At 63.3% G+C, this 96,161-nt stretch carries 91 protein-coding genes and 1 riboswitch; of the genes, 45 read left to right on the forward strand and 46 right to left on the reverse strand.

The genetic code is table 11. From position 1 onward, the window contains the following. Positions 1-115: 115 nt before the first annotated feature. The 3 genes from ACIQH5_RS18825 to ACIQH5_RS18835 all read right to left on the reverse strand — a co-directional run bounded on the left by ACIQH5_RS18825 (position 116) and on the right by ACIQH5_RS18835 (position 2,074). A complete protein-coding gene (locus ACIQH5_RS18825) occupies positions 116-886 on the reverse strand; it encodes a VOC family protein (RefSeq protein WP_400406375.1) in 771 nt (256 codons plus the stop codon). After that, on the reverse strand, positions 883-1,665 hold the full coding sequence (locus ACIQH5_RS18830) for a VOC family protein (protein ID WP_400406378.1): 783 nt from the start codon (positions 1,663-1,665) through the stop codon (positions 883-885). The genes ACIQH5_RS18825 and ACIQH5_RS18830 overlap by 4 nt, the downstream gene beginning before the upstream one ends. Positions 1,666-1,849: 184 nt before the next feature. Next, positions 1,850-2,074 carry a DUF3073 domain-containing protein gene (locus ACIQH5_RS18835; RefSeq protein ID WP_011776148.1) on the reverse strand — a complete coding sequence of 75 codons (225 nt, stop codon included), beginning with the start codon at positions 2,072-2,074 and terminating at the stop codon, positions 1,850-1,852. A 591-nt stretch (positions 2,075-2,665) separates the two neighbouring features. Here ACIQH5_RS18835 and ACIQH5_RS18840 point away from each other — a divergent pair. Beyond that, a complete protein-coding gene (locus ACIQH5_RS18840) occupies positions 2,666-3,223 on the forward strand; it encodes a septum formation family protein (RefSeq protein WP_400406381.1) in 558 nt (185 codons plus the stop codon). Between the two features lie 9 nt (positions 3,224-3,232). Here ACIQH5_RS18840 and clpB read toward each other — a convergent pair whose 3' ends face one another. Further along, a complete protein-coding gene (gene clpB / locus ACIQH5_RS18845; protein ID WP_400406384.1) occupies positions 3,233-5,890 on the reverse strand; it encodes an ATP-dependent chaperone ClpB in 2,658 nt (885 codons plus the stop codon). Between the two features lie 151 nt (positions 5,891-6,041). On the opposite strand from clpB, the gene ACIQH5_RS18850 reads away from it, so the two are divergent. Then, positions 6,042-6,659, forward strand: coding sequence for an MSMEG_1061 family FMN-dependent PPOX-type flavoprotein (locus ACIQH5_RS18850; RefSeq protein ID WP_400406387.1), 618 nt, complete (start codon positions 6,042-6,044; stop codon positions 6,657-6,659). A 15-nt stretch (positions 6,660-6,674) separates the two neighbouring features. Here the strand turns inward: ACIQH5_RS18850 and ACIQH5_RS18855 are convergent, their stop codons facing one another. Genes ACIQH5_RS18855 through ACIQH5_RS18870 form a run of 4 tightly spaced genes read right to left on the reverse strand, consistent with a single transcriptional unit; the run spans position 6,675 to position 9,778 of the window. Beyond that, the gene (locus ACIQH5_RS18855) at positions 6,675-7,742 is read right to left on the reverse strand and encodes a sulfate/molybdate ABC transporter ATP-binding protein (protein ID WP_400406389.1); all 1,068 of its coding nucleotides are present in this window, start codon (positions 7,740-7,742) and stop codon (positions 6,675-6,677) included. Next, the gene (locus ACIQH5_RS18860) at positions 7,739-8,557 is read right to left on the reverse strand and encodes an ABC transporter permease (RefSeq protein WP_400406392.1); all 819 of its coding nucleotides are present in this window, start codon (positions 8,555-8,557) and stop codon (positions 7,739-7,741) included. Before ACIQH5_RS18860 ends, ACIQH5_RS18855 begins: the two co-directional genes overlap by 4 nt. Positions 8,558-8,564: 7 nt before the next feature. Then, the gene (modA, locus tag ACIQH5_RS18865; RefSeq protein WP_400406394.1) at positions 8,565-9,371 is read right to left on the reverse strand and encodes a molybdate ABC transporter substrate-binding protein; all 807 of its coding nucleotides are present in this window, start codon (positions 9,369-9,371) and stop codon (positions 8,565-8,567) included. Then, positions 9,368-9,778, reverse strand: coding sequence for a molybdopterin-binding protein (locus ACIQH5_RS18870; protein ID WP_400406396.1), 411 nt, complete (start codon positions 9,776-9,778; stop codon positions 9,368-9,370). Before ACIQH5_RS18870 ends, modA begins: the two co-directional genes overlap by 4 nt. A gap of 271 nt (positions 9,779-10,049) precedes the next feature. Between ACIQH5_RS18870 and ACIQH5_RS18875 the strand changes: the two genes are divergently transcribed. The 3 genes from ACIQH5_RS18875 to ACIQH5_RS18885 all read left to right on the forward strand — a co-directional run bounded on the left by ACIQH5_RS18875 (position 10,050) and on the right by ACIQH5_RS18885 (position 13,144). Continuing rightward, complete coding sequence (locus ACIQH5_RS18875) at positions 10,050-11,384, forward strand: FAD-binding oxidoreductase (protein WP_400406398.1); 1,335 nt, start codon at positions 10,050-10,052, stop codon at positions 11,382-11,384. Positions 11,385-11,513: 129 nt separating this feature from the next. Then, positions 11,514-12,383 (forward strand): DUF4031 domain-containing protein, encoded by an 870-nt coding sequence (locus ACIQH5_RS18880; protein ID WP_400406400.1) that lies wholly within the window; start codon positions 11,514-11,516, stop codon positions 12,381-12,383. Then, a complete protein-coding gene (locus ACIQH5_RS18885; RefSeq protein WP_400406402.1) occupies positions 12,380-13,144 on the forward strand; it encodes a 2-phosphosulfolactate phosphatase in 765 nt (254 codons plus the stop codon). The genes ACIQH5_RS18880 and ACIQH5_RS18885 overlap by 4 nt, the downstream gene beginning before the upstream one ends. A gap of 4 nt (positions 13,145-13,148) precedes the next feature. On the opposite strand, the gene ACIQH5_RS18890 is transcribed toward ACIQH5_RS18885, so the two are convergent. After that, a complete protein-coding gene (locus ACIQH5_RS18890; protein ID WP_400406405.1) occupies positions 13,149-13,655 on the reverse strand; it encodes a hypothetical protein in 507 nt (168 codons plus the stop codon). A 58-nt stretch (positions 13,656-13,713) separates the two neighbouring features. Between ACIQH5_RS18890 and ACIQH5_RS18895 the strand changes: the two genes are divergently transcribed. After that, positions 13,714-15,375: an exo-alpha-sialidase gene (locus tag ACIQH5_RS18895; protein ID WP_400406407.1), complete on the forward strand. Its 1,662-nt coding sequence runs from the start codon at positions 13,714-13,716 to the stop codon at positions 15,373-15,375. Positions 15,376-15,387: 12 nt separating this feature from the next. Here ACIQH5_RS18895 and ACIQH5_RS18900 read toward each other — a convergent pair whose 3' ends face one another. The 3 genes from ACIQH5_RS18900 to ACIQH5_RS18910 all read right to left on the reverse strand — a co-directional run bounded on the left by ACIQH5_RS18900 (position 15,388) and on the right by ACIQH5_RS18910 (position 17,055). Beyond that, positions 15,388-15,789 (reverse strand): YccF domain-containing protein, encoded by a 402-nt coding sequence (locus tag ACIQH5_RS18900; protein ID WP_062068115.1) that lies wholly within the window; start codon positions 15,787-15,789, stop codon positions 15,388-15,390. A 107-nt stretch (positions 15,790-15,896) separates the two neighbouring features. After that, positions 15,897-16,349 carry an SRPBCC domain-containing protein gene (locus ACIQH5_RS18905; RefSeq protein ID WP_353916470.1) on the reverse strand — a complete coding sequence of 151 codons (453 nt, stop codon included), beginning with the start codon at positions 16,347-16,349 and terminating at the stop codon, positions 15,897-15,899. Positions 16,350-16,458: 109 nt separating this feature from the next. After that, entirely contained in the window at positions 16,459-17,055 is a 597-nt protein-coding gene (locus tag ACIQH5_RS18910; protein WP_400406564.1) for a phosphoribosylanthranilate isomerase, read from the reverse strand. 97 nt (positions 17,056-17,152) lie between these two features. Here ACIQH5_RS18910 and ACIQH5_RS18915 point away from each other — a divergent pair, with 97 nt between their 5' ends. From ACIQH5_RS18915 to ACIQH5_RS18935, 5 genes are all read left to right on the forward strand, one after another. Continuing rightward, positions 17,153-17,818 carry a HutD family protein gene (locus ACIQH5_RS18915; protein WP_400406410.1) on the forward strand — a complete coding sequence of 222 codons (666 nt, stop codon included), beginning with the start codon at positions 17,153-17,155 and terminating at the stop codon, positions 17,816-17,818. A gap of 57 nt (positions 17,819-17,875) precedes the next feature. Beyond that, a riboswitch (guanidine-III (ykkC-III) riboswitch) is annotated at positions 17,876-17,941 on the forward strand. Positions 17,942-17,951: 10 nt separating this feature from the next. Then, on the forward strand, positions 17,952-18,266 hold the full coding sequence (locus ACIQH5_RS18920) for a multidrug efflux SMR transporter (protein WP_024818198.1): 315 nt from the start codon (positions 17,952-17,954) through the stop codon (positions 18,264-18,266). A gap of 2 nt (positions 18,267-18,268) precedes the next feature. After that, positions 18,269-18,652 carry a multidrug efflux SMR transporter gene (locus ACIQH5_RS18925; protein WP_062068135.1) on the forward strand — a complete coding sequence of 128 codons (384 nt, stop codon included), beginning with the start codon at positions 18,269-18,271 and terminating at the stop codon, positions 18,650-18,652. Positions 18,653-18,968: 316 nt separating this feature from the next. After that, complete coding sequence (locus ACIQH5_RS18930) at positions 18,969-19,973, forward strand: aldo/keto reductase (protein ID WP_400406413.1); 1,005 nt, start codon at positions 18,969-18,971, stop codon at positions 19,971-19,973. A 4-nt stretch (positions 19,974-19,977) separates the two neighbouring features. Next, positions 19,978-20,628 (forward strand): MBL fold metallo-hydrolase, encoded by a 651-nt coding sequence (locus ACIQH5_RS18935; RefSeq protein WP_400406415.1) that lies wholly within the window; start codon positions 19,978-19,980, stop codon positions 20,626-20,628. Between the two features lie 68 nt (positions 20,629-20,696). Here the strand turns inward: ACIQH5_RS18935 and ACIQH5_RS18940 are convergent, their stop codons facing one another. Beyond that, the gene (locus ACIQH5_RS18940) at positions 20,697-22,418 is read right to left on the reverse strand and encodes a DEAD/DEAH box helicase (RefSeq protein WP_223940989.1); all 1,722 of its coding nucleotides are present in this window, start codon (positions 22,416-22,418) and stop codon (positions 20,697-20,699) included. Positions 22,419-22,771: 353 nt separating this feature from the next. Next, positions 22,772-24,178: an MFS transporter gene (locus ACIQH5_RS18945; RefSeq protein ID WP_400406417.1), complete on the reverse strand. Its 1,407-nt coding sequence runs from the start codon at positions 24,176-24,178 to the stop codon at positions 22,772-22,774. On the opposite strand from ACIQH5_RS18945, the gene soxR reads away from it, so the two are divergent. Further along, positions 24,177-24,701 carry a redox-sensitive transcriptional activator SoxR gene (soxR, locus tag ACIQH5_RS18950; RefSeq protein WP_400406419.1) on the forward strand — a complete coding sequence of 175 codons (525 nt, stop codon included), beginning with the start codon at positions 24,177-24,179 and terminating at the stop codon, positions 24,699-24,701. The genes ACIQH5_RS18945 and soxR overlap by 2 nt on opposite strands. 45 nt (positions 24,702-24,746) lie before the next feature. After that, on the forward strand, positions 24,747-25,460 hold the full coding sequence (locus ACIQH5_RS18955) for an SAM-dependent methyltransferase (RefSeq protein WP_400406421.1): 714 nt from the start codon (positions 24,747-24,749) through the stop codon (positions 25,458-25,460). Here ACIQH5_RS18955 and ACIQH5_RS18960 read toward each other — a convergent pair. Then, complete coding sequence (locus ACIQH5_RS18960) at positions 25,457-26,494, reverse strand: Lrp/AsnC family transcriptional regulator (protein ID WP_400406424.1); 1,038 nt, start codon at positions 26,492-26,494, stop codon at positions 25,457-25,459. The genes ACIQH5_RS18955 and ACIQH5_RS18960 overlap by 4 nt on opposite strands. A 139-nt stretch (positions 26,495-26,633) precedes the next feature. On the opposite strand from ACIQH5_RS18960, the gene ACIQH5_RS18965 reads away from it, so the two are divergent. Together ACIQH5_RS18965 and ACIQH5_RS18970 are read left to right on the forward strand one after the other, a co-directional pair. Beyond that, a complete protein-coding gene (locus tag ACIQH5_RS18965) occupies positions 26,634-27,851 on the forward strand; it encodes a M20 family metallopeptidase (RefSeq protein ID WP_400406427.1) in 1,218 nt (405 codons plus the stop codon). Between the two features lie 38 nt (positions 27,852-27,889). After that, positions 27,890-29,182 carry an MFS transporter gene (locus ACIQH5_RS18970; RefSeq protein WP_400406430.1) on the forward strand — a complete coding sequence of 431 codons (1,293 nt, stop codon included), beginning with the start codon at positions 27,890-27,892 and terminating at the stop codon, positions 29,180-29,182. Between the two features lie 74 nt (positions 29,183-29,256). On the opposite strand, the gene ACIQH5_RS18975 is transcribed toward ACIQH5_RS18970, so the two are convergent. The 4 genes from ACIQH5_RS18975 to ACIQH5_RS18990 all read right to left on the reverse strand — a co-directional run bounded on the left by ACIQH5_RS18975 (position 29,257) and on the right by ACIQH5_RS18990 (position 32,779). After that, positions 29,257-30,534 (reverse strand): CynX/NimT family MFS transporter, encoded by a 1,278-nt coding sequence (locus tag ACIQH5_RS18975; RefSeq protein ID WP_400406433.1) that lies wholly within the window; start codon positions 30,532-30,534, stop codon positions 29,257-29,259. A 70-nt stretch (positions 30,535-30,604) separates the two neighbouring features. Next, positions 30,605-31,165 carry a pyridoxamine 5'-phosphate oxidase family protein gene (locus ACIQH5_RS18980; protein ID WP_400406436.1) on the reverse strand — a complete coding sequence of 187 codons (561 nt, stop codon included), beginning with the start codon at positions 31,163-31,165 and terminating at the stop codon, positions 30,605-30,607. Then, a complete protein-coding gene (locus ACIQH5_RS18985) occupies positions 31,162-31,401 on the reverse strand; it encodes a DUF1272 domain-containing protein (protein ID WP_400406438.1) in 240 nt (79 codons plus the stop codon). The genes ACIQH5_RS18980 and ACIQH5_RS18985 overlap by 4 nt, the downstream gene beginning before the upstream one ends. A gap of 79 nt (positions 31,402-31,480) precedes the next feature. Beyond that, positions 31,481-32,779, reverse strand: coding sequence for an FG-GAP-like repeat-containing protein (locus ACIQH5_RS18990; RefSeq protein WP_400406441.1), 1,299 nt, complete (start codon positions 32,777-32,779; stop codon positions 31,481-31,483). An 80-nt stretch (positions 32,780-32,859) separates the two neighbouring features. On the opposite strand from ACIQH5_RS18990, the gene trmB reads away from it, so the two are divergent. From trmB to ACIQH5_RS19005, 3 genes are read left to right on the forward strand one after another with little or no spacing between them, the layout of a single operon-like run. Then, positions 32,860-33,765, forward strand: coding sequence for a tRNA (guanosine(46)-N7)-methyltransferase TrmB (trmB, locus tag ACIQH5_RS18995; RefSeq protein ID WP_400406444.1), 906 nt, complete (start codon positions 32,860-32,862; stop codon positions 33,763-33,765). 21 nt (positions 33,766-33,786) lie between these two features. Beyond that, a complete protein-coding gene (locus ACIQH5_RS19000; RefSeq protein WP_400406447.1) occupies positions 33,787-34,179 on the forward strand; it encodes a hypothetical protein in 393 nt (130 codons plus the stop codon). Next, a complete protein-coding gene (locus ACIQH5_RS19005) occupies positions 34,180-34,689 on the forward strand; it encodes a type II toxin-antitoxin system RatA family toxin (RefSeq protein WP_400406450.1) in 510 nt (169 codons plus the stop codon). Between the two features lie 5 nt (positions 34,690-34,694). Here the strand turns inward: ACIQH5_RS19005 and ACIQH5_RS19010 are convergent, their stop codons facing one another. Both ACIQH5_RS19010 and ACIQH5_RS19015 read right to left on the reverse strand, forming a co-directional pair. Next, positions 34,695-35,369 carry an anti-sigma factor family protein gene (locus ACIQH5_RS19010; protein ID WP_400406453.1) on the reverse strand — a complete coding sequence of 225 codons (675 nt, stop codon included), beginning with the start codon at positions 35,367-35,369 and terminating at the stop codon, positions 34,695-34,697. Beyond that, positions 35,366-35,863 (reverse strand): sigma-70 family RNA polymerase sigma factor, encoded by a 498-nt coding sequence (locus ACIQH5_RS19015; protein ID WP_400406456.1) that lies wholly within the window; start codon positions 35,861-35,863, stop codon positions 35,366-35,368. The genes ACIQH5_RS19010 and ACIQH5_RS19015 overlap by 4 nt, the downstream gene beginning before the upstream one ends. 144 nt (positions 35,864-36,007) lie before the next feature. On the opposite strand from ACIQH5_RS19015, the gene ACIQH5_RS19020 reads away from it, so the two are divergent. Beyond that, a complete protein-coding gene (locus tag ACIQH5_RS19020) occupies positions 36,008-36,526 on the forward strand; it encodes a hypothetical protein (protein ID WP_400406459.1) in 519 nt (172 codons plus the stop codon). A 98-nt stretch (positions 36,527-36,624) separates the two neighbouring features. Here ACIQH5_RS19020 and ACIQH5_RS19025 read toward each other — a convergent pair whose 3' ends face one another. Beyond that, a complete protein-coding gene (locus ACIQH5_RS19025) occupies positions 36,625-37,572 on the reverse strand; it encodes a hypothetical protein (RefSeq protein WP_400406462.1) in 948 nt (315 codons plus the stop codon). Positions 37,573-37,781: 209 nt separating this feature from the next. On the opposite strand from ACIQH5_RS19025, the gene ACIQH5_RS19030 reads away from it, so the two are divergent. Next, the gene (locus ACIQH5_RS19030) at positions 37,782-37,985 is read left to right on the forward strand and encodes a hypothetical protein (RefSeq protein ID WP_400406465.1); all 204 of its coding nucleotides are present in this window, start codon (positions 37,782-37,784) and stop codon (positions 37,983-37,985) included. An 88-nt stretch (positions 37,986-38,073) separates the two neighbouring features. Here ACIQH5_RS19030 and ACIQH5_RS19035 read toward each other — a convergent pair whose 3' ends face one another. The 4 genes from ACIQH5_RS19035 to ACIQH5_RS19050 form a co-directional block, all read right to left on the reverse strand. Further along, the gene (locus ACIQH5_RS19035) at positions 38,074-39,051 is read right to left on the reverse strand and encodes an ATP-binding cassette domain-containing protein (protein ID WP_400406468.1); all 978 of its coding nucleotides are present in this window, start codon (positions 39,049-39,051) and stop codon (positions 38,074-38,076) included. A 1-nt stretch (position 39,052) separates the two neighbouring features. Further along, entirely contained in the window at positions 39,053-39,907 is an 855-nt protein-coding gene (locus tag ACIQH5_RS19040; RefSeq protein WP_400406472.1) for an ABC transporter permease, read from the reverse strand. Further along, on the reverse strand, positions 39,900-40,694 hold the full coding sequence (locus ACIQH5_RS19045; protein ID WP_400406475.1) for an ABC transporter permease: 795 nt from the start codon (positions 40,692-40,694) through the stop codon (positions 39,900-39,902). The genes ACIQH5_RS19040 and ACIQH5_RS19045 overlap by 8 nt, the downstream gene beginning before the upstream one ends. Positions 40,695-40,799: 105 nt before the next feature. Next, positions 40,800-41,648 (reverse strand): hypothetical protein, encoded by an 849-nt coding sequence (locus ACIQH5_RS19050; RefSeq protein ID WP_141280696.1) that lies wholly within the window; start codon positions 41,646-41,648, stop codon positions 40,800-40,802. Positions 41,649-41,813: 165 nt separating this feature from the next. Here ACIQH5_RS19050 and ACIQH5_RS19055 point away from each other — a divergent pair, with 165 nt between their 5' ends. Together ACIQH5_RS19055 and ACIQH5_RS19060 are read left to right on the forward strand one after the other, a co-directional pair. After that, a complete protein-coding gene (locus ACIQH5_RS19055; protein ID WP_400406476.1) occupies positions 41,814-45,269 on the forward strand; it encodes an SNF2-related protein in 3,456 nt (1,151 codons plus the stop codon). 268 nt (positions 45,270-45,537) lie between these two features. After that, complete coding sequence (locus ACIQH5_RS19060; protein ID WP_400406479.1) at positions 45,538-47,508, forward strand: FG-GAP-like repeat-containing protein; 1,971 nt, start codon at positions 45,538-45,540, stop codon at positions 47,506-47,508. A 224-nt stretch (positions 47,509-47,732) separates the two neighbouring features. Here ACIQH5_RS19060 and ACIQH5_RS19065 read toward each other — a convergent pair whose 3' ends face one another. Genes ACIQH5_RS19065 through ACIQH5_RS19075 form a run of 3 tightly spaced genes read right to left on the reverse strand, consistent with a single transcriptional unit; the run spans position 47,733 to position 50,089 of the window. Then, positions 47,733-48,212: a hypothetical protein gene (locus ACIQH5_RS19065; protein ID WP_400406481.1), complete on the reverse strand. Its 480-nt coding sequence runs from the start codon at positions 48,210-48,212 to the stop codon at positions 47,733-47,735. Positions 48,213-48,254: 42 nt separating this feature from the next. Continuing rightward, the gene (locus tag ACIQH5_RS19070) at positions 48,255-49,430 is read right to left on the reverse strand and encodes an MFS transporter (protein WP_400406483.1); all 1,176 of its coding nucleotides are present in this window, start codon (positions 49,428-49,430) and stop codon (positions 48,255-48,257) included. Then, positions 49,427-50,089 (reverse strand): GntR family transcriptional regulator, encoded by a 663-nt coding sequence (locus tag ACIQH5_RS19075; RefSeq protein ID WP_400406485.1) that lies wholly within the window; start codon positions 50,087-50,089, stop codon positions 49,427-49,429. The genes ACIQH5_RS19070 and ACIQH5_RS19075 overlap by 4 nt, the downstream gene beginning before the upstream one ends. A gap of 217 nt (positions 50,090-50,306) precedes the next feature. On the opposite strand from ACIQH5_RS19075, the gene ACIQH5_RS19080 reads away from it, so the two are divergent. After that, positions 50,307-53,825 carry a discoidin domain-containing protein gene (locus tag ACIQH5_RS19080; RefSeq protein WP_400406487.1) on the forward strand — a complete coding sequence of 1,173 codons (3,519 nt, stop codon included), beginning with the start codon at positions 50,307-50,309 and terminating at the stop codon, positions 53,823-53,825. A gap of 190 nt (positions 53,826-54,015) precedes the next feature. On the opposite strand, the gene ACIQH5_RS19085 is transcribed toward ACIQH5_RS19080, so the two are convergent. From ACIQH5_RS19085 to ACIQH5_RS19100, 4 genes are all read right to left on the reverse strand, one after another. Then, entirely contained in the window at positions 54,016-54,816 is an 801-nt protein-coding gene (locus ACIQH5_RS19085) for a GNAT family N-acetyltransferase (protein ID WP_400406490.1), read from the reverse strand. Positions 54,817-54,899: 83 nt separating this feature from the next. After that, a complete protein-coding gene (locus ACIQH5_RS19090) occupies positions 54,900-56,795 on the reverse strand; it encodes a DUF2264 domain-containing protein (RefSeq protein WP_400406493.1) in 1,896 nt (631 codons plus the stop codon). Further along, positions 56,795-57,943 carry a LacI family DNA-binding transcriptional regulator gene (locus ACIQH5_RS19095; RefSeq protein ID WP_141280677.1) on the reverse strand — a complete coding sequence of 383 codons (1,149 nt, stop codon included), beginning with the start codon at positions 57,941-57,943 and terminating at the stop codon, positions 56,795-56,797. Before ACIQH5_RS19095 ends, ACIQH5_RS19090 begins: the two co-directional genes overlap by 1 nt. Next, positions 57,936-59,924, reverse strand: a complete 1,989-nt coding sequence (locus ACIQH5_RS19100) for a heparinase (RefSeq protein WP_400406497.1) — start codon at positions 59,922-59,924, stop codon at positions 57,936-57,938. Before ACIQH5_RS19100 ends, ACIQH5_RS19095 begins: the two co-directional genes overlap by 8 nt. Before the next feature lie 163 nt (positions 59,925-60,087). Between ACIQH5_RS19100 and ACIQH5_RS19105 the strand changes: the two genes are divergently transcribed. The 6 genes from ACIQH5_RS19105 (at position 60,088) to ACIQH5_RS19130 (ending at position 66,914) form a co-directional block, all read left to right on the forward strand. Beyond that, positions 60,088-61,101: a hydroxyacid dehydrogenase gene (locus ACIQH5_RS19105; RefSeq protein WP_400406499.1), complete on the forward strand. Its 1,014-nt coding sequence runs from the start codon at positions 60,088-60,090 to the stop codon at positions 61,099-61,101. A 65-nt stretch (positions 61,102-61,166) separates the two neighbouring features. After that, positions 61,167-62,447, forward strand: coding sequence for an ABC transporter substrate-binding protein (locus tag ACIQH5_RS19110; RefSeq protein ID WP_400406501.1), 1,281 nt, complete (start codon positions 61,167-61,169; stop codon positions 62,445-62,447). 123 nt (positions 62,448-62,570) lie between these two features. Beyond that, on the forward strand, positions 62,571-63,497 hold the full coding sequence (locus ACIQH5_RS19115; RefSeq protein WP_024818234.1) for a carbohydrate ABC transporter permease: 927 nt from the start codon (positions 62,571-62,573) through the stop codon (positions 63,495-63,497). Further along, positions 63,497-64,438: a carbohydrate ABC transporter permease gene (locus tag ACIQH5_RS19120; RefSeq protein WP_400406504.1), complete on the forward strand. Its 942-nt coding sequence runs from the start codon at positions 63,497-63,499 to the stop codon at positions 64,436-64,438. Before ACIQH5_RS19115 ends, ACIQH5_RS19120 begins: the two co-directional genes overlap by 1 nt. Positions 64,439-64,443: 5 nt before the next feature. Then, complete coding sequence (locus tag ACIQH5_RS19125; RefSeq protein WP_400406506.1) at positions 64,444-65,142, forward strand: DUF624 domain-containing protein; 699 nt, start codon at positions 64,444-64,446, stop codon at positions 65,140-65,142. Positions 65,143-65,159: 17 nt separating this feature from the next. Further along, positions 65,160-66,914: a beta-galactosidase family protein gene (locus ACIQH5_RS19130; protein ID WP_400406508.1), complete on the forward strand. Its 1,755-nt coding sequence runs from the start codon at positions 65,160-65,162 to the stop codon at positions 66,912-66,914. 215 nt (positions 66,915-67,129) lie between these two features. Here the strand turns inward: ACIQH5_RS19130 and ACIQH5_RS19135 are convergent, their stop codons facing one another. From ACIQH5_RS19135 to ACIQH5_RS19145, 3 genes are all read right to left on the reverse strand, one after another. Then, the gene (locus ACIQH5_RS19135) at positions 67,130-67,471 is read right to left on the reverse strand and encodes a hypothetical protein (RefSeq protein ID WP_400406510.1); all 342 of its coding nucleotides are present in this window, start codon (positions 67,469-67,471) and stop codon (positions 67,130-67,132) included. A 203-nt stretch (positions 67,472-67,674) separates the two neighbouring features. After that, complete coding sequence (locus ACIQH5_RS19140) at positions 67,675-69,393, reverse strand: amidase (RefSeq protein WP_400406512.1); 1,719 nt, start codon at positions 69,391-69,393, stop codon at positions 67,675-67,677. Beyond that, on the reverse strand, positions 69,393-70,451 hold the full coding sequence (locus ACIQH5_RS19145) for an agmatine/peptidylarginine deiminase (RefSeq protein WP_400406514.1): 1,059 nt from the start codon (positions 70,449-70,451) through the stop codon (positions 69,393-69,395). The genes ACIQH5_RS19140 and ACIQH5_RS19145 overlap by 1 nt, the downstream gene beginning before the upstream one ends. 82 nt (positions 70,452-70,533) lie before the next feature. Here ACIQH5_RS19145 and ACIQH5_RS19150 point away from each other — a divergent pair, with 82 nt between their 5' ends. From ACIQH5_RS19150 to ACIQH5_RS19160, 3 genes are all read left to right on the forward strand, one after another. Then, on the forward strand, positions 70,534-71,169 hold the full coding sequence (locus ACIQH5_RS19150; RefSeq protein ID WP_400406516.1) for a TetR/AcrR family transcriptional regulator: 636 nt from the start codon (positions 70,534-70,536) through the stop codon (positions 71,167-71,169). Between the two features lie 85 nt (positions 71,170-71,254). Then, a complete protein-coding gene (locus ACIQH5_RS19155) occupies positions 71,255-71,905 on the forward strand; it encodes a hypothetical protein (RefSeq protein WP_400406518.1) in 651 nt (216 codons plus the stop codon). A 197-nt stretch (positions 71,906-72,102) separates the two neighbouring features. Next, entirely contained in the window at positions 72,103-72,525 is a 423-nt protein-coding gene (locus tag ACIQH5_RS19160; protein ID WP_400406520.1) for a hypothetical protein, read from the forward strand. Positions 72,526-72,600: 75 nt separating this feature from the next. Here the strand turns inward: ACIQH5_RS19160 and ACIQH5_RS19165 are convergent, their stop codons facing one another. Then, a complete protein-coding gene (locus ACIQH5_RS19165; protein WP_400406522.1) occupies positions 72,601-73,359 on the reverse strand; it encodes a carboxymuconolactone decarboxylase family protein in 759 nt (252 codons plus the stop codon). A gap of 301 nt (positions 73,360-73,660) precedes the next feature. On the opposite strand from ACIQH5_RS19165, the gene ACIQH5_RS19170 reads away from it, so the two are divergent. Further along, positions 73,661-74,062, forward strand: a complete 402-nt coding sequence (locus ACIQH5_RS19170) for a hypothetical protein (protein WP_400406524.1) — start codon at positions 73,661-73,663, stop codon at positions 74,060-74,062. A gap of 6 nt (positions 74,063-74,068) precedes the next feature. On the opposite strand, the gene ACIQH5_RS19175 is transcribed toward ACIQH5_RS19170, so the two are convergent. The 4 genes from ACIQH5_RS19175 to dnaK form a co-directional block, all read right to left on the reverse strand. After that, complete coding sequence (locus ACIQH5_RS19175; RefSeq protein ID WP_024818246.1) at positions 74,069-74,491, reverse strand: heat shock protein transcriptional repressor HspR; 423 nt, start codon at positions 74,489-74,491, stop codon at positions 74,069-74,071. A 10-nt stretch (positions 74,492-74,501) separates the two neighbouring features. After that, positions 74,502-75,485 carry a DnaJ C-terminal domain-containing protein gene (locus ACIQH5_RS19180; RefSeq protein WP_400406526.1) on the reverse strand — a complete coding sequence of 328 codons (984 nt, stop codon included), beginning with the start codon at positions 75,483-75,485 and terminating at the stop codon, positions 74,502-74,504. A gap of 151 nt (positions 75,486-75,636) precedes the next feature. Then, entirely contained in the window at positions 75,637-76,317 is a 681-nt protein-coding gene (locus tag ACIQH5_RS19185; RefSeq protein ID WP_400406528.1) for a nucleotide exchange factor GrpE, read from the reverse strand. Positions 76,318-76,319: 2 nt separating this feature from the next. Beyond that, positions 76,320-78,185, reverse strand: a complete 1,866-nt coding sequence (gene dnaK, locus ACIQH5_RS19190; RefSeq protein WP_400406530.1) for a molecular chaperone DnaK — start codon at positions 78,183-78,185, stop codon at positions 76,320-76,322. Positions 78,186-78,438: 253 nt separating this feature from the next. Between dnaK and ACIQH5_RS19195 the strand changes: the two genes are divergently transcribed. Beyond that, positions 78,439-78,996 carry a hypothetical protein gene (locus ACIQH5_RS19195; protein WP_400406532.1) on the forward strand — a complete coding sequence of 186 codons (558 nt, stop codon included), beginning with the start codon at positions 78,439-78,441 and terminating at the stop codon, positions 78,994-78,996. On the opposite strand, the gene ACIQH5_RS19200 is transcribed toward ACIQH5_RS19195, so the two are convergent. The 3 genes from ACIQH5_RS19200 to ACIQH5_RS19210 are packed head-to-tail and all read right to left on the reverse strand — an operon-like array spanning position 78,971 to position 81,403. Beyond that, on the reverse strand, positions 78,971-79,858 hold the full coding sequence (locus tag ACIQH5_RS19200; protein WP_400406534.1) for a DUF817 domain-containing protein: 888 nt from the start codon (positions 79,856-79,858) through the stop codon (positions 78,971-78,973). The two genes, ACIQH5_RS19195 and ACIQH5_RS19200, sit on opposite strands and share 26 nt — an antisense overlap. Beyond that, the gene (locus tag ACIQH5_RS19205) at positions 79,851-80,642 is read right to left on the reverse strand and encodes an oxygenase MpaB family protein (RefSeq protein ID WP_400406536.1); all 792 of its coding nucleotides are present in this window, start codon (positions 80,640-80,642) and stop codon (positions 79,851-79,853) included. Before ACIQH5_RS19205 ends, ACIQH5_RS19200 begins: the two co-directional genes overlap by 8 nt. A 17-nt stretch (positions 80,643-80,659) precedes the next feature. Continuing rightward, the gene (locus ACIQH5_RS19210) at positions 80,660-81,403 is read right to left on the reverse strand and encodes a TetR/AcrR family transcriptional regulator (RefSeq protein WP_400406538.1); all 744 of its coding nucleotides are present in this window, start codon (positions 81,401-81,403) and stop codon (positions 80,660-80,662) included. A 144-nt stretch (positions 81,404-81,547) separates the two neighbouring features. Here ACIQH5_RS19210 and ACIQH5_RS19215 point away from each other — a divergent pair, with 144 nt between their 5' ends. Next, a complete protein-coding gene (locus ACIQH5_RS19215) occupies positions 81,548-82,486 on the forward strand; it encodes an NAD-dependent epimerase/dehydratase family protein (RefSeq protein ID WP_400406540.1) in 939 nt (312 codons plus the stop codon). Here ACIQH5_RS19215 and ACIQH5_RS19220 read toward each other — a convergent pair. Further along, a complete protein-coding gene (locus tag ACIQH5_RS19220; RefSeq protein ID WP_400406542.1) occupies positions 82,483-83,334 on the reverse strand; it encodes a phytanoyl-CoA dioxygenase family protein in 852 nt (283 codons plus the stop codon). The genes ACIQH5_RS19215 and ACIQH5_RS19220 overlap by 4 nt on opposite strands. A 144-nt stretch (positions 83,335-83,478) precedes the next feature. Here ACIQH5_RS19220 and ACIQH5_RS19225 point away from each other — a divergent pair, with 144 nt between their 5' ends. Further along, positions 83,479-84,345 carry an AraC family transcriptional regulator gene (locus ACIQH5_RS19225; RefSeq protein WP_400406544.1) on the forward strand — a complete coding sequence of 289 codons (867 nt, stop codon included), beginning with the start codon at positions 83,479-83,481 and terminating at the stop codon, positions 84,343-84,345. Positions 84,346-84,482: 137 nt separating this feature from the next. Further along, positions 84,483-86,498, forward strand: a complete 2,016-nt coding sequence (locus ACIQH5_RS19230; RefSeq protein ID WP_400406546.1) for a hypothetical protein — start codon at positions 84,483-84,485, stop codon at positions 86,496-86,498. Positions 86,499-86,551: 53 nt separating this feature from the next. Here ACIQH5_RS19230 and ACIQH5_RS19235 read toward each other — a convergent pair whose 3' ends face one another. Further along, positions 86,552-87,688, reverse strand: a complete 1,137-nt coding sequence (locus ACIQH5_RS19235; protein WP_400406548.1) for an ROK family protein — start codon at positions 87,686-87,688, stop codon at positions 86,552-86,554. 134 nt (positions 87,689-87,822) lie between these two features. On the opposite strand from ACIQH5_RS19235, the gene ACIQH5_RS19240 reads away from it, so the two are divergent. Genes ACIQH5_RS19240 through ACIQH5_RS19275 form a run of 8 tightly spaced genes read left to right on the forward strand, consistent with a single transcriptional unit; the run spans position 87,823 to position 96,025 of the window. Then, positions 87,823-88,869: a hydroxyacid dehydrogenase gene (locus tag ACIQH5_RS19240; RefSeq protein ID WP_400406550.1), complete on the forward strand. Its 1,047-nt coding sequence runs from the start codon at positions 87,823-87,825 to the stop codon at positions 88,867-88,869. Positions 88,870-88,871: 2 nt separating this feature from the next. After that, the gene (locus tag ACIQH5_RS19245) at positions 88,872-90,218 is read left to right on the forward strand and encodes a sulfatase (RefSeq protein ID WP_400406552.1); all 1,347 of its coding nucleotides are present in this window, start codon (positions 88,872-88,874) and stop codon (positions 90,216-90,218) included. Between the two features lie 20 nt (positions 90,219-90,238). Beyond that, entirely contained in the window at positions 90,239-91,510 is a 1,272-nt protein-coding gene (locus ACIQH5_RS19250; RefSeq protein ID WP_400406554.1) for an extracellular solute-binding protein, read from the forward strand. A 29-nt stretch (positions 91,511-91,539) separates the two neighbouring features. Then, on the forward strand, positions 91,540-92,496 hold the full coding sequence (locus ACIQH5_RS19255) for a carbohydrate ABC transporter permease (protein ID WP_400406556.1): 957 nt from the start codon (positions 91,540-91,542) through the stop codon (positions 92,494-92,496). Continuing rightward, the gene (locus ACIQH5_RS19260) at positions 92,493-93,392 is read left to right on the forward strand and encodes a carbohydrate ABC transporter permease (RefSeq protein WP_256212747.1); all 900 of its coding nucleotides are present in this window, start codon (positions 92,493-92,495) and stop codon (positions 93,390-93,392) included. Before ACIQH5_RS19255 ends, ACIQH5_RS19260 begins: the two co-directional genes overlap by 4 nt. Continuing rightward, a complete protein-coding gene (locus ACIQH5_RS19265) occupies positions 93,389-94,315 on the forward strand; it encodes a Gfo/Idh/MocA family protein (RefSeq protein WP_400406558.1) in 927 nt (308 codons plus the stop codon). Before ACIQH5_RS19260 ends, ACIQH5_RS19265 begins: the two co-directional genes overlap by 4 nt. 26 nt (positions 94,316-94,341) lie before the next feature. Next, positions 94,342-95,133 (forward strand): glucosamine-6-phosphate deaminase, encoded by a 792-nt coding sequence (locus ACIQH5_RS19270; RefSeq protein ID WP_400406560.1) that lies wholly within the window; start codon positions 94,342-94,344, stop codon positions 95,131-95,133. Between the two features lie 43 nt (positions 95,134-95,176). Then, a complete protein-coding gene (locus ACIQH5_RS19275; protein WP_400406562.1) occupies positions 95,177-96,025 on the forward strand; it encodes a lysostaphin resistance A-like protein in 849 nt (282 codons plus the stop codon). Positions 96,026-96,161 lie beyond the last annotated feature (136 nt).

Genomic DNA, 96,161 nt, shown 5'->3' on the forward strand with positions numbered 1-96,161 from the left:
CCAAACGATTCGTGAACTTCACCATGGCAATCGACACCCTTCAATATTCAGGTGTTGCGATCACCGCATGATTCAGCGCGCTCAGAACGACCTGATCTGCTACTTAGTTGGGTTCCTAGACCTGGATCAGGCTCAAGACCCCGCCCTGCGGATCCTGGATGGTAGCGAGGGAGCCCGTTTCGGGTTTGTCCTCCGGTTCCACCAGAAGCTCTCCTCCCGCGGCAACTGCTGCTTCCACGGCTTTGCGCAGATCCGCCACGCCGAAGTAAATCTGCCAGCCAGCGTCATCGCCCTCGTCGGCCGGAACAACGCCAGCCACCTCGTCACCGTTGACCATCAGCGTGCTGTAGCTGCCGCCGTCGTCCTGGGGATATTCGGTGACCTCATGCCTGAAAAGCTGCTGGAAAAACGCGACGGCGGCCTGCGGCTCAGGCGTCAACAGTTCGGTCCACGCCAAGGCTCCGTGCTCGTTGAATAAATGACTGCCCGTGTGAGTTCCGGCTTGCCAGATGCCGGTGGTTCCGCCGCCCGGAGGTTCAATGAACGCCAGCACGCCCGTGTCCGCAACGGCCTCTGGGCCGAACTGGAGCTTCCCGCCCGCATGGACCGCGTCCTCGGCAATTTCTTCAGTGTCAGTGGCCGATAGGTAGATGTTCCACTGGCCGTGTGTTCCCGCGGCCTCCTGCTGGGGATTCTGCGGGGCAATGACGGCCACCAGCTGATCCCTGACGAACGCCTGCGCATAGCTGCGGCCGTCCGGGGTGGGCAGGTCCTTGAAGGTCCACCCGAAAACCTCGCCATAGAAGGTTTTTGCCGCGGCGACGTCCCTCGTCTGAAGGTCGGCCCAGCACGGCTCACCACTGGCGTAGTGCTTGCGGGCCGTCATGCTGCCAGTCCTGTCATGATGCTGAAGGCCGCGCCCGCCGGGTCCATCAGGACTGCCATTCTTCCCACTCCCGGCACGTCGAACGCGGGGGCGATCACATGGCTCCCCAACTCAACGGCCTGCTCAACCGTGGCGTCAATATCCACCACGTTGAAGTACGTCATCCAGAACGGCGACAACCCCTCAATGGGCAACGTGAGCGCCCCTGCAACGCGTCTCCCATCCACTAGCAGGCTCGTGTACTCCTGCAGCTCACCGGCCGGCTCGGTTTCGCTGCTGCACCCGGTCACGGCTTCATAGAACGCTACGGCTTTGGGGACGTCATTTGTCTGCAGTTCATTCCAAATCATGGTTCCCGGCTCGTTCACCAGGCCAGAACCGGGATGTTTGCCGGCTTCCCAGAAACCGATTTGAGCGCCGGTGGGGTCTGTGGCGAAGAACATACGTCCACTGCCGTTAGGAACTGAGTCGGGCGGGAAGAGAAGGGTCCCACCCGCAGCCTCAACCCGACGTGCGGCTTCGTCGGCAGAGTCCACCGCAATGTAGTTGGCCCAGTAGGAGGGCATTCCTTCGGGGGCATCAGGCTGTTGCTGCATCATGCCGGCCACGTAGCGGCCGTGGAGTTTGGCCATGTAATAGGTCATGCCATTTCCGGCGGCCATGGCGTCCAGCTCCCATCCGAAGAGGTCGCTGTAAAACTTCTTGGAAACATCAATGTCGGTGGAGGACAGGTCCACCCAACACGGTGTTCCCTGCTGATAACTCTGGACCTCCGGCATGGATTACCCTTTCGATGCGCTCGAACTCCAGCCTACGCACAAAAGGACCCCCAGGGTACGCCAATGAACGGCGTGGCCTGAGGGCCCTTTTCAAAAGAAATACGGCATTCGAAAATGCGCGATGACCGTAATGTACGACGGCGGTCCGCAACTCAGTGCCGAAGGCACCTGTTGGTTGCGACAGCTATCCGATCCGGCGGGTGTCAACCTCGTCGTCGTCATCTTCCGCGTACTTATCCTCGTAGGCCGAATAGTCCGGCTCCGGGGGATCGTCGGGGAAGTGGCTCTTTACACGACTGGACGGACCCGTGAGCTCCCGCTCAAGTGCCGAATAGTCAGTGTTCGGGGAGTAGTACTTAATGTCCCGAGCCTGCTTGGTAGCTTTTGCCTTTTGACGGCCGCGCCCCATGGCGTGACCCCCTTTTGTACTTGGACCGGAGGTGGTCACCTTGGCTATCGGTGAGGCCCCGGAATGTTTGGTCAATTTGTCGTATGTCTAGATTACATGCTTTCGGGGGTGCCTGCGCGCCACCTCAGCGCCGCGTCCGGGCCGACGACAGCCGAAACCACGCCGTTGCACCTCCAAGAGACGCGAAAATTGGGTAGAGTCTGCCTCAATGCGGCTCCACAGCAGGAAGGCACACCCCGGAATATGAGCCAGGACAATACTTCACCCCGCGATGGTTCACCACGCGATAAAGGCGAGGATGGAGAACCTTCCGCGCCCCAAACTCCGCCACCACCGGGTCAACAACCACCGGCAGCTCCTTGGACGCCGCCATCAGGCCTGCAGCCGGATCCCGCCCCCGAGCTCGACCCTGACTTTGTGCCCAACCCGGCTGAACAGCCCGACCCCGCCTTGCCTCCCAAGGATGCGGAGTCAAGTGACACAGCCCATGCACCCATATACGCAGGAACGCAACCATATGCGGGGCAGCAGCCCTACGCGGGACAGCAACCTTATGTAGGCCAACAACCGTACGTAGGCCAGCAGCCGTATGTGGGCCAGGAGTGGCCTCAGCGTCCGACTGAGCAGCCCGAACCTCACGGGGATCCCGTCAAGCGGCAGCGGTGGGTCATCGGCGGAATCGTCGTTGGCGTGCTGGTGCTTATTGGTGTTGTCATTTGGGTCCTGCTCAGCCTGCTGGGAACGCGTCCCGAAGCTGCGGTATCTTCGCCCAGTGCAGTTCCCTCGGCCGGACCGCTCCCCCGCGACGCAGAGGCCAAGGACTTCCAGGTGGGCGACTGCTTTGAAAGCTTTGACGCAAACTCCTCAAAAGCCAGAGCCGTAGCCTGCGATACCGAACATTCGGCCCAACTGGGCGCCGTTTTCAGCTACGCGGCTGATGAGTCCTTCCCCGGAACCAACGCGCTGAGGGATAAAGGGCGCGAGGTTTGCAAGGACGTGAAGCTCAACGAGGCGGCGGACAACTACATACTGCTCCAGCAGAACGTTTACCCGAGCACCACTAGTTGGGACCGGGGCGACCGCCGCGTTGATTGCTTCATCGTGGTGGATTCAGGCAACACCATCACGGAGGATCTCCTCAGGAAGTAGCCTAAAACACTACTTCCTGCGAACCGTGAGGCCCGTCCCTGCGGGGGCGCCGCCGTCGGGACCCGTCAGCGCTTCGAAGCCCTCAACGGTGAGTTCGTCCAGGTCAGCGGCGGTGTCCACCAGCACGGTGTCGCCGTCGCTGATTTCGCCTGCAAGAATCTCCTTGGCGAGGCGGTCTCCGATTTCCCGCTGAACCAGCCTGCGCAGTGGCCGTGCACCGTAGGCGGGGTCAAAGCCGGACATGGCCAGCCACGCACGTGCGCCATCGGAGACTTCCAGGCTCAGGCGGCGTTCACGGAGCCGGTTGCCCAACTCGGCCACATGCAGCTCAACAATCCGGGCCAGTTCCTCCACGGACAGCGGATCAAACAGCACGATCTCGTCCAGGCGGTTCAGGAACTCCGGCTTGAAGGATGCCTGGACCACAGCCATGACAGCTTCACGTTTCGCCTTGGCATCCATGGTCGGGTCCACCAGGAACTGGCTGCCGGAGTTGGACGTCAGCACCAGGATGGTGTTGCGGAAGTCCACGGTGCGGCCTTGGCCGTCGGTGAGGCGTCCGTCGTCGAGGACCTGCAGGAGGATGTCGAAAACTTCCGGGTGGGCCTTTTCCACCTCGTCCAGCAGCACTACGGAGTACGGCCTGCGGCGGACAGCCTCGGTCAGCTGGCCACCTTCCTCGTAGCCGACATATCCCGGAGGGGCACCCACCAGGCGCGCCACCGAGTGCTTTTCGCTGTACTCGGACATGTCGATCCGGATCATGGCGCGTTCGTCGTCAAAGAGGAAGTCCGCGAGTGCCTTGGCCAGCTCGGTCTTACCTACGCCAGTGGGCCCAAGGAACAGGAAGGAACCTGTAGGACGGTTGGGGTCGCTGATGCCGGCACGGGCACGGCGCACGGCGTCGGACACAGCTTGGACGGCTTTGGTCTGTCCGATGAGTCGCTTGCCGAGTTCCTCTTCCATGTGCAGCAGTTTCTGCGACTCACCTTGGAGCATGCGACCGGCCGGGATCCCCGTCCACGCCGAAATGACTTCAGCGATGTCGTCCGCAGTCACGTCCTCGGCAACCATCAGTTCAGGTTTTGAATCGCTCCGGGCCGACTCCTCCTCAGCAGCGGCGCTCAGCTCCCGTTCGAGGGCAGGCAGCTCTCCGTAAAGGATCCGCGACGCCGATTCGAGGTCGCCTTCGCGCTGGGCCTTATCCGCGACGGAACGCAGTTCGTCGATCTTCGCTTTGAGATCACCAACCCGGTTGAGCCCGGCCTTCTCGGCTTCCCATCGCGCATTCAAAGCACCCAGTTCTTCGTTCTTATCGGCTTTGTCCGCACGCAGCGCTGCCAACCGTTCCACCGAGGCAGGATCGGTCTCACCCTGGAGGGCCAGTTCTTCCATTGTCAGACGGTCCACGGCACGGCGAAGCTGGTCGATCTCCTCCGGTGCGGAATCGATCTCCATGCGAAGCCTGGACGCGGCCTCATCAACGAGGTCGATTGCCTTGTCCGGAAGCTGCCTGCCAGAGATGTACCGGTTGGACAGCGTTGCGGCTGCCACCAACGCTGAGTCGGCAATAGCCACCTTGTGGTGCGCCTCGTAGCGCTCCTTCAAACCACGAAGAATGCCGATGGTGTCCTCAACGCTGGGCTCGCCAACGTAGACCTGCTGGAAGCGGCGCTCCAGGGCAGGGTCCTTCTCGATGTTCTCGCGGTACTCATCCAAAGTGGTGGCACCAATCAGGCGCAGCTCGCCGCGGGCCAGCATGGGCTTGAGCATGTTTCCGGCATCCATGGCGCTTTCACCCGTGGCACCGGCACCCACTACCGTGTGGATTTCGTCAATGAACGTGACAATCTGCCCGTTGGAATTCTTGATTTCCTCCAGCACAGCCTTCAGGCGTTCCTCGAACTCTCCGCGGTACTTGGCCCCAGCCACCATGGAAGCGAGGTCCAGGGCGATCAGCGTTTTGCCGCGCAGGCTCTCCGGAACGTCGCCGGCCACCATGCGCTGGGCGAGGCCTTCGACGACTGCAGTCTTGCCAACGCCGGGCTCGCCGATCAACACGGGGTTGTTCTTGGTGCGGCGGCTCAGGACCTGGACGACGCGTCGAATTTCGCTGTCGCGCCCGATGACGGGATCCAGTTTGCCGGAACGGGCCACGGCCGTGAGGTCCGTACCGAACTTCTCCAAGGCCTGGAAGGTGTTCTCCGGATCCGGCGAGTTGACGTTCCTGTCGCCCCGGACACCCGGCAGGGCGGCGAGCAGCGCCTCATGGGAGGCACCGGCGTCGCGCATTAACTTTCCGACGGCGTCGCTTCCGGCTGAGAGGCCCAGCAGCAGGTGCTCGGTGGAGACGAAGGAGTCGCCAAGTTTGTCGGCCTCGTTCTGGGCGGCCTGGATGGCTTGCATGGACTGGCGGGACAGCTGTGCTTGCTGGACCGAGCTTCCTGAGGATGACGGCAGGGCCTTGATGGCCGAGCTGGCCTGCACGCTCACCGCATCCGGATCAGCGCCGGTAGCACGCAGCAGGGCAACAGCAACGCCCTCCCGCTGGTCCATCAGGGCCTTCAACAGGTGCGCTGGCTCGAGCTGCGGGTTACCGGCAGTGGAGGCGTTCATGGCGGCCGCAGAAAGGGCCTCCTGGCTTTTGGTGGTGAATTTGACGTCCAAAGAGTGCTCCCTTTCTGGAGTGATGCCTAGTGATTACAAAGTTGAGTCTACTACGCTCAACTTTGCATTTGGGTCCATTGGGTTCAATGTTTGCCCACGGCGAAACCAGAGTCCAGAGCCCGCCGAAATCAGGGGAAAGTAGGCTGGGTCAATGGAGACCATTTCAACCGCAGAAGAACTCGAAGAACTCATCGGATTGCCCCTCGACCGCACCAGGAAGAAAGTGCGTACATCCCTGAGTGATTTCGACACGCAATGGCTCGCTGCCAGCCCCTTCTGCGTCATCTCGACAACCGATGCACAGGGCCGCGTGGACGCCTCGCCCAAGGGAGATCCTGCCGGATTTATCCAGGTCCTTGACCGCCACACCATCGCCATCCCGGAACGCCCAGGCAACAAACTGGTGTTCGGCTTCCACAACATCCTGGAAAACCCGAACGTCGGCATCCTGTCTGTTGTCCCGGGCCGCACCGACACCTTGCGGATCAACGGGAGGGCGCAAATCGTCCGGGACGCCGACTTCTTTGACCTCATGGTGGTCAAGGGACACAGGCCGCGCGCCGCCGTCGTGGTTTCTGTGGAGGAAGTGTTCACGCACTGCGGCAAAGCGTTCATGCGGAGCGGGCTGTGGCAGCCCGAAACCTGGGACACTGACGGTCTGCCGAGCATCGCGGCCCTCGCAAAGACTTACACCCAGCCCGAGACGCCACTGGAAGAGCTCGAGACCTATTACGGGCCGTCGTACGCAGAACAGATGTACCGGGACTAACACCGCTCCTCAACCTCAGGCCGGGTAAACAGACACCAGCGCGGATTTGACCACGAACCGCACCTGCATGCCCGGAACCAGCCCCAGATCGGCGGATGCAGCGGGGGTGATGTCCGCGGACAAGGCTTGGGCCGAGTCTCCCGCGCGGACGCGGATCTGATCCCCGTACGGTTCCAAGTCCGTGATGGTCACGGGAAACGAATTGCGGGGGCTTCCGTGGACGTCACCCAGGAAAACGGAAACGCTCGACGGCGGGAACGCTGCCACGCCTGCCTGGCCAGGCGAAGGTGACCAGCCGGAATCGTGCTGACCGGCGAAAACCCGGCCATCCGGCGTCGTTATTCCGTCCCCGGTGATGGTGCCGGTGACAAGGTTCAGCCCAGCGAGGCCGGCAGCGAAGTGGCTTCTGGGCCGCTCGAGGACATCCCGGGTTGGGCCTTCTTCCACAATGCGGCCCTTCTCCACCACCATCACACGATCGGCGAGCATGTAGGCGTCCAGGACGTCGTGCGTGACGATGATGGCTTTGCGGCCTTCGAGGACCCGCTTGAGCACACGTCGGAGCAAGGGCGCTGCGTGGATGTCCAGAGCGGCCATGGGTTCATCGAGCAGGAGGAGCTCGGGCTCAGCTGCCAAAGCGCGTGCCACGGCAACTCGTTGAGCCTGCCCGCCGGACAGCTGAGACGGCTTCCGATCCGCCAAGGACAGGGCATCAACTTCGGCAAGCCAGTGCCGTGCCGTTTCCCGCGCCGCAGCCTTGGATGCACCCGCACTCCGTGGCCCGAATGCCACGTTATCCACGGCATTCAGATGCGGAAACAAGAGCGCTTCCTGGGCCAGAAGCGCAGTCCCCCGGAGGTGAGGCGGGCTCCAAAAGTTGGTGCCGCCGTCGAGCGTGAACAGCTCTTTGTCGCCGATTCGCGCCGAGCCGGAATCCGGCCGCAACAGTCCTGAGATCACCCCCAGCAGAGTGGATTTGCCAGCACCGTTGGGACCGAGGATGGCCACGGTTTCGCCATCTTTGAGGCTGAGGGACATCTCGAAATTTCTGGCGCTAAGGCTGGCTTGCAGCTCAAAAGTCATGGCCGCACCTCCACAGGACTGCTGCTTCGTCGGCGCCCGTAGCTGAGCCCCACTACCGCAACGGCTACCGCCACGAGCACCAAGGAAAGCGCGACGGCGGCATCAGCGTCGGTCTCGCGCTGCAAGTAGATTTCCAGCGGCAGGGTGCGGGTAATGCCCTCCAAACTGCCGGCAAAGGTCAAGGTAGCGCCGAACTCGCCCAAGCTGCGCGCGAAGGACAACACTGCTCCGGACGCAAGCCCGGGCAAAACCACCGGCAGCGTCACCCGACGAAGAACGGTGGTGGGCCGAGCGCCCAAGGTAGCCGCGACAGCCTCGTACTTACTTCCCGCCGAACGGAGCGCGCCTTCCAGGCTGACCACCAGGAACGGCAAAGCGACGAACGTTTGAGCCAATACAACTGCGGTAGTGGAGAACGCGATCTGGATACCGGCCAGCTCCAAGGACTTGCCGAGAAGGCCCTGCCGCCCGAACGTGTACAGCAGCGCAATGCCCCCTACCACCGGCGGCAGCACCAGCGGCAACAGCACGAAAGCCCTCAGTAATCGCTGTCCCGGAAACTCACCACGCGCCAGGACCAACGCCAGGGGAACACCCAGCACTATGCAGAGCACTGTGCTGGCTGCGGAGGTCCTCAAACTCAGACCCAGCGCGGCCACGGAGGAATCCGAAGTGATGAGCGGAATGAACTGCGGCCAGTTGACCTTGGCCACCATCGCCACCAGTGGAAGGACCACCAAGAGCCCACCCACGGCCGCCACGGCATAGACCCATCGAGGGATGCCGTGGTAGCCGGACGCGCTTTGTCTGTTCATGGACTTCCTACGGTGCGCCAAATCCGGCGTCGCTGAGGACCTTCTTGCCTGCTTCACTGGTAACACTCTCAATGAACGCGGCAGCAAGTTCCTTGTTCTTGCTGGAGCTTACCGTGGCGATCGGGTAGGTGTTGACGGCCTTTTCCGATTCCGGGAACGCTATGCCCTTGACCTTGTCGCCGGCCCCCTTCACGTCCGTGACGTACACCAGGCCGGCGTCAGCCTCGCCCGAGGTGACCTTGCCCAGGACATCGGTGACTGACGATTCTTCACTGACAGGGTTCAACGTGATGCCGCTGGCCTTCTCCACCGTGTCCGTTGCCGCGCCGCAGGGAACCTGGCTGGCGCACGTCACCACTTTGACGCCTGGCTTGGCCAGATCAGCCAAGGACGAGATCGACGCCGGGTTGCTGGGTGGGACAGCGATCTCCAGGACGTTCCTGGCAATGTTCGTTGCGGTACCGTCCAGCAGCTTGGCATCGGCGAGCTTTGTCATGTTCTTGGTGTCCGCCGAAGCGAAAACATCGGCGGGGGCGCCTTGGCTGATCTGCGTCACCAGGTCCGAGGAACCGGCGAAGCTCAGTGTCACCTTGGTTCCGGGGTTCTTCGCCTCGAAATCCTTGGCCAGCTGCGTGAACGTGGCTTTGAGGGAGGCGGCGGCGAAGACAGTCACTGTTCCGCTCAAGGGGGACGTGCTGCTGTCGCCCGACGGCGTTGCGGCCGGTGCCGAGGCGCCGCAGGCCGCGAGGGCACTGGTCAATCCCACCGCGACCGCCACGGCCAGGAAGCTCTTCTTCAGCTGGAGGGTCCTCATATGATGCTCTTTCCCTGGGGTGTTTCGATGATGACGGTGGTGGCCTTCACTACGGCGGTGGCAACCGAGCCCAGTTCCAGCCCGAGCTCCCGGACAGCTTCGCTGCTCATCAGCGAGACCACCCGGAACGGGCCGCACTGCAGCTCCACCTGGGCCATGACCTTGTCCGCGGTGATTCCAGTGACCAGGCCCACGAAGCGGTTGCGTGCTGAGCTTCCCGCCCGGGAGGGATCATCCGGAAGGTGGGACTGATCGCGGGCCAGCGTGGCGAGTTCCAACCCGTCCACTGCGAGGCGCCCGGCTGAATCCTTAAGGGCCGTCAGCGTCCCATTCTCCGTCCAGCGCCTCACGGTGTCGTCGCTGACACCGAGGAAACGGGCGGCTTCGGAAATTCGTATGTGCGGCATGAATGCATCATAGTTCCGTATTTGCGGATCAATGTTCTCAAATAGTCCGCAAACGAAATATGACTTTGTGGGCGGGGTGCCTGCGTCCGCACCCTTTACCGCCGTCTGCGCCCCTTTGGCGTTCCCATCGCACCCGGTCCCGCACGACGCACCCGTAACCTCTGGTGCGCCTGGCGGAAAGTGGTGCGCCGCCGTCGTCGTCCTCTAGCCGCCGGGAAGCCGCAGCCGTACCCTGTTCTAGGGGAGAGTTTCATATTCGAAGGAACGTCCCATGGAATGGATTCGTCCGGACAACCCGGACTATGACGAAGCCCGAAAACTCTTCAATGCGATGATCGACCGCAGGCCGGCCGTCATCGCCAAGTGCTCCGATCCCGGCGAGGTAGCCGAGGCGTTGAGCTACGCGCACAACCACAATCTGGACGTTGCAGTGCGATCTGGCGGGCACTCGGTGGCCGGCATGTCCACCAACGACGACGGCCTGGTAGTCGACGTCCGGCCCATGAAGTCCATCAGCGTGGACCCTGAGGCGAAAACCGCCACGGCGGGCGCCGGACTCACATGGGGCGAATTCGATCGCGCAACCCAGCAACATGGGCTGGCTGTCACAGGCGGTCGCGCGTCCACCACGGGAGTTTCGGGCTTCACTCTGGGTGGCGGCTCTGGATGGCTGGAGCGATCGTACGGATTCGCGTGCGACAACCTGCTCTCGGTAGACCTCGTTACCGCCTCCGGCGATCGCGTGACCGCCAGCCGGGACGAGAATCCGGAGCTGTTCTGGGCCCTCCACGGAGGCGGTGGAAACTTTGGCGTGGCGACGTCCTTGACGTTCCAACTCCACCACCTCGGACCTTCGGTGGTGGCCGGCCTCATGCTCTTCCCCGGGGACGACGCACCGGATCTGTCGCGCGCCTACCGGCAGATCGCTCTGGAAGCGCCCGACGCCGTCGGAACCGCATTGGTGTATCTCACCGCCCCGCCGGAAGAGTTCGTCCCCGAAGAGATGGTGGGCAAGCTCGCTGTCGGGATGGCATACATCTACGCGGGCGATGTTGAGGCCGGCGAGGAGCATGCCAAGCCCTTCAAGGACCTCGGCCCCTCGGTGGACCTGGTTTCACCCATGGGATACGCGGACTTCCAATGCATGATCGATGACCCTCCGGACCTCTACAACTACTGGAGCGCTGACTACCACAACGAACTGTCCGATGCTGCCCTGGACCTCCTGGTGGACTCGGCACAGCGCCTCCCCGGCCCACACTCGCAGCAGCTGGTGGCTCGTTGGGGCGGAGCTGTAGGCGGTCCCGCTGCGGCGAACACCCCGTTGCAGCACCGCGGAGCCTCGTGGGTCAGCCACCCGTTCGGCCTGTCCGAGACCCGTGAGGGCGGGCAGGAAGCCAAGGCTTGGGTCAAGCAGTTTCGGCAAGACATCGCCCCTCACACCACGGGCGGCGTGTGGTTGAACTTCATCGGTGACGAAGGACAGGACCGGATCATGGCCGCCTACGGCGAACAGAACTACCGGCGGTTGTCCCTGGTGAAGCGCGAATTCGATCCCGACAACGTGTTCCGCGGCAACCAGAATATCCTCCCGGCTGAGCACTGAGTTTCTGCACTCCTTCCCAGTTGCCGTGATCAGCGCGGGCAGTGAAGCCTGTACTTCCGGGACGGCAGCACGGCGGTAGACGTCCCGATGGCCGGCAACTGGGAAGGATCACATGGGTAAACTTTGGCAATGGCCATCTACGTCGATCCACCCTTGTGGCCAGCGCATGGAACCGTGTTCTCGCACCTGGTCTCAGACTCGTCGCTGGAGGAGTTGCACGCGTTCGCGGCCGCCGCCGGAATTCCCGAGCGAGCTTTCGACGGAGACCACTACGACGTCCCCGAACGCCGATACGGCCACCTGGTTTCAGCCGGGGCCATCCCTGTGGAGGCCCGCATCCTGGTCCGCAAGCTCATTGCCAGCGGACTGCGCATCCCGGCTCGTGAACGGAGCAAGGCCTTGACAGTACCTCTGATGGAACGATGGAACACCACCTACCCCGGCCACGAGGAGCTGGGTCTTGAACTCCTCGAGCGCTGGGGAGAGGACCGCAGGAAGTATCACAGCCGGACACATCTCCTGGCAGTCCTTGAGGCCTTGGATGTGCTGGCCGAACCGGACCAGCCTGCCCGAACCGTTCTGCTGGCAGCATGGTTTCACGATGCCGTCTATGAAGGAGTGGCCGGGCAGGACGAAGAAGAGTCCGCTCGCTTGGCAGAGGACAGGCTAACGTCCACTGGTTTGGCTCCGCACGAGGTGGCCGAAGTGGCACGCTTGGTCCGCCTCACCGCCACTCACAGTCCAAAGACAGGCGACTACGCGGGTGCAATGTTGTGCGACGCAGACCTCTCCGTGCTCGGCGGCGACCAGCAGTCCTATGCCCGCTATCGTGCCGCCGTCCGCGAAGACTACGCCCATGTCAGTGACGACGACTTCGCTAAGGGGCGCGCCGCCGTCGTACGTGACCTCCTGAGGCTGGATCCCCTGTTCCACAGCGAACGCGCCAAGGCACTCTGGTTGACGGCTGCGCGACGGAACCTCACCGGCGAACTCGGGTGAGCGGTTCGCTCGACGAACCCGGTGTACCGCAACGGCAGCTGCCGTACTCGATCCGCTTCGAATGGGGGCTCGACGGCGCGCGTGCGGTGGTGCCCGGAGCTGACCTTGCGGTGGTGGTTGACGTTTTGTCATTCACCACGTGCGTCAGCGTTGCCATGGACCGCGGTGCGGTGGTTTATCCGCACCCTTGGCGGGATGCGGCTGCCAGCGAGTTCGCCGCTCGTCACGGAGCCTCACTTGCGGGGCACCGGGGTTCGGACGGATTGAGCCTCTCCCCCTCGAGTCTTCGGGCTGCGTCGGTTCTGGACCGGCTGGTTCTTCCGTCCCCCAATGGTTCCGCGATCAGCCATTACCTTGCCGCATCTGCCCCAAACGTGGTGGCCGTCTCGCTGCGCAACGCCGCCGCTACGGCCAGCTGGGTTCACGCCGCGTTGCCTAAAGATGCTGTCATTGCGGTTATTGCTGCCGGCGAGAAGTGGGCTCACGGCACTCTCCGCCCGGCGTTGGAGGATGAGGTTGGTGCGGGGGCATTCATCGCCGGACTTGCAACCGCCGGGCGGCAGAATTTCTCCCCGGAGTCGGCGGCTGCGGCATCGGCTTTCGTTGCCGCCGAACCGCGGCTGACCGACGTATTGCGTGGCTGCTCCAGCGGGCGGGAACTCATAGACACCGGCTTCGCGGACGACGTCCAGATCGCCGCCGAGCTGGACGCAAGCCATGCGGTGGCTTTGTTGCGGGACGGGGCCTTTCAGGGGGCTTAGGCCTTCAGCCGTGCGCGAGGAGTTCCAGTCCTACCACCGCCAAGCCCAGCAGGAACTCCGCACCGAGCACAATCACCTTCTTCCGCCAGGACATCTTCACCCGGCGAACCGCCAGATAGCCGATGAGGACCAGGGCAGTAATCAGGGCGACGGTTGATGCGCGCAATGAGGTTTCCACGCTCCACCGGCCCATGGCAGCGACGGCGATAAAGATCAAGGGGAGAACAATCGCCCCGAAAGCGCCGAAGCTGGTCCTCGCCATATGCGCCAGCTCAGAACGGCTCGGGGTCTTCGCATGCACGGCCAGGTGCGAGACGAAGTCGGCCACGAACACCGCCAGCAGTGTGCCCACCACTGTGATGGCCAGCGTCGAAGCGGCTTCCCCTGGAGTGAGTGTCTCCGAGTGCGACTGCAGGGCGAGGACAACCGCCAGCCCGGTGAAGGTCACATAGACCCGCTCCTTGAGTGCTTCGGCTCGGTGCTGGGCGCTGGGCTGGGCTTTGGTGGTCACTCGCCAAGATTACTCGCCAACGTTTCTGGGCTTTTGCGGCCGAGGCTACCATGGAGGTGTGACCTCCTACCTCCTGGATTCCCCTCAACTCCCACTGGCTGTGCCTGACGTCGAGCATGTCCTGGCTGTACGCGGCGTGGGCGGCTACCGCCAGTACCGCATCCCGGCCCTCGCCGTCAGTACGCGGGGCACTGTGCTGGCTGCCTACGATGGCCGGCCCAACTTGGACGACCTCCCCAATCCCATAGATCTCCTCCTGCGCCGCAGCTACGACAACGGAGTTACGTGGGAGCCACAGCAGCTTGTGCGCACGGGATCGGGGCTCCACGGCTTCGGTGATCCAAGCTTGCTGGTTGACACGGAAACCGGGTGGATCTTCATGTTCCACGCCGCAGGCACGCATGCGGGCTTCTTCGAAGCCGTCACCGGATTGGAGCCCGAGGACGACGTGCAGCATGCGGACGTCAGCTTCTCAGACGACGACGGCGACACCTGGCAACACCGCAGGCTCACCGGACAGCTCAAGCACGACTCCGTCACTGGCCTGTTCGCCGCTGCTGGACAGGGAATCCAGATACACACCGGCCCTTTTGCGGGCCGGCTGGTGCAACAGTATGTGCTGTTGGCAGACGGAGCCATCATGGCTGCGTCCGCCTACAGCGACGACCACGGCGAGTCCTGGTCCCTCGGAGACATGATCGGAACCGGTCCCGGCGGCATTGGGCCCAATGAAAACAAGGTTGTGTGCTTGGACGATGGCCGGCTGCTCGTGCATTCGCGGGCAACGCCGTGCAGGTTGTCTGCAGTGTCCGAGGACGGCGGGCAGACATGGAGCCCGTTGCAGCCCATCCCGGAACTACCCGACCCCAGCGACAACGGCTCCGTGGCGCGTTTCGACGGCCTTCCCAGTGTTGATTCTTACGCGACACCTGAGACCTCTAAGTGGCTGATCGCCAGCAACAATCAGGACCCTCATCTTCGTCGGAACACGGTCCTGAGCCTCTCCCCCGACAACGGCGCCACCTGGCCGGCCAAGCTGTTGCTGTGCGAGGGAAGTTCGGCCTACTCCACCGTTACGCGGCTCCCGAAGGGGAACATCGGGGTGCTCTATGAGCGTCAGGGGTACCGCGAGATCGTGTTCGCTTCGATCCCTGCCGGGCAACTGACGGGGCAGCTTCACCAAGCTGCAGCGATTCAGGACTCTTCGGACACCGCAGGGCTCGTCTTCGACATGGAGCTGCGGTCCATCACTCCGGGCAGGCCCACGGAATGGCAAAACGCGGGTGACTACCACGTGATTCCGGCCAACAGCGACGGCGAATGGGATGTGCAGACCTGGAAGGAAATCGGCCAAGGCTACGCCGGTGACCAGATCCTTGGCACCCGCGAAGCCCAAGACCTCAACTACGGCCCCATCATCGCTGGCTACAAGGCCGGGGACATCTTGGCCTTCACCGGACGCATCCGCAACCGCGGCACCGAGCCGGCTGCCGGCGTCGTACTTCTCGGACCGCACAACAACCCTGACAGTTTCCCGCCAGCGGACCTACTGCCCGGCGAACACGCGCTGTACTTCACCCCGACGTACACCATTACCGAGACCGATCTGGCCCGGAAAACGCTGGACCTCACTTTCACGGCAGAGGCCGACGCCGGAAGGGTGCGTTCCGAGCGCACCTTCCGGTTCGACCTGCTCACCGGCGCTGTTGTTGCATCTTAGAGGTGGCGCTTCTTAGCGGTAGGTGCTGACGAACGGCTGGCTGGTGGGCACAATCTGCTTACCGAGGGGCATCAGCGATACCGGGATCAGTTTCAGGTTGGCGATGGCCAGCGGGATTCCGATGATGGTGATGGCCATGGCGACAGCCGTGACCACGTGACCGATCGCAATCCAGATGCCTGCAACCAGAAGCCAAATCACGTTGCCCAGGAGCGCAAACACCCCGGAACCGCCCGGCTTCTCAACCACCATTTGGCCGAAGGGCCACAGGCAGTAAGCACCGATCCGGAACGAAGCGATGCCCCACGGGATGGTGACGATGAGCACGCAGCAAATGATGCCTGCCGCGAAGTAACCCAGGGCCAGCCAGAACCCACCGAAGACAAGCCAGATGATGTTAAGGAGCGTTTTCATAGTCTTCATTCTCCCCTGCAGGCCCGACAAAAAGCCTAGGGGTCTGCCCTGAATCTTCCCTGACTTCCAGCGGCGCGTGTTGCTGTGTCACGGCATCGGGCATCGGCTCAGCCAGCCAGGACGCCGTCCAACTTGTCGAACGAGGTACCCCAGCCGTCGCGGGTCATCTCTACCCACTCCTCGGACGCAAACGGCCCCTGGGTGAGATTCATCCGGGTGCGTCCGTTGAGGTCCTCGAATTCGAGGTGCATTTCCTCGTACTCGTGATCAGCGTCGGGAGCAGCTTTGGCCTGCGCCACCAAGAGAGCCGGGCTGTTGAGCTCGGTGATGGTGGCCTCGATGGGCGCCGACTGCTCGCCGTTCTCATCCGACCACACCATGACTACCTGCCACACGCCGCCAACCCGGGGCTCAACGATGATCTGATCGCGGGGAGCCTCCACTTCCACGGGCCCGAACCACTGGGTGAGTTTGTCCGGCTCCATCCAGGCTTCAAAAACCTTCTCGCGGGGAGCATCGAATTCGCGGCTCATGGTCAGGGTGTGCTGTTCGGTGCTCATTGCTATTACTCCCGGGGTGTCGGTGATGCTCGATATCCAAGTAGTGGTGCGTTGATGTAAATCGTGTTGTGAGCGAGCCTAATGGGCCCTACTGACACGATAGGTGACCTCAGGCTTTAGCGGCCTCGACGAAAGCGCGGATCTTGGCCAAGTCCTTCACACCGCGGGATTCCTCGACGCCGGAAGACACGTCCACTCCCCATGCGCCGGCTGCTGCGGCGGCGAAAGCCACGTTCCCGGATTCGAGACCGCCGGCAAGGAGCCACTCCCGCCCATCGAGCTCTTTTGCGCGCACGGAGGCGTAGTCCCACGACTCCCCTGAGCCGGGAACAGCGGCATCGATCAAGAAGATGTCCTCGCCCAGATCAGCGAACTCATCCTGCGAGGCACTCATGGTGACGGCTCGGATGAGGCGCATCCCGGCGTCGTGCACCGTTGTAACGTCGTCGGCTGTCCGGTGACCGTGCAGTTGCACCCAGTTGAGCCCGGCGGCACGTGCCGTAGCCACCGCATCAGCGGCGTCCTCGTGCCGGAAAACACCCACAGCCTGAACACCTTCAGGCACCAGCGGCAGCAAAATGCGCACCTGATCCGGGCTGACTTCGCGGGGGCTGGCGGTGAGAACGAAACCAACCGCGTCCGCACCGGCGTCCACCGCTTCACGCACGGATTCGGGCGTGCTCAAACCGCACACTTTGACGAACATTCCCGTGCCTCCAGCCGTGATCAGAACGTTTTCCACATATGACGTTAGCAAGCCGCATTGCCAACGCAGAAGCTGCGTCCACCACTAGGCTGGTCGAATGGAGATTATCCGCTTTGCCGATGTCCGTCCCGAACCGTGGCGCAACGGAGGCGGGGTGACGCGCGAACTCGCCAGCCATCCGAAGGCCGCCTCCGCACAGGACGGCGCCTGGGATTGGCGCGTTAGCATCGCGGACGTTTCCAAGGCCGGGGAATTTTCTGTGTTTCCGGGCATGGAACGGGTCATCACCATCATCGACGGCGAACTGCTGCTCCTCACGGTGGACGGCTCGGAGCATCCGTTGGAGAAGTACCGTCCGTTCCGTTTCTCGGGCGAGGCTGCTTCGTCGGCCGCCCTCCCCACCGGTGACATCCGGGATTTGAACGTCATCGCACGCGCCGGCGCTTTCAAGGGCTACACCTCAATTGTGGAGATCTCCAAGAAACGCGCGCACCCGGTCTTCGAGGGTCAGCTGGCCGTCCTGCTCGAGGGTAAGGCCACAGTGGCGCCCGGGGCCGCTGTGGAGGAACCAGCCGCTGTGGAGGAACCAGCTGCTGTGGAGGAAGGGTCCGACGGCGACGGTCCGGCACCCAGCGTCGGCGAACCTGTCGAGCTGTCCCGATACGACGCCGTGGTTGGCTCGGATACCCGCAGCCCTGAGATCTCAGGCCGGGGCTTCGTGGCAGTGATCTCGATCGATCATGTGGACCCGTCGCACGCCTGAGCTGGTGACGTTAACCACCAGAGGTGGCCACCTCGCACGGGAGTTGCTAGCCTGAAATGAAGGTTCCCCTCTGGAACCTCCGGACGACGGTTCAGTACCCGGCATGCGACAAGACTGGCCAAAGGAAAATGTCATGTCGTGGTTAATTCTCATTCTTTCCGGGGCACTCGAAGCCGTCTGGGCCGCAGCTCTCCATCGCTCCAAGGGCTTCCGTAAACCCGTCCCCACAGTTGTCTTCCTTGTATCTGTCGTGGCCAGCATGGCCGGACTCGCTATTGCGATGCAATCCATTCCCACCGGCACGGCCTACGCAGTGTGGGTTGGTGTCGGCGTGGTACTGACAGCCACCTACGCCATGGTTACCAAAGTTGAACGCGCGACGACGGCCCGGCTGCTTTTGCTTGCTGGCATCGGCGCATGTGTCATTGGCCTGAAGGTGGTGGCATAGCCATGACTAAGAACACTGGAAACACCAAGAACACCGGCAACGGCATCTACTGGATCATCCTCCTGGCTTCAGCGCTGCTGGAAGCCGTATGGGCCACGGCTCTGGGCTTGTCCAACGGCTTTACGCAACTCATGCCCACTGTGGTTTTTGCCATCACCGCCGTGCTGAGCATGCTCGGCCTGGGTATCGCCGTGAAACGAATCCCCCTCGGCACTGCCTACGCGGTGTGGGTTGGTATCGGAGCTGCGCTGACCGTTGGTTGGGCCATGATCACGGGTGTGGAATCCGCGAGTCCGTTGAAGCTGCTGTTCATCGCGGGAATCGTGGGCTGCGCTGCCGGTTTGAAGGCCCTGCCCGCTGAGAAGCCTGTAGCCAAGGCCGAGTAGCAAGCACACCCCCGCTCGTTCCCTCCCCCGCATGCCCCCGTGGCCGCGCGCCCTCTGCCGCATGCCCGCTCTTGCCCTAGCCCTCCTGCCCCGGCCCTCCATTTCGATGGTTCCCTGCGAAACGTGCCGTGCGCCCGGCACTTCTAGCAGGGAACCCCCGGAAGGGCCGGGCAAGGAGGTCCGCCGAGCAAGGAGGTGCGCCGCGCAAGGGCAAGGGCAAGCGCAAGAGTCGGGCCCTGCAGGAATACCCTTAGCGTCCGTGGAGTTCACGCCATCAAAGGGCACTCTGGAACACCTACGCGTATTGGAGAAGTTCATGACGGCAGTTCAACTCGGCGATGGCCTTACTGTAAGCCCGCTCGGTTTCGGCGGAATGGCCCTGACCCCGGTCTATGGCGGAATCGACCCTGAAGAAGGGCTCAAAACGCTGCGGCACGCGGTAGACGCCGGCATCACGTTCATCGACACCGCAGACGTATACGGCGCGGGCAGTAACGAGGAACTCGTGGGCAGGCTCTTGAAGGACCGGCGCCACGAGATCCAAGTAGCAACAAAGTTTGGAATTGAGGGCAACCCCGCGGACGGGTACACGGGAGTCCGCGGGGATGCGCCCTACATCAGGCAGGCGGTGGAAGCGAGCCTCCGCCGCCTGGACACTGATGTGATTGACCTCTACTACATGCACCGCCGTGACCTCCGCGTTCCGATAGTGGAAACCGTGGAGGCCATGGCGGAGCTGGTCCGAGAGGGCAAGGTCCGGCACCTGGGACTGTCTGAAGTGACAGCCGAGGAGCTCAGGCAGGCCAACGCCGTCCATCCCATTGCCGCAGTCCAGAGTGAATGGTCAATCTGGAGCAGGGATGTTGAGCTCAACGTTGTTCCTGCAGCCAAGGAACTTGGCGTCGGGTTTGTGCCGTATTCGCCGCTGGGCCGTGGCTTCCTTACGGGAACCGTCAGCGCGGGCGACCTTGGCGAGAACGATTTCCGCCATAAGATCCCCCGTTTTGGTGACGAGGCACTTGATGCGAACCAAGCCGTAGTGGCTGCGGTTCGCGAGGTAGCCAGCGGGCTGGATGCAACTCCGGCCCAGGTAGCCCTGGCTTGGCTGTTCACCCAAGGTCAGCGCCTCGGGATTTCTGTGGTCCCCATCCCCGGCACGCGTAAAACGCACCGAATCGACGAGAACCTGGGGGCACTGTCCCTGCAACTGGGGAAAGCGCAACTTGAGATGCTTGACCAAGCCGCTGCCGCCGTCGTGGGTTCACGATCCGCCGACCCCAACTGGGTGTCGCAGGGCCGCGAAGCCAACAACGTAGGCTGAACGAATGGACTCGCTTCTTCACTCACTACGTGACGTCACCATCCGCAGCATTTCAGTCAGCGAGATGAACAACAACGTGTATCTGTTGACTTCGAAGTCAACGGGCGCTCAGTTGTTGATCGACGCCGCCGACGACCTTCCGGCCATTCAGCAACTTCTGGAGGACGCCGCCGCGGATGCTGCCGTGACGCCGAAACTCGCAAGGATCGCCACCACCCATCAGCACTGGGACCACGTCCGTGCGCTGGCGGAACTGGTGAAAGTCACCGGCGCAAGTACTTCAGCGGGGGCGGACGACGCCGATGCGTTGCCGGTTCCAGTGGATGTCCGCCTTGGTCACGGCGACGTGGAGCGGTTCGATGGCTTCGAGATTACGGCGGTCCACCTGCGTGGACACACCCCTGGCTCGATCGCTTTTGTGTACCAGGATCCGAACGGGCCAGCCCACATTTTCAGTGGAGACTCGTTGTTTCCGGGCGGCGTCGGCAACACACAGAACGATCCTTCACGTTTCACTTCTCTGTTGAACGACGTGCAGGAGCGACTGTTCGACGCTTATCCGGATGAAACCCTGGTGCACCCGGGCCATGGACTACCCACAACCCTCGGCGCCGAGCGGCCACACCTTGAAGAGTGGCGCGCCCGAGGCTGGTGACTTGCGGGGCCTGCTCTACGTCCTAAACCCAAGGAATAGCGCGCAGAGCGGGCCTCACAACGCGAGACCTAGCGGCCGCGACGCTCGTTCGAGGCCGGAGCCGATGCACGACGCGGACCGCTGCGTGCCGGACGACCTGCGCCCGAGCCACCGCGACCGGAGTTGCCGGAAGCACCTGAACCGTAGGATCCGCCGGACGTAGCGCCCGTTGCGGAAGACCAAACGGCCTTGTTTCCGCCGGTACGGGTGCTCGTGGTGGATGCCGTGCGCGGAGCCGAAGCTGAGCGCTGGCCGGTAGCCGGACGCCCGCTGCGGCCGTTCTGGCCCTGCGAGCCGGGAACGTCGTTGCGGTGAGTAGCACCGGCCTTGCCGCGACCGCGGGGGCTGCGGGCGACGTCGTCGTTCATTGCTGCGCGGCGATCTGCACGGTTGGTGTCCGTACGAACCGGCTCAGCCCCAACCTTGCCGCGACCGTTGCGACCGCCGCGGCCACCTGCGGTGGGTGCCGCCTGAGTGGAGCGGCGTGCGCGCTTGCGCTGGGCGTTGGCGCCGGTGGAGGTGCCGCCACCCTGCTGGGTTTTCGCCGCGAGGAGGGCCGCACGGGTGCGGGGATCAACCTTGTCAGCGATGTCGCCCACGAGCTTGGAAACCAGGGGTGAGTTGGCCGTGACGCGCTCGAAGCTAACGTCAACGCCGGCAGCCTTCATGAGCTTCTTGACGTCGCTCTGCTGCTCGGGGAGCGTCAGAGTGACCACGGTGCCATCGGAACCGGCGCGGGCCGTACGGCCTGAGCGGTGCAGGTAGGCCTTGTGCTCTGTGGGCGGGTCCACGTGGATGACGAGTTCGACGTCGTCAACGTGCACGCCACGGGCTGCGACGTCGGTGGCCACCAGGACGCGGACGTCACCGTTGGAGAACTCGGCAAGGTTGCGGTCGCGGGCGTTCTGCGACAGGTTGCCGTGAAGGTCGACGGCGGGGATGCCGGCGTCCGTGAGGGTCTTGGCAAGCTTGCGGGCGTGGTGCTTGGTCCGCATGAAGAGGACGCGACGGCCTGCGCCGGAGGCCAGTTCAACAATGAGCTGCTTCTTGACGGTCTGGTCGTTGACCACCAGGACGTGGTGTTCCATGGTGGTGACAGCGGCCTGGGGATCGTCCACGGAGTGCGTCAGCGGGTTGGAGAGGTAACGGTTGACCAGCTTGTCAACACCGTTGTCCAACGTCGCGGAGAAGAGCAGGCGCTGACCCTGGGTGGGGGTCATGTCCATGAGCTTCTTGACTACCGGGAGGAAGCCGAGGTCAGCCATGTGGTCTGCCTCGTCCAGCACGGTGACCTCAACGGCTTCGAGGGTCAGGATGCGCTGGCGGATCAGGTCTTCGAGGCGGCCCGGGCAGGCGATGACGATGTCGACGCCGGCGCGCAGCGCCTTTTCCTGGCGTGCCTGGGAGATGCCGCCGTAGATGACCGTGGTGTTCAGGCCCATGGCCTTGGCCAGCGGCTCGATGGTGGCGTTGATCTGGGTTGCCAGTTCACGCGTCGGTGCAAGGACCAGGCCCATGGGGCGGCCGGGCTTGCGGAAGTGCTTTGCTTCGCGCTCGGCCAAGCGGGCCACGAGCGGGATGGCGAAGGCAATGGTCTTGCCGGAACCGGTGCGGCCACGGCCCAGGACGTCGCGGCCTGCGAGCGTATCCGGGAGGGTCTTGACCTGGATGGGGAATGCCTCTTCGATGCCATCTGCGGCGAGGGATTCAGCGATGGGCTTGGGCGTGCCAAGGGCAGCAAAAGTAGTCATAAACTTCATGTCTTTCGGGCGGTGTCCACGTGCGGACATCGGCCCCCGACGCCGGTTGGGCCAGGGGTTCGCCGAGGAAAAGTCAGGTGGTCTACCGATTCGCTTCAACAGCGGTGGCCGGGACCAAATAGAACGCGTTCATCGACGCAGGATGTGCCTCTCACATGAAAAATGCCCCGCCGCGCAGCCTGTCAGGCCACCTGCTTCAGGGCGTCACCGCACATCAAGTGTTCCTAGCTTAGCAGTGTTTCTGTTGAGGGCCCGCATCGGGGCAGGTCAAGGTCGCGTCGCAGGCACCCAAGTAGGTAGCAGATCAGGTCGCTCCCAGCGCTGGGAACGACCTGATCTGCTACCTACTTGGGTTGAGTGAGTGAGAGCTCCTGTTCGGCGCTCGAGTCGCTCGGGGCCTCGGATGCGGCCACGTGGGCGGCGACCCTGGGCGCTATGACAACCCCGACGACGGCGATCACGGCCGTCAGCGCGAAGACCGCAGCGAAGGGGCCGGCAGTAAAGGCCGCGAACACGAGCCCAGTAGCAGCCAGTGACAGCGCACCGCCGAGGGAGTCGGAGATGGACATGGCCGCGCTGTTGAAGCCTTGGTTTTCCTCTGTGGAGAGTGCCAACGTCATCACGGAGAGCCGCGGGTACATGAGCCCCATGCCGCCACCGGCCAAGATCCAGCCTGCAATGGCCACGGCTGCGGGCAGGGCGAACGCTGCGGTCACCAGGGTGGAGATCACGGCAATCAGCACCAAGGCAGCGCCAATCTTGACGGCAAGATCGTCCGCCAGCCGCGCACCGAGCTTCCTTTGGATGGCCGACGCCCCGGCCCACGCCAGCGCGGCTCCGGTCAGCGTCAGCCCGGCAAAGGTGGGGGTGAACGCGTACCGCTCAGTCAGCAGGTATGGCAGGTACACCTCGGCCCCGAAGAACGCCGCCGACGCCAAGCCACGGACCAGGATGACGCTGGGCAGTCCGCGTCGGGCAGTGAGGGTCCCCCGCGGTACCAGCGGGCGGACAGCCACCAACGCAAGGACAAGCGCGACGACGGCAATCACCCCACCAAAGCCCGGCACCTCGGCGGAGAGGTTCAGTCCGAGGACGGCGACGGCGGCGAGCGCCGCCCAGCCCATCCGACCGAAAGCCCACGGGACGGGCTCGGCAGCGGGCTCGGAATCCATCCCCCGCACAGCCGGGACCACCATCAGCAAAGCAGGAACCACCAAGCCCACAACACCGAGGAACACCCAGTGCCAACTGCTCAGCTGGGCCACAACGCCCGCCGCGAACGGGCCCACCAAGGACGGAACCACCCAGGATGCTGCGAAGGCGGCAAAGATTTTAGGGTGCAGCGCCGGCGGGTACACGCGGGCCACCAGGACGTACAGGGCAACGGTCATCGCACCCCCACCAAGACCCTGCACCAAGCGTCCGAGTACCAGGATCTCCATTGTCCCGGCCGTGCCGGCAATGAGCAGGCCAGCGACGAACAACGCAACCGAGGAGTACAGGGGTGCCGCGGGACCACGACGATCTGACCAGTTACCAGCCGCCACCATGCCCATGACGCCTGTAGCCAGCGGGCCTGCGAAGGCCAGCGCGTAGAGGCTGGCACCGTCCAGGTCGCGGCTGACAATCGGCATGATGGTGGTCACCGCGAGGGACTCGAACGCGCTCAGGAACACCAGCGCGCAAGCCCCCACGGTGGCAAGCAGGTATGGACGGCGGAGTATCCCGGCCGTTGAGGTGTCAGAGGTCATGGACGTCAGCCTAGAACCTCAACTAATGTTGAGGTCAATCAACCGCCCACCCCACCGAAAGCGACGCATGCCGCCAGTCGAAACGCACCGGCCCCTCACTATTGGTGAGCTGTCCGAACGGAGCGGAGTGTCGGCGTCGGCCCTTCATTTCTACGAACGCAACGGGCTCATAGAAGCGGAGCGAACGGCCGGCAACCAGCGGCGCTACCGGCGGGACACGCTGCGGCGGGTCGCTTTCATTAAGACATCCCAGCGGGTGGGCTTGCCGCTGAAAGACATCCGCGAGGCACTGGACTCGCTGCCTGACGGCCGGACCCCCACCAAGCGCGACTGGGCCAGATTGTCGTTGCGATGGCGAAAGGAGCTGGACGACCGCATCGCTGCCCTGCAGCACCTGCGCAACGACCTCGACGGCTGTATCGGCTGCGGCTGCTTGAGCCTGAAGTCCTGCACGCTGCAGAACCCGTCGGACGAACTCGGGGCTTCCGGCGCGGGCGCCCAGCGCTGGACTTTGCCGGAATAGCAACAGGCATTGCCTTTGAACGCAGCGCCACGGCACGCTTGGGTTATGACTGAAAAGACGCACGACGCCGGCGCTCACCAGCACGGTCAGCACACCCACGATGGCGCGCAGCAGAGCGGCCTGAACCTTCATGAGGACGCGGACAATGCCGTGGACATGTGGGACGGCATGTACCGGGAGCGCGCCAAAATTTGGAGCGGGAACCCGAACCCGCAACTGGTTGCCGAGGCCACTGGACTGAAACCGGGCAAGGCGCTGGACCTGGGCTCAGGCGAAGGTGGCGACGCTATCTGGTTGGCACAGCAGGGCTGGACCGTCACCGCGATGGACGTGTCCGCCGTCGCGCTTGAACGCGCAGCTGCGCATGCAACGGAAGCCGGGCAGGCGGAACGGATCACGTGGCAGCAACAGGACCTCACCGAGTGGGAGCCCGAACCGGTGTTCGATCTGGTCTCGGCCCAGTTCCTCCACTCCCCGTTGTTGCCGTGGCGGGACTCGGCAACAAAAGCCGCTGCCGCGGTGGCACCCGGCGGGACGTTGTTGATCGTGGGGCACCACCCCCACGGGCTCCCTCCGTGGAGCCACCACCACGAGTCCGGCATGTTCTTCACGCCGGAGCAGTTGGCGGGTGCCCTGCGGCTGGATCGCGAGCCGTGGTTTGTTGAGGTCCTCACGGACAGGGCACGGACTATTGAAGGGCCCAACGGCGAGTCCGGCACCACCCTGGACACGGTCCTGAGGGCGAGGAAGCACGCCTAAACACCGTGGGGCAGCAGTTCCCCATAGGGCGGCACCACTGTTCCGGTGGCAGTGGAGTCCGGATTCAGCATCCAGCCCACTCGCTTTGCAGTGTTCAGCATGACTACGCTCTCCACCAGTTCGATGCCCGGGATCCGCTGCTGGATGGTGAGCTCCATTTCCATGACATCGGCCAGGGATCGCAGCCACATGATCATGGTGAAGTTGGTCCGGCCGGTGGTGGATGCGGAGAACCGGACGTTGCGGATGGCCCTGAGTTCCGTGGCAGCGGCCTCGTGCTGGCCGGCGGGAACGTTCGCGAACCATTGCACGGTGATGGGAAATCCGGAGAACTGCTGGGCAATTTCGCAGCGGAAGGACAACATCCTGCTGGCCAGCACACGACCGAGTTGCCGTTGAACCGTTGCTGGATTCCGGCCCAGGGCCCGGGCAATCTCCGCAGCGGTGGCGCGGCCGTCGCGGGCGAGGAATGGGATGAGTGCCAAATGGCTTTCCGGCAGCGGGACCACGATCGCGTCGGGTGCTGAGGGGTTGGCCGACTCGGGTCCCGCGAGCGCCCGGAGAGCCTGCTGCTCCGCTTTGCTGAGCACGTTCAGCCTCCACGCATAGCCGCTGGTGTGGATCCGTGTGCAGAGGGCTGTGTGGTACTTGGTGAGGCCCCGGATTTCCTTGAGCCTGGGCAGTAATTGAGTGCTGAACTGTTCCAGGTCCTGGGTGATGACGGTGAGCGTGAGGTCGCGGTTGCTGGCGGCTTCCTCCACGGTGATGACTTCGGGAAGCTGGGCAACAGCGGACGTGACACCAGGCCGCAGGTGCATTTCGCAGTCGATATCCACCATGGCCAGGCACATGTCTTTGGGATCGCCCATCAGGTGGGCGGTTGTCCAAGCTGCGCCTACCGCCCGCATGCGCTCCCATCGGGAGGCCAGTGTGGTGGCATGAACGCCGAGGACGTCGCCGGCGTCGGACCAGCTGATCCGGGGCGATATCTGTAGGGCGTTGATCAGTCGCAGACCTTCTTCGCTGAGCTCCATGAGCTGATTCTCCTAGATGGTTGCATGAATCGTGCACTGGGTGCTGGGATCGTGCATATTTCCAGATGTTTCACGGCATGTGAATCACATCACCCCAGAATGGCATAAGGAACCTATCCCGAGCACCATAGGAGAACATATGACCATCGCGGCCGACGCCAAGGAACTGCGGGACGACATCGTCCGGCTCCGCCACGACCTCCACCGTGAACCCGAAATCGGGCTGCAGCTACCCCGCACGCAGGAGAAGGTACTCAAAGCGCTGGATGGGCTGCCGTACGAGATCACCCTGGGCAAGGAAACGACGTCGGTCACCGCGGTTCTGCGGGGCGGCGCGGATCACGCTTCGGCCGAGAAGCCCGTGGTCTTGCTACGTGCCGACATGGACGGACTTCCGGTGCAGGAAACCACCGGCGTGGACTACACCTCCCGTGTGGATGGCGCGATGCACGCCTGCGGTCACGACCTCCACACCTCCATGCTCGCCGGTGCTGCCACCCTCCTGGCGGAGCGTCGCGATCAGCTGGCCGGCGATGTGATCCTCATGTTCCAGCCCGGCGAGGAAGGCTTCGACGGAGCGAGCTATATGATCAAGGAAGGTGTCCTTGATGCCGCCGGCCGTCGCGCCGACACTGCCTACGGGATGCATGTGTTCTCTTCCTTGGAACCGCACGGGCAGTTCGTCACCAAGCCCGGCGTCATGCTCAGCTCCTCGGACGGACTCGTTGTCACCGTGCTTGGCGCGGGCGGCCATGGCTCAGCTCCGTACTCAGCCAAGGACCCCGTCACCGCCGCTGCCGAGATGGTCACCGCACTCCAGGTCATGGTCACGCGCCAGTTCAACATGTTCGATCCCGTAGTCCTGACCGTCGGTGTCCTGCACGCAGGAACCAAGCGCAACGTCATCCCCGAGACCGCCCGCATCGAGGCCACCATCCGGACCTTCTCCGAAGAGTCCCGCCGCAAGATGATGGAAGCAGTACCCAGGCTTCTGCACGGCATCGCGGCAGCCCACGGTTTGGAGGCGGACGTGCACTACCAAGAGGAATACCCCCTCACCATCAACGACGACGACGAAACCACCACCGCGGAGAAAGTGATCGCCGGAATGTTCGGCGAATCCCGGCACACCCGCATGGCAACTCCCCTGAGCGGTTCCGAGGACTTCTCCCGTGTCCTCGCCGAAGTCCCCGGCACCTTTGTGGGACTCAGTGCCGTTGCCCCCGGCGCCGACCACACGACGTCGCCGTTCAACCACTCACCGTACGCAATGTTCGACGACGGCGTCCTCACCGACGGCGCTGCGCTGTACGCCGAACTTGCCGTATCCCGCATCGCTGCCCTCGCCGGCAACTAACTCCCCTTCCCCAGACCCTCCCCACTTTGGAGAACCACATGACCGCCACCGTAGGAACGTCCCCCGACGTCAAGGTCCACAAATCGCACATGCGAACGCTGGTTGGTACCGGCATCGGCAACGCCGTTGAATGGTACGACTGGGCCATTTACGCAACGTTTGCCCCTTTCATCGCGAGTGCCCTGTTCAGCCAGGCGGACCCCACCTCGGCGATGTTGTCCACGTTGGCGATCTTCGCCGTCGGATTCGTTGCCCGCCCGTTCGGCGGCTTCGTGTTCGGCTGGATCGGCGACAGGATCGGCCGCAAGACGTCCATGACTGTAGCTGTGGCCTTGGGGGCGGTGGGCAGCCTGCTCATCGGCATCGCGCCGACGTTCCAGGCCGTGGGCGTCTTCGCTTCGGTGATGCTGCTGGTGGCCCGGCTCATCCAGGGCCTGGCGCACGGTGGTGAGTTGCCGTCGTCGCAAACGTACTTGTCCGAGATGGCGCCCAAGGAACACCGCGGCTTCTGGGCCACCCTCATCTACACCTCCGGCACAGCCGGAATCCTGGCCGGTACCCTGCTGGGTGCGATCCTCACGGGCGTCCTGAGCAAGGAAGAAATGAACGACTGGGGCTGGCGCATCCCGTTCCTGATCGGCGGCGCACTGGGTATCTACGCCCTGTTCATGCGGGCCAAGATGAAGGAAACCGAGGCGTTCGAAGCTGAGGCTCCCAACGAGAAGCGGCTCCCGATTCTGCCGCAGATCATCAAGTACCGTAAGCAGGCGCTGCAGGTTATCGGCCTCACGGTTGGCCTGACGGTTGTCTACTACATCTGGGGCGTCGTGGCTCCGAGCTACGCTGCATCCTCGTTGAAAATGGACCGGGGCGCAGCGCTCTGGGCTGGTGTGATCGCCAACGTAGTGTTCATCGCGGCCCTGCCGTTCTGGGGCAAACTGTCCGACCGCATCGGCCGCAGGCCCGTGATCATCGCATCAGCCGCGGGCGCCGCATTGCTGCACTTCCCCATGACCTGGCTGCTCAAGGACTCCCCGTGGCAGCTCGCCGTGTCCATGTCCGTGATGCTGTTCTTCATCGCAGGCAGCGCAGCAATCGTTCCGGCCGTGTACGCCGAGCTGTTCCCCACTCACATCCGCACCATCGGCGTCGGCGTCCCGTACTCCATCTGCGTAGCCGCTTTCGGTGGCACGGCCCCGTACCTGCAGACGTGGCTCGGCAGCATCGGGCAGGGCTACCTGTTCAACGTATACGCCGTGATCCTGCTGCTGGTGGGCATCGCGTTCGCCTTCTCCATCCCGGAGACCAAGGGCAAGGACCTCACCGTCTAGCCCTTCCTCCCAACTGGGTCGCAGATCAGGTCGTTCTCAGCGCTGTGAACGACCTGATCTGCGACCTACTTGGGTTAAACGAAGCGGTCGCGGCCTGCCCGGTAGCCGAAGAATGCTGCCAGCGAACCGACCACCAGGAACAGGATTCCAGCGGCCGCGAATTCGCCCGTCGCCTGATGGAGTTGGCCTACCAACAGCGTGCCCACCGATCCCACTCCGTAGCCGACGCCCTGCATCATCCCGGACAGGTGCGCGGCCGTGTGGGCGTCGCGGGTGCGGACCATGATCATGGTCAGCGCTACCGCGGTGAGCGAACCCTGGCCAAGCCCATTGAGTCCGGTCCACACCCAGATGAGCTCCGTGGGGCCAAAGATGGTCAGCGCAAACCCGCCACCCGTCATCAGCGCCACCACCATGTTGATGATCCGCTGGTCCTTGAACCGCGTGGCCAGCGCCGGGGCAAACAGCGAGCCGAGCATCTGAAGCACAATCGACACCGAGACGATCAGCCCGGCCGTACTCCCGTCGATCCCCCGGTCGCGCAGGATCGGTGCCATCCACGCGAACACGCTGAAGGACATCATGGCCTGCAGCACCATGAACATGGTCACCTGCCAGGCCACGGCTGACCGCCACACGTTCACGCCGCCGTGGATGGCCTGGTGCTTGACCGACGGCTGGCGGATTGCCAACGGCAGGAACAGCAAAAGTACGACGGCGGCCGGCACCGCCCAGAACCACAGAGCCGAGGTCCAGTGGCCGGTTGCCGTAAACACCGGATACGTGAAGCCCGCGCCAAGGGCGGCCGAAGCGCAAATCGCCGTCGTGTAGAGGCCGCCCATCAGGCCAAGCCGGTGCGGGAAATCCCTTTTGACGACGCCCGGAAGGAGCACATTGCATAAGGCGATGGCCGCTCCACAGGCCGCGGTACCTGCCAGGAGGGTAGGGAGGTGTCCTATTCCCGGGATGTCCAGGGGCCTCAGGAGCAAGCCCGCCGTAAGCACAGCCATAGCCCCGAGGAGCACCCGTTCCGCACCGAATCTGCGGGCCAGAATGGGGGCTAGGGGTGCGAAGACGCCCAGCAATGTCACCGGCACCGTAGTGAGGACAACCAGAGACCAGCCCGGCAGACCGGCGTCGGACGTTATTTCTGGCAGGACTGCAGAGAAGCTGGAGAAGACTGTTCGAAGGTTCAGACCGATCAGGACCAGGCAGACACCCAGGTAAATGAGGCCCCGTTTGCCGCGCAGCTGCGTGGGATCCGGGGCAGGCTCTTCGTCGATCTCAGCGTCCACCGCGATCTCAGGGAGGACTGACTTCTCTGGGTAGCCGGGGGTCTTGGAGGAGGTCACACGTCCTATTCTGTCAGCAGGCGATGACCGAGCCCCAGCCGGCGGCCGGTGCCCGGGATGTGACCGGATGTCAGGGGTTGATTTCCTGTCCGCGCCAATTGCTGCCGTCACGAGTGAACTGCCAGCGGATGTGAAGATCGCCTGAGAGGTCCAGCCAATCCAGGTCCGTCATGTCGATTCTGATCCAGGCAAAACGCTCCATGGCCGTCGCATCGTCACCCGGGCCATCCAGTGGCTGATCCGTGCGGGGAGAGCCCGGAACAAGCCGTGAGGCATAAAGGTGCCGGCTGCTCGGGCTGAACCGCTCCCAGGCCCGGCGTCGCTCGCTCTCATCGGTGACCACCTCAGCGTTACCCAAGATGCGCAGCTGAACCCCGCGGTCGTCGTCGTACAGGGTCAGTGCCACAAGCGGCTGGTGGCCCAATTCCGCAACCTTGCGGGACAGGACGTTGGTGGCAACCATGACCTGTCCGGCTGTTCGGTCAACAGCCCTGATGATGACCGAACGGACCCGTGGTCCTCCGTCCGGCCCCGTAGTACCCAGGAAACCGAGCGTAAATGGGGTGCGACCCTCCGTGGCCGCCACCAAGGAACCGAGGGCCAGCTCCAGAGTCTCCGCGCTTGTGCTCATTTCCGGAGACAATCAGGAGACACAACCCGCGTGGTGCTGGCTGGATTGTTGATCAAAGCGGCCGCGGGACGGATGGGGCGCAGCTGGAGGTTCCCGCCGCAGTTCGGGCAGGACCTGTTGGGGAAGCCAGCAACACAGTCCGCACACCACGTGCACTCAAAAGTGCAGATGTAAGCCTCGCCGGAGGGCAGGATGTCACGGTCGCAGCATTCACAATTCGGGCGGATCTCAAGCATCAGGCAACTCTACCCACAGGGCAATGGCCGGCCCCTTTCGCCCCCGACTTTTTCCCTTCGACCCCTGCGCCAGCCAGCTCTAAACAAGGGACGTGAAGATATCCCAGCCGGTTCCGATGGTCTGGGGCGTGGGAACAAAGCCTGAATACTTGAGCAGGTCCCCGTTGGCATCGATCGCTACTGTGTCATTCCGGGTTACCGTGTGCCCCCAATGGATGGCCTCACCTAAGTTGTGGGTGTAACTGCCGGCACCGAGGATGTCCACCATGGACCCCCAGCCGGGTCCCCAGGTGTTGGCTCCTTCCCAGCCCCCACTACTGTTGGTGCGGTAGTGGTGCATGTACCCGTCGTAGTCGCGTCCAAGGACATCCACATTGCCGTCGCCGCTGAGGTCACCGGCGGCGATGATTCTGTCAAAAATATGCCACCCGGTACCAACAACGCTGGGTGCCTCCCAGCCTCCGTCGCCATCGCCGGGATACAGGTGCAGATCACCTTCAGCGTCCCGGGCAACCACATCGTTGATACCGTCCTTGTCGAAGTCGCCGGGGCCAAGAATAGTGTCAAAAATGTTCCAGCCAGTGCCAACCACTGAACGGTCCTTCCACCCGCCGGAACCATCCCCCGGGTAAAGATACAGCTCGCCCTCGTCGTCCCTGCCGAGGACATCATTGTTTCCGTCCCCGTCGAAGTCGCCCGGCGAGAACACGATGTCGAATATATTCCACCCCGTGCCGACCAGCCTGGGTTTGTCCCAGTGTGCCGTCTCATAGCTGGGGCACAATCCGGCGTCGCATGGTCCCAGACCATAGGTGTAGGTCCTCGGATAAAGGACCAGGTCGCCGTGGTCCGTGCGCCCCATCAACTCGAAGTTTCCACGTCCGGTCCATCCCATGGCCCGGTTGGAGGCTGAAATGGGTGCGGTTTCCTCGCTGTGCAGCGGGGTGTTCTCATCACCACGCAATGAGTCTCCACAGTGTGCCTTTTCCGGGGTGGTGGCGTAGACGTTGAAAGAGAGGCGGTTCCCGCGGTCTTCGGGCAAGATCTTGAGCGATTCGTTCTGGCGTTCGGGCGGCAGAGGGGTGCCGTTGCTGAGCCACTCGATCGTGTAGCCGTCCGGCGCATCCTGGGTCTTGTCGCAGCCGAAAAATTCCGCTGGCGCACCCATCCGCAGTTCTGACCCCACGTAGGGCATCCCCACCATGGATACGATCCCGTCCATATCAATGTGGTGCAGAGGCGCGGACCCTGCAGCACCAGCCCGAGCGACGCCCGCCCCGGCAGATCCCGCCACGAGCAGGCCAGCCAGGGCACCCGCCGTCGCCACCGTCCGGAAGACCTGGACCGGATTTTTCCTGCGTGTTGTGGAGAAGATCATGCGGGCTCATTCCTGTTGAAGTCCGGAACTGACGTTGGCAGCAGCGTACCTGCCACTCGAACCAAAGTATTCTGGAAAGGATGAGTGAAACCCCAGATACCCCGCGACCCGTCACCCCCGGCAGCCAAGCTTCCTTCGGAACTTACGGTGGCCGACCGGTCAGTTTTGTGCGCCGCGGCACCCGTTTGCAGGGTCGTAGGCAGGCGGCCTGGGAAGAGCATGCTGAGCGTTGGGCCATCCAAGTCCCGCGCCACGTGGCCAACACGTCCGTTCACCCGGACTACACGTTCGATGCCGAGGCTGTGTTCGGGCGCAAGGCACCCCTGATCGTGGAGATTGGCTCCGGACTGGGTGACGCCGTGGTTCATGCCGCGGAGCAGAACCCGGACAAGGACTTCCTCGCTGTAGAGGTCTACACCCCGGGACTGGCCAACACCATCATCAAGATCAACAGCCGTGGGCTGACCAACGTGCGGGTGGTGGAAGCCAACGCCCCTGAGGTCCTGGAGTCAATGCTTCCCGAAGGCTCAGTCAGCGAACTCTGGGTGTTCTTCCCCGACCCCTGGCACAAGGCACGGCACCACAAGCGCCGCCTCATCCAGCCTGCCTTCGCTTCGGTGGCTGCCAAAGCGCTCGAAAAGGGCGGCTACTGGCGCATCGCAACCGACTGGTCCAACTACGCGGTACACGTCCGCGAAGTGCTGGCAGAATCCACCGAGTTCGAGAACATGCACGAAGGCGAGCGCAGCGGCGAGGAGAGCCCCCTGACGCAGGTGTGGCAGTCCGGCGTCGAGTCTGTTGTTGGCGGTGCGCCCGTCAGGGAAGGCCGCGCGCCTGTCAGTACCGAGCACACCGGACCGAACGAAGGCGTGGATGATGAAGGCGGATGGGCTCCGCGATTCGACGGCCGGATCCGGACAAGCTTTGAGAACAAAGCCCACGAGGCCGGGCGAATGATCTTTGACCTCACCTACCGCAAGCTCTAGCCGACGGACTTTGGGGGAATCATGAGCTATCAGCCACCGATCGAGTACTACCAGCAGCCGCAACGATCCGGCAACCGGGGGCTGGGCGCCGGGATCACCAGCATCGTCGCTGCCGTGCTTTCGCCCATCGCCGCGGTGGTCAGCATCCCGTTGGGCATCGCAGCCGTTGCATCCGCGATGAGCCGTTACAACGAGGGCAACGATGCGTGGTGGTTGGGTGCCCTCGTCCTGGCGGGGACTGCGGTGCTGCTGGCCATTGTTGCCGTGGTGTGTGGGCTGATCGCCGTCTTTCGTGCCGGCCGCATGAACGCCGGACGCATCACCGGCATCATCGGATTGGCCATCATGGCGGTCAACATCTTTGGCATTGTCTTCATGGTGTTCCTGGTGCTTGGCTCAGGTCAGGGGTTCTAAATGCCGCAGGTGCGCGCCGAACGGTTCATCCGGCTGGATCCGGAAACGGCCTTCGCACTCTCCCAGACCACAGGAGAGTTCCGGCTGAAATGGGACCCCTTCATCTCTGCACAGGGTTTCCTGGATGGAGCCACTGCGGCTGGCAAAGGCGTCAGGACGCGAACGGTGTCCCGCATGGGCCTGAAAATGGTGAGCGAATATGTCTCCTACATGCCTCCCAAAAATGTGGGCATGACCATGGTGTCCGGGCCCTGGTTCTTTGAGAAGTTCGGAGGCGGTTGGCGGTTCACACCGGACGACGGCGGCACGCGGGCAGTCTGGAAGTACACCTTTTCCTGCCGGCCGGCTTTGCTGAAGCCCGTGGCCGAGAGGATCGGCGGCTGGGTCCTGGGCCGGGAAATTGAGCGTCGGATTGAGGCGTTTGCCCGGGCCTGCGAGGATCCTGCACTCGTGGCAGAACTCCGCTCGCAAGGCGAAGGCGTGCCCGGCACCGGAGTCACAGAGCACTAAGCCCGCTACGGCACCGAAATCGAGGCCACCGTCTTCTCGGCCTCATCGCGAAGCTCAACACCAGCGATGCCAGCCAACTGCACCGGCGTGGCACCTGTGATCTTGATCCGGCCGCTGGCTGTGGCCGTCCATCCGCAGGTGCGTTCTTCGGCGCCGTCCCGGCCCTTCACCCACAGATAAAGGGTGCCTTCCAGCGGCATGGATCGGCCCTCAACCTCGAGCTCCGTGCCCCAGTTCTTCTTCACCATGCCCACGGTCAGCTGCAATCCACTGTCCGACTGCACCGAGTAGCTCGCGTCCGGTTTCGGTGGCTGGTTCAACAGCGGCCCGGCGAGGAAGCCAACAGCCAGGCAGGCAGCGGCCACCGCACCCACCAAAGCCGCCCACCGGCGTCGTGATTTCCGCCTGCGAACGGACAGGTCCACCAGGACGTTCTCGGCAAGCACCGCGGGTTTCGGCTCCAGAGGCGAGAGCCCGTTCGGACCCCCAGCCACAGTGAGGGCAACCGCATCAGCGGCGGGAACGGCGTCGAGCAAAGCCGGCAGGCTCTCCAGTTGCTCCAATTCGTGGCGGCATTCCGCGCAAGCGGCGAGGTGGTCCCGGAAAGCGCGCTCCTCCTCGGGGTCGAGCCCGCCCAACAGGTAGGCGCCCAGCAATTGGTGGACGGAGTTGCCGTTCATCGTTCCACCCCCATTTCGTCAAGGATTGTTCGGAGGGCTTTCACGGCGTAGAAAGCCCGGGATTTCACGGTTCCCGCCGGGATGTTCAGCTGAAGCGCTGCCTCGCTGACGGTGAACCGCTGGTAGTGCAGGGCCACCAGGACCTCGCGGTGTTCGTGACTGAGCCGGAGCAAGGCTTCCTCCATGAGGACCCGGTTGAGGAGTTCGTCAACGCGCTCCCTCGCAGGATGGTCCGGGAGGTCCTGCTCGCCGGATTCGGAAGGGCGGCGCTGCGCCTTCCTGTAGTTGTCGATGATGACGTTCCGCGCCGTCCGGAACAGGTAGCTCCGCAGGCTTCCGGTGATCTGCGGGGCATGCTGCCACACCTTAAGGATGGTTTCCTGCACGACGTCATCGGCCTGGTGGGTATCGGAGGTGCAACTCAGAACGAAGCGCTTCAGAGCCGTGCCATGGTCGCGGTAAATCGCGGCCACCACGTCCTCGTCCAACGGCATAGCCACCTCCCTCGTTCCGCTGCCTTTCGCTTATACGACGACGCGTGTCAGGAAAAGGTTCAGCTCCTTGAACCATTCTTCCCCCGACGGCGTCGTAGGGGTTAGCGCCGGTCCATCCCGGCCGGCTCGTCAAAGGAGCTAGACATGAAGAAACCACTCAGTTTTGGACTCGGTGCGTTGATCCTGACCGCCGCTCTGGCAGGGTGCGGGGGCAGCCCGGGAACCACCACTACGTCCACTCCTCCTCCCGCCGCTGTCTCCTCTGCGGCACCTGCCTCCAGCGCATCAGCCACCAGCACCACAGCCGCTTCCGGCGCCGACATGATGGTTGCGTCCTCCAGTACAGGTCAGATCGTGGTGGACAGCGAAGGCATGAGCCTCTACTTCTTCACCAAGGACGTCAAGGACTCGGGAACCAGCGCGTGCACGGAAGCCTGCCTGACAGCATGGCCAATTTTCACCACGACGTCGGAGGCCCCCACTGTTGATGGTGTCACCGGAACGGTGGGAACCATCGCTTCGCCGGACGGCAAGAAGCACGTGACGCTCAACGGCATGCCCCTGTACTACTACGCCAAGGACAAGGCGCCTGGCGACGTCACCGGCCAGGGCGTGGGCGGCGTCTGGTATCTCGTCAGCCCCACCGGAGAAATGATCAAGTAGCTTCGCCGAGTGCCCGCCGAGGTCGCGGGAAGCCTGCCAGGTCGCCGTAAGTTTCCCTGCGGCCACGCAGGTTTCCCGCGAACTCGCGGTCGGGCCCATCACCTGAATGCCCGCAGGATACGTTCCTTGAAAGCGCGTTCGTTGAATAGGTCCTTCCACTCGACCCGAATGAACCGCCAGCCTTCCTCCATGAGAGCCTTCTCGCGACGCCGTTCCTGAAAAATGACCTCGTCCGTGGGTTTGTAATCGAAGTATTTGGTGCGCCCGTCGAACTCCAAGGCCAGCTTCTCCTCCTTCCAGGCGAAGTCCATGCGATGACGACCCAGCTTGGACTGGACCTCAAATTGTGGCTGTGGGGGTTTGATACGCAGCCTCTGCAACAGCTCACGGGTCAGCGTCTCACCGGCAGACTCGGACCGTGGATCCGCATTGTCCAAGGCTTTTCGCAACGTGCGGACACCTCGTTTTCCGGCGGAGACTGCTGCCATGTCAGTAAGGGCGCTGATGTTGGCACCCAATCGCAATCCGTGGTCCATGATCACGAGCGCCTTGGGATAGCTAAGCATCCTGACGCAGTCGAACATAGTGCGCTCAAGCGTGGTGGCCCGCAGTCCCCGAACCACCACCACATCGGCTTCCGTAAAGGTTTCCGTGTGCCCACGAACATCCTTGCCCGAACGGTCGGACGAAGGCCTGGCGGTGTGAAGGACATGAACTTTGTCATCAACACCCCAAAGGAAGAGACCATGGAGTCGTGCCGCGGACAAATGGCTATAGACCAAACCTCCTGTCGACGACGTCAGGGTCCCATGAGCATGCGCCATAATCCGTTCCATAGCCCGCCTGTGAGGACCCAAGGCGCTCCATTTGTCACTCCTGACGTAGCAGCCATGTCTCAAGCGATAAAGCACATCGGAGTCCACTAGTTTCTTGATTCCCCGACTGTTGAGACCGAACCGGAGTAACTCGTCGGTTCTCCACAGGTACCCGCTCATGGGTAGATCGGAGACAGTCATGGCGGGAGGGTGAGTTGATGTTGGATCCATCGATTCAGCATGGAGACAACACTTCACTTCGCTGAAGGGGGATGCCCCGCTATGTGGACAGTGCAGTGCCGAGAACCAGGGAATGTGGCGAATTCGCCGGAGTTTTGCGCACGCCGCCACAGCTTTGGGGCGAATTCGAAGGTCCATGCCTCAAGACTGGCCGGTGAGCGGGTCCGCTATACTTGCAGGCTACTCAGTGGGGAGAGAACATGGCAGAACAGAAAAACACGAAGAATCCGCCGAACCTGGGATTCCTTGCCCTCCAAGAGGTTGCGTGGGCTCTGGGACTGACGGCCATGGTCATCAATGCGACGAGCCGGGGTTTGGACTGGATTTGGATCGGCCTTCTTGCCGGTTGGCAAGTATCCATCATTTGGGGCTTCGTGAAGCTCCGCCGCGCCAAAACGGCCTAGCCGAGATCGCTGGAACGCGTCGAGATCGCTGGAGCTATCCGGCGATCCTGCAGGGTTCCGGCGATCTGGGCAACGAAGGCACAGGCCCCTAGAGCCGCGCACTCCCATACAGCTGCCGCACCAGATGCTCGATGTCCGGCTCGTGCAAGGACAAGTCAGCGACCTCAGCCGAGCTGGAGATGGCGGCAAGGACAGTGGCCGCGGAGAGTTTGCGGGGATCGAAGGAAACGCTGTGCCGGATTCCGTCCGCCTCGATGCCCTGATGCACGGCGCCGTCAGGCAGTGACAACAGATCAGCCGAGTGCACCGGGGCGGCGAGGTCAACCACCATGGTGCGCACGGCTCCGGCGACGTCAGCCAAACCGGTGAGCGGGCCGTCGTAGGCGATGGCGCCGTCGTCGACTACCAGGACGCGCTGGCACAAACGCTGGATGTCGCTCATGTCGTGGGTGGTGAGCAGCAGCGTGGTGCCGTTCTCCCGGCGCTCCGCATCCAGGAACTGCCGCAGTTTCTCCTTGCTGATCATGTCCAGGCCGATGGTCGGTTCGTCGAGGATGATAAGTTCCGGCCGGTGCAACAGGGCAGCGGCCACCTCGCCGCGCATACGCTGTCCCAGCGAGAGCTGCCGGACGGGCGTGGTGAGGAACTCCCCCAAATCCATCTGCTCGGCGAGTTCCTGGAACCGTGGCTTCCAATCGGCTTCAGGCATGCGGTGCATGGCACCCAGGATGGGGTACGAGTCCTGCAGGGGCAGGTCCCACCACAGCTGGGAGCGCTGCCCGAACACGACGCCGATCTTCCGGGCCAGCGCTTTACGCTGCGGCACAGGGTTGAACCCGCAAACGCTCACGCGTCCCGAGCTTGGCACCAGGACACCGGTCAGCATCTTGATGGTGGTGGATTTGCCGGCACCGTTGGCTCCGATGTAGCCGACGGCCTCCCCCGGTTCCACGACGAAATCGATCCCCCGGACTGCATGAACGGTCTTTTTGCGTCGGCGGAACCTTCCCGCGGGCTCCATGACCTGGAACTCCCGGCTCAGTTCTTCCACTTCAATGATGGGCATATCAGCCTCCTGCGCCGGTGTACTTTTTGATGGCTGCCCGCCAGAGGAGCAGCATGAGTCCGCTGAGGACGACGGCGGCCGGCAGTCCCAGCCAGCCCGTCCATGCAGGGATTCCGGCCGGTCCGTCGAGTCCGAGAATGACCAGGCTGGGTGCGTACGCCACGAGCGTTGCGGGGATGACGAACGTGAAGAAGATCTGGATCGGGAAAAACAATGCCGCTCCGGGCATGGAGGCAACATACCGTCCCCCGTAGGTGAACGCATTGGCGAACTGCCTGCCATCGAGAATCCAGAATTGCATTGCTCCAGCGCCGAGGAAGAGAGCACAGAAGATGGCCGCGCCAGCCAGCGGCGTGATCAGGGCGAGTAGTACTTTGGCTGGATCCCACGCGATGTCTGCGAACCCTAAGGCCGCGGCCAAGGCCGCCAGCGCGAAGATCAATCGGCCCACGCGTCTCAGTTGAAAGTCCGAGGTAGCCAATTGGAGAAGCACGGGAAGGGGCCTCACCAGGAGCACCTCCAGCTTCCCGGACCTGATGGTCTCGGACATGGAGTCGGTCTCCCCCAGGAGCAAGTCACCCAGCGCGAACGCTACGGATGCGAGCCCGAATACCAGAAGGGTCTGCGCAAAGGTCATCCCGCCGAACGAGGAGACGTTGTGGACAATCGCGTAGAGCTCAACAAACTCCGTGAGTCCCAAGAGGATCTGCCCCGCGACGTCGGAGAGGAAGCTGCCCCGGTAGGCGAGTTGCGAGCGCAATCTTGCCGAGACCAACAGCTTGAGGAGCACCAGGTTGGTGACGGGGGCGTGGGGATCGCGGCCTGCACCAGAACGGATTGCACGGGGGCTAGCCACCTTGCACCACCAACCGCCGCGAACCGAAGCGAACCATCACCTGCACAATGACCAGCAGCACGGCCAGCCACAGAAGTTGAACGCCAACCATCGCCAGGCTCTCGCCGCCGTCGGTCCTGCCCGCAAGAATGTCCACCGGGGTTTGAAGCATCGACGGAAACGGTGTGGCCCGAGCGAAATCGAGCAGCCACCCCGGGAACCACGTCACCGGGACCAGGAACCCGGACAACAGGTTCATCACCACCATGTACAGCATCCAGAAGCCCCGGATTTCGAGCACCCAGAAGGACAACAGGTTGATGGCGAAGAAGCCCAAAAAGTTCAGGGAAACGGCAGCGAGGATCGACACGAATCCCAGCAAGTACGGTCCAGGACTACCCGGCATCGACAGGCCCGTCACCAAGGCACCGACAATGAGTGGCGGTAGGCCACGGGGAAGGACGTCGAAAGCGGCACGGCCCAGGTCTTGCGCCCAATAGGACGCCGTCAGGTTCACGGACCGGGAAAGATCGACCGCGATGTCCCCCGACTTCACGCGATTGGCCAGCTCAGCGGTCCCGAAGAGCCCCAAAGGTGCCAGTAGCGCCTGTCCCAGCCACACATAAGTGGCCGCCTCCATGGCCGAGTATCCCCCGATGGCGCCACCCGCCGTCGTAATGGCGCTTAGCAGCAGCGACGCCCGGATGAGTCCGAAGACCGAGTTGGTAAAAGCACCGGCGACGGCGGCAGTACGGTACGTGGAATGGCGGCGGAATGATGACTTGGCCAGTTCCCAATACGCACGCACCGGACGAGTCTACTCACGGGCTTCGACTAATTCGCCGGAACGCGTCGAGATCGCTGGAGTTATCCGGCGATCCTGCAGCGTTCCGGCGATCTCGGCGGTGAAGGCTTACGCGTCGGCGAATTCCTCGGACTCTTCGAACTCGACGGCCGCGATGATTTCCTTGGTCTCCGGGTGGATCATGAAGGCCTCGTCGTCGTCCTCGATCATGAGGTAGTCCCCGTGGTCGGTGGAGAAGTGCCAGGCGAGGGTCTTGACGCCGTCGTGCTCGTAGTTGGGGTCGCCCATGGTGATCTTTTCGAGGGCGTAGCCGGCAACATCGCAGAGTTCGCGGATGATGACCTCGAACTCGGGAGCGTTGGCGAGGGCTTCTTCGTCGGCTTCGGCCTGACGCTCGGCCAGGTCAGGGATTTGGGCGACGCGCTGGGCGATGTGCTCTTCGATTTCTTCGTCGGAGAGAACCAGCAGGGCGGACTGATCGCGCAGGTATGCGGCGCTGAGTTCGATGATGTCCTCTTCTTCCAGCAGCGCTTCAAACTCGCCGTCGAGCTCGTCCAGGGCGACCACGGAAGCTGGCGGAGTTTCGGACTCGTCCAGTTCGCCGTCGAGGTAGGCCTCGGCTTCGTCGCCGCTCAACGTATCAAAGGCAGCTGCGGTGCGGTTAAACAGGTCAAGGTGGCGGACGGCGCCCATTCCCTCAAGCCCTGCCCGCACAAAAGCATCAACTTCTTCACGCTCCGGCGCGGTGAAGACGTACTGGGCAAAGCCGCCAGACAGTGCCTGGGTGAGGTAGAAATCCACGAAGTAGCTGTTGAGCGCTGCGGTGGCGATTTCGTCGCTGTTGAGGAGCTCTTGGTACATGTGGTTCACCACGTTGACATTGGAATCCACCACATCCGCGTTGCCGGCTTCGAAGCTGGTCTTGTTCAGGACAACGGCGTACTCGTTGGTAGTCATGGGAAATCCTCACTGCTGAAAGCTGATGGTGCTCCGGACCCTTTCAACGTACGCGCGGGAGCGGCGCAGCAATCGAGGATGAGGTTAACGGAGGGCGAAGTTTGGGAGCCGTTTTCTGCTGACTAAGATTGAACAGATATCCTCCTGCCGAAAGTAGCCCTGCGCATGCCGTCCCACACAGACGAAAACTGGGAACTGGCCATACAGACTCCTGCCATCACGGACCGCTCGCTCGCGGCCGGACTGGCTTATGCCATGGGCAGCCGCGTGAACGGGATTTCTTTCGACGCGGCCACGGGCCTCCTGATGGGCAAGGTTCGCGGCACCGGTCCGCAGCCGTATTCGACGTCGGCAAAACTGGTTCGCAAGCCCAGCGGCTGGAGCTGCACTGTGGGTATTTGCAGCTGCCCGGTCCGTAAGGACTGCAAGCATGTGGCCGCATTGCTCTTCACGGCGGAGGACCACCCCACTATCCGCGCCCAGCTCCTCTCCCAGGCCCCCGGCATTCAAACCTCACGGGTTGGCTCGGGCCAGCAGGGCGGGTCGGCACGTCCTGCTTGGGAACAAGCCCTCAACAGGCTGATCACCAAGCCCGGCACAGCGCCCAGCGCGGCGGGCATCCAGTTGGCGCTTCAGTTCGAGATTGAGGAGCCGGCGGCCCACTTCTCCTACACAGGCCGACGCGATCCCATGCGCAGTGTCCGCCAGCTCAAAGCGCGCCCGGTCATGATGGGTGCCAAGGGTAAATGGATCCGCGGCGACGTCTCCTGGAACAACCTCAGCTATGTCAGCTTCCGGCGTGAATTCAACGAGGTCCACGTCGAATGGCTTCAGACTTTCCTGGCTGCCCACGGTTCAAGCAACGGCCGGCAGCAACCCTCCGGCGCCATGTGGCTGAGCCTGAACGATTTCGCGGCCAAAAACCTCTGGACCCTCCTCGCCGAGGCCACCAAAGCCGGCATCCCGCTCATTCATTCCGCTGGTAGCGAGCCTGTCCGCGTCGAGACGCAAGCCGCCGTCGTCGGACTCAGTTTGGCGCGCCTGGCCACCGATCCGGACACCGCAAAGCATGAAGCGCCCGACGGCGGCCTGCAGCTCGCGCCGTCAGTCACCCTGGGTGGGGAAGCCGTGGATCCCGGATCCGTGGGTTTCCTGGGCAAGCCGGCCAACGGAATCTTCTTCACGCACTCCGGAGAAACCCTGCCGGGCGTACCCCAACAGAAGAACCTCATCACCCTCGCCCCTATGGAAGGGGGCATCAGTGATGAGTTGCTGGAGTTCGTCATGGACGGCGACACACTTCAGATCCCGGCCGAGGACGAAAGCCGGTTCCTGACCTCGTTCTACCCGAAGCTGCGGCAATCCACGCCCGTGCAGGCTGCGGATGAATCGGTGGAGCTGCCCACGCTGGCTGTGCCCACCTTGTCCCTGCTGGCAAACTACGGCACGGACCACAAGGTCCGGCTGCACTGGGAATGGCACTACAAATCGGGCACCCTTGTCACCGCCCAGCCGTTGTGGCGGCACCCGGACGATCGCGGTTACCGCGATGACCTTGAAGAGGCCCGGATCCTGGAGTCGCTGGGGAGGCCGTGGGACGTGGTGCCCGCGCTCGCCGAATCGGCAACGGGCGGCTGGGGTGCGCCCCGAATAGCTGCCTCCGCTGAGCTCAGTGGCCTGGACACACTGGCGTTCACCGAAGAGGTGCTGCCAGCACTCAAGGACCTGCCCGACGTCGTGGTGGAAACCTCCGGCGACATCGCCGACTACCGTGAGGCCGCCGAAGCGCCCCAGGTGTCCATCTCCACGAAGGAAACGGCAAGCGGCGACTGGTTCGACCTCGGCATCGTGATCACCCTCGAAGGCGAACCTGTTTCCTTCGCCGCCGTGTTCTCCGCGCTCGCCGCCGGAATGAGCCGCATGCTGCTGCCCAGCGGCGCCTACTTCTCACTGGATCTTCCCGAGTTACACCAACTCCGGGCGCTGATTGACGAAGCCCGGTCCTTGCAGGACAACCCGGACAACAAGGACGGCACCCTGCAGATCAGCCGCTTCCAGGCAGGCCTCTGGGACGAGCTCGCCCAGCTGGGGATCGTGGACGAACAGGCCGCCGCGTGGCGCGAGGCTGTTGGTGGACTGCTCGACGACGGCGTGACCGGACTTCCCCTCCCGGCGGGACTTAACGCCGATCTTCGTCCGTATCAGCTTGAAGGTTTCAACTGGCTCAGCTTCCTGTACAAGCACAGCCTCGGCGGCGTGCTGGCGGACGACATGGGCCTGGGTAAAACCGTGCAGGCCATCGCGCTGATCTGCGCGGCGAAGGACTTGGCTGCGGAAACGGCTGCTGCTGCCCAGGGTGATTCTTCCGAGGTGACCCCGCGAGCACCTTTCCTTGTAGTGGCCCCCACAAGCGTGGTGAGCAACTGGGCGGCTGAAGCGCAGCGTTTTGCCCCGGGACTGGTGGTGCGGACCGTCGGTGAAACGTTCGCCAAGAGCGGCCTGTCCCCTGCCGAAGCGTTGGCGGGCGCCGACGTCGTTATTACCTCCTATGCCCTGTTCCGCATTGACTACGATGCCTACGCGTCCTTCCAATGGGCTGGTCTGATGCTGGATGAGGCGCAATTTGTTAAGAATCACCAGTCCAAGGCCTACCAGTGCGCTCGCAAGCTGCCGGCGCGGTTCAAGCTGGCGATCACGGGCACGCCTCTGGAGAACAACCTCATGGAGTTCTGGGCGCTGACCTCCATTGTGGCGCCGGGACTGTTCCCAAGCCCCAAACGGTTCGCGGAAAACTACCAAAAGCCGGTGGAAAAGAACGGCGATTCCGCCCAGCTGGGCAAGCTCCGGCGTCGTGTGCGACCGCTCATGATGCGACGCACCAAAGAGCAAGTCATCAAGGACCTGCCGCCCAAGCAGGAGCAGATCCTTGAAGTGGTGCTGAACCCAAGGCACCAAAAGGTTTACCAGACGCACCTGCAGCGCGAACGGCAGAAGATCCTGGGCTTGATCGATGATGTGAACAAGAACCGGTTCACCATCTTCCAGTCGCTGACGTTGCTACGGCAGCTGAGCCTGGACGCGTCGTTGGTGGATTCGTCACTTTCCGGAGTGCGGTCTTCCAAGCTGGACGTGCTGTTCGAACAACTGGAGGACCTCATTTCCGAGGGACACCGGGCACTGATTTTCAGCCAGTTCACCGGGTTCCTGGGCAAGGTTCGCGAGCGTTTGGATGCCGAAGGTGTGGAATACTGCTATCTCGATGGCAGCACCCGAAACCGCGGCGACGTTGTCAGTGAATTCAAGAACGGTGCCGCTCCGGTGTTCCTGATTTCGCTGAAGGCCGGTGGGTTCGGGCTCAACCTGACCGAGGCAGATTACGTGTTCCTGCTGGATCCCTGGTGGAACCCGGCGTCCGAAGCGCAGGCCGTGGACCGCACGCACCGTATTGGGCAGGCCAGGAACGTGATGGTCTACCGGCTGGTGGCCAAGGACACCATCGAAGAGAAGGTCATGGCGTTGAAGGCCAAGAAATCACAGCTGTTCGCGGACGTGATGGAAGGCGATGCCTTGGCCGGTGGCTCGTTGACGGCGGACGACCTGGCGGCGCTGTTCGCGGAGTAGGTGGCGGTTGGCTGTAGACTCTCCCCGGCCCAAGAATGTGGTCGCTGGCACAGAAATAGGGGGAGCTGCAGTGACCACTCTGCTGTTTTCGAGACAAGAGTCTTCAGAGAATCGTTCGAGGGGGCGGCTGCGGGCAGTCTCTGCAGTGCTGGCCGCAGTGAGCCTGATGGCCGCGGTGCTTTTCGGAGTGGCCTCACCGGCACACGCGGATGTGCGCCTGACGGATATACCAACGGGAAGCGGACCGTCCACAGCTGTGGTTAATCCCGTGACGAACAAGGTTTACGTGGCGCATCTGGGCAGCCCTTACGTGTCGGTGATCGATGGCACTACGAATGTGGCCACAACCATTCCCTTGAGTGGGCGGCCCTCAAGTCTGGCCATCAACACCGTGACCAACAAGGTCTACGCGTCTGTCAACGGCACTGTGGTGGCCATAGACGGAGCCACCAATGCTGTGTCTATTCTCTACACCGGTCAAAGCATCGGCGAAGTTGCTATCGATGAGTCGACCAACCAGATCTTTGCATCCGATACCGGCACCCACAGCATGCTGATCATCGATGGTGGCACCACCGCCACTGACAAAGTCCCCTTGGGCGGAGACGCACAGGACATGGCCGTGAACACGGCAACAAATACCGTCTATGCCATCGCTAGTCAGGAAAATTCGGTCTTCGTCGTGGACGTCTCCATGAAAACGTCCACCAAAGTAACAGTAGGAGAACGCCCCGCCTTTCTGGCAGTTAACCCGAAGACGAATAAGGTCTATGTCAGCAACGACGGCGAGACGGCGATGTCCGGTCCCGATGTCACTCTGATCGATGGCGCCACCAACGCCACAACCAGCATCCCTATGAGGGATACACCCGGAGACCTGGTGGTCAATCTCGCCACGAACAAGATCTACGTTTCCGCGGGAAGCTCCGAACTGTCCGTGATAGACGGCATTACCAATTCGGTGTCAGGTATTCCGTACCCCTTCGACGTTGATAGTCCCAGCGGCTTGAGCGTCAACGAAACCACCAACAAGATCTACGCAGCCAACAGGCGTGGCAGCGTCATCGTCCTCAAAGCAGCTACGGGGACCATGGACCTCGTCCCGACGGGCTCTTATCCGCAGATGGCTGCCGTCAACGAGGCAACCAACAGGACGTATGTCCCCAACCAAAACACCGGGACAGTCACCGTCATCGACGGCGTTGACGCACCGCCGGCCTTCACCGCAAGCCAACCGCCGGTTGTTGGAACTGTTGGGTCGATGTACAGCTACACTTTCAAGGCCACAGGCTCTCCAGCACCTAAATTCTCCGTCAACGCTGGTACTTTGCCGCCTGGCCTGACCTTGGACAAGCAGACCGGAATCCTTTCCGGCATCGCCACCAAGGCCGGAACGTACAAAGTGCAGGTGGCTGCGTCCAACGGCGTCAGCCCTTCAGCCTTCAGCAAGTGGTTCACGATCACGGTCAACGCCGCCAAGAACGACTTCAATTCCGACGGCAAAGCAGACACTCTCGCCCGTGACTCTGCCGGAAATCTGTGGCTCTACCCCGGTGACACGGGTGGTCACTTCCTTCCCCGAACCCAAGTCGGTTCCGGCTGGAACGCAATGACCTCCCTTGTGGCGCCGGGTGATCTCAACGGCGATGCCAAGGCGGACGTTCTGGCTCGAGACGCCGCCGGAATCCTGTGGCTTTACCCGGGCAATGGATACGGCGAGTGGTATCCGCGCGTCCAGGTCGGTGCCGGCTGGAACGTCATGACCTCGATCATTGGTCCCGGTGACTTCAATGGCGATGGCAAGCACGACGTTCTGGCCAAGGACTCGGCAGGAGTGCTTTGGCTTTACCCGGGCAACGGCGCCAGCGGCTGGCTCCCCCGCGTCCAGGTCGGTGCCGGCTGGAACGCCATGGACAAGATCGTAGGCCCCGGCGACTTCAATGGAGACGGCAAGCACGACGTTATAGCCACCGACACCGCGGGCACGTTGTGGCTCTACCCCGGCAACGGCGCCAGCGGCTGGCTCCCCCGCGTCCAGGTCGGTGCCGGCTGGAACGCCATGACCGCCGTCGTAGGTCCCGGCGACTTCAACAGCAACTTCGTGCCCGACGGCACGGACGACCTCCTGGTTCGTGATGCCGACGGCGTCCTGTGGCACTACCCCCGGGACGGACGAGGTAACTGGATGCCGCGGTTCGCCGTGGGATGGGGCTGGAATGTGATGACGGCGATTCTCTAGGAATGTCGACGGCGGCCTTCCGCAAGGAGGCCGCCGTCGCTCGTTCTATTGCGCTGCGGAAAGATCCCTACGGGCATGAGGGCGGCCTCGAAGGTCGACAAGTCGTTCAACCTCAAGTTCGCCCGCGAGGCCTTCCTCAAACGAGAGCAATGAAAGCAACCGCAAGGGGCGACCAGATTCCGCCGCGGCCTGCATCTTGTGGTGGCCATCAAGCAGGAAGTGCATCAGACCCCAGTGGCCGTAATAGTCCGTTCCGTTGTCGACCGCCGGCTGGCAAATATCGAGGATGGAAACAGCCACCGCTGTGACAAACCCCACGTGTCTACCTGATCTTCGCTGAAATAGTCTCCCTGCTTGCCGGGGGTGACGAGTTCGGGCTGCACTTCAAGCAGCAGAGGAACATATGAACCGCCGGGCAGAATCGACATAAAAGCGTCAACCACGTCCTCGTCGATTGTGTCGAGACCGAAATTCAGGTGGTGACGTGCTTCCGATACAGAGGCCGTCTCGGTCGAGTCACCGGTACGTTCAAAAAGCAAAGGGCAGGTGCCGCACCAGAATGAAAGACTGAATGCGGTTTTGTCTCCGTTCCAGAGCAGCCGTTGTCCGGCCCGCTGCCCTTCCTGTTTTGCTCCCACGCCGAAACGGATCAGCGACGACTCGGACTCTTCTACCACTCGCTTTTTACCGGCTTCCAACAACATGCTGGGCAGTCTATCTGTCCCTTCATGGCCGCCGTCGCTCGTTTAGTCGTCCAGCCGCACGCCCCGCAGCAGCACCATGGTTCCGCCCACGGCGACTGCGGAGGCCAGGAACACGCCCGCCGCGCCCAGGCCCACCGCCACTACGCCAATTACACTGGGCAGGACCACTTGCCCCACCCTGTTTCCCGCCAACCTCAAGGCCAGGGCACGCCCGCGTTGGCCTTCAGGGGCTTGGGCCGAGAGCCAGGACATGGTGAGCGGCTGACCGATTCCCAGGCCCAAACCGAGGAACGCCATCACCACGAAGAGCAACCACTCGGGCATCGGAATAGCAGCCACACCTAGCGCCACGGTGGAGATGGCCAGGCTAAGGATCAACAGCCTCATACGCCCCAGCCTGCGGGATACGGTGCCGAGGCCCAGCCTGGACACCATGGAAAACACCGCGCGGACGGTCAGCATGAGACCCACGGTTGCTGCGGTCAAGCCCCGCTCCGCGCCTAAAGCCGGCAGGTACACCACGGTCAGGTCCACCACGGCCAGGACGGTGGCGCTGGTGGCCAACGCCCGGGCCACGCCGGGGGTCCTCAGCAGCGCCAGCGAACCACCCTTGGCGGCTTCGCCCTTCACTGCGCGTTTCCGTCGGCTGGCCCTTGCGGACATCAGGAACGTGGTCAGGAACATCACCAGGCTCATGGCGGTGGCGAGCAGGAAGATCGCCTGCGTATTCGGGCGAATGGAAGCGCCGCCCACCACTGAAATAGCCAATGGTCCGAGGGCTTGGCCCAGCGACGCGGCAAAAGTCAGGTATCCGAAAGCGGAGTCCAACTTCGACGACGCCGCGTTGTTGGCCACCACCGCTTGCTGCCCCACCACACACGCCAACTGCCCGGCGCCCAGAAGCGCCGTCCCGGCCACCAGAGCCGGGACTGACGTCGCCCAGAACAGCAGAAAAGCGGAACAACCCAGTACGACGGCGGCCCCGATCGCCATGAGCCTGCGCTCACCCAAGCGGTCCACCAGTCCGCCGATGGGAAGGGCAAGCAACAGGGGAAACACTGCGTAGCTGGCGGCGAGAAGACCCAGTGCGAACCCGGGGACGTCCAATTCCAGCGCGCGGTAGGTGGTTGCTGGACGGACCAGGAACGTGACAGCTTGGATGAGGGTCGAGTGGACAAGGAGTGCTGTGGACGAACGCCGTCCGAGTTCGCCGATCATTCGACAGCGAGGCCGGACGCCGAGATCACGCGCAGGGTCTCGTCCCTGGCGCCGATCACATGTTCGAAGGCGACCTTGGCTGCCTTCTCCTCATCCTTGGAAGCGATGGCCTCGACCAAAAGCCGATGGTTGGCGAGCGCTTCATCGCGACGTTCGGGGGCGTTGTTGGTGAAGTAGCGGTAGCGCTCCACTTGGCTGGCGATTTGCCCGTGGAAGCGTTGAGCCCAGGAGTTTCCTGCGATCCTGGCGATGGCTGCGTGCAGGGCAACCCCGTATTTCATGGCTTCATCAGCGAACTCCACCATGGCAGCGTTGCGGGCCAGGATTCCGCGGAGTTCTTCAAGGTCGGCAGTGGTGGCGTTGGCGCAGGCCTCCCGGGCCATCAGGGATTCCAAGGCGGCGCGGACGTCGTACAGCTCGGAGATCACTTTCTCGTCCAATTCCGGAACCAGGACTCCGCCTGTGGGCAGTTGTTCGAGAAGGCTCTCGGAGATGAGACGGCGGATGGCTTCCCGGAGGGGCGTGCGGCTGACCTGCAGGGCCGTGGCCATGGCGGGTTCGTAGATGCGCTCGCCGGGTTTCAGGTCGAGGCTCAGTATCCGGCGCTTCAGCTCGCCGTAGACGAGGTGGGCCCCCGTGTTGCGTGGTTCTTCTGCCATACCGTGCTGCTTTCGCGAAAGTGTACTTGTATACATCTATACAGCTATCTCGAATTGCAGGCAAAGTCGGTACAGCTATGACCACTTCTGACTGACCCGGATCGAGCCTGTTCGAGTCCCTTGTTGCTGTCCCGGACGCCTCGTAGGGTCGCTTGTGCCTGGCCTTTCCCGAAGCCGGACACCGCACCCACAACAACCCCGACGATGAGGTTCACCCATGGCGTTTACCGCTCGAAGAATCCGAAGGCCAGTGGCCGTCCTGGCAGCAGCTGTGACTGCTGCCACCAGCTTGGCACTCATGCCGGCCACCACTCCGCAAGCCCACGCAGCCGATGCAACGGCGGTCACCATCACCCCGAACCCCGCCAGCCGTGGCGAAGCGTTCGAGGGATGGGGAACCAGCCTGGTGTGGTTCGCGAATGCGACGGCGGGATACTCCCCCGAGCTGCGTGAGGAGTTGTACCAGAAGGTCTTCGGCGAAAATGGGCTGAACCTCAACATCGCCCGCTACAACGTGGGCGGCGGCAACGCCTCGGACGTCAAGGACTACCTCAATGACGGCAGCGCTGTGGAGGGATGGTGGAAGCCGGTCACTGAAGCGCAACCCGGCCAGCCGGCGTCGAACCTTTACAACCCGGATGGCTCCGTGGATAAGACCCAAGCCAACAAGCTCGCCTTCCTCAATGCCTGGAACCCGGACGACCCCGCGTCCTACAACCCCGACGCCGATCAAAACCAGCGCTGGTGGGTGGAGCGCCTCGCCGCAGACCAGCAAATCACCCACTGGGAAGCCTTCAGCAACTCCCCGCCTTGGTTCATGACCAAGAGCGGCTACGTTTCGGGGCAGGTGAACACCGCCAAGGGAGAAAACCTGCTCCCCGAAGCGGAAGCCAAGTTCGCCGCTTACATGAGGAACGCCGTCGAGCTCCTTGAAAAGGCAAGCGGCATCACGGTGGACACCATCGATCCGTTCAACGAGCCGAACTCGGGCTACTGGGGTACGGACATTGACGCCGCCACCGGCAAACCACCTACCTCGTACACGCAGAAGCAGGAGGGCGCCCTGATCTACCCGGCTGCCCAGGACCGCGTGACCAAGCTGCTGGCCGCAGAACTGGAAAAGGGCAGCACGGACGCCGTCATCTCCGCGATGGACGAGACGGATCCCAGCAAATTCATGACCAACTGGAACGGCTACAGCCAGGAGGCAAAAGATGCGGTAGCCCAGCTCAACGTCCACACCTACGGCACCAATGATCGCCGCAGGGTCCGCGACCTTGCCAACTCCACGGACAAGCCCTTGTGGATGAGCGAGGTTGGGGGCTTCTGGACGGGCAACCCAGCGCTCGGCGACTCCACCAGCGGCTGGGACCGCTCCAACATCACCAACGGTTTGGGGATCGCGGGGCGCATGGTCAACGATCTCCGCGAGCTCGAACCGGACGCATGGGTCTTCTGGCAGCCTGTGGAGGACACGTACAAGCAGGAGAAAGCCGACAAAGGCTGGGGCTCCATCTACGTGGACTTCGACTGCAACTACGAGGGCCGCGAAGGCTTGTCCAACCGCCGCATCAACGACGGCGCATCCCAGGAACAAGCCAAGTGCAAGGTCCTGACCAACCAGAAGTACAACACCACCCGCAACTTCACCCATTACATCCGTCCCGGCGACTTCCTCATCCAGAATGACAACGCCAAGACCGCCAGCGCCCTCCGCGCAGACGGCAACGGTGCCACGTTGGTCCACTTCAATGACACCCCGACGCCGGAAAAGGTCACCATCGATCTCAGCCGGTTCGCCGAAATCGCACCCGGCGCCAAGGTCACTCCCGTGGTGACCACCAAGTCGCCGCTGGATGACATCGAGAAGAACGCGCTCGTCAAGGGTGCGCCGGTGGCAGTGGATGCAACAGCCAAGTCCGCCACGCTGGAGGTTCCTGCCGCATCAGTGGTGACATTCGTCGTCGACGGCGTCAGTGGAGTTTCGGAGGACGCCGCGCCTGTGCAGGACGGCCACAGCTACCACCTCAGCGGTGAAGCGAGCGGCAAGTACCTGACGGCGCGAGCTAACGGCACGGCCTCAATTGAGGATTTGGGCACCGACGCCGCTGGTGTGGCTCCGCAAATGTGGACGTTCAACGCCGTGTCTACGGAAGATGAGTTCGCGAACGATCGTCGCTGGGTTCTGACGAACAAGGACGGCAAGGTGCTCACGGGCAACGGTGGGGTGCTGAACGGCAGCCAGAGCGGTGCGGCTTCACTGTCTACACTGACGTTGGAACAGGCCAAGACCACTCCTTCTGCACAGTGGATAGTGACCACGGAGAACGGCAAACAGTGGTCCCTGGTGAACGCTGGCGCCGCGATTGCCCTGCAGGTTTCGGGCAACCAGACAGCGGCGGGTACGTCCGTGGCCTTGGCATCCTCAACCGGCACCACTGCGACAGCCCTGGCCAATCCACACCAGGCATGGGCCTTCACGGACATTGCAGATCTCAAGCTCCTGGGTGTTTCCCCTGGTGAGCTGAGCACCCCCGTAGGGACAGCGCCAGTCCTGCCAGCCACGGTCACGCCTGTTTACGAGGCAGGCCCCGGCAAGCAGTTGGCCGTCACCTGGGCACCGGTGGATCCTTCCTCATGGCAGAAAGCCGGCAAAGTAACGGTCTACGGTTCAGGGGTTGACCCGTACGGTCAAACCTTCGAAGCCGTGCTCACAGTCACGGTGGGCTCCTACATCGCCACGGACCCTGTTTCCGTGACCGTTGGAACCGGATCATCGGTGGCTTCCCTACAGGCCTTGGCTCCGGCCAGCGTTCCCGGACAGATCGCCGATGGTCCCGCCCGGAACCCACTGGCCGTCACGTGGGACTGGTCCGCAGTGGAAGAATCAGCTCTGCACACCCCGGGAACCGTCACTGTGCCCGGAACCGCCAACGGCCTCCCGGCCACGCTGACCATCATTGTGGTGGACCGCGTTCCCGTAGCCAACATCTGCAAGGACGACCCCACCACCACGGCCACCGCAAGCTACACCGAGGGCTCCTACATCGCCAAGAACACCTGCGATGCCAACGCCTCCACGCGCTGGTCCAACTGGGTAAGCGGCGGCCGTGCCGGTGACAGCCTGAGCTACGCCTTCAGCCGCGACTACACCGTTTCCTCCGTGACCGTCACGTCCGCGGAAAAGGCTGCGGCAAGCCTGAGAGTCCAGTACCAGGACGCCTCCGGAACATGGAAGGACACCTCCGCGGGAACCATTACGGGACTCTCCATCTCTTCACCGACCACCGTCCGTTTCGATCCCGTCACCACCCGTGGGATCAGGGTTTCGTTCGTGACCACGGCGTCGTACACCAAGATCGCGGAGGTTGCCATCGCTGGTTCCCGCCTGGCCGACGCCGGGCTTGCCGACCTCGGCCGGCTCCTCGTCAACCAGGCCTCGGTAGTGGGCTTCGACCCGGCGAGCACCGACTACCGGGCGCTGACCGCAACGGCGACTCCCGCCGTCGTCGGCTACCCGCTGGACACTAACGCCAAGGTGACGGTCCAGCAGCCCACCGTTGAGAACCCGACGGCGGTAGTCACCGTGACAGCGCCGGACGGCACCACGAAGGTCTACCGCGTGACAGTGTCCACGGGCAAGGAAGCGTGCAAGAACGATGGCTGGACGACGAGCCCATCGCCCGTCTTCAAGAACCAAGGACAGTGCGTGAGCAGCTTCGCGGCTGGGAAATAACTCCTCAGCAACCGGTTCGGGTCTCCTCCTGCTGAGCGCGGGAGGGGCCCGAGCGGCTTGATGCGATGAGTAACAGAAGCCCTATCCGCATTTATGGCCTTATGCGATGAGTAACAGAAGCCCTATCCGCATTTATGGCCTTCAATGCGAATAAGGAGTCAGTTGCTCACCGTTTTTGATCCGTTGCTGCTCAGCCACGCACCCAGCGGTACGGCGTTGTGGTGGAGACCTTGAGCAGGCCGGAGCGTTCCAGGATGGGCCGCGAGAATTCGGTGGAGTCACTGTGGATGAGGGTCTTTCCCATCTCAAGTGCGGCCTGTGCGCGACGGGCTGTCAAAGCCCGGTAAATCCCCCGGCCGCGCCATTCCTCCCTCGTGGCACCACCCCAGATACCGGCGAAGTCCGTACCGGGAACTGGCTCCAAGCGGCCTGCGCTGACAATCTGACCTTCAGCCTCGGCCACCCAGAGCTGCATGCCGTCATCGAGGGAGAGTCTGCGAAGCAGGGCATCAGCCATCTCATCTGAGACCGGTTCGCCGAAGACCTCGTCCTGCATGGCGCTCATGGCCCGCACGTCGGCTTCGTCCGTCACCTGCCGGAGGGTCACGCCGTCGGGAAGTGACGCAGTTGTACTCAAAGCCCGGGCCTCGCCGATCATGATCGATTCAGGGTCGTCCTGGGTGAATCCGTTGTGGATGAGAGCCTCGTGCAAACCCGGGGCGTGGTCATGCCCGCGGGATTTCCACTCCACCCTGGTGATGTCAGGTTCAGCACGGTAGTAAGCCACTGAATCAGCCACGAGCCGCGTGATGGTGTCCGCATCCGCACCACCGAGGTCCTGGTACGTGACGAAGCCGCGGCCCTTCATGAAAGTCACCCAGCGCAGGGGCCCGTGCCGGGTCACCTTGAGGGCACTCGGTGTCTCAGCGTCGGTGCGCAGGTTGGCGTCGTAGGCTGCAAGGAAACGTGCGCGGTCTTCGCTGTGGCTCATTCCGCGAGCCTACTGCAGCCTGGCTTGGCGCCCGATTCGATGGTTCCCTGCGCACAGTGCCGAGCGCCCGGCACGTTCAGCAGCTACGCATCGAAATGGGCGAGGAGACCGGCAGAGATGCGGGCGCCATCAGGGAATTCGAAGAGGCCATCCCCTTCCCCGGCAACAAACGAGACACCCGCCTGCGGCGAAGCACCTCCCGCACCGGCGAGGATCACGACGGCGGCGTAGTCGCCGTCGTGCGCGGTGCCCGAGGTTCCCACCCATGGAATGGTGAGCTCCGAGCCCATCGGGTGGGTGCCGGGGCGGGCGTATGTTCCGGACGAGTCCAGAGCCACACCGAATCCCGGCACGGGAAGCACCGAGCTGACCATGGAGGAGGCAGCGTCCACCGGCCAACCGCCAATCCTTAGAGAGGGCGCAGAAGCCTCAGCACCCGAAACGCGCACCAACCTCAACTCAACGGCACCCCGCGTCACAGAAACCACCGTCACCGAAGGGCCAGGCGTTGCGGTGCCGGCCACCCCGCTGCCGTGATCGGGGCCAGCGTGGGGATCGGGTTCGATCCAGTGTGCCGTGAACCGGGACGCCGCCACCTGGAAGCCGCCGTCGGAGAACGAACCGAGGTGCTCAAAACCCGTCCGATGCGTCAGCCGGCCAGAGGGATCGACGAACGCCACCGCGTTGTCCACGGACTCAGGTGCCAGGTCCGGGAACGTGTGCGTCGAGTACCCGAGCCGCGCGTACAAGGGCGAGTCAGCCACCACAGCGCCAACAACAGCGTGATCCGTGGCGTGGTTCCGGATCCGGACCACACCGTCGGCACGAGTCCCATCCACCTGCCAGCCTGGCGCCACGATCAGTCGCTGAGTGTCGGCAACCTCCACGGGCAAAGGAGCCTCAACGGAGGTCCACGCCGCGTGATCCGCCGGCAAGGCCAACCCCAGCATGCCCTTCGCTGCCCAGTAGGGCGAGCCCGCACCGGAGTAGGCCTGCTTCATGCCGGCAAATTCTCCGTGCCAGCCGATGGACAGGAGCCCGTCCTCGGTGATTGCCCCGTGCCGGGCAAAGTAGTGGAGCATCCCGGACGCTGCCCGGCGTGCCATTCCCGGCGCCAAACGCGTGTGCCCGGACAACTCCCCCACCCAGAATGGTGCCGCGGCCGCGAACCGGTAGATCAAGCTCCGGCCTTGGATCAGCGGAGCTCCGTTCGCGCCGACGAGGAACGCGGCGTCGTCCAGGAAGTCAGCCAGCCGATCGCCGTCTAGCTTCTTCCGGGCGGCAACGCGGGGATCGTTGGGTGCCATAAGCGCCCAGAGCTGCGGATACACCTGGAACGCCCAGCCAACGTAGTGGTCGTACGCGCGTTCTGGCCCGTCAGCGAACCAGCCACCGCCCCGGTACAGCGAATCGTGGATGGCGAGTCCGGCGTCGATGTCCTCGTCCGAGTATCGGCCGCCAACGGATGCCAGGAACGTCTCCACCACAATCTGGAACCACACCCAGTTGATGGGCGGGTACTCCTCGCCGATCACCGTCTCGAACCAGGCAATGAGCTGCTCCTGGACGCGCTCCGGTAGCTTGTCCCACAGCACATCGCGGGTCAACGCCAGGCCAACAGCCAACGACGCCGCCTCAACCTTCGCCTGCCCCAGCTCACCTGGCGTCGGCCACCGGTCAGGGTTGGTGGGGTTGGTCCCGGCGTCGAGGCCAGCGGCGTACCACTCGGCGATCCACCCGGTGTTGACCGGATCGCCGGCAATCCGGAACGAGGCCAGCAGGAACGTCCGGGCGAAGGCCTCCAGTGAGTCGCTTCGCGGGCCGTACCGGCTGTTGGCTCCGGGCAGGTGGATGTTGGCGTGATCGTCAGTGGCGTAGCGGTGGGCGGAGCGCAGGAGGTGATCCGCATATCCGCACCAGTGCTCACGGGTCAGGCCGGTGAATGGGGAAAGCTTGTGGTCCAGGGGCGGCAACAGCATCAGAGCGAGTCCTCCAGCGCAACTCCTGCGAGCCCTCGCGGCGCGCCCAACGACGAATCGCGCACAATCAGCTCGGGGTTCAGGTCAATACGATGCACAGGGCGCATCCTTCCTTCGGCCAAGCGGGCAGCCATCAGCTGCACCGCTACCTTGCCGACGTAGCTTTTGGGAGGCCGAACCGCCGAGATTGCGGGTTCGGCGAGGTAGGCCACTTCATCGTCGTATCCAACGATCGCCATGCTTCCGGGAACATCTACCCCGCGGTCCACGCAGTGCTGCACGAACGCCACGGCCTGGGTATCGGAGTGCACCAGCATGGCCGTGGTCCCTGATGAACGGCAGAGCTCCAGGACCCGATCAAAGTGCTTGGCCCGGTCACCGTTGTCCAGTTTTGCCGAGTCCTCATGGATGGACTTCTCCAGCGGAATCTTCAGGGCAGCAAGGGCCTGCTTCCAACCGCGGACCACGTGGGGACTGGTGGGGCTCGTGGAATCAGTGAGGCAGCCGATCATCCGGTGTCCCTCCTGCCACAAGTGCCGCACGGCCATCCCCGCACCGAAGGAATGATCCGTGGCCACCCACTCCAGCCGGTGGGACGGGATCTCGGACGGCGCCCGACGCTCTGCCATGATCACCGGAATGGGCAGGGCGTTCAGCCAGCGGAGAAGTTCCTTGCCGTGCTCTCCACCCATATCCGGGGCCACAATCAGGCCGTCAATGTTCTGCGTATCCAAGAGAGCCTGGACCTGGCGGCGGTTATCGGCAGCGTCATAGGCGGAACCTCGGACCAGGATACGGAGATTCTGCACCTCGGCCTCCCCACGCGCCCCGGAAATCACCTGCGGCCAGTAATAATCCAGCGACGGAACCACCATGCCGATCGAATAGCTGTGCGCCGACGGCCTCCCCACAGCCGCCGATCGATCCAGCGGGCTGGGCAACGTGGCGCCGCCGTGAACACGTGACACCAGGCCTTCGTCGGCGAGCGTGTTCACGTCGCGGCGGATGGTCAGCTCGCTGACGCCCAGTTTCGCGGCAATGTCGCGCACGGTAATGGCACCATGCGCACGCAGTTCCTCCATGAGCCGCTCACGGCGTTGCAGCGAAAACAACGACTTCCCGGGTTCCGGGCTTGATTCGTTAGTCATGTGTTGCCTCCACTGTGAGGGTGAACGCGCCGGAAGCGCGGGTGTCTGCGGGCATTCGGAAACGGAGCCTGGTGAGCTTTTCGCCCCAGATATCGCTGAGGAGCGGATCGTCGAGGTGCCATTCGTCAACGAGCACGACGGCGGTGGCCGGCTTCCAGCGAAGATGAAGTCCCTTGGTGGTTTCCGCAGCCGGAATCCCCTCGGGCGTGATGGTGGCCGTCGCGTCTGTACCGACGCTGACGGTGCCGGCAACCAGGTAGGTGATGTCGACGTCGTGCGTTCCGTCCGGCGGGGGCGTTCCGTCAGTCCGGGGCGTTCCGTCCGTTTGGTGTGCTGGCAGGTTCCATCGATCGTCAATCACCACGGATCCCTGCTCCCGGTTCATCAGGGAGGTTCGGATCCATTGCTCGGCGTGGCCCAGACCGTAGGCGGCCCCGAGACCCAACGCCAGGGTGGGCTCCTCCGGGGTGGGTTCCTGGAGAACAGTCGCCGCGAATTCCGCACCAGTTCCCTGTTGCAGCCCGAACGGCGCGGGCACGCTGTGCCAGGCACTCTGCATGGCCCGAATCTGGTAGCGATCAGGTCCGAACGTTTGAGCGGTGTAAGTTGGCTGGCCGGCGTCGACCAGCAGCGGCACACCATCCACGGCAACAACCACGGAACCGACGTCGCGGTGGTTGTGGTGCTCGCCGTTGTGCCCGCCCTTGGCCGCGAGCGTGAGCCCGTCCGATGAACCCGGGGTTTGCCGCGCCACCATGATCTGGACCGACGGCAGGTACGTCCCCCAACTGGGTAGCAGTTGGGTGCGGGAGGTGCGGAAGGCGTGGGAGGTGAGCTGGGTGAGGACGCGGCCCAGCCCGGCGGCGGCGTTGGGTTCAGGCTCGACGGCGGCAAAGGTTGCGGCATGCGCTGCCGCCTCAGAGTCCCCCAGCCGGACGGCCCAACGGTGCAGCATTCCCCACGGCAGTCCTTTGTGGGCGCGGGCGGGGCCGTCGGCGACGTTCAGGAACCACCGGTGGCCCAGGTGCATGCGGTGTGGGAAGGCCACCAGGGCTCGGATCACGGGCAGGTCAGGATTCAGCACACCGCCGCTTGCTTCCTCCAACAGGGCCAGGCCTTCCAGCGCCCGACCGGCGCCGTTCCACCAATAGGCGAAGCCCTCGTCGATTGCACCGTCGGCCGGGATGGAAGCCAGGAAACGGTCCAAGCCCTCGATGCACCGGGCGACAACCTCCGCCTGCAACTGAGGTTCCTCAACCAGCAGCAGCGCAGCCACGATGATGTTGGAGTGGATCCATGGGTTCCAGTTGTGGACGTCCCCGTCGAGGCCCAGCCAGTGCCAGTCGAGTCGGTCCAGGAATGGCCGGATCACGCGTTGGTTCGCTTCCGCACGGATCCGCCCGCGCAGGCCGGGTGCACGCCCATCAAGCGCGTCACCAAGCACCAGGTCCAGCCATGCGAGCTGCGCCACCACCTCACCTGCGCCGAGATCCAGGTACGGCCGGGAACGATCCGGGACCACGTGGCGGCTGCGGGTGAACACGTCGTCGTGCGCTGCCCAACTCCACGAGCTTTGCTCACACAGGAGGTACGCGCCATCAATCACTTCGTCGAGCCAGCCGTCACCAGCGGGTCCACCCAAGGCGGCCATCACGACGGCGCGTGTCAGCCGCTGCTGTCGGCTCGCCACGAGTCCCTCGTAGGCAGTGCGGTTGCCGTCGCGGAAGTAGCGCGCGTAGTGGGATACCAAGGGTTGTGGCCACAGGGTTCCCTTCTCCGCTTCCGCTTGGGCGCGTAGCTCCGAAAGGGGGCGGGCAGCAGCGGGCTGCCATCCGGCGTCGGACGCTGGACGAGACGCTGGGCGAATAGTGAGGCGATCACGGGCGCCGCGGAGTGAATCCATCAAGGAGGAGGCGTCGGCGCTGGAACCCCATGCACTCAGGAGGGGTGGCGCTTGAACGGCGGCGGTGCCGGTTGCCATAGGAATTTTCTCCCATTTGTTCGAGTTTGAACGTTTCAGATCAAGCGCGATTGAGTTGAATGAACTGTCTTGTTTATGAGTATGTACTGATTATTAGATGTGATGCAACACATAAATCACGGTCGAACAGACCGCTGTTAGTTTCGAAAGGAGGATCCCCTCAATGTCGCTCAAGCCCCAGGCACTGCTGGTCATGAATAGCGGAACCTTTGCTGACCAGTTCGATTCCACACGACTGGAGCGGCTGGCGGGAATGGTGGATCTCGGTGATCAGCCGTGGACGGATTCCTTGGACGCCCCGGAGCTGACGGGCCGTTTGGAAGAGGTGGAAATCCTCCTCACCAGCTGGGGAGTTCCGCAGCTCAACGCCGAGCGTTTGGAGCGCATGCCCAAACTCCGGGCAGTTTTCCACTGTGCAGGAACAGTGCGCAGCTTCGTCAGCGAGGAACTCTGGGATCGCGGCATCACCGTCACCAACGGCGCCGACGCCAATGCGATCCCGGTAGCCGAGTTCACGTTCGCTTCAATAGTCCTGGCCGGCAAGAAGGCCCATGTGTTGGCCAACGACGCCCGCGTATCCAGGGATGACTGGAGCTACATAGCTAACCGGGGCGAGCTGGGCAACATCGGACGGGTCATCGGCGTCATCGGGTTCTCCCGCATCGGCCGCCGGGTGGTCCAGCTGGTTCAGCAACTCCAGGATGTCACCTGCCTGGTGAGCGATCCCCATGCCGACCCTCTTGAAGTTGCGGCCCTGGGCGGCAAGCTGGTCACGCTCGAAGAGCTCCTGCCAGTGTCCGACGTCGTCACCATTCACGCACCTGCCCTGCCAGAAACCCGGAACATGATCAGCACCGCCGAGCTGCAGTCCATGAAGGACCATGCCACGCTCATCAACACCGCCCGCGGTTCACTCGTTGACACCGAAGCCCTCGTAAAAGAGTGCGCCACCGGACGGATCACAGCCCTGTTGGATGTCACCGAACCCGAGCCGCTGCCCGCGGAATCCGCCCTGTACAACCTCCCCAACGTCATCATCACCCCGCACATCGCTGGTTCGCTCGGGACCGAAACCCGTCGGATGTCCGATGCCGCACTGGATGACCTGGAGCGGTACCTCGCAGGCAAGGACCTCCTGGCCCAGGTGGTCCATGCGGACCTCGGTCTCAGCGCCTAGATCCCCCAAAAGAACACCAAGCCGCAGCCGCGGCAGACTTAAGAAAACCCACTAAGGAGAACGCAATGAAGCGCACAACCCTCGCCGCAATCGCCCTTGCGGTGACTGCAGGGCTCGGACTCACCGGCTGTGCCGGCGCTGCCGGTCCCGCCGAACCGCAGGCGGCCGAAGGTAAGACCCGGCTGACCGTCTCGGTGTGGAACTACGAGGGCACCCCGGAGTTCAAGGCCCTCTTTGACAGCTACGAGGCCGCCAACCCCACCGTGGACATTGAACCCGTGGACATCCTCGCTGATGACTACCCCCAGAAGGTCACCACCATGCTTGCCGGCGGCGACACCACGGACGTGCTGACCATGAAGAACGTGATCGACTACTCCCGTTACGCCAACAATGGCCAGCTCCAGGAGATCAACAGCGTGGTGGACAAGCTGGGTAAAGACAACCTTGCCGGCACGGACGCCTTCAACATTGACGGCAAGTACTTCGCAGCCCCCTACCGCCAGGACTTTTGGCTCCTGTATTACAACAAGGACCTGTTCAAGGCTGCCGGAATTGAAGATCCCAAGGACCTGACGTGGGAGAAGTACACCGAGATCGCTAAGAAGCTCTCCACCGAGGCCGGCGGCAAGAAGACCTACGGCACCTACCACCACATCTGGCGTTCAACGGTCCAGGCCATCGCAGCAGCCCAGAACGGTGCTGACCAGAACAGCGGCGACTACGGCTTCATGGAGGACCAGTACAACACCGCACTGGACCTGCAGAAGTCCGGCGCCACCTTGGACTTCGGCACCGCCAAGAGCCAGAAGACCAGCTACCGCACCATGTTCGAGTCCGGCCAGGCAGCCATGATGCCCATGGGTACCTGGTACATCGCCGGCATACTCCAGGCCAAGAAGGACGGGAAGACCAACGTCGACTGGGGCTTGGCTCCAATGCCGCAGAAGAACGACGACGGCAAGGTCACCACGTTCGGTTCGCCCACGGCCTTCGCCGTGAACAAGAACGCAACGCACTCCGATGAGGCCAAGAAGTTCATCGAGTGGGCTGCCGGTGAAGAAGGCGCCAAGGCGATCTCCAAGATCGGCGTGGTCCCTGCCCTGCAGAACGATTCCATCACCGCTGAGTACTTCAAGCTCGATGGCATGCCCACGGACGAACTGTCCAAGAAGGCCTTCACGCCGGACACCACCGAGCTGGAAATGCCCGTCAGCGACAAGTCAGCCGCAACGGACAAGATCCTCAACCAGGAGCACGACCTCATCATGGTGGGCGAGCGCTCTGTCAGCGATGGCATCGCCGAGATGGGCAAGCGCGTCACGAGCGAAGTGCTGGGCAAGTAACACAGCCAAGCAAGCAACTCTCCCCGGTCCCGGTGCTGCGTCCCTGAGTCGCAGCACCGGAACCGGATCTGAACTCTCCGGATCCTGAAATGGAGGAACGCCCCCGCCCCGGGAGCGGTCATCATGACTACAGAAACAATCCCCCAGGCGCCTGCCCCAGTGCAGAGCCGCGGCAACAGGAAGCAAGCCAGGCGTAACACGCTGATTGGCTGGACGTTCATCCTTCCGAACTTCCTTGGCTTCCTGGCCTTCACCCTCATTCCAGTCGTGGCCGCTTTCGCGCTCTCCTTCATGGAATGGACCTCGTTCAGCGCCCCCAAATGGATTGGCCTGGCCAACTTTGAGCGCATGTTCGCTTCGGACTCCTTCTGGATCGCCCTGCGGAACACTGTTGTTTACGCCTTGGGCCACGTCCCGCTGACCATGGCCCTGGCACTGCTCCTGGCCATGCTGCTGAACCGTAAGCTCAAGGGCATCGGCTTCTTCCGGGTTGCCATCTTCTTCCCGTACATCACCTCTTTGGTGGCTGTCGCGGTGGTCTGGAACATGCTGTTCAGCCCGGACAGCGGCCCCATCAACCAGTTCCTCGGCGCTATCGGCATCGCCAACCCTCCCGGCTGGACCTCCAGCTCCGACTGGGCCATGCCTGCAGTGATCATCACCAGTGTGTGGCGCGACATGGGCTACTACATGGTCCTTTACTTGGCCGGTCTGCAGGCGATCCCCACGGAGCTGTACGAAGCGGCCGAAGTGGATGGAGCCAGCGCCTGGCAGCGTTTCTGGAACGTCACCATCCCGTCCCTGCGTCCCACCACGTTCTTTGTGGTGGTCATGCTGACGGTCTCCAGTTTCAAGGTGTTCGACCTCATTGTGGTCATGACCAACGGTGGCCCCGGACGGTCCACCACGGTGCTGTCCCAGCTGATCTACCAGGAAGGCATCGGCGAAGGTAAGTTCGGCTACTCCTCGGCCATTTCGCTGGTCCTGTTCATCATCGTGCTGACGGTCACCGTCCTGCAGTTCAAGATCCAACAGCGGAGGGAACGCTGATGACCAACATGGCCGAAGACCTCAAAGCCACTCATTTAACGGACGCAGCCCCGTCCCCGTCAGCGGCGCCCAGCGCGGAAGACCGCCGTCGTACTGACCGCAAGCGCTCCCCGCGCGAGCAGAAGAAACGGACCGCGAACGTCATCATCTACGGTGTCCTGGTGGTCCTGGTGGTGGCGCTCATGGTGCCATTCATCTGGATGCTCTCTTCCTCGCTGAAGGAGAACAACCAGGTCCTCACCGTACCCATCCAGTGGATCCCGCAGGAATTCGTGTGGAGCAACTACACGGACATCTGGACCCGCATTCCCATGATGGGATACCTGCAGAACTCGCTCTACCTTGCAGTGATCATCACGTGCCTCCAGGTCCTGACGGGCTCGCTGGCTGCCTACGGTTTCTCCAAGGTCCGTTTCCCGGGCCGCGACGTGTTGTTCCTTGCCTACATCGGCACCATCGCCGTTCCGTGGCAGGCCTACATGGTGCCGCAGTACATCATGATGCAGAACCTTGGACTGACCAACAGCTTCAACGCCCTGATCCTGCTCCAGGCCTTCGGCGCGTTTGGTGTGTTCCTGATGCGTCAGTACTACATGACCATTCCGGACGAGCTCTGCGAAGCTGCCCGCATTGATGGCCTCAGTGAGTATGGCATTTGGGCCCGCGTGATCCTGCCCCTGTCCAAGCCGGCCCTGGCCAGCCTGGCCCTGCTCACGTTCGTGAATACGTGGAACGACTACATGGGTCCTTTCATCTACCTCACGTCCAACCGCCTCTGGACTGTCCAGTTGGGTCTGCGTTCCTTCGTGGGCCAGTTCGACGCCGAGTACGCCATGATCATGACCGGCTCGGTCATCTCCGTGATCCCTATTCTCATCATCTTCCTCATTGGCCAGCGTTACTTCATCCAGGGCATCGCGACGAGCGGGATGAAAGGATGAGCATTGTGAGCGCTAAACCGCGGCGGTGGGCCGGGCCAGGATTCGAGACCTTCGGGAGCATTTTCGGGTTCATCTACACTTTCCTGGCCGGGAACGTCCTGCTCGCAGCGGCCAACGCCCCCTTGGTCCTCAGCCTTTCGCTGGTGGCCGACCCCGCTGCCGCCTGGCCGTTCTTCCTGGCGCTCTCGGTCACTATTGCGCCGTCGCTCGCCGGCATCTTCGCCGCCTTCCGCGCATTGAACGACGACGGCGGCGCGGTCAAGCCGGTTGCCGCCTTCCTTCGGGGATACAAGCGCAGTTTCGCCAAGGCCGCGCTGCTGGGCATGGGGGCGGTGGCCATGCTCATGTTCCTCGGCGTGGACCTTGCCGTCATCCAGAACAACTCCGCCTCCCTTCCGGGTGCAGCGCTTCTGGTGCCGCTGATCGTCGTAGCAGCCGCCGTGACGGTGACCCTTTCCGTCACGGCGATTGCCGGCGTCGTACTCCTGCCTGAAGCGAAGCTGAAAAGCGACCTCAAAGCCTCGTTGTACCTGGCCGTTCAACGCTGGTACCTCAGCCTGGCCATGCTGATCCTGCTGGGAATCATCGTTTCCGCGGCCGTGCTGCAACCGGTCCTGGGCATCGCACTGGCCCCGGCCCCGCTGCTGTTCGTGATCTGGAGCAACGCCTCGTACGCTTTCCACGCCGTGCTCCGTACCCCGTAAAACTGTTAGGACCTTTCTTGGACACGTTCGAAATCGGAGATCAGGACTTCCTCCTGAACGATCGGCCTTTCCGGATCCTCTCCGGGGCCATCCACTACTTCCGGGTTCACCCGGACCTGTGGGCTGACCGGATCCACAAGGCACGGCTCATGGGCTTGAACACCATTGAGACGTACGTGCCGTGGAACGAGCACTCGCCTGTTCCCGGTTCGTTTGTTGCCGATGGCGGACTGGATCTCGGGCGGTTCCTTGATCTGGTGGAGGCCGAGGGCATGAAGGCGATTGTCCGTCCTGGTCCGTACATCTGCGCTGAGTGGGACAACGGAGGACTGCCTGCGTGGCTGTTCACGGACCCCACCGTGGGCGTGCGCAGCAGCGAGCCCGGCTACTTGGCCGCCGTCTCTGCTTATATGGAGGCCGTGCTGGCTTTGGTGGTACCGCGCCAGATTTCCAACGGCGGCCCCGTGATCATGTTCCAGATAGAGAACGAATACGGCGCTTACGGCAGCGACAAGGCCTACCTGCAGCACCTGGTTGACCTGACCAAGCGCTTGGGGGTGGATGTTCCACTGTTCACCTGCGATCAGCCGTTCGGGACCATGATCGAGGACGGCTCACTGCCTGAGCTGCACAAGACCGGGACCTTTGGGTCGCGTGCCGACGAGCGGCTTGCCTTCCTGCGGGAACGGCAACCCACTGGCCCACTGATGTGCGCCGAGTTCTGGAACGGCTGGTTCGACAACTGGGGAACGCACCATCACACCACCGACGCCGCTGCTTCCGCCGCCGAACTGGACGCGCTGCTGACCGCGGGGGCTTCAGTCAACATCTACATGTTCCACGGCGGCACCAACTTCGGCTTCAGCAACGGAGCAAACGACAAAGGCATCTACGAGCCCACCATCACCTCCTACGACTACGACGCGCCGCTCTCCGAAGACGGGCAGCCCACGGCCAAGTACTTTGCTTTCCGGGACGTCATTGCCAAGCACTTCCCGGTTCCTGCTGAGGTGCCTGCCGCGCGGCCTTCGCTGACGGCTTCCGTGGTGTCCGTCTCCGGGTCCGTTCCATTGCTCTCTGTCCCGCCTGCTACGCAGCTGGTTCCCGGCCCGGTTCCGCCTGTTGAAGTGACTGGCCGATACCGAGGCTTCTACCTCTACGAGGTGTTGCTGCAGGGCGGCGGAGTCTTGTCCTTCTCCGAGGTCCGGGACCGGGCACAGTTCTTCCTGGACGGAGTGCCTGTGGGGGTCCTGAGCCGGGAAGCGGGCGAGCGCACTGTAGTCATCCCCCATGGTGGCCGCCTGCAGGTTCTTCTGGAGGACCAAGGCAGAGTGAACTACGGGCAGAGGATCGGCGAGGCCAAGGGGCTGATCGGGCCCGCGTTGCTCAACGGCGTGGAGGTAGTGGACTGGGAAATAGGCGCTGTTGACCTGAAGTCCCTAGATGCCTTCCGTGATGCCTCGCTGCCTTTTCCCAACGGCGACCCCGCGCACGCTGGAGTGGCCGGTCCTTCCCTCTCCTTCGCCACCTTCGAAGCCAACGGCCCCGGCGACCGGTTCCTCCGCCTGGACGGCTGGACCAAGGGAAATGTCTTCATCAACGGCTTCAACATTGGCAGATATTGGAGTCGCGGTCCGCAGCGCACCCTCTATGTGCCCGGTCCCCTGATCCGCGAAGGCGCCAACGAGCTCGCCATCCTGGAACTTCACGGAAGCGCGACGCGTGAAGTGAGGTTCGTCGTCGGGCCTGACCTGGGCCCCGACGAAAAGTAACCCTCTCTCACATCCCACCTGCTTGAACCCGACCGTCTCTCACATCCCACCTGCTTGAACCCGACCATCTCTCACTATCTTCAGGGAAGTGATAGAGGGTTACGGATTAAGGGCTGGGATGTGAGAGAGGGTTGGGGACGCAGAAGGGGACCGGTAATCCAACCGGTCCCCTTCTGTGTGTTCAGCGTGTCTGTGTGTTCAGCGCGCGGGCGTCATTAGCCGCGGCAGAGCTCGCCGTACTTGGTGCCGGCTTCCTGGTAGGCCTGGCCGAGCTCGCCAAGCTTCGCCTCGTCCGGGGTTTCCTTGGACTGCTCATCCATGTACTCCAGGATGGCCGTGACAACCGGCTTCATTTCGTCCGATGCAACGACTTCGATGGGCCGGATGGCGTTGGCCACGCGGTTGGTGGCTGTCTTGCTAGCGTTCTGGGGAATGCTTGCAGCGGCGACGCCAACGCGGTCGCAGGTTTCCGCGGTGGTCAGCTGCTGCTGGGCGGAACAGGCGGATGCCGAGGCGATGAGCCCGGCAGCGATCAGGACAGTGGTGAGTTTCTTCATGATTCCCTCAGTGGTCGACGTCCCTTTGATTGTAATCAGAGCAGGCGTCCGGCCACGCATCGGCGGCTGCGGTCCTCCCCGGTTACCGCTCCCCGGCGGGCACAAATCGACGCCGACCCGCCGGTGTCGGAGCATAATTTCGGTGACAGCGGGGAAGTAACCGGGCAGGAACGCTGGGCAGCCAAAGTTACTGGCGGCCAAAGTTACAGTGCCGGCGTCCGGGGCGGAGACGTGCGGCGCGACCCCGTGGCTTCGAAGGCAGCGGCCAGCGTCAACAGAGCAGTATCGTCATACGCCCGGCCAGCGAAGGTGAGGCCCACGGGCATGCCAATGTCTGCCATGGTTCCCACCGGCACAGTGACCGTGGGGATGCCGAGGTGGCGCGGGACGAGGTTTCCGTTGGATACCCATACGCCGTTACGCCAGCCCAGGTTAGCGGAGGCCGGATCGACGTCCATATCGGCAGGGCCCACGTCTGCCGCTGCCGGGAACAGGACCGCGTCCAGTCCGAACCTGTCCATCCAGTCCTCCAGATCAACGCGCCGTGTCTCCTCAAGCCCGCGCACGCCGTTTTCCAGCTCGGGGATCTCAGTCAGCTGGTTGTAGCCGTGCTCGCGAACGTGTCCCGGGTACTCAGCAATGTCGTCGTCGAACCCGGCGTAGCGGTCCGGCAGGGCACCCTCAGGGTGCGGGAAAATCCTTGCGCCATCCACGTCCGCAAGGGTGCTGAGCGCGGGATCGCCGTTGGCACGGAGGAAATCGTCCCAGGCCCAGGAGGAAAGATCCATGATTTCGCGCTGGAGGTATTCAGGGGTGACAAGGCCGCGGGTGGCAATGGTGGGTGCGCCGGGGCGGTCCCCTTCGTAATTGGAGACCACCGGGAAATCCACCAGGACGACCTCAGCACCAGCGGCTTCGAGATCGCGCTTCGCGGCCTCCCACAGATCGATCACGGAAGCCCGCGTCTCGATGCGTTGCCCGGTGGGGCCGCCGATGCCCGGTTTAGCGCTGGTCCCGGCATCCGGGTCTGCGTTGACATACATGCGCGGCACACCGAAGCGCTTACCCTGCAAAGCCGCGCGTCCGTCGTCGAGCGTTTCCGGAGCCAGCGCCGGGTACCGCTCCGGCCGGACCTCGGACGACTTGGGGAGCCGAACCCATGGCTGTACACGCCAGAAGTCGCCGCGGGTCTGGGAGTCGTCAGCCACGATCACGTCCAGCAGCTCCAGCATGTCCGCCATGGTGCGGGTGTGCGGGACCACCACGTCCATGGTGGGGACCAGCGGCCAGTTGCCGCGCACCGAGATGACGCCGCGCGAGGGCGTGTAGGCGCACAAAGCATTGTTCGACGCCGGTGCGCGGCCACTTGACCAGGTCTCCTCACCCAGGCCGAAGGCCGCGAAGCTTGCCGCCGTCGCGGTCCCGGAACCGTTGGAGGAACCGGAACCGAACGCTGCAGTCAGGAAGTCAGCGTTGTAGGGGCTTTCGGCCCGGCCGTACACACCGCGCTGCATCCCGCCGTTTGCCATGGGCGGCATGTTGGTCAGCCCGATCAGCACCGCGCCGGCATCCCGGAGGCGCTCGATGGTGAAGGCATCCCGCTGCGCCACCAAATGCTCAAAGGCCGGAGACCCGGCTGCGGCAGTGAGCCCCTTGGCCAAGTAGCTGTCCTTGGCTGTGTAGGGGATGCCGTCCAGTGGGCCCCTCACTTCGCCCTGAGCCCGGCGCGCATCAGAGGCCCGTGCATCCGCCAAAGCATCGGGGTTCATGACCACGAGTGCGTTGAGGGTGATGCCGTTACTGTCGTAGGCCTCGATGCGATCAAGGTACGCCTGCGTGAGCTGCTCGCTGGTTACCTCCCCTGTTTCCAGTGCCTCACGCAGCTGTGCAATGGAGGCCTCAACCACGTCGAAAGGAGCCATTACGCTGCTCCCCCGTTGATCTGTGCGCCGCCGAGACGCGGCTGCTGCTGCGTGATGCAGTGGATACCACCGCCGCGGGCAAGGATGGGGCGCGCGTCTATAGTGACAACGCGGCGGTCGGGGTAGGCCTCACCCAGGATTTCTGCCGCGAGCGAGTCCGCGCGTTCTTCGCCGTAACCACAGGCGATGACTCCGCCGTTGACCACGAGGTGGTTGACGTAGCTCCAGTCCACAAAGCCGTCTTCATCCCGCAGCGTTTCCGGCGCGGGCAGCGGGACAATCTCAAACGGTTTACCCGCCGCGTCAGTCTGAGTCTCAAGGAAGGCGTGCAGCGAGCGGCTGACCTCGAAGTCCGGGTGCTCCGGGTTGGTCTGGGAATGCAGCAGGACACGGCCAGGTGTGGGGATGGTGGCCACCATGTCAATGTGACCCCTGGTGCCCAGGTCCTCGTAGTCGCGCGTGAGGCCACGGGGTACCCAGATGACTTTGGTGGCGCCGATGGTGCGGGCCAGTTCAGCCTCTACTGCCGCCTTGTCCGCGTAGGGGTTCCGGCCCGGATCCAGCTGGACTGTTTCGGTGACCATCACGGTTCCTTCGCCGTCAACGTGGATGGCGCCACCCTCATTCACCAGAAGGGAGCTCACCAGTTCAGCACCGGACTTATCCGCGACAAAGCGCCCCATTCCGGCGCTCTTCTGCCATTCAGACCATGCCGGGGCACCCCAGCCGTTGAAGATCCAGTCCACTGCGCCAAGCACGCCGGGACGTTCGTGGTCCAGCACAAAGGTTGGTCCGACGTCGCGCATCCAGAACTCATCCAAAGGCGCCTCAACCTGCTCGATGCCGCCGCCCAGCATGTGCGCAGCACGTTCGCGCTCGCTGGGGTCCACCACCATGGTGACCGGCTCGAACTCGGCCACGGCGTGGGCGACGGCGGTCCAGGCGGCGTAGGCCTCTTCGGCCGAGGCGGCGTCGTCGCCAAGCGTCAGGCCGGTTCGGGGGAACGCCATCCAGGTGCGCTCATGCGGTGCGGTTTCGGCCGGCATTCTCCAAGCCATGGGTGACTCCTTCGTCTTCAGTGCAGTCTCTTGTTGATCGCACGATCAACAATGCTGAAAACGTAATCTAGACTGGTCCTTGATGTCAAGCACTCCACAGAAGCGCGCAGTCCGGAAGTCACCGGCAGAGCGCGCCGCAGAAATCACCGAAGCCGCCCGCGAGATCGCACTCGAGGCGGGCCTCTCAGCCCTCACGCTGCGCAATGTTGCCGCCCGTGTGGGAGTCGCTTCCGGTCTTGTGGCGCACTATCAGCCCACTATGGACACGCTCGTTTCAAGCACCTTCGCCACCATCGTGGCGGCAGAAACACAGGAAGTAGCCGGCTTGCTAAGCCAGCAACCTGGGCCCTCAGAACGCCTAAGCCTGCTGGTGGACACGCTTCTGGACAACAGCAGGCTGGACGTCACCGCAATCTGGGTGGAAGCCTGGACGCTGGGACGCCGCAACGAAGCCTTGGCCGCTTCCGTCCGCGAACAAATGGATGCCTGGCAGAAGGTTTTCCAAGGAGTAGTGGAGGACGGAAACGCGAGCGGAGCATTCAACGTTTCCGATGCCGCCGCCGTCGCCTGGCAGATCCTGGGCATGGTGGACGGACTGAACGCACAGGCCTTGGTGCGCTGGAACGGCGTCAACGATCGCGGCACGCACCTGGCCCACGCCGTCGAGGGGATGGTGGGCGCGGCCCGGGGTTCCCTGGCCACCAAGCCGAGCGCGTAAGGCCGAGCGCGTAAGGCTGTCACCAAACCCGCGCACCAGGCCCGGTCTTACATGGCCCCGCGCACACTGCCCTAGGCTGGTGAGCATGGCGATCATTCACAAGGCAAACCTGTCCCCGACCAAACTCGAACTCATCGCTGACTACCTCCCGAAGCAGCCCTGGTTCATCCAGGATGGTTCCCCGGAGCTCATTGGTGCCTACCGTTTTGACGATCCCGCCGGCGAGGTGGGCCTGGAGACCCACGTTGTGACCGCCGGGGAACGCGTCTACCAAGTCCCCCTCAGCTACCGCGGCTACGAGCTGGCCGGTGCCGAGGAGTGGCTGGTGGGAACAATGGACCACTCAGTCCTCGGCAAACGTTGGGTGTACGACGCCTGCGCCGACCCCATCTACGTCAAGGCCCTGGCCACCGCCATCCTCACTGGCCAGCAAGAGGCCGAACTCATTGTGGACGGAGAGCTGGGACCCCGGCCCAGCACGGTCACCGTAAAAGGCAGCGGAAAGCTCGACGGCGACGTTCCCGCCCTGAGCGCCTCGGCGCCGGTATCCGGCAGCGGCGTGACCATCATTGATGCGGGCGAGCTCCGGCTGAAGGTCACCCGGGTCCTGGATGTGGCAGCGGACGCTTCGGCCAATACCGCTGCAGCCCCGGAGCTTCACGGGGACCTGATCCTTAACGGTCGGTGGGCTGGCCTGGAGAACCCGGTAGAACTGGCCTCGGTGGTTCGGAACTGACCTTTGCTTCACCGCGCTCCTTCCCAGTTTCCTCGCATCGCCGCCTGTAAACCACGGCGTGTCACCGCCAACACTGAGTTATTTTCGCGATGACACAAGGGCAACCGGGAAGGAGCGCACGCCGGGTGCATCTGTTGACCACAGATGCTGCAGCGTAGGCTGGCAAGCAAGCCGTCTAACTTTGTGAGGGGTTAAGCATGTACAAAACGCAAAACATCATTCCCGCCGCCCAGGATCTTGCACGGGAGTGGGTAACGCATGCGACAGAGGGCACATCCGCACAGACAGACGCCGTGGTGAGGTGGGCTTTGGCCCGGATCAACCACGCCGATGTCCCTTCCGTGGTCCAGGGCGTGATGCTCACCCTGACTGGCAACAAGAAGGCCGCCAAGGAAGCTAAACGCACAGCCACCAAGGCAGTAAAGAAAGCCACCCAGGCGCTCACCCGGAAGACCACTCAGCGCAGCTCGGGCCGTGCAATCTGGTTCACCGCCATCGCTGCTGCCCTGGCGGGAGCGGGCGCAGTGTTTGCTTGGCGCATGATGATGCCTCCGGGTGAACCTGAGCCGGCCAAGCAGCCTGAGACACCAGTCCAACCGCCGGTGCCCCCGGTTCCGTAGCACGTGCCGGTTCCACCGCCAGGGCGCCAGCCGCCCAGCCGCAAGCAGTGGTGCCGCAAGAATCAGGGCGGCAAGCTAGGTTGCGGGGGCGGCTTCATTGAGTACCCGCAGCGCGTTCAGCGTCCGCGGGTAACCGATGTAGGGCAGCAATGCTGTGATGACTTCCAGCATTCGCGCGCGATCGTTCCCCACATTGAGGTTGCCTTGAACGTGCCCCTTCACTTGCGCCTCACAGCCGCCAAGGGACGCAAGCATGGATAGAGTCAGGAGCTCACGCGTTGCAACGTCAAGGCCGCCGCGTGTGAGGTAATCACCAAAGCAGTTGCCTGCCAGATAATCCTGGAAGTGCACCTCATCCTCGGCTGCTGCGGCGCGCATGGCGTCCACCCGTTCGGGACCGGCGATGAGTTTCTGGACTGCAAGGCCTTTCTCACCGCGGTCTTCCGAGGTAGTGGTGCTCTGCCCTGCCAACGGCAGTTCCACACAGTGATTGGTGAGGATCTCATTTGTGGCGTGCAGGAAGTCGGAGACCTTGGCCATGCCGACGTAGGGCACGGCCTGATAGACGATTTCCTTGGCTTGAGTTGGGGTCACCCCCACCGTGAGGGCCGCGCCCAACAGCGTCCGGAACTCCCCCATGGCTTGGCACGCGATGAGTGAGGCCAGCTGGACCATGAGCCGGGTCTTCGTCTCCAGGTTTCCATAGCCACGGGTCTCATCGAACGCAAAATTGTTGAAGATCTTCGCGAGCTCAGGATCCGTGACGGCAAAGGCCGGGAGCTGACCGGGGAAGAGTTCGTCATGGTTCTTGCGGGCAGGTTCGGTGAGTGCCATGAGGGTCTCCTTAGAACAGCTGCTCCAACTGCCCGCCACGTTGGCTGAGGGTATTGAAGCTTTCGCTTGGGTTGCCTGATCGGTGGGCCGGAAAGGCCTCCTACTCATAACACCCCATTGAAGAGCTGTGTGGGAGAGTCCCTTGATACAGGTTCCGGCAGTACCTCCTTCGTCCGCTCCTCGCTGCAGCTCACCGGATGCGACTTACCAAGGGTTCTCAGCATGCTTACGATGGAAGGGCAGGATTCTGACGCACCATGAGCACGGAACCCCGATCGCCGACTGGAAAGTTGAACTCCCCATGGCACGACGAAGCGCTAAGAAAGCACCGAGCATCACTGAAGCGGTTCCTGGGCGCCGCGGACCCGGAAAGGCCATTTGGCTTATTGCCGCGGGCCTCGTGGCTGGCATAGCTGGCGGAATTTTCGGCTTCCGCATGCTGGTTCCGTCCAGCGAATCTGAGCCAGTCAAGGCTCCGCAGCGCCAACCCGAGGAGATTCTGGTCAGGGAGGAACCCGTGGAGATCTCCACCAGAATGCGCCCGGGCGAATGGACTGAAGAGTCGCTGCTGGAACATGTCGAGGACTACAAGCAGCAGATCCGCGATATGGGGGCGAAGGAATCGCAGATCGTGGTGGACGTTGAGCGGACCGAAGCCGGTGCTGCCCGGGTAGTGGTCAGCTGGGACCGCAGCCGGGCTTAGCCCAAGCTAGTCGCCGGCCCGGGGACGCCACACCACAACGGCCTGGGACCTTGCCCTGGGCCGTTGCCCACGGGCCAGGCTCACGACGTCGCCCGCGGCACCTGCCGCGAAGATACGAGCATCCACGGGTGAGCGGCGGCGCGACAGCTCCTCCGTGAGCTCAACTACCCGGTACTGCAGCGCAGCCACCTGGTTTTCGAGGTCCAGGATGCGTTTGATTCCCTCAAGCGAGACGCCCGACTGCGAGAGGCGCTGGACCTCCCGCAGTTTGTTCACGTCGTTCTGCGAATAACGGCGGGATTTGCCGGGCGCACGGCTGGGCGAGACGATGCCCAAACGGTCGTACTGGCGCAACGTCTGCGGATGCATGTCGGCAAGCTCCGCAGCAACGGAGATGACAAAGATCGGCTGGTTGACGTCGATTGCCATGACCGCCTCCTTACAACCGGGCCTTCGCGGCCAGGTCGTGACGCGGGTTGGCGTCAGTGGTGGCAGCAGCGAAGGCCTTCACGGCTTCTTCCGCTTCCTTGTTCAGGTTCTGCGGAACAGCGACGTCGATGGTCACCAGCAGGTCACCGGTCGCCTTGGACGTCTTCACGCCACGGCCCTTCACCCGGAGGGTACGGCCCGATGGGGTTCCGGCCGGAACGCGCACCTTGACGGTGTCGCCGTCGAGCGTTGGCACCTCAATGGTGGCCCCGAGCGCCGCTTCCGCGAACGTGACGGGCACGTGGATGCGGATGTTGTCGCCGTCGCGGTGGAAGAAGTCGTGCGGCTTGACGCTCACCGTGATGATGAGGTCGCCATTGCCGGCCGGGCCAACATTGCCCTTGCCGCGCTGACGGACTTTCTGCCCGTCCTTGATGCCGGCGGGAATCTTGACGTCAATGACGTTGCCGTTGCTCTCACGCAAGCTCACAGTGGTGCCATGAATGGAACCGGCAAACGAGATGGACGTAGTTGCCGTCCGGTCGGAGCCCTTCTGCGGGGCACGCTGGAACCCCGTCTGGCCGGCACCGCCGAAGCCGCCGCCAAACAGATCTGCGAACTCCGGAGGAATGCCGCCGCCACCCGCAGGCTGACGGGCACCAGGGCCACCGCCAAACAGGCCGCCGAACAGGTCCTCAAACCCGCCGTTGGCTCCAGCACCACCACGTCCAGCGCCAGCACCCGGAGCAAACCGGGCGCCACCCATGGCACGGATGGCGTCATACTGCTGACGGTCCTCAGCACTGGACAGCACCGAGTACGCCTCGGAAATGTCCTTGAACTTCTTCTCCGCAGCAGCATCCCCGGCATTAGTATCCGGATGGTACTGCCGGGCTAGCTTGCGGTAAGACTTCTTCATATCCGCGTCGGACGCGTCCTTGGCAATACCAAGGATCGCGTAAAAATCCTTTTCAACCCAGTCCTGGCTGGCCAAGAGCGTTTCCTTTCAAGTCAATAAAAAACGTGCGGCTGCAGTCATCGCGCCTCTGGCGAGCTTACAACCGACGCGGAACCGGATATGGGGCGGCGGTGTGGAGGGCACCGCGGAGCGGGCACCGCCCCATATCCGGTGAAGCGTCTGCTAGTTACGCCGGAACCGCGACGATCACTTGGGCTGCACGCAGGACCCGCTCACCGGAGCGGTATCCGGAGCGCAGCACCTGGCTGACCGTGTCAACCTCGATGTCTTCGCCGGGCTGCTGGATGAGTGCTTCGTGGATGGTGGGGTCGAATTCGACTCCGGTGTCCGCGATGCGTTCCAGTCCGTACGTCTTGAGCGCGTTCTCCAGCTTGGTGGCGATGGCGGCGAAGGGGCCGCCTTCGAGGTCACCGTGCTGGCGTGCGGCGTCGACGTCGTCCAGCACCGGGAGCAGGGAGTTGAGAACGCCGATGACGGCCATCTCTCCTGCTACGGCACGGTCGCGTTCCACGCGCTTGCGGTAGTTGACGTACTCAGCCTGAAGGCGAAGGAGGTCGTTACGGAGCTCCGCTGCATGGGCTTCAGCCGCGGCACCGGAGGCTACCGATTCCTCAGCCGGCACCTCTACCCCGTTGAGGATTTCCTCAGCCTGGGAGAGGGCGTCGCCGTCTGTGGGAGCGGCGTTGCCTTCGGTGGGAGCGGCGTTGCCTTCGGTGGGAGCCGCAGCTTCGCTATCGGGGTGACGGGCTGCCCCGGTCTCCGGGTCAACCTTGCGGTTGTCCCGGATAACCGGCTTGCGCGGCTCGTTGCCTTCAGAGTGCTCTGCTTCGTTGCCGTGGTGAGGCATGGCTACTTCTTCGCTTCGTCTTCGTCGATGATTTCGGCGTCAACGATGTCTTCGTCGTCGGCAGCCTTCTCACCGGCAGGAGCACCTTCTGCACCGGCACCCGGAGCGTCAGCTGCGGAGGCCTGCGAGTAGATGGCTTCGCCGAGCTTCGTCTGGGAGGCCTGGAGCTTCTCGAACGCAGTCTTCACAGCGGCGTCGTCAGTGCCTTCCAGTGCGGCCTTGAGGGCGTCGACGTCGGCCTTGACCTCGGTCTTGACTTCCTCGGGCAGCTTGTCGTCGTTGTCGGCGATGAGCTTCTCGACGGAGTAGGCGAGCTGCTCGGCGGAGTTACGGGTGTCCGTAGCTTCGCGGCGGGCCTTGTCCTCAGCAGCGTGCTCTTCGGCTTCACGGACCATGCGGTCGATGTCGTCCTTGGAGAGCGCCGTGCCACCGGTGATGGTCATGGACTGTTCCTTGCCGGTGCCCTTGTCCTTGGCGGACACGTGGACAATGCCGTTGGCGTCGATGTCGAAGGTGACCTCAACCTGCGGAACGCCGCGCGGTGCCGGAGCGATGCCGGTCAGTTCGAACGTGCCCAGCGGCTTGTTGTCGCGGGTGAATTCACGCTCGCCCTGGAAGACCTGGATGGCCACAGACGGCTGGTTGTCGTCAGCGGTGGTGAAGGTCTCGGAACGCTTGGTGGGGATGGCGGTGTTGCGCTCGATGAGGTGCGTCATGACACCACCCTTGGTTTCGATACCGAGGGACAGCGGGGTGACGTCGATGAGGAGAACGTCTTTGCGCTCGCCCTTCAGGACACCGGCCTGGAGTGCGGCGCCAACGGCCACAACTTCGTCCGGGTTGACGCCCTTGTTGGGCTCCTTGCCGCCGGCGAGTTCCTTGACGAGCTCGGAGACAGCAGGCATACGGGTGGAACCACCGACGAGGACGATGTGGTCGATGTCGGAAACCTTGATGCCGGCTTCTGCGATGACGTCCTGGAACGGCTTCTTGGTGCGGTCCAGCAGGTCCTTGGTGAGGTCCTGGAACTTGGCACGGGTCAGCTGCTCGTCCAGGTGAACCGGGCCGTCCGGGGTGACGGACAGGTACTGGAGGGAGATGTTGGTGCTGGTGGAGGAGGACAGTTCCTTCTTGGCCTGCTCTGCAGCTTCGCGGAGACGCTGGAGGGCGATCTTGTCCTTGGAGAGGTCGATGCCCTTGACCTTGAGCTGGCTCAGGAGCCACTCTACGACGCGGTTGTCCCAGTCGTCGCCACCGAGGCGGTTGTCACCGGCGGTTGCGCGGACCTGGATGGTGGAGAAGTTGTCTTCGTCCTTGCCAACCTCGAGGAGGGAGACGTCGAAGGTTCCGCCACCGAGGTCGAAGACCAGGATGAGTTCGTCTTCCTTGCCCTTGTCCAGGCCGTAGGCCAGTGCAGCCGCGGTGGGCTCGTTGACAATGCGGAGGACGTTGAGGCCTGCGATTTCGCCGGCTTCCTTGGTGGACTGGCGCTCGGCGTCGTTGAAGTAGGCCGGAACGGTGATGACAGCGTCGGTGACCTTTTCGCCCAAGTAGCTCTCGGCGTCGTTCTTGAGCTTCATGAGGATACGCGCGGAGATTTCCTGCGGCGTGTACTTCTTGTCATCGATGGCGACGTTCCAGTCGGTGCCCATGTGGCGCTTGACGGAAGCGATGGTGCGGTCGATGTTGTTGACGGCCTGGCGCTTGGCGATTTCGCCAACCAGGACTTCGCCGGACTTGGAGAACGCAACGACGGACGGCGTGGTGCGGCCGCCTTCTGCGTTGGCGATGACGGTGGGCTCGCCACCTTCGAGAACAGAGACCACGGAGTTGGTGGTTCCGAGGTCGATACCTACTGCACGTGACATATCTTGTTTTCCTTTCAATGGCCGATGTTGGAGATCGCACCTGGCAACGGCCCGCTGAGCGGGTTACGTGCTGGGAGCCTGCTCAACAATCGGCTAGTTGAGCGTTCTGCACTCAACTGTACTCAGCCTCAGAATTAAGTCAATCCAAAGTTGAGTCGAGTTCGCTCAACTTTGCCCTGAGGGCTCAAGAAATTCCCGGAATCACGCGGCTTTCGGGCTGGTTTCGCCCACGGTGAACTGTCAAACTGGCCCGATGGAGATCACTGGATACCTGCCTCCGGACGAGTTCTGGGCCATGTATGAGCACATGGATCAACAGGTCCGCGACGGCGCACACCAGCTCCCGCTGTACTCCATGGCAGACCAGGAAGGCCCTGTGATGCTGGGATCCTGGCAGTTGGACGGCAGCGAAGGCGGGGTGTCCCACGGCGACGGCTTTTCGCAGGCGGGCCCACTGGTGGAGGTGATCACCACATCCCAGGACCCGCGCGGGCTTGCCAGGAACCGGTGGCGCGCTTCAGCAGGAATCCCGCACAATCTGGAAGAGCTTCAACGCCAGGACGAAACCTTTGACGCCCTCATCACTGAACGGCTCACTATCACCGTTGACGGCAAGCCCACAGACGTACTGCTCTGGCGCGGACTGAACTCATGGCTCGCTGCAGGGACATTCGAAGGCTTCGGCATCGTGATCAACGCCCAACGCAACCCGCCTCCACCGGAAGCCGTCCGCCTAAGCCGGGTGTCCGACGTCGAGCCGTTGCATCAGGCCCGGCGCGCGGCTCTCAAGGCGCTACGCGGCGAAGCCTAGCCACCTCAGCGGGAGCGTCAAGCGGTTCGGGCTTGTACACCCACGCCACCAGCACCACGGAAATAATCATCAGCAGGAACCACGCCAGCAGCTTGTCGATGGAGACCGCCTGCCACCCGTTCAGCTGGTTGGGATACAGCCACGCACGGGACCACGTGCCGATGTTCTCCGCGAACCAAATGAACAGCGCCACCAGCAGGAACGAGACCAGGATGGGCATCTTGAAACGACGCCGGAACACCCTGAAGTGCATCACGCACCGTCCGTAGACAAGCACGACGGCGACCAGCAGCACCCAGCGAGCGTCGAAGATGTAGTGGTGCGAGAAGAAGTTGATGTAGATCGCAGCCGCAACAAGGGCCGTGATCCACCGCCGCGGGTAGCGGTCGAAGCGGAGATCGAACAACCGGAACACCCGCACCATATAGGACCCCACGGCGGCATACATGAAGCCGCTGAACAGTGGAACGGCCCCGATCCGGAGGAAGCCCTCGGCTTCGTACGCCCAGGATCCGACGTCCGTCTTGAACAGCTCCATCACGGTCCCCACCACGTGGAAGAGCAGGATGACCCGCAATTCCCGCAGCGTCTCCAACCGGAAAGAGATCATCAGAACTTGGATAACGACGGCGGCAAGGGTAAGGAAATCGTTCCGGGCCAGGGCGGCGTTGTCCGGATACCAGAGGCGCGCAGCGATGATCACGGCAAGCAACGCCGCACCGAACACACAAGCCCACGCCTGCTTCAGCCCGAACACCACAAACTCGGTCAGCCCGGCCCGCAGACGGCCACCGCGAGTGCGGTCCAGGTAGCGGTGCGCAAGGGCGTCGATGGACTCTTCCACCGACGTGGAGTTACGCATGTGGCACCGGGGAATCCACCACAAGTTGGCCCAAGTAATGGTCGCGGGGCCAGTGCCGGATCCGCTGGGGCAAGCGCGGATATACGCGACCCACCATCCGGATGGTCCGCTCGAAGCGCCGCGCCTGGCTTTCGCCCCAGGTGAAGCCAAATCCTTCGCGCACATGGTCCGGTAACAGGCCGGCGGTGAGGAACCGCGCCAACGGCATGGCCAGGCGCAACAACCGGGGCCCACCAGTCGGGTAGAGCAGATCCCGGGCTACCTTGAGCGCCTTGTCATCGGGGCGAAGTCCGCGCACCTGAGACTCCCAGTATGTTGCAAAGGCGGCCCGATCAGACGGCCACTTATCCGCCGGAAGCTGCAGGGCTGTCCCGATCCGCGCATACTCGCGGTAGATACGGTCGGCGGTATCGTCGTCGAGCGTTCCGTGGACCTGCTGATAGACAGTGACGGCGGTGTCGTAGAGGGTGGCGACCACCCATAGTTGGGAGTCGGCGTCGAAGGCGCTGTATCCGTGTGAAGCGGCATCGGGTCCGCGACGAACCGGGGCATGGGCGCGGTTGACGGCGCGGCGGACGGCCTTCACCTGCTCCTCGGAACCGTAAACCACCGCATACACATAGGTCATGGTCGCGCGGAGCCGATCCATGGGCCGCTCGGCGAAATTGCTGTGTTCAGCCACGCCGTGACCCACTTTGGGGTCGGCGATTTGCAGGAGAATTGCGCGGCCCGCGCCGGCCAGGAGGACACCCTCCGCACCAATGTCAGCCAGTCCACGAACCATCTGAATACTGTAGCGCCCTAGCCTTGGAGCCCGGCGACGCCCTGCAGCACGCCCAGCTGATGCTCAAAAAGCTCGTCGCGGGCCGTGAAAGTCTCCGGCCCATACTGCCCGAAAACCTCAAAACTGATAGCCCCGAACACTGACGTCCACACCAGGACACCGCGCGCCAACGACGCGTCTGGTGCCGCGAGATTCATTTCGGCGCGAATGGCCGCCAGGTCTTCAGCCAGCGTCGGGGGAATCACGACGGCGGGAGTCACCTCTGCGGACAGGGCACCCGCGCGGTAGGCGGCATCAAAGATCCCGACGAGGCGGACAATGACGCGTGTTCCGGGCACAGTGGTGCGCTCCCCCGGCGCCTGATACCCGGGGACGGGGCTGCCAAAAAGCAGGGCGTAGCTGGCGGGTTCACGGACCGCCCATGCACGGACGGCATTGCTCAGTGCCCTGAACTGCCCGGGGAAGTCATCCTCCGGGACGGCATCTACCGCAGCATCCACTTCATCGCCGAGCTCGTTATACGCGTCGATGAGCAGGAGGGTGAGGAGCTCGACGCGGTTCTCGACGTACCGATACACGGCAGAAGATACGACGCCGAGATCCCTCGCCACGGCGCGCAGGGAGAGAGCCGCTGCGCCGTGGACCGCGAGGTGTTCGCGGCCCAGCCGGATGATGTCCGCGATGGTTTGCGTGCGCGCCCGTTCCCGCGGCGTTGGTGGCTTGGCCTTGGTCTTAGCTGCGGCGGGTTCGGCAGTCGTCATGCCACCAGCTTGCCATAACAGAGAGCGCTGTGAACAAACGAGAGCAGTGCTCTTGACTTTGGCTTTGATGATGGTCATTCTTGATTGAGAGAGCACTGCTCTTGTTTTAGCTTTCCAGATAACGAACGCGGAAGAAGGAACATCATGTACGTCGTCACAGGAGCAGGGCCCGTGGGATACACGGTCACCGAACAACTAGCCGAGCAGGGTCACCAAGTACGCATTTTGACTCGCTCAGGCAGCGGACCGGACCACCCCCTGGTGGAGCGCATGCGCGTGGATGCCGCCGATCCCGTGCGGCTCACTGAAGCGGTAGCAGGTGCCGCGGCGGTGTTCCACTGCATCCACGGATCGGCCTACCGTGCAGCGTCATGGGCCGCCGAACTCCCCTGGGCCGAGCAAGTGGTGATGGATGCCGCAGCAGCCGCGGGCGCCGTCGTCGTCTTCCCCGAAAGTCTCTACTCGTACAGCGAGCCTGACCGCGTGATGACCGAAGCAAGTCCCCGGGCAGCCACAGGCGGGAAGCGCGGCATCCGGACCGCCTTGCTGGCAGCACGGCAGGCGCATGCGGCCAGCACCGTCAGCGTTGTTGCCGGCGACTTCTTCGGACCCCGCGTGAAGATGGCACATGCCGGGGAGCGGATGGTGACGCCCATCCTGGCGGGCAAGGCAGTGCAGTTCATCGGGTCCATCAACCAGCCGCACTCCTTCACATACGTCCCGGACCTGGCCGCCGCCATGATGGCAGCAGCCCGGCAGCCCGAGCTGTGGAACACCGTGCTGCACGCCCCCACAGGCCCGGCCGTCACGCAGCGGGACATGGCCGCAGCGCATGCGGAGGCCGCCGGCGTTGCTGCACACAAGGTGAGCGCCGTGCCCGGATGGGTGCTGCGGATGGCGGGTATTTTTTCCACGGACATGCGCGAACTCGCCGAATTGCTGTACCAGTTTGAGCGCCCGTTCGTGATGGATTCCTCACAGAGCCAGAAGCTCCTGGGTCTCGAGCCGACTCCCTTGGCGGAAGCTGCTGAAGCAACCGTGACGTGGTGGCGCAGCACCATTCAAGTCGGCGCGGGAGGCTAAAGGCCGTCGTCGTAGTTCCAGTGCTCCTGCCAGCGCCAATCGATGGGCTCGCTGAGGCGCTGGTACCGGATGTCGGTGGACAGGCGCATGGTGCCGTTGAGGTCGGCGTTGTCCAGGGCCGCGTGGACTATATGCGCCGAGTGGACCACCACGTCACCAACCTCGTAATCGGTCACGAGCCACCGGGCGTCCCGCTCGTCCGCCAGCCCGGGGAGGTCCGCAGTGATGGAGGCGGCCGGCATCTTCAGCGTCCCCTCACGCTCCTCTGCCATCACCCAGTGGTGACTACCCTCCAGATAAGCCAGGCCGCCCCGCTCGCGCGGGCAGTCACCCAACGGAATCCACATGGACAACACACGGTCACTGCCTTCGCGGAGATACACAAGATCGTAGTGAGCCTGGGTGGCCGTTCCTATGCCGCTGTCACCGGGCTTGGTGTGGCGAATGATTTTTCGCCGGTGCAGATGGACGTCATCTTCGAGGAACCAGGCGAACCAGTCGGCAATCCCCTCTGCAGTGCACAGTGCTTGATACTCCTGCCCGGGAACAATGTGGTCGAAGAGGCCCCGTCGCAACGCAGCACGGTCCACGTCCCCGGGCGCCGCAATGCCCGCACGGGGATCCGTACCCTCCGCGTACACGTTGGCTCCGCTCAACGAGTCAAAGTAGAACTCCCTGAAATCCAGCAGCTGTTCCGGGTTCAACTGCCCCTTCAAGTAGAGGTACCCGTCCTTTCGGAGCCTGGCCCACAGCGCTTCACGGTCCCGTCGCTGGGAAGGGGGTACCGGTTCCAGCTCGGCGAGGCGGGATTCCGATTCGTCCAGGACGTAGCCATTCGAAGTCAACATAGTCCCCACCTTGTCAGTGGTGGGCGGCCACGTGAATGGACTCGGTTTCTGAAGACTTGGACTTTTGTGAGGCTTTTTCTTGCGAGTGGGACCGGCTTGCCGTTTCCGTTTGTCTTGCGCCCTTGGCCGGGGCAGCATTGGCCCATGGACGATTGGTCAACATACCGGCATCCGGCGTCTCCCCTGAGGGATCTTGGCCTGGCATGCCTGGGCGCCGGCGAGCAAAGTGGGATGTTGCCGTCCTTTGCCGGACGAACCCTCAGCAGCCACGCCATAGTGCTGGTGAGCGAAGGATCCGGGCACTTCACTGTGGGCGGCAGGCGTTTCACGGTGCAGGCTCCTGCGATCATTCGGCTTTTCCCCGGAGTCAGCCACGGGTACGGACCTGGGCCGATGGGGTGGAAAGAGCATTGGCTGTTGTTTACCGGACCTACGGCGAGGGCATTGGAGGAGCTGGGGTGCTTCGTGCGGAGCCAAGCTCTGGTGCAGCTTGATGGCTCCTCGGAGGTCGGCCTGGAGGAGTCTCTTGGACTTTTTTCCGCCCTCCGCCAAGCTCTCCTAACGGGTGGACCACAAGGAGATCTGGACGCCTCCGTACTCTGCCAGCGGGTACTGATCCAGACAGGCACGCAGCCCGGTCCGGTCACCATTGACGCCCGGGCAAAAGACAACAGGCTACTCACCGCACTTTGCGAAGCGGCTCACCTGCCGCTGACGTTGTCCCAGCTGGCTGCCTCGCTCAAGGTCCCGGTTCCAGAGCTCCGGCAGGCAGTGCAGAGCGCTACCGGTGTTGGTCCCAAGGAGCTCATCATCCAACTCCGGATGCAGCGCGCCCAGTCGCTGCTGGCTGACACGGACCTTCCCGTTCAAAGGATCGCGTCCCTCACCGGCTATGACGATCCCGCTTATTTCAGCCGACTCTTCACCAAGAAGACCGGGTCCTCGCCAAGCGGTTTCCGCCGGGAACACCAGCGTGCTGGCGCTGCGGACCACCACACGTGGGATGTCTGAAAATGTTCGAATCATGGATTTCCTGATGGCTGGCTGAAACGCTGGATGGAGTGCACAGGACGCCTCCGGAAACGTCCCCCCAGCACGAATAGCACTCTTGGAAACACCCCACGGGACACTCAATGAGGAGATCTTCCATGTCCACATTCGCCATCAATCGTCGTCAATTGCTGCAGACCGGGGGTATCGGCGGACTGGCCGTAGCACTGTCGGCCATGTCCTCCGGCGCCGCCCAAGCCGCGCCAGGCAGGCAGACCACAGGCGCCCCGCAGATTACCGACCTCGGACCCGCCGTCGTTCAGTTTTCCCTCATGAGTTCGCTGCTGGTGGGCGACACCGTCTACATCGGGTCCCGCAACCTGAACCCGGTACGGGTGATCGGATACCACCTCCCCACCGGCACCATCACGTCACGGACAGACCTTGGCTCGGGGTACAGCATCCAGGCCTTGGCCGCCGACTCCACCGGCCGCTACCTGTACGCAGGTGTTCTGCGCGATGGAATCGACGGAAAGCCGAACCTATACCGCTGGGATCTCAGCACGCCCAACGCACCGGCAGTGGGCGTGGGCGAAACCGGAGACCGCGACATCCGGGCCCTGGCCGTGGCCCCTGATGGAAAGGTCTACCTTGCCGGCGGAGGGCTAACCACCAATGCACCCTCCCTGTGGGAATTCGATCCCGCCACGAATGCCATGACCAGCTGGGGCATACCGGACCCCGGAGCCACCATTGCCCAAGCTGTGGCAGCCACTGCCAGCCACGTGTATTTCGGCACGGGCAGCACGCTGGGAGGCGGCAACGGATCAAGTCCCGGCCGCCTGTTCGCCTTCGACCGGACCACGAAGACGTCAACCAACATCCTGCCGGCAGAAGTAGCAGCCGGCGTCTCGGTCACCTCCCTCAGCGTGCTGAACGGGCAGCTCGGAGTGGGGGTCAAGGGCCCCGGTAAGTCCGTGCTGATCAACCTTGCCAACCACGCCCAGTACACCATCATCGCCAAGACGGGCGTCATGTTCAGGCAACTGGGCAACGACGTCTTCTTCGTCAAGGAACCGGGCGTGTGGTCTTACAACATGGTCACCAAGAAGATCACTCAAGTCCTCACGGAAGATGTGGGCGCCATGTGGGGCTTGGATGTCTACGGCAGCAAGGCGCTCACAGTGTCTTCCTATGACGTCATTGAGATTGATCCCGTGGCGAAGACCGCCGTCAAGCATGACCTCCAACAGGCCGGAGCGCCGGGCGGACCTCAGTTGTGCATGGGGCTCGCAGCGGGCGCCGGGGACGTTTATGTGGGCGGCACCGGAACCATTGCCCGGCACCAACTGGCCACGGAACAGGTGTCCTATCTCCGGGCAACAGGTGAAGCCAAGGACGCCGTGATGGTAGGCGGTGTCCTCTACACGAGCCAGTACAACTCGCGGGGAATCTACGCCTACGATCCCGCCACCGGGCAACTGCCCTACCAAGTGGCCGCGTTGCCCGCCGGGCAGAACCGCCCCTTGGATGTCTGCTGGGACGCAGTCAACGGGCTGGTCATTGCCGGAGCCCAGAACGACACCGGAGGTGGCGGCTGCTTCGCCGCCTACAAGCCTTCCACCACGCAGGTCATCACCAAGGTCAACCCGATCGATGCCCTCCAGATGGTCCGTGCCGTGGCGACCAAGGACGGAGTGGCCTACCTGGGTGGCGACAACATCTACGCCACCGGTCCCCGCAGCACCGTGGTGGCGTGGGACCCCGTGGCGAACCAGGAGTTGTGGCGCCTGGACCCAGGGCAGCCTCAGGGCATTGCCGCGATGGCGATCCATGGCAAGTTCCTTTACGGCATGTCCCGCAAGGCTGCCGGCCTGTTCGTGATCGATCTGGATACACGGCAGGTGGTTCATCGGGGTGACCTGAGCGCGGTGTGCACGGACTTCGGAGCTCTTCAGGTCAGCCGCGGGATTGTCTACGGCGTCTCCGACACCACGGTGTTCCGCATAGATCCGATCACTTTCGCTGTCTCTGTTGTTGTTGCTGACATCAACGGCGGTTGGTACAGCGGACCGCACATCACGGCGGATGAGGACGGTTTGCTGTATACGCTGCGCGGCCCGAACCTTGTCCGGATTGACGATCAGCAGGCCATGCAAACCATGCGGCGTTAGCCCCATGTAAGTAGCAGCAGATGCCGTTCTGAACCTCAAAACGACATCTGCTGCTACCCAGTTGGGCTGGCCGTGAACAAGCCAGCCAGCACGGAGCACGCAGCACCCCGGGCCAGGGCCACAGGATCTGCAATGGCTGCATCAAACAGTGGAGGCGGAGTGTTGGCGTGAAGGTACTGACTCATAAACGCGTGCTTGGTCTGCTCGGCAAACGTCCCCAGATTAGCTTCGGGCGCGAAGCCCACCACCACCTGCTCGGGCCCGAGGACCTTGGCGGCGTTCGCCATGCCGATACCCAGATGCAAGGCGGCGTCGGCAATCAGGCTGGAATCGACGTCGGGGTCTATTTGCCGGTTCTGGCCGTTCCGCTCCAGCTCCTGCTGCATGCCCCACAGGCTGCCGCGGGTTTCACAACAATCTTCGGCTCCGCAGTGGCAGGGCCTGGCCGGTCCGGGTCCGGTGATCGCACGCGAATGGGCGAAGCCGCCCGCCGCGCCGTTGAAGCCGCGCTGGATACGGCCTTCAATCACGACGGCGGCCCCCAAGCTGGTGCCGACGCTGAAGATGAGCATTTCGCGACCCTTGAAAACGTCGTCGAACAGCAGACCGCGTGCGTAGGCGTTGACGAAACTGTCCACAACTACGGCTTGGCCCACAGCCTCTTCAAGAAGCATTTGGAATTTGATGTCAGTCCAGCCCATCGCCCCGCTATGCCGCACCAGACCGCCGGCCTGATCCACCACGCCGGAAACGGCTGCGCCCACCCCGATCAGCCTGGACTCCATCTGCCCTGCCGCGGATCGAACAGCCCGGGCAGCGGCCGCTGCCGCCTCGCCAGGCTCGGTGGATGCCAACGGCTCGCTGTGCGTTGCCACCACGTCACCGCGCAAATCAACCACGACGGCGTGCGCCTCCGTGGCGGACAGTCTCACCCCCGCCGCGAAGACGCCTTCGCGCCCCAGCTCCAGGAGACGCGCCGGACGGCCACCCGTGCTGGGCGCAATCTCGGTTTCCACCAGCAGTCCGGAGTGGACCAGCTTGCCGGTGATCCCAGTGACGCTGGCTGCGCTCAAACCGGTTTGGACCGTGATTTTGGCGCGGGATACCGGCGCCTGTGTGCGGACAATGTCCAGCACCAGGGCCTCGTTGATCTCGCGGATCAGGGCCTTGCTGCCTGCGCGTGGCTTCATAGCTCGTGGCTCCTGTTGTTGCGTCGCAAGGGATCTCCCCCATTCTGGCATCCGCAGTCCGGATGTCTTCACACTGTCCATTGTACTTACTTTAGTCATTGACAAAAGATATTGAAGCTGGCAATCTCGGTCTCATGAACATCAACAAAGGCGTTGCATCACCCTCCTCGCCCCCCACAGCACCCCGGCTGCGGATCCTGCTGAGCATCCCGGACGCCGAACGGGCAGCGTTCATCACTCCCGAAACCCGCACTGCCCTCAGCGAGCTGGGCGACATCACTGAAATCGCGCCCGTCAAGCTCCAGTCCTTGGATGCTTTCGCGGCCGCTGCCGCAGACAAGGACGCATTCATCACCGCTTGGGGATTCCCCCGTCTCGACGCCGAACACTTGGCAGCGGCGCCGAACCTCAAGTGCGTTGTCCATGCAGCGTCTTCGCTTCACGCCCTGGTCAGCGACGACTTCTGGGCCGCCGGCATCCCCATCTCCCAGGCGGGCGCGGCCATGGCACCCGCCGTCGCGGAACTATCGCTGACATTCACGCTAAATTTGCTGCGCCGTGTGCACCTGCTCGATCACAGCCTCCGGACGGGAGCCAGTTGGGACGACGCCCGCAACGTCAGCAGGGCCCGCGAAATCTCCGGGGCCCGCGTTGGGGTAGTTGGAGCGTCCAGGACAGGACGCCGCTACATTGACGCCTGCCAGGCACTCGGCGCCAAGGTGTCCGTCTATGACCCCTACATCCCCGCGGGAGATCCCCTCGCGGCCCACTCAGCAACCCTGCACGATCTGATGACTGGCAGCGATGTGGTGGCTATTCACGCTCCGGCCACTCCGGAAACCGAAGGTCTCATCGGCGCTGCCGAGCTTGCCTTGCTTCCGGACGGGGCCGCGTTGGTGAACACTGCCCGCTCAACCATCGTGGACATGGAAGCCCTCTACAAAGAGGTCCATTCGGGCCGGATTGATGCAGCGCTGGACGTCTTCGACCAAGAGCCCCTGCCCACGGACAACCCCTGGCGTTCGCTGCCCAACGTGCTCCTTACGCCCCACCTCGGAGGGGCCACCGTGGACTCCCGACGCCGGGCCGGCGCCATTGTGGTTGACGAACTCCGCCGCTACATCAGCGGCGAACCCCTGGAACACGCCCTCACCCGCACCGACCTCGAACGAATGGGCTAAAAATGCGCAACATCCTCCTGATCCATTGCCACGATCTGGGCCGCTTCCTGGGCACCTATGGAGTGGAGACCGTCTCCACTCCCAACCTGGACACCCTGGCCGATGAATCCACCCTCTTCGAACAGGCCTTCGCAACGGCCCCGCACTGCAGCCCTGCCCGCGCCTCACTGTTCACCGGGACGTATCCGCAGAGCAACGGCGTCCTGGGCCTTACCCACGAGCCGTTTGGCTGGGACCTGAACGAGCCCTCCCAGCACATCGCCTACAGGTTGAAGTCGGCCGGCTATCAGACCGAGCTGGTTGGTGTGCACCATGAATCCCGGGTTCTGGCCGACGATGTCGTGGCCAACAGGCTTGGTTTCGACCGCGCCCGTACGGGAGGTGCGCGGGACGTCGTCGTGCATCGCGCCACTGACGCACTGCGTCGGATGTCCGGCAGCGACCGTCCTTTCTACCTGCAGGTGGGCTTCACGGAACCGCATCGGGTGCCGTCCGAGCGGGACCGCCCAGGCGTCATGGGGTTCCTGGCCGACGGCGTGAACCCGGACGTCTCGCGGGGGCATACAGTCCCTGCCCACCTGGTAGACAACGATGGCGCCCGCGAGGAAATCGCCGAACTGCAGGGCGCTGTGAAGCACATGGACGAAGGCGTGGGCAGCATTCTCGCGGAACTCGATTCCTTGGGCCTCCGAGACCAGACACTGGTGCTGTTCACCACCGATCACGGCCTTGCGCTGCCCCGCGCCAAATGCACCCTGTACGACGCCGGACTGGGCGTTGCGCTGATGCTTCGCCACCCCGGCAACGCGGCATGGTCCGGGAAACGCGTGACGGACATCGTCAGCCACGTGGACGTCCTGCCCACCTTGCTGGAGCTGGCCGGACTGCCCGTCCCGGAAGGCCTCGCCGGGGCCAGCCTCCGTCCGGCCGTCGAAGCAGGCGAGGCTCCGCGAAGCCACTGCTTCAGCCAGTTGAGTTACCACACGTATTACGACCCCAAACGATCGGTGCGGACATCCACGCACAAGCTGATCGTCAACTTCTCCAACGCACCACGCGCCATGGATCCCACCCAATCCTGGATTCACCGCAGCCTGCCGGCAGACCTTGGCGGGCCAACCATCGGCACCAGCCCGGCGCTGGAACTCTACGACCTCAGGGTGGATCCAGAGGAGCTGGACAACATCGCCGGCCAGCCGGAGCAGTCGGAAATCCTCAGGGATCTCTCCGCAACCCTCTTCGACTGGATGCGGGAATGCCGCGATCCCCTCCTTACCGCCCCCGTAGCAGCCAGCCGCCACAAGCTCGCCCTCGACGCGATCCACGAAGCCACCCTCACCCGAAAGTAGTCACCATGTTTACTCGAAAAATGCGCACCGCCACTTTGGCCACAGCCGTCGTCGTTACCGCGGCTTTGACACTCACCGCTTGCGGTTCAGCCGGTTCGTCAACGTCCGACGGCGGCCAGGCCACCGGCAAGGTGACGCTCTGGATGTACCCCGTCATCAAGGACGAGACCGCCAGCAAGAAGTTCTGGCAGGACACTGAAGCAAGCTTCGAGACGGCAAACCCCGGAATCGACCTGACCATCGAACTCCAGACGTTCGACAAGCGGGACGCCCAGATCTCGGCGGCGCTTGCCGCCGGCTCGGGACCCGACGTCGTACTTATTACGCCTGACCAAGCAGCCACGTACCGTAACGTCCGCGGCCTGCTGCCAGTAGATAAGGCTGTTGAGCAGGACAAGGACAGCTTCTACCCCGGCACGCTGGAGGCCGCGACGTTCGACGACGAAGTATTCGGCGTTCCGCTGTTCCAGAACATCAACACCACCGCTTACAACACCAAGATCTTCGCGGACGCAGGAGTACCGCTGCCCAAGACCTGGGATGACCTGCGCAGCGCGGCGCCGGTTCTGGCGAAGAAGGGCGTCGCCGTGATGGACTACGCCGGAAGCCCCGAGCAGACGCTCAACCTGTCCTTCTACCCGCTGCTGTGGCAGGCCGGCGGAAAGGTTTTCACCGATGACGCCAAGGACATCGCCTTCGATTCCGAGGCCGGTGTTTCGGCACTCCAGTTACTGATTGACCTGAAGAAGCTCGGCGGGCTTCCCGCGGACGCGGCCACCGATGGACCCAAGGTTGAAGGTGCTCCGATCGCCACCGGCAAGGCCGCGATGCGGGCCACCACGTCGTTGCCGGAATTGAAGCAGATGCGCGCCGCGCTCGGAGCTGAAAACGTTGCACTGGGCGCTCCGCTGCAAGGCAAAGTCCAGGCGACCTACGGCAACCCCGGTTTGCTGGCACTGACCTCCATCAACAAGAAGGAAAACCGGGAAGCCGCCTACAAGGTGATGAGCTACTTGAGCTCGGCCGAGTCCCAGAAGGCCCTCAATGCCGCCGCGGGAAACCTCCCCACCCGGACCGACGCCGCGGCATTGGGCACCGACCCGGACTCCCTGGCCATGGCAGAAGCTTTGAAGACCGCCAACCCCGGAGAATCGTCACCTGTTGCACGCCAGGTCATGGGTGCCCTCGCTCCCAACATCCAGGCCGCCCTCCGCGGTGATGTCACCGCCAAAGAAGCCCTTGACCGTGCAGCCACGGAAGCCCGCGGCATCCTGCAGCGCTCGGCATCCTAAGCCCGGCCCCACCACCGATTGGTCACCCCATGTCCATAAACACCCGAACCAGAAACACGCTGTCCGGCCGACATCCCGAGTTGACGGCCCCACAGCTCAAGCCTTTCGGGGCCAAGAAAGCCCGCAGCCGCGAGGCGCTGGCCGGCATCCTGTTCGTCCTTCCCACGCTGATCATTTTTGGCCTCTTCAAATTCCTCCCCATCTTTGGGGCCGGAGCCATGAGCCTCACTGAGTACAGCCTCAACGGTGATTTCGAGTTCCTGGGCGCAGATAATTACGTGCGCCTGGCCGAGGACCCCAACTTCTGGCAAAGCCTGCGCGTGACATTCCTGTACGTGGCGATCTTTGTTCCGTTCATCATCGCCGTGTCACTGGCCGGGGCCGTCCTCCTGGACAAACTGGTCCGGTTCACCGGCACCTTCCGGGCGTTGCTGTTCATTCCGTACCTGAGCTCGTTCGTGATGGCCGGCATCATCTGGACCTGGATCTTCTCCACCGACGGTCCGCTCAATGCCGCACTGGGCAGCCTGGGCATGGGGCCCGTTCCCTTCACCTCAGGCCCTCAACTGCTGGTCCTCTTGTCCCTGGCCGTGGTGTCAGTGTGGAAAGGCTTCGGCTACTCCATGCTGATCTTCCTGGCCGGCCTCAAAGCCCAGCCCGCTGAAGTCCACGAAGCCGCCCGCATTGACGGGGCCGGCGCGTGGAAATCGTTCTGGTACGTGACGCTGCCGCTCCTGAAGCCCGTGGTGTTCTTCGTCCTGGTCATCGAGACGATCGTGGGGTTCCAGGTCTTCGACACCATCTACGTGATGACCGGAGGCGGACCCGCCCGGGCCAGCCACAGCCTCATCTACTTCCTGTTCGACGAAGGCTTCAAGTTCTTCGACTTCGGCTACGCATCGGCCATCGGCGTGGTGCTGTTCGTCATTGTGCTCATCCTCTCGCTCATCCAGCAGCGCTTCTTCGAAGGTAAGGACTCCAAGTGACCGCCACCCTTTCCACTCCAGCTGGTGGACGGCACCCCGCCGGACGTCCCGCCCAAAGCCCCGCCGGGCACAGCCCCCGGCGTCATACCGAGAAGCGCCGCCAGCGCACCCTGACCTGGGTGTTGGCAGTAATCTCGCTTTTCACCGTTGCACCGCTCATTGCCGTTGCAGTGCTGGCGCTCTCCCCCGCCGACGCCCCCACGTTGCCGTATGCGCTGCCGTCGTCGCTGACGTTGGACAACATTGTCCGCATCTTTAACGTGGGCGAGTTTCCTCTCTGGCTCTGGAACTCGTTCCTGTACTCGGCTGTGTCCGTGGTGGTTGTGTTGCTCACGGCATCCATGGCCGCCTACGCGTTGGCCCGCAAGAGGTTCCCGGGACGGAACGCGCTGCTGTGGGCCATCATCGCCACCATGATGGTGCCCGTCCAAGCCACCCTGATCCCCACGTTCATCCTCATCTCCAAAATGGGCGGGGTGAACACCCTCTGGGGGCTGATCCTGCCCACGCTGGCCAACGCCCAGGCGATCTTCCTCATCCGGCAGTTCGTGCGGGACATGCCCGAGGAACTCTTCGATGCCGCCCGTATAGACGGTGCCGGCGAATGGCGGACGTTCTGGCAGATCGTCCTGCCGCTGATCCGTCCCGTCCTGGCGACTCTGGCAATCTTCGTCTTCCTGTGGCACTGGAACGATCTTCTGTGGCCCTTGGTGGTGGGCCAGTCGGACGCAGCCAGGACGCTCACGGTGGGCTTGGCAACGCTGAACACCGAGACCGCCTCCACGTCCAACGTCATGGCAGCCACTCTGGTCAGCTTCATACCGTGCCTGGTGATCTTCGCCCTCCTGCAAAAGCACATCGTCGCCAGCATCACGCACAGCGGGGTCAAAGGATGACGTCTGCCGCACCGATCCGTTTTGGGCTCATCGGTGTCGATTCACCGCACGCGCCGTCCTTTACGCGCCTCTTCGGCAACGGCGTGGACGGTGTGGTCCCCGGCGGCACGGTGACGCACGCTTGGAAGGGGGAACCGGCGTCGGACTTTCCGCTGAGCCTCCACCGTATCGACGCTTTCGCGGACGAAGTCAGCGGACTTGGGGTCACCCTGTGCGACTCCCCCGAAGCGGTGGCCGAGGCATGCGATGCGCTCTTGATCGTGGCCTCGGATGGACGCACCCACCCGGAGTACTTCAGGCGGGTTGCCCGGTACGGAAAGCCAATTTACGTCGATACCCGTTTTGCGCCGTCCCTTGCTGAGGCGCGGAGCATGTTGGCTTTGGCCGAAGCCTCGGGTTCGTTGGTGCTGGCCGGCTCGCCGAAGCGCTTTGCGCGCGAATTCCGGACGGCGCTAGGGGCTGCCGACGCGCACCGGGTATCGCTCACCGGACCGCTACCCACTCAGCCTGGCCATCCCGGCTTCTCGTGGTACGGGGTGCATTTGGTGGACCTCGCCGTCGCGTCGCTGGGTTCGGTCGCCACCCGCTCCGGAAAGGTGACGGTCGACGCCGGGCGGTCAGAACCCGCTGCAGGCCAGGTTTCCGTGACGGTCAACTGGGGCGACGGCCGGGTGGCGACCATGAGCGGCGAATCCGAATGGACCCCGCACACGCTGGGCCGGATTGAAACCACCGAGGGTCTGGCCACTTTCTCGATCGAAGCCGGGCCCCCGATGCTGGTGGGCCTCCTTGAGGACATTGTGGAATCGTGCCGCAGCGGCAGGCCCAATGTGCCGCTGCCCGAAATCCTCAGCATCGTGGCCATCGTGGAAGCAACCAACAGGAGCCTCGAAACGGGAGTCCCCGTGACAGTAGGCAGCTAGTTACGCACCCAAATGTTAGGAAACCCATGGCAGAAATCATCATTGTCCGCGACCAGGCCGAGGCTGGCTCCCTCGCCGCTTCCATCATCATTGGAAAGGTCAGTTCGAACCCCGCTACCGTCCTTGGCCTCGCGACAGGTTCCACTCCCCTGTCCACGTACGCTGCGCTGGCTGCGACAGTCGCGGAGGATGCCATCGACGTCTCCGGAGTACGTGGCTTCGCCTTGGACGAGTACCTCGGCGTTCCGCCGCAGCACCCGGAAAGCTACCGCTCAGTGATCACCCGCGAGGTGGTGGAACCGCTGGGGCTCAATCCTGATTACGTGTTCACGCCGCGAGGCACCGGCCCGGGCATCACCCAGGCCGGCGCAGAATACGAAGACATGATCGCGGAGGCCGGGGGCATCGACATCCAAATCCTGGGCATCGGTTCCAACGGCCATGTGGGGTTCAACGAGCCCGGGTCCTCCCTGGCGTCCACCACCCGCATCAAGGCTTTGGCCGAACAAACCCGCAAGGACAACGCACGGTTCTTCGATTCCCCGGATGAGGTCCCCACCCACTGCATCACCCAAGGCCTGGGCACCATACTCAAGGCCAGGCAGTTGGTCCTCCTGGCTTTCGGAGCAAACAAGGCGCAGGCCGTCGCAGCCGCGTTGGAAGGACCCGTCTCGTCCGCCGTGCCCGGCTCAGTAATCCAGCAGCATCCCCACGCCACAGTCATCATCGATGAAGAGGCTGCGTCCATGGTGGCGCACGCCGAGTATTACCGGCACGCCCGGCGATCGGCGGAAGAGCTGAATGCAGTAGATTTTTAGCGGGGGCAAACGCATCCCGTATTCCATAAAAAGGGGACCGTACATGGGGCAGGACGCACTCACATCCGGCTGGAAAGCATTCTGGAACCGGGGCGGGTGGTGGCGGTCCATTCTCTTGGTGGTGCTCTACATGGCCTTCTATCTGGGCGCCGGCCTGCTGATCGGCGCGGTCGCGGGAGACCAGATAGACACGGAGGACATCTTCCGCACGCCTCAGAGTGTGTTCTTCGGCATCACGTTCTCGCTGATTGTTGGCAGTGTGGTGCTGCTGGCCTTCTTGTCCTCCACAGGCTGGCTCAGGCCACTCTTCGCGCCGCAGCCCATCAAGGGGAAGTGGTGGATGTGGGTAGCGCCGTTCTTCTTGGTGGTCGCTATTGTCCTTCGCTTCCTGGGCATCGATTACGGCAGCTATGAGGCCTCGGTGGTGGTGGTCACCCTCCTCACTGGCTTGTTGATCGGCTTCGCCGAAGAGGTGCTGACGCGAGGCATCGTAGTGAAAATGCTTCGGGACTCAGGGAAGTCCGAGTGGGTGGTCATGGTGCTTTCATCGCTGATTTTCGCCCTCCTGCACGCAGCCAACGCCCTTTCCGGACAACCGATCGTCACAGTCCTGGTGACTGTCGGGTTCACCTTCGGGTTCGGGATCTGCATGTACCTGACCCTGCGCGTCACCGGCAACCTGATCTGGCCGATCATCCTTCACGCACTGTACGATCCCACCCTGTTCCTCGCCACAGGGGGCATTGACCAGGCAGCCGCCGGTCCGCAGAGCCCCTTCCTGGTGCTTGCCGGGCCGGCCAACATGATTTACATCCTGATCGCTTTGGTCGCATTGATTGTGGTTCGAGGAAAGGTGCAGCGCGCGCCTTTATCCGAACCTGTGTTGAGCTAGTTCCACCAAACAGAAGCGTGGGGGGGGGGGGGGGGGGCCCCCCCCCCCCCCCCCCCCGGGTTGTGTGGGGGGGGGGGGTTGGGGGGGATGGGGCGCTGGGGGGAGGCGGCGCACCCGCCCACCCCCCCCCCCCCAA

The sequence above is a fragment of the Paenarthrobacter sp. NPDC091711 genome (assembly GCF_044756605.1).
Lineage (GTDB): Bacteria > Actinomycetota > Actinomycetes > Actinomycetales > Micrococcaceae > Arthrobacter.

What these genes read in the sequence shown, in the direction of transcription:
- ACIQH5_RS18825 (WP_400406375.1), bottom strand. Translation starts at nt 886, where the DNA reads ATGACGGCCCGCAAGCACTACGCCAGTGGTGAGCCGTGCTGGGCCGAC.
- ACIQH5_RS18830 (WP_400406378.1), bottom strand. Translation starts at nt 1,665, where the DNA reads ATGCCGGAGGTCCAGAGTTATCAGCAGGGAACACCGTGTTGGGTGGAC.
- ACIQH5_RS18835 (WP_011776148.1), bottom strand. Translation starts at nt 2,074, where the DNA reads ATGGGGCGCGGCCGTCAAAAGGCAAAAGCTACCAAGCAGGCTCGGGAC.
- ACIQH5_RS18850 (WP_400406387.1), top strand. Translation starts at nt 6,042, where the DNA reads ATGGAGACCATTTCAACCGCAGAAGAACTCGAAGAACTCATCGGATTG.
- ACIQH5_RS18855 (WP_400406389.1), bottom strand. Translation starts at nt 7,742, where the DNA reads ATGACTTTTGAGCTGCAAGCCAGCCTTAGCGCCAGAAATTTCGAGATG.
- ACIQH5_RS18860 (WP_400406392.1), bottom strand. Translation starts at nt 8,557, where the DNA reads ATGAACAGACAAAGCGCGTCCGGCTACCACGGCATCCCTCGATGGGTC.
- modA (WP_400406394.1), bottom strand. Translation starts at nt 9,371, where the DNA reads ATGAGGACCCTCCAGCTGAAGAAGAGCTTCCTGGCCGTGGCGGTCGCG.
- ACIQH5_RS18870 (WP_400406396.1), bottom strand. Translation starts at nt 9,778, where the DNA reads ATGCCGCACATACGAATTTCCGAAGCCGCCCGTTTCCTCGGTGTCAGC.
- ACIQH5_RS18875 (WP_400406398.1), top strand. Translation starts at nt 10,050, where the DNA reads ATGGAATGGATTCGTCCGGACAACCCGGACTATGACGAAGCCCGAAAA.
- ACIQH5_RS18880 (WP_400406400.1), top strand. Translation starts at nt 11,514, where the DNA reads ATGGCCATCTACGTCGATCCACCCTTGTGGCCAGCGCATGGAACCGTG.
- ACIQH5_RS18900 (WP_062068115.1), bottom strand. Translation starts at nt 15,789, where the DNA reads ATGAAAACGCTCCTTAACATCATCTGGCTTGTCTTCGGTGGGTTCTGG.
- ACIQH5_RS18905 (WP_353916470.1), bottom strand. Translation starts at nt 16,349, where the DNA reads ATGAGCACCGAACAGCACACCCTGACCATGAGCCGCGAATTCGATGCT.
- ACIQH5_RS18910 (WP_400406564.1), bottom strand. Translation starts at nt 17,055, where the DNA reads ATGTTCGTCAAAGTGTGCGGTTTGAGCACGCCCGAATCCGTGCGTGAA.
- ACIQH5_RS18915 (WP_400406410.1), top strand. Translation starts at nt 17,153, where the DNA reads ATGGAGATTATCCGCTTTGCCGATGTCCGTCCCGAACCGTGGCGCAAC.
- ACIQH5_RS18920 (WP_024818198.1), top strand. Translation starts at nt 17,952, where the DNA reads ATGTCGTGGTTAATTCTCATTCTTTCCGGGGCACTCGAAGCCGTCTGG.
- ACIQH5_RS18925 (WP_062068135.1), top strand. Translation starts at nt 18,269, where the DNA reads ATGACTAAGAACACTGGAAACACCAAGAACACCGGCAACGGCATCTAC.
- ACIQH5_RS18930 (WP_400406413.1), top strand. Translation starts at nt 18,969, where the DNA reads ATGACGGCAGTTCAACTCGGCGATGGCCTTACTGTAAGCCCGCTCGGT.
- ACIQH5_RS18935 (WP_400406415.1), top strand. Translation starts at nt 19,978, where the DNA reads ATGGACTCGCTTCTTCACTCACTACGTGACGTCACCATCCGCAGCATT.
- ACIQH5_RS18940 (WP_223940989.1), bottom strand. Translation starts at nt 22,418, where the DNA reads ATGACTACTTTTGCTGCCCTTGGCACGCCCAAGCCCATCGCTGAATCC.
- soxR (WP_400406419.1), top strand. Translation starts at nt 24,177, where the DNA reads ATGGACGTCAGCCTAGAACCTCAACTAATGTTGAGGTCAATCAACCGC.
- ACIQH5_RS18945 (WP_400406417.1), bottom strand. Translation starts at nt 24,178, where the DNA reads ATGACCTCTGACACCTCAACGGCCGGGATACTCCGCCGTCCATACCTG.
- ACIQH5_RS18955 (WP_400406421.1), top strand. Translation starts at nt 24,747, where the DNA reads ATGACTGAAAAGACGCACGACGCCGGCGCTCACCAGCACGGTCAGCAC.
- ACIQH5_RS18960 (WP_400406424.1), bottom strand. Translation starts at nt 26,494, where the DNA reads ATGGAGCTCAGCGAAGAAGGTCTGCGACTGATCAACGCCCTACAGATA.
- ACIQH5_RS18965 (WP_400406427.1), top strand. Translation starts at nt 26,634, where the DNA reads ATGACCATCGCGGCCGACGCCAAGGAACTGCGGGACGACATCGTCCGG.
- ACIQH5_RS18970 (WP_400406430.1), top strand. Translation starts at nt 27,890, where the DNA reads ATGACCGCCACCGTAGGAACGTCCCCCGACGTCAAGGTCCACAAATCG.
- ACIQH5_RS18980 (WP_400406436.1), bottom strand. Translation starts at nt 31,165, where the DNA reads ATGAGCACAAGCGCGGAGACTCTGGAGCTGGCCCTCGGTTCCTTGGTG.
- ACIQH5_RS18985 (WP_400406438.1), bottom strand. Translation starts at nt 31,401, where the DNA reads ATGCTTGAGATCCGCCCGAATTGTGAATGCTGCGACCGTGACATCCTG.
- ACIQH5_RS18990 (WP_400406441.1), bottom strand. Translation starts at nt 32,779, where the DNA reads ATGATCTTCTCCACAACACGCAGGAAAAATCCGGTCCAGGTCTTCCGG.
- trmB (WP_400406444.1), top strand. Translation starts at nt 32,860, where the DNA reads ATGAGTGAAACCCCAGATACCCCGCGACCCGTCACCCCCGGCAGCCAA.
- ACIQH5_RS19000 (WP_400406447.1), top strand. Translation starts at nt 33,787, where the DNA reads ATGAGCTATCAGCCACCGATCGAGTACTACCAGCAGCCGCAACGATCC.
- ACIQH5_RS19005 (WP_400406450.1), top strand. Translation starts at nt 34,180, where the DNA reads ATGCCGCAGGTGCGCGCCGAACGGTTCATCCGGCTGGATCCGGAAACG.
- ACIQH5_RS19010 (WP_400406453.1), bottom strand. Translation starts at nt 35,369, where the DNA reads ATGAACGGCAACTCCGTCCACCAATTGCTGGGCGCCTACCTGTTGGGC.
- ACIQH5_RS19015 (WP_400406456.1), bottom strand. Translation starts at nt 35,863, where the DNA reads ATGCCGTTGGACGAGGACGTGGTGGCCGCGATTTACCGCGACCATGGC.
- ACIQH5_RS19020 (WP_400406459.1), top strand. Translation starts at nt 36,008, where the DNA reads ATGAAGAAACCACTCAGTTTTGGACTCGGTGCGTTGATCCTGACCGCC.
- ACIQH5_RS19025 (WP_400406462.1), bottom strand. Translation starts at nt 37,572, where the DNA reads ATGGATCCAACATCAACTCACCCTCCCGCCATGACTGTCTCCGATCTA.
- ACIQH5_RS19030 (WP_400406465.1), top strand. Translation starts at nt 37,782, where the DNA reads ATGGCAGAACAGAAAAACACGAAGAATCCGCCGAACCTGGGATTCCTT.
- ACIQH5_RS19035 (WP_400406468.1), bottom strand. Translation starts at nt 39,051, where the DNA reads ATGCCCATCATTGAAGTGGAAGAACTGAGCCGGGAGTTCCAGGTCATG.
- ACIQH5_RS19050 (WP_141280696.1), bottom strand. Translation starts at nt 41,648, where the DNA reads ATGACTACCAACGAGTACGCCGTTGTCCTGAACAAGACCAGCTTCGAA.
- ACIQH5_RS19055 (WP_400406476.1), top strand. Translation starts at nt 41,814, where the DNA reads ATGCCGTCCCACACAGACGAAAACTGGGAACTGGCCATACAGACTCCT.
- ACIQH5_RS19065 (WP_400406481.1), bottom strand. Translation starts at nt 48,212, where the DNA reads ATGTTGTTGGAAGCCGGTAAAAAGCGAGTGGTAGAAGAGTCCGAGTCG.
- ACIQH5_RS19070 (WP_400406483.1), bottom strand. Translation starts at nt 49,430, where the DNA reads ATGATCGGCGAACTCGGACGGCGTTCGTCCACAGCACTCCTTGTCCAC.
- ACIQH5_RS19075 (WP_400406485.1), bottom strand. Translation starts at nt 50,089, where the DNA reads ATGGCAGAAGAACCACGCAACACGGGGGCCCACCTCGTCTACGGCGAG.
- ACIQH5_RS19080 (WP_400406487.1), top strand. Translation starts at nt 50,307, where the DNA reads ATGGCGTTTACCGCTCGAAGAATCCGAAGGCCAGTGGCCGTCCTGGCA.
- ACIQH5_RS19085 (WP_400406490.1), bottom strand. Translation starts at nt 54,816, where the DNA reads ATGAGCCACAGCGAAGACCGCGCACGTTTCCTTGCAGCCTACGACGCC.
- ACIQH5_RS19090 (WP_400406493.1), bottom strand. Translation starts at nt 56,795, where the DNA reads ATGCTGTTGCCGCCCCTGGACCACAAGCTTTCCCCATTCACCGGCCTG.
- ACIQH5_RS19095 (WP_141280677.1), bottom strand. Translation starts at nt 57,943, where the DNA reads ATGACTAACGAATCAAGCCCGGAACCCGGGAAGTCGTTGTTTTCGCTG.
- ACIQH5_RS19100 (WP_400406497.1), bottom strand. Translation starts at nt 59,924, where the DNA reads ATGGCAACCGGCACCGCCGCCGTTCAAGCGCCACCCCTCCTGAGTGCA.
- ACIQH5_RS19105 (WP_400406499.1), top strand. Translation starts at nt 60,088, where the DNA reads ATGTCGCTCAAGCCCCAGGCACTGCTGGTCATGAATAGCGGAACCTTT.
- ACIQH5_RS19110 (WP_400406501.1), top strand. Translation starts at nt 61,167, where the DNA reads ATGAAGCGCACAACCCTCGCCGCAATCGCCCTTGCGGTGACTGCAGGG.
- ACIQH5_RS19115 (WP_024818234.1), top strand. Translation starts at nt 62,571, where the DNA reads ATGACTACAGAAACAATCCCCCAGGCGCCTGCCCCAGTGCAGAGCCGC.
- ACIQH5_RS19120 (WP_400406504.1), top strand. Translation starts at nt 63,497, where the DNA reads ATGACCAACATGGCCGAAGACCTCAAAGCCACTCATTTAACGGACGCA.
- ACIQH5_RS19135 (WP_400406510.1), bottom strand. Translation starts at nt 67,471, where the DNA reads ATGAAGAAACTCACCACTGTCCTGATCGCTGCCGGGCTCATCGCCTCG.
- ACIQH5_RS19140 (WP_400406512.1), bottom strand. Translation starts at nt 69,393, where the DNA reads ATGGCTCCTTTCGACGTGGTTGAGGCCTCCATTGCACAGCTGCGTGAG.
- ACIQH5_RS19145 (WP_400406514.1), bottom strand. Translation starts at nt 70,451, where the DNA reads ATGGCTTGGAGAATGCCGGCCGAAACCGCACCGCATGAGCGCACCTGG.
- ACIQH5_RS19150 (WP_400406516.1), top strand. Translation starts at nt 70,534, where the DNA reads ATGTCAAGCACTCCACAGAAGCGCGCAGTCCGGAAGTCACCGGCAGAG.
- ACIQH5_RS19155 (WP_400406518.1), top strand. Translation starts at nt 71,255, where the DNA reads ATGGCGATCATTCACAAGGCAAACCTGTCCCCGACCAAACTCGAACTC.
- ACIQH5_RS19160 (WP_400406520.1), top strand. Translation starts at nt 72,103, where the DNA reads ATGTACAAAACGCAAAACATCATTCCCGCCGCCCAGGATCTTGCACGG.
- ACIQH5_RS19165 (WP_400406522.1), bottom strand. Translation starts at nt 73,359, where the DNA reads ATGGCACTCACCGAACCTGCCCGCAAGAACCATGACGAACTCTTCCCC.
- ACIQH5_RS19170 (WP_400406524.1), top strand. Translation starts at nt 73,661, where the DNA reads ATGGCACGACGAAGCGCTAAGAAAGCACCGAGCATCACTGAAGCGGTT.
- ACIQH5_RS19175 (WP_024818246.1), bottom strand. Translation starts at nt 74,491, where the DNA reads ATGGCAATCGACGTCAACCAGCCGATCTTTGTCATCTCCGTTGCTGCG.
- ACIQH5_RS19185 (WP_400406528.1), bottom strand. Translation starts at nt 76,317, where the DNA reads ATGCCTCACCACGGCAACGAAGCAGAGCACTCTGAAGGCAACGAGCCG.
- dnaK (WP_400406530.1), bottom strand. Translation starts at nt 78,185, where the DNA reads ATGTCACGTGCAGTAGGTATCGACCTCGGAACCACCAACTCCGTGGTC.
- ACIQH5_RS19195 (WP_400406532.1), top strand. Translation starts at nt 78,439, where the DNA reads ATGGAGATCACTGGATACCTGCCTCCGGACGAGTTCTGGGCCATGTAT.
- ACIQH5_RS19200 (WP_400406534.1), bottom strand. Translation starts at nt 79,858, where the DNA reads ATGCGTAACTCCACGTCGGTGGAAGAGTCCATCGACGCCCTTGCGCAC.
- ACIQH5_RS19205 (WP_400406536.1), bottom strand. Translation starts at nt 80,642, where the DNA reads ATGGTTCGTGGACTGGCTGACATTGGTGCGGAGGGTGTCCTCCTGGCC.
- ACIQH5_RS19210 (WP_400406538.1), bottom strand. Translation starts at nt 81,403, where the DNA reads ATGACGACTGCCGAACCCGCCGCAGCTAAGACCAAGGCCAAGCCACCA.
- ACIQH5_RS19215 (WP_400406540.1), top strand. Translation starts at nt 81,548, where the DNA reads ATGTACGTCGTCACAGGAGCAGGGCCCGTGGGATACACGGTCACCGAA.
- ACIQH5_RS19220 (WP_400406542.1), bottom strand. Translation starts at nt 83,334, where the DNA reads ATGTTGACTTCGAATGGCTACGTCCTGGACGAATCGGAATCCCGCCTC.
- ACIQH5_RS19225 (WP_400406544.1), top strand. Translation starts at nt 83,479, where the DNA reads ATGGACGATTGGTCAACATACCGGCATCCGGCGTCTCCCCTGAGGGAT.
- ACIQH5_RS19230 (WP_400406546.1), top strand. Translation starts at nt 84,483, where the DNA reads ATGTCCACATTCGCCATCAATCGTCGTCAATTGCTGCAGACCGGGGGT.
- ACIQH5_RS19235 (WP_400406548.1), bottom strand. Translation starts at nt 87,688, where the DNA reads ATGAAGCCACGCGCAGGCAGCAAGGCCCTGATCCGCGAGATCAACGAG.
- ACIQH5_RS19240 (WP_400406550.1), top strand. Translation starts at nt 87,823, where the DNA reads ATGAACATCAACAAAGGCGTTGCATCACCCTCCTCGCCCCCCACAGCA.
- ACIQH5_RS19245 (WP_400406552.1), top strand. Translation starts at nt 88,872, where the DNA reads ATGCGCAACATCCTCCTGATCCATTGCCACGATCTGGGCCGCTTCCTG.
- ACIQH5_RS19250 (WP_400406554.1), top strand. Translation starts at nt 90,239, where the DNA reads ATGCGCACCGCCACTTTGGCCACAGCCGTCGTCGTTACCGCGGCTTTG.
- ACIQH5_RS19255 (WP_400406556.1), top strand. Translation starts at nt 91,540, where the DNA reads ATGTCCATAAACACCCGAACCAGAAACACGCTGTCCGGCCGACATCCC.
- ACIQH5_RS19265 (WP_400406558.1), top strand. Translation starts at nt 93,389, where the DNA reads ATGACGTCTGCCGCACCGATCCGTTTTGGGCTCATCGGTGTCGATTCA.
- ACIQH5_RS19270 (WP_400406560.1), top strand. Translation starts at nt 94,342, where the DNA reads ATGGCAGAAATCATCATTGTCCGCGACCAGGCCGAGGCTGGCTCCCTC.
- ACIQH5_RS19275 (WP_400406562.1), top strand. Translation starts at nt 95,177, where the DNA reads ATGGGGCAGGACGCACTCACATCCGGCTGGAAAGCATTCTGGAACCGG.